This is a genomic window from Streptomyces sp. NPDC102258 (genome assembly GCF_055584685.1).
Genome location: NZ_JBVJLO010000012.1, coordinates 111,751 through 221,240, shown reverse-complemented (window position 1 = coordinate 221,240; position 109,490 = coordinate 111,751). Strand labels below are relative to the sequence as shown.

Annotated in this window: 110 protein-coding genes, 1 tRNA gene and 1 riboswitch (2 of these 112 only partly in view); of the genes, 68 read left to right on the top strand and 43 right to left on the bottom strand. The window is 73.1% G+C overall.

What is annotated here, in order from left to right:
- Together ACZ6ZT_RS21915 and ACZ6ZT_RS21910 are read right to left on the bottom strand one after the other, a co-directional pair.
- Window positions 1–581, bottom strand: partial view of a LacI family DNA-binding transcriptional regulator gene (locus ACZ6ZT_RS21915; protein WP_469721356.1) — the 5' portion only. 442 nt of this gene lie to the left of the window's left edge; 581 of the gene's 1,023 nt are visible here — the first part of the coding sequence; its start codon is at window positions 579–581; its stop codon lies off the left edge, out of view.
- Window positions 582–605: 24 nt separating this feature from the next.
- The gene (locus ACZ6ZT_RS21910; protein WP_469721354.1) at window positions 606–1,454 is read right to left on the bottom strand and encodes a winged helix-turn-helix transcriptional regulator; all 849 of its coding nucleotides are present in this window, start codon (window positions 1,452–1,454) and stop codon (window positions 606–608) included.
- A gap of 479 nt (window positions 1,455–1,933) precedes the next feature.
- Between ACZ6ZT_RS21910 and ACZ6ZT_RS21905 the strand changes: the two genes are divergently transcribed.
- From ACZ6ZT_RS21905 to ygfZ, 13 genes are all read left to right on the top strand, one after another.
- Complete coding sequence (locus ACZ6ZT_RS21905; RefSeq protein ID WP_469721353.1) at window positions 1,934–2,188, top strand: MoaD/ThiS family protein; 255 nt, start codon at window positions 1,934–1,936, stop codon at window positions 2,186–2,188.
- Window positions 2,189–2,684: 496 nt separating this feature from the next.
- A complete protein-coding gene (locus tag ACZ6ZT_RS21900; RefSeq protein WP_469721423.1) occupies window positions 2,685–3,926 on the top strand; it encodes a hypothetical protein in 1,242 nt (413 codons plus the stop codon).
- A gap of 65 nt (window positions 3,927–3,991) precedes the next feature.
- Window positions 3,992–4,711: an LmeA family phospholipid-binding protein gene (locus tag ACZ6ZT_RS21895; RefSeq protein ID WP_469721352.1), complete on the top strand. Its 720-nt coding sequence runs from the start codon at window positions 3,992–3,994 to the stop codon at window positions 4,709–4,711.
- A 155-nt stretch (window positions 4,712–4,866) separates the two neighbouring features.
- Window positions 4,867–4,956, top strand: coding sequence for an Ms5788A family Cys-rich leader peptide (locus ACZ6ZT_RS21890; RefSeq protein WP_469721350.1), 90 nt, complete (start codon window positions 4,867–4,869; stop codon window positions 4,954–4,956).
- 214 nt (window positions 4,957–5,170) lie between these two features.
- Window positions 5,171–6,019: a sulfurtransferase gene (locus tag ACZ6ZT_RS21885; RefSeq protein WP_469721349.1), complete on the top strand. Its 849-nt coding sequence runs from the start codon at window positions 5,171–5,173 to the stop codon at window positions 6,017–6,019.
- 37 nt (window positions 6,020–6,056) lie between these two features.
- Window positions 6,057–6,347, top strand: coding sequence for a DUF1416 domain-containing protein (locus ACZ6ZT_RS21880; RefSeq protein WP_469721348.1), 291 nt, complete (start codon window positions 6,057–6,059; stop codon window positions 6,345–6,347).
- 135 nt (window positions 6,348–6,482) lie between these two features.
- Window positions 6,483–6,746, top strand: a complete 264-nt coding sequence (locus ACZ6ZT_RS21875; RefSeq protein ID WP_469721347.1) for a DUF3099 domain-containing protein — start codon at window positions 6,483–6,485, stop codon at window positions 6,744–6,746.
- 115 nt (window positions 6,747–6,861) lie between these two features.
- Complete coding sequence (locus tag ACZ6ZT_RS21870) at window positions 6,862–7,620, top strand: hypothetical protein (RefSeq protein WP_469721345.1); 759 nt, start codon at window positions 6,862–6,864, stop codon at window positions 7,618–7,620.
- On the top strand, window positions 7,617–8,456 hold the full coding sequence (locus tag ACZ6ZT_RS21865; RefSeq protein ID WP_469721344.1) for a hypothetical protein: 840 nt from the start codon (window positions 7,617–7,619) through the stop codon (window positions 8,454–8,456). Before ACZ6ZT_RS21870 ends, ACZ6ZT_RS21865 begins: the two co-directional genes overlap by 4 nt.
- The gene (locus tag ACZ6ZT_RS21860) at window positions 8,453–9,325 is read left to right on the top strand and encodes a hypothetical protein (RefSeq protein WP_469721342.1); all 873 of its coding nucleotides are present in this window, start codon (window positions 8,453–8,455) and stop codon (window positions 9,323–9,325) included. The genes ACZ6ZT_RS21865 and ACZ6ZT_RS21860 overlap by 4 nt, the downstream gene beginning before the upstream one ends.
- 274 nt (window positions 9,326–9,599) lie before the next feature.
- Entirely contained in the window at window positions 9,600–10,172 is a 573-nt protein-coding gene (locus ACZ6ZT_RS21855) for a heme-binding beta-barrel domain-containing protein (RefSeq protein WP_469721340.1), read from the top strand.
- Between the two features lie 97 nt (window positions 10,173–10,269).
- Complete coding sequence (locus tag ACZ6ZT_RS21850) at window positions 10,270–10,695, top strand: Fur family transcriptional regulator (protein ID WP_469721338.1); 426 nt, start codon at window positions 10,270–10,272, stop codon at window positions 10,693–10,695.
- Window positions 10,696–10,728: 33 nt separating this feature from the next.
- Window positions 10,729–11,697: a CAF17-like 4Fe-4S cluster assembly/insertion protein YgfZ gene (ygfZ, locus tag ACZ6ZT_RS21845; RefSeq protein WP_469721337.1), complete on the top strand. Its 969-nt coding sequence runs from the start codon at window positions 10,729–10,731 to the stop codon at window positions 11,695–11,697.
- A 20-nt stretch (window positions 11,698–11,717) separates the two neighbouring features.
- On the opposite strand, the gene dtd is transcribed toward ygfZ, so the two are convergent.
- A complete protein-coding gene (gene dtd / locus ACZ6ZT_RS21840) occupies window positions 11,718–12,143 on the bottom strand; it encodes a D-aminoacyl-tRNA deacylase (RefSeq protein ID WP_469721336.1) in 426 nt (141 codons plus the stop codon).
- 132 nt (window positions 12,144–12,275) lie between these two features.
- On the opposite strand from dtd, the gene ACZ6ZT_RS21835 reads away from it, so the two are divergent.
- The 3 genes from ACZ6ZT_RS21835 to ACZ6ZT_RS21825 all read left to right on the top strand — a co-directional run bounded on the left by ACZ6ZT_RS21835 (window position 12,276) and on the right by ACZ6ZT_RS21825 (window position 15,090).
- Window positions 12,276–12,890 (top strand): RsiG family protein, encoded by a 615-nt coding sequence (locus tag ACZ6ZT_RS21835; protein ID WP_469721334.1) that lies wholly within the window; start codon window positions 12,276–12,278, stop codon window positions 12,888–12,890.
- A 124-nt stretch (window positions 12,891–13,014) separates the two neighbouring features.
- Window positions 13,015–14,259 (top strand): GNAT family N-acetyltransferase, encoded by a 1,245-nt coding sequence (locus ACZ6ZT_RS21830; RefSeq protein WP_469721332.1) that lies wholly within the window; start codon window positions 13,015–13,017, stop codon window positions 14,257–14,259.
- A gap of 36 nt (window positions 14,260–14,295) precedes the next feature.
- On the top strand, window positions 14,296–15,090 hold the full coding sequence (locus ACZ6ZT_RS21825) for a putative protein N(5)-glutamine methyltransferase (protein WP_469721331.1): 795 nt from the start codon (window positions 14,296–14,298) through the stop codon (window positions 15,088–15,090).
- Window positions 15,091–15,096: 6 nt separating this feature from the next.
- Here the strand turns inward: ACZ6ZT_RS21825 and ACZ6ZT_RS21820 are convergent, their stop codons facing one another.
- Window positions 15,097–15,894 carry an SDR family oxidoreductase gene (locus ACZ6ZT_RS21820; protein ID WP_469721329.1) on the bottom strand — a complete coding sequence of 266 codons (798 nt, stop codon included), beginning with the start codon at window positions 15,892–15,894 and terminating at the stop codon, window positions 15,097–15,099.
- An 89-nt stretch (window positions 15,895–15,983) separates the two neighbouring features.
- Here ACZ6ZT_RS21820 and ACZ6ZT_RS21815 point away from each other — a divergent pair, with 89 nt between their 5' ends.
- Window positions 15,984–16,883: a sigma-70 family RNA polymerase sigma factor gene (locus ACZ6ZT_RS21815; RefSeq protein WP_469721328.1), complete on the top strand. Its 900-nt coding sequence runs from the start codon at window positions 15,984–15,986 to the stop codon at window positions 16,881–16,883.
- A 20-nt stretch (window positions 16,884–16,903) separates the two neighbouring features.
- On the opposite strand, the gene ACZ6ZT_RS21810 is transcribed toward ACZ6ZT_RS21815, so the two are convergent.
- The 4 genes from ACZ6ZT_RS21810 to ACZ6ZT_RS21795 form a co-directional block, all read right to left on the bottom strand.
- Entirely contained in the window at window positions 16,904–17,320 is a 417-nt protein-coding gene (locus ACZ6ZT_RS21810; RefSeq protein ID WP_469721326.1) for a VOC family protein, read from the bottom strand.
- Between the two features lie 10 nt (window positions 17,321–17,330).
- Window positions 17,331–17,705, bottom strand: a complete 375-nt coding sequence (locus ACZ6ZT_RS21805) for a helix-turn-helix transcriptional regulator (protein ID WP_469721422.1) — start codon at window positions 17,703–17,705, stop codon at window positions 17,331–17,333.
- A gap of 117 nt (window positions 17,706–17,822) precedes the next feature.
- The gene (locus ACZ6ZT_RS21800) at window positions 17,823–18,461 is read right to left on the bottom strand and encodes an isochorismatase family protein (protein ID WP_469721324.1); all 639 of its coding nucleotides are present in this window, start codon (window positions 18,459–18,461) and stop codon (window positions 17,823–17,825) included.
- A gap of 125 nt (window positions 18,462–18,586) precedes the next feature.
- On the bottom strand, window positions 18,587–19,192 hold the full coding sequence (locus ACZ6ZT_RS21795; protein ID WP_469721323.1) for a TetR/AcrR family transcriptional regulator: 606 nt from the start codon (window positions 19,190–19,192) through the stop codon (window positions 18,587–18,589).
- Between the two features lie 137 nt (window positions 19,193–19,329).
- Here ACZ6ZT_RS21795 and ACZ6ZT_RS21790 point away from each other — a divergent pair, with 137 nt between their 5' ends.
- The 3 genes from ACZ6ZT_RS21790 (at window position 19,330) to ACZ6ZT_RS21780 (ending at window position 20,907) form a co-directional block, all read left to right on the top strand.
- Window positions 19,330–19,833 (top strand): helix-turn-helix domain-containing protein, encoded by a 504-nt coding sequence (locus tag ACZ6ZT_RS21790; protein ID WP_469721322.1) that lies wholly within the window; start codon window positions 19,330–19,332, stop codon window positions 19,831–19,833.
- Between the two features lie 28 nt (window positions 19,834–19,861).
- Window positions 19,862–20,455 carry a hypothetical protein gene (locus ACZ6ZT_RS21785; protein WP_469721321.1) on the top strand — a complete coding sequence of 198 codons (594 nt, stop codon included), beginning with the start codon at window positions 19,862–19,864 and terminating at the stop codon, window positions 20,453–20,455.
- Window positions 20,456–20,571: 116 nt separating this feature from the next.
- A complete protein-coding gene (locus ACZ6ZT_RS21780) occupies window positions 20,572–20,907 on the top strand; it encodes a DUF2516 family protein (RefSeq protein ID WP_469721320.1) in 336 nt (111 codons plus the stop codon).
- A gap of 30 nt (window positions 20,908–20,937) precedes the next feature.
- Here the strand turns inward: ACZ6ZT_RS21780 and ACZ6ZT_RS21775 are convergent, their stop codons facing one another.
- The 3 genes from ACZ6ZT_RS21775 to ACZ6ZT_RS21765 form a co-directional block, all read right to left on the bottom strand.
- Entirely contained in the window at window positions 20,938–22,200 is a 1,263-nt protein-coding gene (locus tag ACZ6ZT_RS21775) for a PP2C family protein-serine/threonine phosphatase (RefSeq protein ID WP_469721420.1), read from the bottom strand.
- Window positions 22,201–22,574: 374 nt separating this feature from the next.
- Window positions 22,575–23,681 carry a C40 family peptidase gene (locus tag ACZ6ZT_RS21770; protein ID WP_469721319.1) on the bottom strand — a complete coding sequence of 369 codons (1,107 nt, stop codon included), beginning with the start codon at window positions 23,679–23,681 and terminating at the stop codon, window positions 22,575–22,577.
- Window positions 23,682–23,892: 211 nt separating this feature from the next.
- A complete protein-coding gene (locus ACZ6ZT_RS21765) occupies window positions 23,893–24,741 on the bottom strand; it encodes a class I SAM-dependent methyltransferase (protein WP_469721318.1) in 849 nt (282 codons plus the stop codon).
- 237 nt (window positions 24,742–24,978) lie between these two features.
- On the opposite strand from ACZ6ZT_RS21765, the gene mshA reads away from it, so the two are divergent.
- A complete protein-coding gene (mshA, locus tag ACZ6ZT_RS21760) occupies window positions 24,979–26,361 on the top strand; it encodes a D-inositol-3-phosphate glycosyltransferase (RefSeq protein WP_469721317.1) in 1,383 nt (460 codons plus the stop codon).
- Complete coding sequence (locus tag ACZ6ZT_RS21755; protein ID WP_469721316.1) at window positions 26,354–26,842, top strand: type III secretion system chaperone family protein; 489 nt, start codon at window positions 26,354–26,356, stop codon at window positions 26,840–26,842. The genes mshA and ACZ6ZT_RS21755 overlap by 8 nt, the downstream gene beginning before the upstream one ends.
- Before the next feature lie 34 nt (window positions 26,843–26,876).
- Here ACZ6ZT_RS21755 and ACZ6ZT_RS21750 read toward each other — a convergent pair whose 3' ends face one another.
- Entirely contained in the window at window positions 26,877–28,187 is a 1,311-nt protein-coding gene (locus ACZ6ZT_RS21750; protein WP_469721315.1) for an MDR family MFS transporter, read from the bottom strand.
- A gap of 177 nt (window positions 28,188–28,364) precedes the next feature.
- Between ACZ6ZT_RS21750 and ACZ6ZT_RS21745 the strand changes: the two genes are divergently transcribed.
- Together ACZ6ZT_RS21745 and ACZ6ZT_RS21740 are read left to right on the top strand one after the other, a co-directional pair.
- Window positions 28,365–29,123 (top strand): phosphoglyceromutase, encoded by a 759-nt coding sequence (locus tag ACZ6ZT_RS21745; protein WP_469721314.1) that lies wholly within the window; start codon window positions 28,365–28,367, stop codon window positions 29,121–29,123.
- Between the two features lie 241 nt (window positions 29,124–29,364).
- Window positions 29,365–29,817, top strand: a complete 453-nt coding sequence (locus ACZ6ZT_RS21740; protein ID WP_469721313.1) for a hypothetical protein — start codon at window positions 29,365–29,367, stop codon at window positions 29,815–29,817.
- A gap of 65 nt (window positions 29,818–29,882) precedes the next feature.
- Here the strand turns inward: ACZ6ZT_RS21740 and ACZ6ZT_RS21735 are convergent, their stop codons facing one another.
- Both ACZ6ZT_RS21735 and phoU read right to left on the bottom strand, forming a co-directional pair.
- On the bottom strand, window positions 29,883–30,035 hold the full coding sequence (locus ACZ6ZT_RS21735) for a hypothetical protein (RefSeq protein ID WP_385012062.1): 153 nt from the start codon (window positions 30,033–30,035) through the stop codon (window positions 29,883–29,885).
- Window positions 30,036–30,150: 115 nt separating this feature from the next.
- Window positions 30,151–30,828, bottom strand: coding sequence for a phosphate signaling complex protein PhoU (gene phoU, locus ACZ6ZT_RS21730; protein WP_469721312.1), 678 nt, complete (start codon window positions 30,826–30,828; stop codon window positions 30,151–30,153).
- Window positions 30,829–31,052: 224 nt separating this feature from the next.
- On the opposite strand from phoU, the gene phoR reads away from it, so the two are divergent.
- Window positions 31,053–32,291, top strand: a complete 1,239-nt coding sequence (gene phoR / locus ACZ6ZT_RS21725) for a two-component system sensor histidine kinase PhoR (RefSeq protein WP_469721311.1) — start codon at window positions 31,053–31,055, stop codon at window positions 32,289–32,291.
- A 5-nt stretch (window positions 32,292–32,296) separates the two neighbouring features.
- A complete protein-coding gene (gene phoP, locus ACZ6ZT_RS21720) occupies window positions 32,297–32,968 on the top strand; it encodes a two-component system response regulator PhoP (protein WP_467644498.1) in 672 nt (223 codons plus the stop codon).
- A gap of 75 nt (window positions 32,969–33,043) precedes the next feature.
- Here phoP and ACZ6ZT_RS21715 read toward each other — a convergent pair whose 3' ends face one another.
- On the bottom strand, window positions 33,044–33,706 hold the full coding sequence (locus ACZ6ZT_RS21715; protein WP_469721309.1) for a DUF461 domain-containing protein: 663 nt from the start codon (window positions 33,704–33,706) through the stop codon (window positions 33,044–33,046).
- 553 nt (window positions 33,707–34,259) lie between these two features.
- Here ACZ6ZT_RS21715 and ACZ6ZT_RS21710 point away from each other — a divergent pair.
- The 6 genes from ACZ6ZT_RS21710 (at window position 34,260) to ACZ6ZT_RS21685 (ending at window position 40,606) form a co-directional block, all read left to right on the top strand.
- Window positions 34,260–34,742: a CarD family transcriptional regulator gene (locus ACZ6ZT_RS21710; RefSeq protein WP_003953493.1), complete on the top strand. Its 483-nt coding sequence runs from the start codon at window positions 34,260–34,262 to the stop codon at window positions 34,740–34,742.
- A 221-nt stretch (window positions 34,743–34,963) separates the two neighbouring features.
- Window positions 34,964–35,710, top strand: a complete 747-nt coding sequence (gene ispD, locus ACZ6ZT_RS21705; protein WP_469721308.1) for a 2-C-methyl-D-erythritol 4-phosphate cytidylyltransferase — start codon at window positions 34,964–34,966, stop codon at window positions 35,708–35,710.
- On the top strand, window positions 35,700–36,197 hold the full coding sequence (ispF, locus tag ACZ6ZT_RS21700; RefSeq protein ID WP_469721306.1) for a 2-C-methyl-D-erythritol 2,4-cyclodiphosphate synthase: 498 nt from the start codon (window positions 35,700–35,702) through the stop codon (window positions 36,195–36,197). Before ispD ends, ispF begins: the two co-directional genes overlap by 11 nt.
- Before the next feature lie 230 nt (window positions 36,198–36,427).
- Window positions 36,428–37,831 carry a cysteine--tRNA ligase gene (gene cysS / locus ACZ6ZT_RS21695; protein WP_469721304.1) on the top strand — a complete coding sequence of 468 codons (1,404 nt, stop codon included), beginning with the start codon at window positions 36,428–36,430 and terminating at the stop codon, window positions 37,829–37,831.
- A gap of 111 nt (window positions 37,832–37,942) precedes the next feature.
- On the top strand, window positions 37,943–38,914 hold the full coding sequence (gene rlmB / locus ACZ6ZT_RS21690) for a 23S rRNA (guanosine(2251)-2'-O)-methyltransferase RlmB (RefSeq protein ID WP_469721302.1): 972 nt from the start codon (window positions 37,943–37,945) through the stop codon (window positions 38,912–38,914).
- A 171-nt stretch (window positions 38,915–39,085) separates the two neighbouring features.
- Window positions 39,086–40,606 (top strand): DoxX family protein, encoded by a 1,521-nt coding sequence (locus tag ACZ6ZT_RS21685; protein ID WP_469721300.1) that lies wholly within the window; start codon window positions 39,086–39,088, stop codon window positions 40,604–40,606.
- Between the two features lie 86 nt (window positions 40,607–40,692).
- On the opposite strand, the gene ACZ6ZT_RS21680 is transcribed toward ACZ6ZT_RS21685, so the two are convergent.
- The 3 genes from ACZ6ZT_RS21680 to ACZ6ZT_RS21670 all read right to left on the bottom strand — a co-directional run bounded on the left by ACZ6ZT_RS21680 (window position 40,693) and on the right by ACZ6ZT_RS21670 (window position 43,263).
- Window positions 40,693–41,499 carry a nucleotidyltransferase family protein gene (locus tag ACZ6ZT_RS21680; protein ID WP_469721299.1) on the bottom strand — a complete coding sequence of 269 codons (807 nt, stop codon included), beginning with the start codon at window positions 41,497–41,499 and terminating at the stop codon, window positions 40,693–40,695.
- Between the two features lie 54 nt (window positions 41,500–41,553).
- Window positions 41,554–41,967, bottom strand: coding sequence for a hypothetical protein (locus tag ACZ6ZT_RS21675; protein WP_469721297.1), 414 nt, complete (start codon window positions 41,965–41,967; stop codon window positions 41,554–41,556).
- A 201-nt stretch (window positions 41,968–42,168) separates the two neighbouring features.
- Window positions 42,169–43,263, bottom strand: coding sequence for an ABC transporter ATP-binding protein (locus ACZ6ZT_RS21670; RefSeq protein ID WP_469721296.1), 1,095 nt, complete (start codon window positions 43,261–43,263; stop codon window positions 42,169–42,171).
- 219 nt (window positions 43,264–43,482) lie between these two features.
- On the opposite strand from ACZ6ZT_RS21670, the gene ACZ6ZT_RS21665 reads away from it, so the two are divergent.
- Window positions 43,483–43,556: transfer RNA gene (locus tag ACZ6ZT_RS21665), tRNA-Thr, on the top strand.
- 49 nt (window positions 43,557–43,605) lie between these two features.
- On the opposite strand, the gene ACZ6ZT_RS21660 is transcribed toward ACZ6ZT_RS21665, so the two are convergent.
- Window positions 43,606–44,601 (bottom strand): HNH endonuclease signature motif containing protein, encoded by a 996-nt coding sequence (locus tag ACZ6ZT_RS21660; protein WP_469721294.1) that lies wholly within the window; start codon window positions 44,599–44,601, stop codon window positions 43,606–43,608.
- Window positions 44,602–44,667: 66 nt separating this feature from the next.
- Window positions 44,668–46,047 (bottom strand): NAD(P)/FAD-dependent oxidoreductase, encoded by a 1,380-nt coding sequence (locus tag ACZ6ZT_RS21655; RefSeq protein WP_469721292.1) that lies wholly within the window; start codon window positions 46,045–46,047, stop codon window positions 44,668–44,670.
- Between the two features lie 160 nt (window positions 46,048–46,207).
- Here ACZ6ZT_RS21655 and ACZ6ZT_RS21650 point away from each other — a divergent pair, with 160 nt between their 5' ends.
- Window positions 46,208–46,915 carry a pentapeptide repeat-containing protein gene (locus ACZ6ZT_RS21650; RefSeq protein ID WP_469721291.1) on the top strand — a complete coding sequence of 236 codons (708 nt, stop codon included), beginning with the start codon at window positions 46,208–46,210 and terminating at the stop codon, window positions 46,913–46,915.
- A 7-nt stretch (window positions 46,916–46,922) separates the two neighbouring features.
- Here the strand turns inward: ACZ6ZT_RS21650 and ACZ6ZT_RS21645 are convergent, their stop codons facing one another.
- The 3 genes from ACZ6ZT_RS21645 to ACZ6ZT_RS21635 form a co-directional block, all read right to left on the bottom strand.
- Complete coding sequence (locus tag ACZ6ZT_RS21645) at window positions 46,923–47,426, bottom strand: hypothetical protein (protein ID WP_469721290.1); 504 nt, start codon at window positions 47,424–47,426, stop codon at window positions 46,923–46,925.
- A 155-nt stretch (window positions 47,427–47,581) separates the two neighbouring features.
- Window positions 47,582–48,205, bottom strand: coding sequence for a response regulator (locus tag ACZ6ZT_RS21640; RefSeq protein WP_469721288.1), 624 nt, complete (start codon window positions 48,203–48,205; stop codon window positions 47,582–47,584).
- On the bottom strand, window positions 48,202–49,425 hold the full coding sequence (locus ACZ6ZT_RS21635; protein ID WP_469721287.1) for a sensor histidine kinase: 1,224 nt from the start codon (window positions 49,423–49,425) through the stop codon (window positions 48,202–48,204). The genes ACZ6ZT_RS21640 and ACZ6ZT_RS21635 overlap by 4 nt, the downstream gene beginning before the upstream one ends.
- Window positions 49,426–49,897: 472 nt before the next feature.
- On the opposite strand from ACZ6ZT_RS21635, the gene ACZ6ZT_RS21630 reads away from it, so the two are divergent.
- Window positions 49,898–50,428 (top strand): GlcG/HbpS family heme-binding protein, encoded by a 531-nt coding sequence (locus ACZ6ZT_RS21630; protein WP_469721286.1) that lies wholly within the window; start codon window positions 49,898–49,900, stop codon window positions 50,426–50,428.
- 54 nt (window positions 50,429–50,482) lie between these two features.
- A complete protein-coding gene (locus tag ACZ6ZT_RS21625; RefSeq protein WP_469721284.1) occupies window positions 50,483–51,904 on the top strand; it encodes a M1 family metallopeptidase in 1,422 nt (473 codons plus the stop codon).
- A 72-nt stretch (window positions 51,905–51,976) separates the two neighbouring features.
- Here the strand turns inward: ACZ6ZT_RS21625 and ACZ6ZT_RS21620 are convergent, their stop codons facing one another.
- On the bottom strand, window positions 51,977–52,552 hold the full coding sequence (locus ACZ6ZT_RS21620; RefSeq protein ID WP_385314362.1) for a TerD family protein: 576 nt from the start codon (window positions 52,550–52,552) through the stop codon (window positions 51,977–51,979).
- 161 nt (window positions 52,553–52,713) lie between these two features.
- Here ACZ6ZT_RS21620 and arfB point away from each other — a divergent pair, with 161 nt between their 5' ends.
- Entirely contained in the window at window positions 52,714–53,139 is a 426-nt protein-coding gene (arfB, locus tag ACZ6ZT_RS21615; protein ID WP_469721282.1) for an alternative ribosome rescue aminoacyl-tRNA hydrolase ArfB, read from the top strand.
- A gap of 67 nt (window positions 53,140–53,206) precedes the next feature.
- Here the strand turns inward: arfB and ACZ6ZT_RS21610 are convergent, their stop codons facing one another.
- A complete protein-coding gene (locus tag ACZ6ZT_RS21610; RefSeq protein ID WP_469721419.1) occupies window positions 53,207–53,692 on the bottom strand; it encodes a flavin reductase family protein in 486 nt (161 codons plus the stop codon).
- A 396-nt stretch (window positions 53,693–54,088) separates the two neighbouring features.
- On the opposite strand from ACZ6ZT_RS21610, the gene cdgB reads away from it, so the two are divergent.
- Both cdgB and ACZ6ZT_RS21600 read left to right on the top strand, forming a co-directional pair.
- Window positions 54,089–55,813, top strand: coding sequence for a diguanylate cyclase CdgB (gene cdgB, locus ACZ6ZT_RS21605; protein ID WP_469721280.1), 1,725 nt, complete (start codon window positions 54,089–54,091; stop codon window positions 55,811–55,813).
- A gap of 68 nt (window positions 55,814–55,881) precedes the next feature.
- Window positions 55,882–56,895: a CBM35 domain-containing protein gene (locus tag ACZ6ZT_RS21600; protein WP_469721278.1), complete on the top strand. Its 1,014-nt coding sequence runs from the start codon at window positions 55,882–55,884 to the stop codon at window positions 56,893–56,895.
- 24 nt (window positions 56,896–56,919) lie between these two features.
- On the opposite strand, the gene ACZ6ZT_RS21595 is transcribed toward ACZ6ZT_RS21600, so the two are convergent.
- From ACZ6ZT_RS21595 to ACZ6ZT_RS21585, 3 genes are all read right to left on the bottom strand, one after another.
- Window positions 56,920–57,837, bottom strand: coding sequence for a 1-phosphofructokinase family hexose kinase (locus tag ACZ6ZT_RS21595; protein ID WP_469721276.1), 918 nt, complete (start codon window positions 57,835–57,837; stop codon window positions 56,920–56,922).
- Between the two features lie 101 nt (window positions 57,838–57,938).
- Complete coding sequence (gene nagA, locus ACZ6ZT_RS21590; RefSeq protein ID WP_469721274.1) at window positions 57,939–59,090, bottom strand: N-acetylglucosamine-6-phosphate deacetylase; 1,152 nt, start codon at window positions 59,088–59,090, stop codon at window positions 57,939–57,941.
- Complete coding sequence (locus ACZ6ZT_RS21585) at window positions 59,090–60,022, bottom strand: ROK family protein (protein WP_469721418.1); 933 nt, start codon at window positions 60,020–60,022, stop codon at window positions 59,090–59,092. Before ACZ6ZT_RS21585 ends, nagA begins: the two co-directional genes overlap by 1 nt.
- A gap of 210 nt (window positions 60,023–60,232) precedes the next feature.
- Here ACZ6ZT_RS21585 and ACZ6ZT_RS21580 point away from each other — a divergent pair, with 210 nt between their 5' ends.
- From ACZ6ZT_RS21580 to otsB, 3 genes are all read left to right on the top strand, one after another.
- Window positions 60,233–61,537, top strand: a complete 1,305-nt coding sequence (locus ACZ6ZT_RS21580) for an ABC transporter substrate-binding protein (RefSeq protein ID WP_469721273.1) — start codon at window positions 60,233–60,235, stop codon at window positions 61,535–61,537.
- 75 nt (window positions 61,538–61,612) lie between these two features.
- The gene (locus tag ACZ6ZT_RS21575) at window positions 61,613–61,849 is read left to right on the top strand and encodes a DUF3263 domain-containing protein (RefSeq protein WP_469721271.1); all 237 of its coding nucleotides are present in this window, start codon (window positions 61,613–61,615) and stop codon (window positions 61,847–61,849) included.
- A gap of 64 nt (window positions 61,850–61,913) precedes the next feature.
- Window positions 61,914–62,789 carry a trehalose-phosphatase gene (gene otsB, locus ACZ6ZT_RS21570; RefSeq protein ID WP_469721269.1) on the top strand — a complete coding sequence of 292 codons (876 nt, stop codon included), beginning with the start codon at window positions 61,914–61,916 and terminating at the stop codon, window positions 62,787–62,789.
- A 7-nt stretch (window positions 62,790–62,796) separates the two neighbouring features.
- On the opposite strand, the gene ACZ6ZT_RS21565 is transcribed toward otsB, so the two are convergent.
- On the bottom strand, window positions 62,797–63,420 hold the full coding sequence (locus tag ACZ6ZT_RS21565; RefSeq protein ID WP_469721267.1) for a TetR/AcrR family transcriptional regulator: 624 nt from the start codon (window positions 63,418–63,420) through the stop codon (window positions 62,797–62,799).
- 92 nt (window positions 63,421–63,512) lie between these two features.
- Between ACZ6ZT_RS21565 and ACZ6ZT_RS21560 the strand changes: the two genes are divergently transcribed.
- Complete coding sequence (locus ACZ6ZT_RS21560) at window positions 63,513–64,235, top strand: hypothetical protein (protein ID WP_469721266.1); 723 nt, start codon at window positions 63,513–63,515, stop codon at window positions 64,233–64,235.
- Here the strand turns inward: ACZ6ZT_RS21560 and ACZ6ZT_RS21555 are convergent.
- Together ACZ6ZT_RS21555 and ACZ6ZT_RS21550 are read right to left on the bottom strand one after the other, a co-directional pair.
- Complete coding sequence (locus tag ACZ6ZT_RS21555; RefSeq protein WP_469721264.1) at window positions 64,208–65,674, bottom strand: alpha,alpha-trehalose-phosphate synthase (UDP-forming); 1,467 nt, start codon at window positions 65,672–65,674, stop codon at window positions 64,208–64,210. The two genes, ACZ6ZT_RS21560 and ACZ6ZT_RS21555, sit on opposite strands and share 28 nt — an antisense overlap.
- A 62-nt stretch (window positions 65,675–65,736) precedes the next feature.
- The gene (locus ACZ6ZT_RS21550) at window positions 65,737–66,687 is read right to left on the bottom strand and encodes a glucosyl-3-phosphoglycerate synthase (RefSeq protein ID WP_469721263.1); all 951 of its coding nucleotides are present in this window, start codon (window positions 66,685–66,687) and stop codon (window positions 65,737–65,739) included.
- Window positions 66,688–66,889: 202 nt separating this feature from the next.
- Window positions 66,890–67,047: riboswitch (SAM riboswitch) on the top strand.
- A gap of 17 nt (window positions 67,048–67,064) precedes the next feature.
- On the opposite strand from ACZ6ZT_RS21550, the gene thrC reads away from it, so the two are divergent.
- The 7 genes from thrC (at window position 67,065) to ACZ6ZT_RS21515 (ending at window position 74,307) form a co-directional block, all read left to right on the top strand.
- Window positions 67,065–68,381 carry a threonine synthase gene (gene thrC / locus ACZ6ZT_RS21545; protein ID WP_469721261.1) on the top strand — a complete coding sequence of 439 codons (1,317 nt, stop codon included), beginning with the start codon at window positions 67,065–67,067 and terminating at the stop codon, window positions 68,379–68,381.
- A 34-nt stretch (window positions 68,382–68,415) separates the two neighbouring features.
- Window positions 68,416–68,691: a MoaD/ThiS family protein gene (locus ACZ6ZT_RS21540; protein WP_469721260.1), complete on the top strand. Its 276-nt coding sequence runs from the start codon at window positions 68,416–68,418 to the stop codon at window positions 68,689–68,691.
- A 401-nt stretch (window positions 68,692–69,092) separates the two neighbouring features.
- On the top strand, window positions 69,093–69,302 hold the full coding sequence (locus ACZ6ZT_RS21535) for a cold-shock protein (protein WP_030232479.1): 210 nt from the start codon (window positions 69,093–69,095) through the stop codon (window positions 69,300–69,302).
- A gap of 357 nt (window positions 69,303–69,659) precedes the next feature.
- A complete protein-coding gene (groL, locus tag ACZ6ZT_RS21530; RefSeq protein ID WP_469721258.1) occupies window positions 69,660–71,282 on the top strand; it encodes a chaperonin GroEL in 1,623 nt (540 codons plus the stop codon).
- Window positions 71,283–71,424: 142 nt separating this feature from the next.
- Complete coding sequence (locus tag ACZ6ZT_RS21525) at window positions 71,425–72,048, top strand: phosphoribosylanthranilate isomerase (protein ID WP_469721256.1); 624 nt, start codon at window positions 71,425–71,427, stop codon at window positions 72,046–72,048.
- A 43-nt stretch (window positions 72,049–72,091) separates the two neighbouring features.
- Entirely contained in the window at window positions 72,092–72,832 is a 741-nt protein-coding gene (locus ACZ6ZT_RS21520; RefSeq protein WP_469721254.1) for a LamG domain-containing protein, read from the top strand.
- A gap of 290 nt (window positions 72,833–73,122) precedes the next feature.
- Entirely contained in the window at window positions 73,123–74,307 is a 1,185-nt protein-coding gene (locus ACZ6ZT_RS21515; protein WP_469721252.1) for a S8 family peptidase, read from the top strand.
- A gap of 21 nt (window positions 74,308–74,328) precedes the next feature.
- On the opposite strand, the gene ACZ6ZT_RS21510 is transcribed toward ACZ6ZT_RS21515, so the two are convergent.
- The 3 genes from ACZ6ZT_RS21510 to ACZ6ZT_RS21500 form a co-directional block, all read right to left on the bottom strand.
- Complete coding sequence (locus ACZ6ZT_RS21510; RefSeq protein ID WP_469721251.1) at window positions 74,329–75,873, bottom strand: PTS transporter subunit EIIC; 1,545 nt, start codon at window positions 75,871–75,873, stop codon at window positions 74,329–74,331.
- Between the two features lie 71 nt (window positions 75,874–75,944).
- Window positions 75,945–76,874: an N-acetylmuramic acid 6-phosphate etherase gene (murQ, locus tag ACZ6ZT_RS21505; protein WP_469721250.1), complete on the bottom strand. Its 930-nt coding sequence runs from the start codon at window positions 76,872–76,874 to the stop codon at window positions 75,945–75,947.
- Complete coding sequence (locus tag ACZ6ZT_RS21500; RefSeq protein ID WP_469721248.1) at window positions 76,871–77,206, bottom strand: hypothetical protein; 336 nt, start codon at window positions 77,204–77,206, stop codon at window positions 76,871–76,873. Before ACZ6ZT_RS21500 ends, murQ begins: the two co-directional genes overlap by 4 nt.
- 108 nt (window positions 77,207–77,314) lie before the next feature.
- Between ACZ6ZT_RS21500 and ACZ6ZT_RS21495 the strand changes: the two genes are divergently transcribed.
- Together ACZ6ZT_RS21495 and ACZ6ZT_RS21490 are read left to right on the top strand one after the other, a co-directional pair.
- Window positions 77,315–77,692, top strand: a complete 378-nt coding sequence (locus tag ACZ6ZT_RS21495; protein ID WP_469721247.1) for a hypothetical protein — start codon at window positions 77,315–77,317, stop codon at window positions 77,690–77,692.
- Window positions 77,693–77,699: 7 nt separating this feature from the next.
- Complete coding sequence (locus ACZ6ZT_RS21490) at window positions 77,700–77,966, top strand: DUF4031 domain-containing protein (RefSeq protein WP_469721245.1); 267 nt, start codon at window positions 77,700–77,702, stop codon at window positions 77,964–77,966.
- Window positions 77,967–77,984: 18 nt separating this feature from the next.
- On the opposite strand, the gene ACZ6ZT_RS21485 is transcribed toward ACZ6ZT_RS21490, so the two are convergent.
- Both ACZ6ZT_RS21485 and ACZ6ZT_RS21480 read right to left on the bottom strand, forming a co-directional pair.
- Window positions 77,985–79,208, bottom strand: a complete 1,224-nt coding sequence (locus tag ACZ6ZT_RS21485; protein WP_469721243.1) for a Cmx/CmrA family chloramphenicol efflux MFS transporter — start codon at window positions 79,206–79,208, stop codon at window positions 77,985–77,987.
- Window positions 79,209–79,302: 94 nt separating this feature from the next.
- Window positions 79,303–79,968, bottom strand: coding sequence for an HD domain-containing protein (locus ACZ6ZT_RS21480; RefSeq protein WP_469721241.1), 666 nt, complete (start codon window positions 79,966–79,968; stop codon window positions 79,303–79,305).
- A gap of 130 nt (window positions 79,969–80,098) precedes the next feature.
- On the opposite strand from ACZ6ZT_RS21480, the gene ACZ6ZT_RS21475 reads away from it, so the two are divergent.
- Window positions 80,099–80,785: a copper homeostasis protein CutC gene (locus tag ACZ6ZT_RS21475; RefSeq protein WP_469721239.1), complete on the top strand. Its 687-nt coding sequence runs from the start codon at window positions 80,099–80,101 to the stop codon at window positions 80,783–80,785.
- Window positions 80,786–80,840: 55 nt separating this feature from the next.
- Here the strand turns inward: ACZ6ZT_RS21475 and ACZ6ZT_RS21470 are convergent, their stop codons facing one another.
- The gene (locus ACZ6ZT_RS21470) at window positions 80,841–82,916 is read right to left on the bottom strand and encodes a HelD family protein (protein ID WP_469721237.1); all 2,076 of its coding nucleotides are present in this window, start codon (window positions 82,914–82,916) and stop codon (window positions 80,841–80,843) included.
- A gap of 306 nt (window positions 82,917–83,222) precedes the next feature.
- On the opposite strand from ACZ6ZT_RS21470, the gene ACZ6ZT_RS21465 reads away from it, so the two are divergent.
- Together ACZ6ZT_RS21465 and ACZ6ZT_RS21460 are read left to right on the top strand one after the other, a co-directional pair.
- Window positions 83,223–83,408 (top strand): hypothetical protein, encoded by a 186-nt coding sequence (locus ACZ6ZT_RS21465; protein ID WP_469721235.1) that lies wholly within the window; start codon window positions 83,223–83,225, stop codon window positions 83,406–83,408.
- A gap of 193 nt (window positions 83,409–83,601) precedes the next feature.
- The gene (locus tag ACZ6ZT_RS21460; RefSeq protein ID WP_469721233.1) at window positions 83,602–84,510 is read left to right on the top strand and encodes a glycosyltransferase family 87 protein; all 909 of its coding nucleotides are present in this window, start codon (window positions 83,602–83,604) and stop codon (window positions 84,508–84,510) included.
- Here ACZ6ZT_RS21460 and ACZ6ZT_RS21455 read toward each other — a convergent pair.
- The 3 genes from ACZ6ZT_RS21455 to ACZ6ZT_RS21445 form a co-directional block, all read right to left on the bottom strand.
- Complete coding sequence (locus ACZ6ZT_RS21455; protein WP_469721231.1) at window positions 84,476–86,119, bottom strand: DNA repair helicase XPB; 1,644 nt, start codon at window positions 86,117–86,119, stop codon at window positions 84,476–84,478. The two genes, ACZ6ZT_RS21460 and ACZ6ZT_RS21455, sit on opposite strands and share 35 nt — an antisense overlap.
- Window positions 86,120–86,275: 156 nt before the next feature.
- A complete protein-coding gene (locus ACZ6ZT_RS21450; RefSeq protein WP_469721229.1) occupies window positions 86,276–86,887 on the bottom strand; it encodes a DUF4291 domain-containing protein in 612 nt (203 codons plus the stop codon).
- Window positions 86,888–87,102: 215 nt separating this feature from the next.
- Window positions 87,103–89,526: a helicase C-terminal domain-containing protein gene (locus ACZ6ZT_RS21445; protein ID WP_469721227.1), complete on the bottom strand. Its 2,424-nt coding sequence runs from the start codon at window positions 89,524–89,526 to the stop codon at window positions 87,103–87,105.
- Window positions 89,527–89,659: 133 nt separating this feature from the next.
- Between ACZ6ZT_RS21445 and ACZ6ZT_RS21440 the strand changes: the two genes are divergently transcribed.
- Window positions 89,660–90,619: a hypothetical protein gene (locus tag ACZ6ZT_RS21440; RefSeq protein ID WP_469721225.1), complete on the top strand. Its 960-nt coding sequence runs from the start codon at window positions 89,660–89,662 to the stop codon at window positions 90,617–90,619.
- 561 nt (window positions 90,620–91,180) lie between these two features.
- On the opposite strand, the gene ACZ6ZT_RS21435 is transcribed toward ACZ6ZT_RS21440, so the two are convergent.
- The 3 genes from ACZ6ZT_RS21435 to ACZ6ZT_RS21425 form a co-directional block, all read right to left on the bottom strand.
- Window positions 91,181–92,809, bottom strand: a complete 1,629-nt coding sequence (locus ACZ6ZT_RS21435) for a PucR family transcriptional regulator (protein WP_469721223.1) — start codon at window positions 92,807–92,809, stop codon at window positions 91,181–91,183.
- Between the two features lie 20 nt (window positions 92,810–92,829).
- Window positions 92,830–94,212: an FAD-binding oxidoreductase gene (locus ACZ6ZT_RS21430; protein ID WP_469721221.1), complete on the bottom strand. Its 1,383-nt coding sequence runs from the start codon at window positions 94,210–94,212 to the stop codon at window positions 92,830–92,832.
- A 103-nt stretch (window positions 94,213–94,315) separates the two neighbouring features.
- Window positions 94,316–96,169 (bottom strand): glycoside hydrolase family 15 protein, encoded by a 1,854-nt coding sequence (locus tag ACZ6ZT_RS21425; RefSeq protein ID WP_469721220.1) that lies wholly within the window; start codon window positions 96,167–96,169, stop codon window positions 94,316–94,318.
- A 438-nt stretch (window positions 96,170–96,607) separates the two neighbouring features.
- Here ACZ6ZT_RS21425 and ACZ6ZT_RS21420 point away from each other — a divergent pair, with 438 nt between their 5' ends.
- The 12 genes from ACZ6ZT_RS21420 to ACZ6ZT_RS21365 all read left to right on the top strand — a co-directional run.
- Window positions 96,608–98,275, top strand: a complete 1,668-nt coding sequence (locus tag ACZ6ZT_RS21420) for a CTP synthase (protein ID WP_469721417.1) — start codon at window positions 96,608–96,610, stop codon at window positions 98,273–98,275.
- Between the two features lie 74 nt (window positions 98,276–98,349).
- A complete protein-coding gene (locus ACZ6ZT_RS21415) occupies window positions 98,350–98,988 on the top strand; it encodes an NUDIX domain-containing protein (protein ID WP_469721219.1) in 639 nt (212 codons plus the stop codon).
- A 112-nt stretch (window positions 98,989–99,100) separates the two neighbouring features.
- Complete coding sequence (locus ACZ6ZT_RS21410) at window positions 99,101–101,113, top strand: tetratricopeptide repeat protein (protein ID WP_469721416.1); 2,013 nt, start codon at window positions 99,101–99,103, stop codon at window positions 101,111–101,113.
- 152 nt (window positions 101,114–101,265) lie between these two features.
- Window positions 101,266–102,381: an alanine dehydrogenase gene (gene ald, locus ACZ6ZT_RS21405; protein ID WP_469721218.1), complete on the top strand. Its 1,116-nt coding sequence runs from the start codon at window positions 101,266–101,268 to the stop codon at window positions 102,379–102,381.
- A gap of 368 nt (window positions 102,382–102,749) precedes the next feature.
- Window positions 102,750–103,868 carry a ParA family protein gene (locus ACZ6ZT_RS21400; RefSeq protein WP_469721217.1) on the top strand — a complete coding sequence of 373 codons (1,119 nt, stop codon included), beginning with the start codon at window positions 102,750–102,752 and terminating at the stop codon, window positions 103,866–103,868.
- Window positions 103,853–104,359 carry a hypothetical protein gene (locus tag ACZ6ZT_RS21395; protein ID WP_469721215.1) on the top strand — a complete coding sequence of 169 codons (507 nt, stop codon included), beginning with the start codon at window positions 103,853–103,855 and terminating at the stop codon, window positions 104,357–104,359. Before ACZ6ZT_RS21400 ends, ACZ6ZT_RS21395 begins: the two co-directional genes overlap by 16 nt.
- Window positions 104,360–104,464: 105 nt before the next feature.
- Window positions 104,465–105,547 carry a segregation and condensation protein A gene (locus tag ACZ6ZT_RS21390; RefSeq protein ID WP_469721213.1) on the top strand — a complete coding sequence of 361 codons (1,083 nt, stop codon included), beginning with the start codon at window positions 104,465–104,467 and terminating at the stop codon, window positions 105,545–105,547.
- Window positions 105,544–106,176, top strand: a complete 633-nt coding sequence (gene scpB, locus ACZ6ZT_RS21385) for an SMC-Scp complex subunit ScpB (RefSeq protein WP_469721212.1) — start codon at window positions 105,544–105,546, stop codon at window positions 106,174–106,176. The genes ACZ6ZT_RS21390 and scpB overlap by 4 nt, the downstream gene beginning before the upstream one ends.
- Window positions 106,176–107,525 carry a pseudouridine synthase gene (locus tag ACZ6ZT_RS21380; RefSeq protein WP_469721211.1) on the top strand — a complete coding sequence of 450 codons (1,350 nt, stop codon included), beginning with the start codon at window positions 106,176–106,178 and terminating at the stop codon, window positions 107,523–107,525. The genes scpB and ACZ6ZT_RS21380 overlap by 1 nt, the downstream gene beginning before the upstream one ends.
- Window positions 107,526–107,680: 155 nt before the next feature.
- Window positions 107,681–108,289, top strand: coding sequence for a nicotinamide riboside transporter PnuC (gene pnuC, locus ACZ6ZT_RS21375; RefSeq protein WP_469721210.1), 609 nt, complete (start codon window positions 107,681–107,683; stop codon window positions 108,287–108,289).
- Window positions 108,286–109,380 (top strand): AAA family ATPase, encoded by a 1,095-nt coding sequence (locus ACZ6ZT_RS21370; protein ID WP_469721208.1) that lies wholly within the window; start codon window positions 108,286–108,288, stop codon window positions 109,378–109,380. Before pnuC ends, ACZ6ZT_RS21370 begins: the two co-directional genes overlap by 4 nt.
- Window positions 109,381–109,427: 47 nt before the next feature.
- On the top strand, window positions 109,428–109,490 hold the start of the coding sequence (locus tag ACZ6ZT_RS21365; RefSeq protein ID WP_469721207.1) for an NUDIX hydrolase. 702 nt of this gene lie beyond the right edge of the window; the window shows 63 of its 765 coding nt (coding positions 1–63); its start codon is at window positions 109,428–109,430; the stop codon falls past the right edge of the window.

Genomic DNA, 109,490 nt, shown 5'->3' with positions numbered 1-109,490 from the left:
ACCGACGGGGTGTTCTCGACGCCGCCGATGCAGGCGACGTACGCGTGTCCGTGCTCCAGCAGGTGCCGGGTGGCGAGCTGCGCGCCGCCGATGTCGTCCGTGACCACGGCGACGTCGTCGATGGCCTCGGGCCGCTCGTGCAGCAGCACGATCCGGGCGTCCCAGGCCTCGATCTCGGAGGCGGCGCGCTCGCTCATGCCCTGGCTGACCAGGATCAGCCCCGACACCCGCATGCCGAGGAAGGCCCGCAGGTAGTGGACCTCGCGCTCGTCCCGGTAGTCGGAGTTCCCGACCAGCACCATCTTTCCGCGCTCGGCGGCGGCCTGCTCGACCGCGTGCGCCATCTCCGCGAAGAACGGCTGCCGGGCGTCCGGGACGATCATGCCTATGAGGTCGGTGCGTCGCGAAGCCATCGCCTGCGCGACCCGGTCCGGGCGGTAGCCCAGGTCCTTGATCGCGGCGAGGACACGCTCGCGCGTGGCCGGGGCGACCGGCCGGGGTCCGTTGTTGATGACGTAGCTCACGACGGCGGTAGACGTACCCGCAAGTCGTGCAACGTCATCCCGCGTCACCTTGGCCACGCGCGGCAGTCTACGCGGGGTGACCTACCTCTGGGCAGGGCGTCCGGCCGAGTGGATCGTCACAGGGTCGGCGGCCGGCTCCTCCGCCGGGGGCAGCGCTCCCGCCCGGCCGCCGTCCTGCTCCGGGGCGCGCGCCGCCGCCTGCTGCGCGGCGGCGCGTCCGGCGGCCCGCTCGGCCGCCTCGGCCGCCGCCCGCTCCACCTTCTCCGGCGTGACGAAGCGGTACCCGACGTTGCGGACCGTGCCGATCAGCGACTCGTGCTCGGGGCCGAGCTTGGCCCGCAGCCGCCGTACGTGGACGTCGACGGTCCGGGTGCCGCCGAAGTAGTCGTAGCCCCACACCTCCTGGAGGAGCTGGGCCCGGGTGAAGACCCGGCCGGGGTGCTGGGCGAGGTACTTGAGCAGCTCGAACTCCTTGAAGGTCAGGTCGAGGACCCGGCCCTTCAGCTTCGCGCTGTACGTCGCCTCGTCGACCGACAGGTCCCCGTTGCGGATCTCCATCGGGGAGTCGTCCGAACCGAGCTGCTGGCGGCCGGTGGCCAGCCGCAGCCGCGCCTCGACCTCGGCCGGCCCAGCGGTGTCGAGGAGGACGTCGTCGATGCCCCAGTCGGCGGTGACGGCCGCGAGACCGCCCTCGGTGACGACGAGGACGAGCGGGCAGCCCGGTCCGGTGGACCGCAGCAGCTGGCAGAGCGACCGCACCTGGGGCAGGTCGCGGCGGCCGTCGACGAGGATCACGTCGGCGCCGGGGGTGTCCACCAGGGCCGGCCCCTCCGCCGGGGCGACCCGGACGTTGTGCAGGAGCAGGCCGAGTGCGGGCAGCACCTCGGACGACGGCTGCAGGGCGTTGGTCAGCAGCAGGAGAGAACTCATGCCCGACCACCTGCCCGGCTCGGGTGATCGTGCACGTGCACGTGCGGGTGCACGGTTCGCTGGTCCATCACGTCGGTTCCTCCTCGGTCCCGTCGAGGACGTGCGTGGTACTGCTTCGTACGACTGGCCTGGTCTCCGGGCCGGCCCCCGCGCCCTGGGGTCCGGATGGATACCACTGTTCCAGCTTCGTTCAACGTGCTGAAAGCACAAAAGGACCCGGGGGCTACGTTGCCCGGATCCTCTACGCCGCCAGAATAGCCCACCGGCCCTTTCGGGGCCGAGGGCCGCTGTGCACCGCATTCTGTGGTTCTTCCCACGCCTTCCTCCTGCGTATGCCCTGGTTTCACCGGTTCGGTGGACCCCCGGCGGTGTCTGCGGGCGCACGCGGGGCGCGCGGACGCACGCCGGGGTGGTAACCCGGAGGGGTCATCATGGAGGCCGACGGTAGAGAGCCGACGGAGCCGACGATAGGAGCTGCAGTGGCAACCGGAACCATCCGGTACTGGGCGGCGGCCAAAGCCGCCGCCGAGACGGCGGAGGAGCCGTACTCGGCGCGCACCCTGGCCGAGGCGCTCGACGCCGCGCGGGACCGCCACCCGGGGGAACTGACCCGGGTCCTCCTGCGATGCTCCTTCCTCGTGAACGACGAGCCCGTGGGCAAGCGCCCGCACGATGCCGTCCTGCTGAGCGAAGGGGGCACCGTCGAGGTGCTCCCGCCGTTCGCGGGCGGGTGAGCGGGGACCCATGAGCACTCCGGACGAACAGCAGCCGCGGCGACACCGCCGGGACCCCCAGCAGCAGCGGGAACAGCAGGCGCAGGAGGCACAGCAGGCTCAGGAACAGCGGGAACAGGACCTGTACGGGACCCAGACCTGGAGTTCCGACACCTGGGACACCAGCTACCAGCCGATCCAGCGGCCAGCCCATGCGGCTCCGCAGGCCCCGCAGGCCCCGCAGGCACCTCAGGTCCCTCAGGGCCCGATGGGTTCTGTGCCCGGCCAGCCGGCGGGACCCGAGGGCTGGTTCCGCGACGAGGCCCCGGCGCAGCAGGCGGTGCCCTGGCAGGACGGCGGCCCGGGCGCCGGTGCGCCGCCGCAGCCGATGGCCCCCGACCACTGGTTCCACCAGGCGGAACCGGCGGCCCCGCCCGCCCCGCAGGACTGGTCCTGGCAGCAGCAGGCCCCGGCGGCCCCCGAGCCGGCCGCCGAGCGGACCGCGTACCTCCCGCCGGTGCCGGACTTCGCCGACGGGCAGACCGCGTACCTCCCGCCCGTACGGGACGCCGCCGCCCCGCCCGCCCAGCAGGACTGGTCCTGGCAGCACCAGGCCCCGGCCGCCCCCGACCCGGCCGCCGAGCGGACCGCGTACCTGCCGCCCGTGCGGGACCGGCAGGCGCGGCCGGAGCCGCAGGCGGCCGCCGGGCCCGACGGGTGGTTCCGCGCCGAGGCCCCCGCTCCGGCCGCCCCGCAGGGCTGGGACGCCGAGCAGACGGCGTACCTGCCGCCCCAGGCCGCCGCCCCCGCCCCGGTTCCCGCCCCCGGGGCCGACGCCGCCGCCGAGCGGACCGCGTACCTTCCGCCCGTGCCGCCCCGGGGCGCTGCCCCCGAGCCGGCCGCCGAGCGGACCGCGTACCTGCCCCCGGTGCCGCCCGAGCCGCAGGCGGCCGGGCCCGGTGCCACGTACTCGCCGCCCACCCTGGGCGGGAACACGCTGCGCGCCGTCGACCCCGCCCAGGCCCGCGCCGAGGGCCGGTCGCCGATCATCGACCCCGGTCCGCAGTCGGCCATACTCACCGCCGCCCTCGGGGTGGTGATGGCCGGGGCCGCCGCGTTCGGCCAGTACGGGCTGCTGCTCCCGCTGATCGCCCTCCAGGGCCTCACCGCAGCCGGCTGGTTCCGCCTCAACGGCATGTGGCCGGCCCGTCAGGGCATCGCCCTCGCCTTCCTCGGCGCGCTCGTCGCCGACGCCGCGGTGCTCGCGGTGGGACGCCCGAACGGTCCCGGCGCGATCATCGGCACCCTCGGGGCCTGGGTGCTGCTCACGCTGGTCCTCCAGCTGCGCAGCCACGCCGATCCCGACGAGCGGATGTACGGGCTGATGGCCTCGGTGGCCTCCGCCGCCCTCGCCATCGCGTGCGCCGGGTACCTGGCCGCCGACGCGAAGGCGGTGAGCGTCGGCGCCGCCGCCGTGGCCGTCGCCGTGTTCGCGCGGGCCCTGCCGCTGCCCGCCGTGGCCTCCGTCGGCGTCTCGCTGGCCGCCGCGGCCGGTGCGGGCATCGCGGTGGGCGGGCTGACCGGCACGGGGGCGGGCGGGGCGCTGCTCGGCCTGGCCGCCGGGGTGTGCGCGCTGGTCGGGCTGCGGGTGGCCGCGTACGACTACCCGTCGAAGTTCGTGCACATGACGGCCGGTGTCGCGCTGCCGCTGGCGGCCGCCGCGCCCGCGGTCTACCTGATCGGCCGGGTGGTGGGCTGACGGCGTCCTCACGGCGACCCGTGGTCCACTAGAACGCACGTACCGATGAGTAGGGGGAGGGTCCGTTGCGTTTCCTGCGTTTCTTGGTGATCGTCGCGGTGGTGCTGGGCGCTTTGTTCGTGGGGGTGGACCGCTGGGCGGTCGGCTACGCCGAGAACCGGCTGGCCGAGGAGGTCCGCTCCCGCCAGGGGCTGGCGGGCAGCGCGGAGGTGGACATCCACGGCTTCCCGTTCCTGACCCAGGCCCTCAGCCACGACCTGGAACAGGTGGACCTGAAGCTGAAGGGCGTCGACGCCGCCGGCGTGGACGGCCGCAGGACGCGGCTGACGCAGGTCGACGCCAGCTTCCACCAGGTCAAGCTGAACGGCAGCTACAGCGGCGGCACCGCCGAGCGGGCCGAGGGTACGGCGCTGATCTCGTACGCGGACCTCACCGAGGCCTCGCAGACCGGCGTGGTCCTCAGCTACGGCGGCGCGCCCGGCAAGGTGAAGGTCACGGCCACGCTGGACTTCCTCGGCCGGAGCCTGACCCGCTCCGTGGTGGCGACCGTCACCCTGGTGGACGCCAAGGACGGAAAGAACGGCAAGGCCGTACGGGTCCGCGCCGACTCGGTGCCCGGCGAGGGCCTCCCCGGCATCGAGAGCGCCATCCGCAAGCGGACCGACTTCGACCGCCGGATCGACGAGGGCCTGCCCTCCGGGCTCCGGCTCACCGCGCTGACCTCGGACGAGGCCGGCGTACACCTCTCGCTGAGCGGTACGGACGTGGTGCTGGCCGGATCGTGAGACGCCGGGGTCCGATCCGCAGATGGACGGGCCTCGTACACCGCCCCGGCAGGCCTCTCGAAGGCCGCCGGGGCTTTCTTATCCCACGATGCGGACGATCCCGTCTCGGTATATGACACGCCGGTGACAGGGCGGCCGATTCGTCCCTACGATCCATGCCTATGAAGCATCAGCAGGCGGACCTCACGAAGCGGCGGGCAGTAGACCTGTGTCGCGTCGCCGCCATGCTCTGTCGCTCCAAGTAGCGGTGTGAGCCTTCCGCTCCACCGGCCGGACGACGGCCCTTCAGTCGCGGCGTGACCGCCCCGCTCGCGCCCCCCGCCCCCTGACGCCTCCCCGCGCAGGAGCCGGACGCGCCACCCGGAACGGCACACACGCACCCGCACCGCAGCGCACCGCATGCCCCGCATGCGGCAGCACCCGCACAGCCCCGCCGCACACTGCCCCGGAGGAGACACCATGAGCCGCAGCGACGTCCTCGTAGACGCCGACTGGGTCGAGGCCCACCTGAACGACACCAACGTCGTGATCGTCGAGGTGGACGAGGACACGTCCGCGTACGACAAGAACCACATCACCAACGCCGTCCGGATCGACTGGAAGAGCGACCTCCAGGACCCGGTCCGCCGCGACTTCGTGGACCAGGAGGGCTTCGAGAAGCTCCTCTCCGCCAAGGGCATCTCCAACGACGACACCGTCGTCCTCTACGGCGGCAACAACAACTGGTTCGCGTCCTACGCCTACTGGTACTTCAAGCTCTACGGCCACCAGGACGTCCGCCTCCTCGACGGCGGCCGCAAGAAGTGGGAGCTCGACTCCCGCGACCTGGTCGACGGCGACGTCGTCCCGAACCGCCCGGCCACCCAGTACAAGGCCAAGCCGCAGGACAGCACGATCCGCGCCTTCCGCGACGACGTCGTGGCCGCGATCGACGTCCAGAACCTGGTCGACGTCCGCTCGCCCGACGAGTTCTCCGGCAAGCTCCTCGCCCCGGCGCACCTCCCGCAGGAGCAGTCGCAGCGCCCCGGCCACGTGCCGAGCGCCCGCAACATCCCGTGGTCGAAGAACGCCAACGACGACGGCACCTTCAAGTCCGACGACGAGCTGACGGCCCTCTACCAGGCCGAGGGCGTCGACCTGGACGGCAAGGACACCATCGCCTACTGCCGCATCGGCGAGCGCTCCGCGCTCACCTGGTTCGTGCTGCACGAGCTCCTGGGCCAGCAGAACGTCAAGAACTACGACGGCTCGTGGACCGAGTACGGCTCGCTCGTCGGCGTGCCGATCGAGCTCGGCGCCAACAAGTAAGACCGCCGCAGTACCTCTCTAGGACAGGACAGAGAACATGTGTGGAGCAAAGATCGGCGGGCCCGACCTCGCGACGCTCAAGCCCGGTGAGACCGCGATCCAGGGCCAGGTGACCAAGGACGGCGAGCCGGTGAGCGGATACGTCCGCCTGCTGGACTCGACCGGTGAGTTCACCGCGGAGGTCCCGACCTCCGCCACCGGCCAGTTCCGCTTCTACGCGGCCGAGGGCTCCTGGACGCTGCGCGCGCTCGTGCCCGGCGCCCAGGCCGACCGCGCCGTGGTGGTCGCCGAGGCCGGCGGCGTGACGGACGTCGCCATCGCGGTCTGACCGCCGCGCCGCGCGCGCACCGCTGTACCGGCCGAAGGGCCGCACCCCCGGGGGTTGGACGCCACTGGAACGGGGTGCGGCCCTTCGTGCCGTCCATGCCCTTGCTCCCGGGGCGCGCGGCCCTACGCTGGAGGTATGTACGCCCGGCGTCGACGCGTCTACTTCCTGCTCATGGGCGGATGCCTGTTCCTCTTCGTCTCCGCCTGGTCCTTCGTGCGCCTGTTCTCGGTGGAGGCGGCGGTGGCCCTGTGCGTGGTCGCGATGGTCATCCCGCCGGTCGCCGCGATGGTCGCGAACCGGCGGGGGCCCGAGGACCGCTGGTGGGACGACCCCTCCGGGGATCCGAAATCGGACGAGTGGTGGGACGAACTGGACGGAAAACGGCGTCCCAAGGACTGACGCGGCCGGGATATAAGACCGTAATAAAGATGCGTACAACTGCGCTGCCCCCGAAGGTGTCTCCGGTGTGCGCGGGTAAACGAACCCGACGCCTCCAGTCCTGTGGGGGGACCCTTTGGAACACGAGCACAGCCCGGACGCCCCGGACGCCGGCCCTTCGCCGCGCCCGCGCCGCCGGGGACGCACCACGCCCCTCATCGCCGCGGCCCTGGCCCTCGGCGCCGCCGCCGGCACGGCCACGGGCTACACCGTCCAGTACCACCGCGCCCCCACCCCCCTGCCACCGCTGGCGCGGCCGCACCCGGTGACGCCCGGGGCCCTCGCGCCGGACGACGGCACGACGAACAAGTCGATCAACGCCAACCGGCACCACAAAACTGACGACGACCTGGCCCAGCTGCTGCTCCCGGCTCCGGACGGGGCGAAGACCGAGGGCAGCGGGTACGAGTCGCTGGACCTCTTCGTGGCGGACTTCTTCGAGGCGCCGGACAGCATGCTGCCCGAGCTCGTGGACTCCGGGATCCGCCGGGTCGCCTCCACGAAGTGGACCCAGGACGAGCGGGTGTCCGTCGACGTGCGCCTGCTGCAGTTCAACAACCGCAGCGGCGCGGACGGGTACCAGAAGGGGCAGTCGGACTACATGCCCGAGAAGAAGTTCGCGGGCAACCCGGGGGTGGCCATCCCCGGTGTCGCGAGCGACCTCGGTCATGTGTGGGTGAACTCCGCGACCGATCCGGGCTCCGGCGGGCGCCTGGCCCGCGCTGTCGCCCGGCGGGGCGACATCGTCCTGGACATCACCTACTACGACGCCCGCGGCAAGGTCTCCGAGAGCGATGTCCTGGAGCTGGCCAAGCGACAGCTGGAGCGACTGTGACCGACCCGCAGACCGAACCGACGGCGCCGCAGACCGAACCGACGGCGCCGCAGACCGAACCGACGGCGCCGCAGCCCGCTCCGGCCGCGCCGCAGTCCGCCCCCGCTCGCCCCGCCCGCCGGAAGGGGCCCCTGCTCGCCGGTGCGGGTCTGGCCCTGGCCGTCCTCGCCGGTGGCGTCTGGGGCGTCGTCGCCCTCGGGGACGCCGACCGGACCGCCCCCACCCGCTACTGGGCGAAGGAGGGCCTGAGCGCCTCCACGCCGCCCACGCCGGCGCCGGTGCCGCCCAACGCCCTGTCGGGCAAGCTGCTGCCCGTCCCGGCCGGTTTCGCGCCGGGCCCGGACCTGGCCGACGACGGCAACAACTTCTTCGTCTCCGGCGACAGCGCCGTCCAGGGCTTCAAGGACGCCCGCAAGGGCCTGTCCAACACCCAGCGCAAGCAGCGCGACGAAGCCCTGGCCGATCTGAAGCTCAAAGGACTCGCCGGACGCAGCTACACGCAGGGCGGCGGCCGGACGGTCGTGGAGGTCCGCATCATGCAGGCGGACCCGCAGGCCCTCGGCAAGTTCGCCGAGGTGTCCAAGAAGCTCATCGGCTTCATGGGCGAGGGTCACGACGCTCCCACGGTGGACGGGTACCCCGATGCCAAGTGCTCCCTGACGTCCTTGGGCCGGGAGGAGAAGGAGAGCGTCGACTCGCTCGACTGCGTCGTGGTCGAAGGCGACGTCATGGTCACCTTCCGGGCCTACGGGCCCAAGCCCCTCTCGACGGCCGACGCCGTGAAGTTCCTGAAGAACCAGCTGACCCACCTGAAGTCCCCCGGGGAGTCCGTGTGACCGAGCAGAACCTCTCCGCGCCCGCCCCGGCGGCGGTCCCCGAGCCCGCCGAGCCCGCCGAGCCCACCGGATCCCCGGCGCGGCCCGGCTCCGTCGTAGCGCCCGCCCGCAAGGAGCGCCGCGCGCTGCGCGCCGTCCTGCGCTGGACGGCGGCCGTCCTGGTCTTCGCCACCGCCGGCACGGGCGTCGCGTACGGGCTCGTACGGGCCGAGCGCACCGACCTCCCCGGCCTGGCCACCGAGGACGACGGCCGCTGGACCTACCCGGCGCTCGCCAAGCCCGCCCTGGCCCCCGGCGCCCCGCAGCCCTTCGCCCCGGACAACAAGGACGGCATCCACTACGCCGCCCTGGGCCAGCTGCTGCTGCCCGCGCCGCGTGGCTCCGCGCCGGACGCCGGGCTGAAGCCGGAGAAGGACCAGGCGGTGTCCGTGGACACCTTCCTGGAGGAGTACGAGTCCACCGCGCGCCCGAAGATGAAGCAGGCGTTCACCGACGACGGCCTGCGCCAGATCGCCGCCCGCGGCTGGACGATGCCCGACGGCACCCGTACCCGCGTCTACCTGCTGCGTTTCCACTCGTCGGGCTTCGTGGACGCCTTCGAGGGCTGCGGCATCAACATGAACCTGAGTGGCGTCAACCGCGTCGAGGGCGACAGCACCTGGAGCAAGGCGCGCAACGACCAGTCCCCGCCGGACCTGCGGGACGTGTCCCTGTTCACCGAGGCCGCCCCGGCCGGCGACGAGCAGATCGCGGCGGGCTGCGTGAAGGGCGGCGACCTGCTGGCCGTCGTCCTCCAGACCCGCAAGGGTCAGGTGGCGTCCGTGCCGTTCCACCAGACGGTGATCCTCCAGGACCAGCTGCTGCACTGACGCCGGAACCCGGTCGGACCCGGTACGGCCTACCTCGTAGGGTGCGCCGGTTCCCGGGCCAGTAGGCTTGGGGACCGGCCCGTACACCGCCCCGAATCCTCCGAGGAGCACCCCGTGCTTGAGGCAGTCTTCACCTCCCTGCTGGTCCTGGTCTGCGTCGGCGTCCTCGCCTTCACCGGCCTGGCCGTCAAGAAGCTGTACCAGGGTCAGCGCTGAGCCTGCGCCCAGCCGACCGCCCCGGAACCCTCCCAAGAGATCGCCTGAGCAGCCAACCATGATCCAGATCCCGTCCGACCTGAACCCGGGCCTCGTCCCCCTCGCCTTCCTCCTCGGAAACTGGGAAGGCGCCGGCGTCTTCGACTTCCCCGGCGAGGAGAAGTGCAACTTCGGCCAGGAAGTCGTCTTCAGCCACGACGGCCGGGACTTCCTGGAGTACACCTCCCACACCTGGGTCCTCGACGCCGAGGGCAACAAGGTGCGGCCGCTGGAGTCCGAGTCGGGCTACTGGCGCATCGACGCGGACCGCAAGGTCGAGATCGTCATGGTCCGCGACCAGGGCGTCGTCGAGGTCTGGTACGGCGACCTCGCCGACCAGAAGCCCCAGATCGACGTGGTCACCGACGCGGTGGCCCGTACGGCCGCCTCCGGCCCCTACAGCGGCGGCAAGCGCCTCTACGGGTACGTGAAGAGCGACCTGATGTGGGTCGGCGAGAAGGCCACCCCCGACGTCGAGCTGCGCCCGTACATGTCTGCCCAGCTCAAGAAGGTCGTCACGCCGGAGGAGATCGCCGACATGGCGCGCAACCTCCCCGAGCTCCCCGAGGACGGCATCGCCTTCTTCCGCTGAGCCGCGCGCCGGGCAGGCCAGGCAGGCACACAGCCGAGTACGGGAAGGGGACCGCGGGGCTCGACCGCGGTCCCCTTCCCGCGCTTACACTGGCCGGGTGGTGACCACCGACTGGAAGAGCGACCTGCGGCAGCGCGGCTACCGGCTGACACCGCAGCGCCAGCTTGTGCTGGAAGCCGTAGACGCCCTCGAACACGCCACCCCCGACGAGATCCTCGTCGAGGTGCGCAAGACCGCGTCCGGGGTGAACATCTCCACCGTGTACCGGACGCTGGAGCTCCTGGAGGAGCTGAAGCTGGTCTCGCACGCCCACCTCGGGCACGGCGCGCCCACCTACCACCTCGCCGACCGGCACCACCACATCCACCTCGTCTGCCGCGAGTGCACCGGCGTGATCGAGGCCGACCTCGCCATCGCCGCCGAGTTCACGGAGAAGCTGCGCGCCACCTTCGGCTTCGAGACCGACATGAAGCACTTCGCGATCTTCGGCCTGTGCGCGGAGTGCGCCGCCAAGCGCCCCTAGGGCCCCCGCCCCCGGGGTCGTACGCTTGGTGCCATGACCAGCAGCCCCTTGCTCCATCTTCCCGGTGCCGTACCCGCCGAAGGCCGTGACGAGGGCGTCGCCGCCCACTACGGAGAGCTCTACGGCGAACAGCGCGCCCTCGCCGCCGGGCGGGGTTTCGTCGACCTCTCCCACCGCGGGGTCGTCACCGTCACCGGAGCGGACCGGCTGAGCTGGCTGCACCTGCTGATCACCCAGCACGTCAGCGAGCTGCCGGCCGGACAGGCCACCGAGGCGCTGATCCTCTCCGCCAACGGGCACATCGAGCACGCCCTCTACCTCGTCGACGACGGCGAGACCACCTGGGCGCACGTCGAGCCGGACAGCCGGGAAGCGCTGATCGCCTACCTGGAGGCGATGAAGTTCTTCTACCGCGTCGAAGTCGCCGACCGCACCGCCGAGTTCGCCGTCGTGCACCTGCCGGCCGGCTCGATCGCCGAGCTGCCGGGCAAGTACGCCGTACGGGAGACCGCGTACGGCCGCGACGTGTTCCTGCCCCGGGAGACGCTGGAGGACTTCGCCGCCGGGCACGGGCCCGCCGCCGGGCTCCTCGCGTACGAGGCGCTGCGCGTGGAGTCCCACCGGCCGCGGGTCGGCCTGGAGACCGACCACCGCACCATCCCGCACGAGCTGGGCTGGATCGGCACCGCCGTGCACCTCCAGAAGGGCTGCTACCGCGGCCAGGAGACGGTGGCCCGCGTCCACAATCTGGGCAAGCCCCCGCGCCGCCTGGTCTTCCTGCACCTGGACGGCTCCGAGGTGCTGCTCCCGCCGCACGGCGCGCCCGTACGGCTGGCGGCGGACGGCGAGGAGGGCCGCCAGCTCGGCTTCGTCACCACCGCCGTGCGCCACCACGAGCTCGGGCCGATCGCCCTCGCCCTGGTCAAGCGGAACGTGCCCGTCGACGCCCCGCTGCTGGCGGGGAACACGGCCGCCGCGCAGGAGGTCGTCGTAGCGCCGTAGCGTGGCGCGGCCCCGCCGGGCTACATGTCGAGGACGACGGTGAACGGGCCGTGGTTCGTCAGCGAGACCCGCATGTCCGCGCCGAACCGTCCCGTCTCCACCGTCGCGCCCAGCCCGCGCAGCTGCGCCACCACCTCGTCGACCAGCGGCTCCGCCACCGGGCCGGGCGCCGCCGCGTTCCAGGTGGGGCGGCGGCCCTTGCGGGCGTCCCCGTACAGCGTGAACTGGGAGATCACCAGCAGCGGCGCCCCGATGTCACTGCACGACTTCTCCGCCTCCAGGATCCGCAGCGACCACAGCTTGCGGGCCAGCAGCGCCGCCTTCTCCGGGGTGTCGTCGTGGGTCACGCCCACCAGTACGCACAGTCCCTCGCCGACGATCTCGCCCACCGTCTCGCCGGCCACCACGACGCTCGCGCCGTCCACCCTCTGCACCACAGCTCGCATACCACCTGTGTACCAGGCGTGCACCCGTCCGGGGCCGATCGGGTGGTGTGGGACTGCGTCAACACCACGGAGAGTGGCACGATGCACGCAGGCGGTGCCCACAGCACCGGTCGAGGGGACGGACACGAACGCATGAACACTTCTGGTACCTCCGCACCTGCACCCGCATCAGCACCCGCGCCCGCGGGATGCGCTCCACCCGCTACCTCCGCGTCGGCCGCGCCGCCGCCGCGGCCGCCCGCGCAGCGCACCGGCGATCCGCAGGGGCCGACCACCTCTGCCACGGCGCTGGGCCTGCCCGAACTGCGCGCGCTGCGCCGCGACGCGCAGCGCGACGAGGCGGATCTGAGCTACGTACGCCGGCTCCTGCAGGGGCGCATCGACATCCTGCGCGCCGAGCTGGCCCGTCGGACGGATCCCGAGGCGCCGGTGGTGGACCGGCTCTCGGAGATCCTCGCCGACGCGCCGTCCAGCCGCAGCGCCTCCGCCCGCCACGTCACGCTGGGCACCCCGCACAGCGAGGAGTTCCGGCTGCTGGCGGCCGAGATGCTCTCCGACGTGGAACTCTCGGACCTGGCCGCGCGCACGGACGCCGAACTGCACGACGCGATGGGCCGGCTGATCCGCTACGAGCAGCAGGTCTCGCGGCGCAGACAGCAGCTCCAGCGGATGGCGGACGACTCCAGCGCGGAGATCACCCGCCGCTACCGCGAGGGCGAGGCGCAGGTGGACGACCTCCTGGCGTAGCGGGCGGCGGGCCGGTGGCCGCCGCGGGCGCCACTCCCGGGGCCTCCGGTGCGGGTGAGCGCGCCCGTGGGCGCGCCGGAAATTCGGGCGACCCGGCGCGGTACGGCCATTAGCGTGGCCGGTCATGAGCGCAGAAGTGCGGCCGATCGCCGCCGCCGAACTCCCGCACTGGATGCAGACCCTGCACACGGGCTTCCTGACTCCGGGCACCCCGACCGCATCCGATGTGGCGCTGCGCGCGGGACACACCGACCCGGCCCGCATACTCGGCGGCTTCGACCCGGTCAGCGGGCGCTGCGTGGCGACGTTCCGCTCCTTCGCCCAGGAGCTGACCGTGCCCGGCGGGGCCGCCGTCCCGTGCAGCGCGGTCTCCCACGTCTCCGTGCTGCCCACCCACCGCCGCCAGGGCCTGCTGACCCGGATGATGGCCGCCGAACTGGGCGCCGCCCACGCCCGCGGCGACGTCCTGGCGACGCTGGTCGCCGCCGAGTACCCGATCTACGGCCGCTACGGCTTCGGCGCCGCCACCTCCCTGACCGAATGGGAGGTCGCCGTCGCGCGCACCGGCCTCGACCGGCACCGCCCGCCGCCCGCCGACGGGGGCCGCATCGACCTGGTCGACGCCGCCGAGGTGCGGCGCCTCGGGCCCGCGCTGCACGAGCGGCTGCGCGCGGCCCGGCACGGCGTGGTCAGCCGCGACGCCCGCTGGTGGGACCTGACGACCGGGCAGGTGGAGTACTCCCACCGCCCCCATCGGGAGAAGATGTCCGCCGTGTATCGGACGCCGGAGGGGGAGGTGGCCGGGCTGGTCTCCTACGCCTGCGACGAGCACTGGAACGACGCGAAGATTCCGGAGCTGACCCTGTACGTGAAGGACCTGCTCGCGCTCACCCCCCGGGCGGAGCGGGCGCTGTGGCACTTCCTGTGCTCCATCGACTGGGTGCTCCGGATCCGCACCGGCCACCGCGCCCCCGACGACCTGCTCCCGGAGCTGCTGCCCGACCCGCGCGCGGCCAGGACGGTGACGGCCGCCGACCACCTGTGGGTGCGGGTGCTGGACGTCGTACGGGCGCTCGGCGCGCGGACGTACGAGGTGCCCGGGACGCTCGTCCTGGACGTGGCGGACGAGGGCGGTCCGGCGGGCGGCCGCTACCGGCTGGACGCGGGCGCCGGCACGTGTTCCCGTACGGAGGAGCCGGCCGATCTGCGGCTCGACGTGTCCGCGCTGGGCTCGCTGTACCTCGGTGACGCCTCGGCGGTGCGGCTGGCCGCGCTCGGCCGGCTGACGGGGGAGCGGCCCGGGGCCGTGGAACGGGCCGACGCGGTGTTCCGCACCGCGCGCAGGCCGTGGTGCCCGGACGTCTTCTGACGGGCCGTCGGTGCGGGCGAGCGGGCGAGCGGGCGAATGAACGAAGAGAAGAGAAGTGACGTGTTGACGATCGTGGAACGGCTGCGCGCGGCGGGCTGCGTCTTCGCCGAGGAAGAGGCGGACCTGCTCGCCGGGTCCGCCACCGACGACGGGCACCTGTCGGGCATGGTGGCCCGCCGGGTCGCGGGGGAGCCGCTGGAACACGTGCTCGGCTGGGCGGAGTTCTGCGGGCTGCGGATGGAGGTGGGCGCGGGAGCCTTCGTGCCGCGCCGCCGCACCGAGTTCCTGGTCCAGCAGGCGGTGGCGCTGACCCGGCCCGGGGCGGTGGTCCTCGACCTGTGCTGCGGGGTCGGCGCCCTCGGCGCGGCCGTCGCCGACGGGGTCCCGGGCGGGGTCGAACTGCACGCCGCCGACATCGACCCCGGCGCGCTGGTCTACGCCCGGCGCAACGTGGCCCCGTACGGGGGCGCGGTGTGGGAGGGCGACCTGTACGGGGCGCTGCCGGAGCGGCTGCGGGGGCGGGTGGACACGCTGGTGGTCAACGCCCCGTACGTGCCGACTCAGGAGATCGGGTTCATGCCGTCCGAGGCCCGCGACCACGAGCCGCTGGTCTCCCTGGACGGGGGCGCGGACGGCCTGGACGTCCACCGGCGGGTGGCGGCGGGCGCGTCGGCCTGGCTGGCGCCGGGCGGGCACCTGCTGATCGAGACCAGCGCCCGGCAGTCGCCGGTGACGGCGTCCGCCCTGACGGCGGGCGGGCTCGCGGTGCGCGCGGTCAGCTCCGAGGAGCTGTACGCGAGCGTGGTCATCGGGACGGCCGGGCCGGCGTAGCCGCGTTCAGCCGACGCGTTCGGCGAGGAAGGCCTCCCAGGTGCGCTCGCCGAGGACGGCCCCGTCGAGGGAGAGGTTGACCCCCTCGCGGTAGGCGCGGCCGACCTTGCCGGGCATCCGGACGGGCAGCATCGGACGGCGGGCGCCGCGGGCCCGGAGGTAGTCGCGGGTGAGGTCGCCCAGGCTGATGACGGCCGGCCCGGCCAGGTCGGGGACGAGACCCGCCGACTCGCCCAGGGTCAGCTCCACCAGCCGGGCCGCGACGTCGCGCGAGTCGACGGGCTGCCAGCGCAGGCCGCCGGGGACGGGCACCACGGGCAGCTTCGCCAGCTTCCCGGCCACGGTGAGGGCCAGCTCGTGGAACTGGGCGGCGCGCAGGGTGGTCCAGGGCAGCCCGGAACCGGCGACCGCGCGCTCGGCCGCCAGCTTGGCCCGGAACCAGGCCAGGGGGACGGTGTCCGCGCCGATCACCGAGACCAGCACGAGGTGGCGTACGCGGGCCTCCTTCGCCGCGCGCACGAGGTTGCGGGCGGCCACGTCGTCGCCCTTGGCCCCGCCCGCGAGGTGCAGGACGGTCTCCACCCCCGCCAGGGCGGCGTCCAGGCCCCGGCCGGCGATCAGGTCGCCGCCCGCGTACGTCACCCCCGCCGCGGGGTCGCGGGGCGTGCGGGTCAGCACCCGTACGGTGCGTCCGGCCTCGCGCAGCAGCGGTACGGCGAGGCTCCCGAGGGTGCCCGTGCCGCCGGTGACCAGGACGGGGGCGGGAGGCGGGGGCGTGTGCGGCGTGTGCGTCATGTCCGTCATGTGCGGTTCTCCGAGGCCATCGCCCCTTCGACGGGGCGGGGTTGATGGGGTCTACTGCCATGACCCGCGCCGAGGAAGGAATGTGACTGGTGGACGCGACGGTGGACGGAATTTCTGCGACGGAACGTTTCGAGGAGCACCGGAGCCGGCTCCGGGCGGTCTCCTACCGGATGCTCGGCTCGATGAGCGAGGCCGACGACGCCGTCCAGGAGACGTGGCTGCGGCTGCACCGCACCGACGCGAGCACGATCGACAACCTCGGCGGCTGGCTGACCACCGTCGTGGCCCGGGTCTGCCTCAACCTGCTGCGGGCGCGCGAGCAGCGCCGCGAGGACCCGATGGAGCGGCTGGAGCCGCGGCTCCCGGATCCCGTCATCAGCAGCCCCGAGCGGGGCGTCGACCCGGAACAGGCGGCGCTGCTCGCCGACGCGGTGGGGCTGGCGCTGATGGTGGTGATGGAGTCGCTGGCGCCGGCGGAGCGGCTGGCGTTCGTCCTGCACGACATGTTCGCGGTCCCCTTCGACGCGATCGCCCCGCTGATCGGCAAGTCCGACGCCGCGACCCGCCAGCTCGCCAGCCGGGCCCGGCGCCGGGTGCGGGAGCAGGCGCCGGCGCCCGACCCGGACCTGTCCCGGCAGCGCGAGGCCGTCGAGGCGTTCTTCGCCGCCGCGCGGGACGGCGCGTTCGAGGCGCTCGTCGCCGTCCTGGACCCGGCCGTGGTGCTGCGCTCCGACGGCGGGCCCGGCGGCGGGCTCACCGGGGTGCTGCGCGGGGCCCGGACGGTGGCGGGCCGGGCGGTCGGCTTCGGCTCGCTGTCGCCGTTCGCCCTCCCGGCGCTGGTCAACGGGGCCGCCGGTGTCGTGGTGGTACCGCGCGGGCGGGCCGTGTCGGTGATGGCCTTCACCGTCGTGGACGGCCGGATCGTGGCGATCGAGGTACTGGCCGACCCGGCCCGGCTGAAGGGGCTCGACCTGTCGGCGCTGCGGTAGACGGTGGGCGGTGGGCGCGCTTACGTGGTGCGGGGCTGGTTGAAGCGGAGCAGGTTGCCGGAGGGGTCGCGGAAGGCGCAGTCGCGTACGCCGTACGGCTGGTCCATCGGCTCCTGCAAGACCTCCCCGCCCGCGGCGCGGATCCGCTCGAAGGCGGCGTCGACGTCGCTGGTCTGGAAGATGACACCGCGCAGCAGGCCCTTGGCCATCAGCTCGGCCACCGCCCGCCGGTCCTCGTCGGTGGCGCCCGGGTCCGCGAGCGGCGGCTCCAGGACGATCTCCACGTCGGGCTGGGCGGGCGAGCCGACGGTCACCCAGCGCATCCCCTCGAAGCCGACGTCGTTGCGCACCTCCAGGCCGAGCACGTCCCGGTAGAAGGCGAGCGCCGCGTCGTGGTCGTCCACGGCGATGAAGCACTGCGAGAGCTTGATTTCCATGCTCCCCACGCTACGGACCGGCGGCGGCCTTCGCCCCCGCGCCCCGGACCGGGCGGGTGTGGAGCTTGGCGACACAGGCCGGGATGGCGGCGCCGTGGTCGTGGTCGCGGGACCGGTAGGCGCTCGGGGTCTCGCCGACCAGCTCGGTGAACCGTGAGCTGAAGGAGCCCAGCGAGGTGCAGCCGACCGCCATGCAGACCTCGGTCACGCTCATGTCGCCGCGCCGCAGCAGGGCCTTGGCGCGTTCGATCCGCCGGGTCATGAGGTGGCTGTACGGGGTCTCGCCGAAGGCGGCCCGGAAGCTCCGCGAGAAGTGGCCCGGCGACATCAGGGCCACCCGCGCCAGGGCGGGTACGTCGAGCGGCTGCGCGTAGTCGCGGTCCATCAGGTCGCGGGCCCGGCGCAGCCGGACGAGGTCGGAAACGGGTACACGGGGCACACGACCACGGTACAGAGCTTCTCGGTCCGTGCTCGCACAGCTGCTGGTGGGAGGACGTCGCCGTCACCGGGCGGAGGGCGCGGCGGCGGCGAGTGAGGCAGCGAAGGTGACGGCGTCGGTCTCGTCGCCGAAGTGGTGGATCACGTGCTCGCGGACGTGGTCCTGCTGGGTCTGGTCGAAGGCCGCGCAGGCGTCGTGGATGACGTGGACGGTGTAGCCGCGATCGTGGGCCTCGCGCAGGGTGGATTCGACGCACACGTGGGTGGCGAAGCCTGCCAGGTACAGGTCGGTGACACCGAGGCGGCGCAGGATCAGGTCGAGGTCGGAGGAGCCGGCGAAGGCGCTGGCTCCGGCGCGGCCTCGCACGACCGGATCGCCGGGGGCGGGCTGGAAGCCCTCGGCGAACTCGACGCCGGTGCTGCCCTGGATCCAGGTACCGGCCCTGGGGATCGCCGCGCGCAGCCCGAGCCGTGCCGGGGTCCAGCTCGCCAGCTCCGGCGCGCCGGGGGTGAGGACCAGTGGCACGTGTACGACGGGAACGCCGTGCGCGCGGGCGGCTGCGAGCGCGGTGGCCGCGCCGCGGACGGCGGTGTCGAGCAGGCCGCGGTCCTCGACGAGGTGGTTGAGGCGGCCATGCTCGGAGTCGAGCCACTCGCGCTGGAACTCGATCAGGACGAGGGCGGAGTTCGGGCGTGCGGGCATGACCGTCATGGTCGGGCTCCTGGGGCCGAGGATATTTCCAACTGACGAGTTGGACACTAGCGCGAGCGGATGCACTTTCCAACCCGACGGTTGGAAAGTGCGGCCTGACGCGGGTCAGACGCGAGTCAGAGCGCGATTCTGCGCACCATGTCCACGACGGCGGCCCGCCGAGCAGCCGGATCCTCACCGGCCGCCCCGCCGTGGATCATCCGGGTGAGCTGCGGCGCCGCGAACTGCCAGCCGGCGAGCGCGACGACGGCGTACAACAGCTCCTCGGGCGCGAACCGCACCTGGGTCTGCGCGAGCCCCCCGGCCCCTCGCCGGGCGCGGGAGATGGCGGCGACCTTCTCGGCGTAGTGGGCGGCCCGCCGTTCCTCGCCCGCGACCGGAGCGGTGACGTCGCCGTGCAGGGCCTCCCATTGCAGGAGGCGCAGCAGATGCGGATGGGCGAGGTGGTAGTCGAACACCCGGCCCGCGTACTCCGGAAGGTCCACCGTCCGCCCGTCCGGCCCCGCCATCGGCACGGCGGCGGCGAGCTGCTCCAACTCGCGCTGGAGCACCGCGGCGAACAGCTGCCGCTTACCGCCGAAGTAGGGGTAGATCCGCTCCTTGTTGACCCCGGCCGCAGCCGCGATGCGATCGATTCGCGCGCCGTCGGGCCCGTGTGCGGCGAACTCGTCCACGGCCGCGTCGAGCAGCAGCCTCTTGGTCTTCGCGGTATCCCATGCCATGCGCCCAGCATACGAAGCACCCAACCCGCCGGTTGGCGATCGGGCCGTCCGACCGGTCGAGGGCGGGGCCGCGCGGGAGTGGGAGCTATTGCAAGCGGGTGCTTGCAATAGTTAGCGGGGTGCGGCAGGATCGTTCCATGGCATCGCTCAACGTCGGAAACCTCGGCGAATACCTCCGCGAACAGCGGCGGCAGGCCCAGCTCTCGCTGCGCCAGCTCGCCGACGCCGCGGGGGTGTCGAATCCGTACCTGAGCCAGATCGAGCGCGGGCTGCGCAAGCCGAGCGCGGACATCCTCCAGCAGCTGGCCAAGGCGCTGCGGATCTCCGCCGAGACGCTGTACGTGCAGGCCGGGATCCTCGACGAGCGGGACCGGGACGAGGTGGAGACGCGAGCCGTCATACTCTCCGACCCGTCGATCAACGAGCGGCAGAAGCAGGTGCTGCTCCAGATCTACGACGCGTTCCGCAAGGAGAACGCGCTGGAGGCGGACGAGGCGGAGGCCGTACCGGAGGCCGCATCGGAGGCCTCCGGCGCGGGCGCCGGCTCCGGCGCTGACTCCGGCTCGGGCTCCGGCTCCGGGCCTGACTCCGGCTCCGGCTCCGGCTCCGGCGGTGACACCGCGGTGCCCCCTACGAACTGAACCGACTGTGATCCGGGAGGACCAGCACATGGCCATCGCCGATGACCTGAAGAAGACCCTCACCGACCCCACCCCCCTCTACTTCGCCGCCGGAACCGCCGACCTCGCCGTCCAGCAGGCGAAGAAGGTGCCCGGACTCATCGAGCAGCTGCGCGCCGAGGCCCCCGCGCGCATCGAGGCCGTCAAGAACGCCGACACGAAGGCCGTCCAGGAGAAGGCTCGGGTCGCCCAGGAGGCGGTCACCTCGAAGGTCGCCGAGGTCCTCGGGGCGATCGACCCGAAGAAGCTGGGCGAGACCGCCCAGGACCTGGCGCTGCGCGGCGTCGGCGTGGCGGCCGAGTACGCCGTCCGGGCCAAGGAGACGTACGACAAGGTCGCGGAGCACGGCGAGCAGGCCGTACGGTCCTGGCGCGGCGAGGTGGCCGACGAGATCGTGGACATCGCGGGCGCCGTGGAGCCGCAGCCGCCGGTGGCGTCCTCCAAGCCGGAGCCCGAGGCCGGGGCAGAGGCCGACTCCGAGCCGGCGGCCGAGGCCGAGGCGGACAAGTCCGGCGCGAAGAAGCCCGCCGCCCGCCGGGGCACGGCCAAGAAGGCGACCGTCACGGTCGGCGACGAGGCCTGACAGCGGAGCGGACGGACCGGGCACCCGTGCGGTGCCCGGTTCGTTGTCGTTTGGGAATGCGGTGACGGCGGTAGCGTGGAGGCAGACGTGCGCGAGGCGAGAAGGCGGTCGAGACGATGCTGATGCAGGGATTCAACAACGGGGTGCTCCCGTTGCTCGGCTACGCCATGCTGGCGCTCGCCATCGTGGCGCTGGTCCTCGCGGCGATCCCGCCCCAGGACGCCTACCGGGCCGCCGACAAGCAGACCAAGACGTTCTGGCTGGTCATCCTCGGGGTCACGGTCCTGGTGGACTTCTTCCTCGGGATGCTGTTCCTGCAGATCGCCGGCCTGGTGGCCAGCATCGTGTTCATGGTCGACGTACGCCCCGCGCTCAAGCAGGTGTCCGGGGGCCGGCGCCGGGGCGGCAGCAGCAGCGACGGACCGTACGGCCCCTACAACGGCGGCCGCTGACCGGCGGGGCGGCGTCGTCCGCCCCGCGCCTCAGCCCGCGGCGCGGGACAGCAGGACCAGGGCCACGTCGTCGGTGAGCTCGCCGCCGTTGAGGCGGCGGGCCTCGGTGACGGAGGCCTCCAGCAGGCCCTCGCCGCTCAGGCCGCGGTCCAGATGGCGATTGATCATCTCGATCATGCCCTCCTGGCCGAGGCGCTCCTTCCCCTCGCCGATCCGGCCCTCGATGAGGCCGTCGGTGTAGAGCATCAGGCTCCAGGTGCCGCCCAGGTCGACCTGGCGGCGGGGCCAGCGGGCCCGGGGCAGCAGGCCCAGTGCCGGGCCGCTGTTCTCGTACGGGAGGAGCCGCGCGGGGCGGCCCGGCCTGGATATGAGCGGGGCCGGATGGCCGGCCAGGCACAGGCCCGCGCGGCGGCCGTCCGGGGAGATGTCCACGGTGCACAGCGTCGCGAAGATCTCCTCGCAGGGCCGCTCCACCTCCAGCACCTCCTGGAGGGTGGCCAGCAGGTCGTCGCCGCACAGGCCGGCCAGGGTCAGGGCGCGCCAGGCGATGCGCAGCTCGACGCCGAGGGCGGCTTCGTCGGGGCCGTGGCCGCAGACGTCGCCGATCATGGCGTGGACGGTGCCGTCGGGGGTGCGGACGGCGTCATAGAAGTCCCCGCCGAGCAGGGCCCGGCTGCGGCCGGGGCGGTAGCGGGCGGCGAAGCGGAGGTCGGAGCCGTCCAGCAGGGGGGTGGGGAGGAGGCCGCGTTCGAGGCGGGCGTTCTCCTGGGCGCGCAGTTTCGATTCCGCGAGCTTGTACTGGGCGGTGTCGGCCCGCTTTCTCTCGACGGCGTACCGGATGGCGCGGCTCAGCAGCCGGCCGTCCAGCTCGTCGCGCAGCAGGAAGTCCTGGGCGCCGACGCGGACGGCTTCGGCGGCGCGGTCGGCGTCGGCCTCGGCGGTGAGGACGAGGACGGCGTGCCGGGGGGCGATGCGGAGGACTTCGCGCAGGGTGGCGAGGCCGTCGCTCTCGCCGGGCAGGGCCAGGTCGAGGTCGAGCAGCACGCAGTGCACGTCGGGCGTGAGCAGCCGCGTCGCCTCGGTGAGGTTGCGGGCGCTGCGGAGCCGGATGCGGTGGCCGTCGGCGTCGAGGATCTCGGGGAGGGTGAGACCCCCCGCGGGGTCGTCCTCGATCACGAGCAGGGTCAGCGGGGCCGGGGGTGCGGCGGTGGCGGTGGCAGCGGGCGGAGCGGCTGCCACCGCACCGCTCTCCACGGCCGGGATCTCCCTCTGCCGCGGTACGGGTGCGGGCATCGTCGTCTCCGGTTCCTTCCCTCCCCCCGGGGGTGCGCTCATGCGGCGACCCTAACGGGCGGGCGGCGGCGAACGGAATGCCGAATACCCCACCCCGGCGCACCCCCTCCGCCAAACCCCCTGATCGCGGCGGAAACCCGCCCGCCCCGAATGACGAACGTCACCCCGCCCGGCACCCCGCACGGCGGCGAGCGGCCACATCCGGCCTCGCCGGCGTTTGAGGCGCGGGGTCTGGGGCGGAGCCCCAGAACGGAACCCCCCCCGGGCCGGTGTGACGCCGAGCCCGGCGGCCTGGCGGGCCCCCGGCCGGGACGACCGCGGGGCCCGGGACCAGGCAGGGTGCCGCCCAGCCCCCTCCCGCGCCCGGCCAGGGCTTACGCGTCGGGGCGGACCACGGCCTTGATCGGCATCGAGCCCGCGCCCGCCATCGTGACGTTGCGGCCCGGCCGCGGGGCGTGGATCATCGCGCCGTCGCCGACGTACATCCCCACGTGGCTCGCGTCGTCGAAGTAGATGATCAGGTCCCCGGGCCGCATGTCCTTCACCGCCACCTTCGGCAGCAGCCGCAACTGCTCCTGCGAGGTCCGCGGGATCCCCCGCCCCGCCGCCAGCCACGCCTGCGAGGTCAGCCCGGAGCAGTCGAAGGAGTCCGGCCCCTGCGCCCCCCACACGTACGGCTTGCCCATCTGCGCGGTGGCGTACTGCACGGCCCGCTTGCCCGCGTCCGTCGCCAGCCCGTTGACGTCCTTCATCGCGCCCGACGACAGCCACGCCGTCTGTGCCTTGTACTGCGCTTCCTGCTCCAGCTGGATCAGCCGCGCCTTCTGCTCGGCCTCCAGCCGGTTCTCCAGCGCCTCGGCCGCCTTGATCTTGTCCTCGATCTCCTTCTTGGCGGCTTCCTGCCGGACCCGGTTCTCCTCCATCTTCTGCCAGAGCGCGCCCGCGTCCTTCGCGTAGCGCTCCAAGTCCGTCTGGGTGCGGTTCAGTTCGGACAGCAGGTCCGTCGTGGCCTTCTCGCCCTGCCGCAGCCGCCCCGCCCCGTCCAGGTACGCCGACGGGCTGTCGCTCAGCGCCAGCGCGGCGCCCGGCGGCAGTCCGCCCGAGCGGTACTGGGCGCGGGCGGCGGCTCCGGCCCGGTCCTTCAGGCCCGTGATCCGGTCCTGGCCCGCCACCACCAGCTTGGCGATCTCCACGATCCGCTCGGACTGCGCCTTGGTCTCGCTCACCGCGAGGTTGTACGCGTCCGTCGCGGTGCCGGCCTGCCGGTAGAGGTCCTCGATCTCCTTGCGGACCTGCTCCAGGGACTTGCCCCCCGGCTCCGGCGGCACGGGCGCGGGCGCCGCCGGGCTCGACGGCGCGCCGGGAGCGGCGTACGCGCTGCCCGCCGCGAGCCCGGGGGCCGTCAGTATCGCCATCGCGCACACCAGCGCGAGAGCGGACACTCCCTGCACGCGCGACGACGCTCGCTTCGCGGTCCCCATGACTCCCCCAGGCGCCCCTGGCCAGACCGGACATCACCCGACGTCAGATCTGACTATTCATCAGTAACTTGTCACTGCCATCGGGATGGTGCCACGACTCGGTGAATTCCAACACCCTCCGGCTGCCGCCCCGATCACGGCCGCCCACGCCTCGCCCACCCCAGTCGACTCAACGGGCACCCCCCGCAACCAGTTCCCCGCCGCGCGAGGTTCACCCCGCCGGGCGCAACGCCTCCCAACGCACGGTCAGTTCCCCCTGCCGCCACCGCACCGGCCCGTCCGCCAGCGGCCAGTCACCGGCCAGCGCCCGCGCCGTGCGGATCCACCGCTGCCGCGCCCCGTACGAGGCGTACGGGGCCGCCGCCGCCCACGCCCGGTCGAAGTCGCGCAGGAACGCGTACACCGGCTCGCCCGGCACGTTCCGGTGGATCAGCGCCTTCGGCAGCCGCTCCGCCAGGTCCGAGGGCCGCTCCAGCGAGCCCAGCCGGGTCGCGAAGGTCACCGTCCGCGGTCCCTCCGGCCCGAGCGCCACCCACACGTGGCGCCGCCCGATCTCGTCACACGTCCCCTCCACCAGCAGCCCGCCCGGCGCCAGCCGCGCGCACAGCCGCTGCCACACCGCCGCGACCTGCTCCTCGTCGTACTGGCGCAATACGTTCGCCGCCCGGATCAGCGCCGGCCGCCGGCCGCCGTCCAGCGGCACCTCGAAGCCGCCGTGCCGGAAACTGAGCCCGTCGCGCTCGTACGGCTTCGCCCCCGCCACCCGCGCCGGCTCGATCTCGATGCCGACCACCCGCACCGCCGGAGCCGCCTCCCGCAGCCGCGCCAGCAGCTCCACCGCCGTCCAGGGCGCGGCCCCGTACCCGAGGTCCACCGCGACGGGCGCCTGCGCCCGGCGCAGCTGCGCCCCGTGCGTGGCGGCGATCCAGCGGTCCATGCGCCGCAGCCGGTTCGGGTTGGTGGTCCCGCGCGTCACGGTGCCGACGGGGCGCTCGACGGGGCGCTCGACGGAGCGCCGGACGGGGCGCTTCGGGGGCGGCGGAGTGCTGCGGGAGACCATGCGCCGAGCGTATGCCGACAGCCCCGGCAAGATAAAAAACCGGCAAACCGATCAGTAACTTCCGGCCCCCCGGAATGCGCGGGCCCGCCGCCCGGGTTGCACTCCTAGCAGAGCGCCGACCGCGCTCCCGCAGCCATGCACCGGCGCATGCGCTGTCAGCCCGTCCACCGGCCGTCCAGCCGTCCGCCGTCGTCAGCGCGAGACAGCGACGCGATCCGAGCGAGAGGAACAGCTCCCTTGAGCCAGTACGTGTCCCGTCTCGGCGGCAGCATCAGCGGCCGCATCGCCGCTGCCCGCGGGCCCCGCCACGACCAGCCCCGCCTGCGCCTGCCGGCCGTCGGCCACCACCGCAAGCCGCGCCGGGTGGCCATGCTCAGCGTGCACACCTCCCCGCTGCACCAGCCCGGCACGGGCGACGCCGGCGGCATGAACGTGTACATCGTCGAGCTCGCCAAACGCCTCGCCGCGATCAACATCGAGGTCGAGATCTTCACCCGCGCCACCACCGGCGGCCTGCCGCCCGCCGTCGAGCTCGCGCCCGGTGTCCTCGTACGGCACGTGGACGCCGGACCGTACGAGGGCCTCGCCAAGGAAGAGCTCCCGGCCCAGCTGTGCGCCTTCACCCACGGCGTCATGCAGGCCTGGGCCGGCCACCGCCCCGGCTACTACGACCTCGTCCACTCCCACTACTGGCTTTCCGGCCATGTCGGCTGGCTCGCCGCCGAACGCTGGGGCGTCCCCCTCGTCCACGCCATGCACACCATGGCCAAGGTCAAGAACGCCTCCCTCGCCGAGGGCGACACCCCCGAGCCCGCCGCCCGCGTCATCGGCGAGACCCAGATCGTCGCCGCCGCCGACCGGCTCATCGCCAACACCGCCGAAGAGGCCGACGAACTCGTACGCCACTACGAGTCCGACCCCGGCAAGGTCGCCGTCGTCCACCCCGGAGTCAACCTCGACCGCTTCACCACCGGCGACGGCCGCGCCGCCGCCCGCGCCCGCCTCGGGCTGCCCCAGGACGCCGTGATCCCGCTGTTCGCGGGCCGCATCCAGCCCCTCAAGGCCCCCGACATCCTGCTCCGCGCCGTCGCCGAACTCGTCGACCGCGACCCCTCGCTGCGCACCCGCCTCTTCGTCCCCGTCGTCGGCGGCCCCAGCGGCAGCGGCCTCGCCAAGCCCGAGGGGCTGCAGAAACTCGCCGCGAAGCTCGGCATCGCCGACCTCGTGCACTTCCACCCGCCGGTCGGCCAGGACCAGCTCGCCGACTGGTTCCGCGCCGCGTCCGTCCTGGTCATGCCCTCCTACAGCGAGTCCTTCGGGCTCGTCGCGATCGAGGCCCAGGCCACCGGCACGCCGGTCCTCGCCGCCGCCGTCGGCGGCCTGCCCGTCGCCGTCAACGACGGCACGACGGGCATCCTCGTACCCGGCCACGACCCGGTGGACTACGCGCGCGAGCTGCGCCGCTTCGTGGACGAGCCGGACCTCACCGACCGGATGGGCGCCGAGGCCGCGCGGCACGCCCAGTTCTTCGGCTGGGACACCGCTGCCAGCGCCACCGCTGACGTGTACACCGCCGCCATGCACGATCACCGCCGTCGCGTACGCTCCCACCATGGCTGACACCGCCGCGATCATCGAGTCCACGCTGGCCGGCGCCGAGCTGAGCTGGGAGAGCCCCGAGCCGGGCCATTACGTCGTCCAGCTCCCCGGCGTCCGCAAGCTGAGCACCACCTGCTCGCTCCGCATCGGCCGCCACTCCCTCTCCGTGAACGCCTTCGTCATCCGCCACCCCGACGAGAACGAGGCGGGCGTCCACCGCTGGCTGCTGGAGCGCAACCTCAAGCTGTACGGGATGGCGTACGCGGTCGACCCGCTCGGCGACGTCTACCTCACGGCCCGCCTCCCGCTGTCCGTCATCACCCCGGAGGACCTCGACCGGCTGCTGGGCACCGTCCTGGAGGCGGCGGACGGTGCCTTCAACACCCTGCTGGAACTGGGTTTCGCGAGCGCCATCCGGCGCGAGTACGAGTGGCGCGTCTCGCGCGGCGAATCGACCCGCAACCTGGACGCCTTCAAGCACCTGACCCGCCCGTCGGCCTGAGGCGCCACGCCACGGCCGGGCGGGCCCGGTCGGGCTACGCCTCGGCGGGGGCCACGCGCGGCGTACCGGGGGCCGCGGCCGGCACGGGCGCCGGGCTCGCCACGACGGGCGCGCTCACGGCCGCACCGGCGCTCACACCCGGCTGCGGCAGCCCGCGCATCAGCAGCCAGTACCCCAGGGCCGCCACCGTCCCCAGCACGCCCGTGGCCCCCCACAGCCAGGCCGCGCCCAGCCGGTCGATCACGAAGCCGGCCATCAGCGGCGCCACCAGCGAGGCCACCGCCCAGGACAGCGTGTACATCCCCTGGTAGCGCCCGCGCCCGTGCACCGGTGACAGCCGCGCCACCAGCCCCATCTGCGTCGGCGAGTTCACGATCTCCGCCAGCGTCCACACCAGCACGGTCAGCGCGTACGCCCACAGCGGCCCGGCGAAGGCCGTCATCGCGAACCCGTACCCGGCCAGCAGCGCCGAGGCCACCAGCAGCTTCTGCGGGTCCCGGTGCTCGATGAACCGCGTCACGGGGATCTGCAGCGCCACGATCAGCACGCCGTTCACCGCGACGACCAGCCCGTAGTCACCCGGCGAGAAGCCCGCCGCGCCCATCGCGACCGGCAGTCCCACCGAGCCCTGCGTGAAGATCAGCGAGATCAGGAACGACAGCCCGACCACGCCCATGAAGCGCCCGTCGCGCAGCACGGTCCCCAGCCGCACCTCGGGCCCGGCCGCCGCCCCGCCGTCCGCGTCCTTCACCGGCCGCGACTCCGGCAGCTTCAGGAACACCAGCACCGCGCAGAGCAGCGTCAGCGCCGCCTCGCCCAGGAAGCCGGCCAGGTAGCTGTACTCCGCCACCAGGCCCGCCACGGTCGCACTGATCGCGAAGCCGAGGTTGATGGCCCAGTAGTTCAGCGCGAAGGCCCGTACCCGGTCCTCCGGCCGGACGATGTCGGCCATCATCGCGGAGACCGCCGGGCGCGAGGCGTTCGAGGCCGTCCCGACCAGCAGGGCCACCGCCGCGATCGCCGCCGGATCCTCCATGAAACCGAGCAGCGCCACCGAAAGGGCCGTCGAGACGTTCGCCGCCAGCATCGTCGGCCGCCGCCCCAGCCGGTCGGTCATCACCCCGGCCACCAGCGAGGACAGCACGCCGCCCAGCCCGTGCAGGGCCACCACGAGCCCCGCGAAGGAGGCCGAGTAGCCCCGCTCCAGGGTCAGGTACAAGGTCATGAAGGTGGCGACGAAAGCCCCGAGCCGGTTGACCAGCGTGCTCGCCCACAGCCACCAGAAGGCCCTCGGCAGACCCGCCACGCTCTCCCGCGCGGCCCGTCTCATACGGGCGACGTACATAAGGAATCCCCCCGACAACGTAAGCGTCCCACCAGCTCCCCGCACATTACGAGCGCCGCCCCGCCGGCCGCCACCGGATTGACGCCGGGCGTCAATCGAAGGCCCCCCGGGAGCCCGTCGCGCGCCCCCTTCCGCGCCGCGCGCGAGCGCCCCGGGCCGTCCATTAGGCTCGTACGCATGGCCGACGCACCGTACAAGCTGATCCTCCTCCGCCACGGCGAGAGCGAGTGGAACGCGAAGAACCTGTTCACCGGCTGGGTGGACGTCAACCTCAACGAGAAGGGCGAGAAGGAGGCGGTCCGCGGTGGCGAACTCCTGAAGGACGCCGACCTCCTGCCCGACGTGGTCCACACGTCCCTCCAGAAGCGCGCGATCCGCACCGCGCAGCTCGCCCTGGAGTCCGCCGACCGCCACTGGATCCCGGTCCACCGCTCCTGGCGCCTGAACGAGCGCCACTACGGCGCCCTCCAGGGCAAGGACAAGGCCCAGACCCTCGCCGAGTTCGGCGAGGAGCAGTTCATGCTGTGGCGCCGCTCCTACGACACCCCGCCGCCGGCCCTCGAAGACGGCACGGAGTTCTCCCAGTCCGAGGACCCGCGCTACGCCACGATCCCGCCGGAGCTGCGCCCGAAGACGGAGTGCCTGAAGGACGTCGTGGTCCGCATGCTCCCGTACTGGTACGACGGCATCGTCCCCGACCTCCTCGCGGGCCGCACCGTCCTGGTCGCCGCCCACGGCAACAGCCTGCGCGCCCTGGTCAAGCACCTGGACGGCATCTCCGACGCCGACATCGCGGGCCTGAACATCCCCACCGGCATCCCGCTCGCCTACGAACTGGACGCCGACTTCAAGCCCCTCACCCCGGGCGGCACCTACCTCGACCCCACGGCCGCCGCGGCCGCGATCGAAGCGGTGAAGAACCAGGGCAAGAAGTAACCCTCGCCACGTCAAGCCCCTCACCAGCGGTTTCCCCGCTGGTGGGGGGCTTTTTGGTCGGTGGGGGCGGCGGGGGCGGTTTTGCGTCGGGGTGGGGGTTTTTCGTTGGTTTGGGGTAGGGGAGAGGGGGTGGGATGGGGGGTGCAGTGGCGTTTCGGCGTTGAAGGTGTTGGGCCGGACGGGTGAGTGCTTCGTTTCTGCGCTGTCGGGGCCGGACGGGGGGCGGCTAGAACTCCGTGCCATGACCAAGCACTTCGTGCGGCGCGGCCTTCCCGCGCTCGTCCTCGCGCTTCTGCCCGTACTCGCCACCGTCCCGGCCGCCGACGCCGCGTCCGCGCCCGCCGCTGCCTCCGCCCGGAGCGACAGCCGCTTCTACGGCGGCTCCACCCTCCACAAGAACCAGGCCTGGACCTCCGGCAACGGCCGGACCGTCCTGCGCGTCCAGGGCGACGGCAACTTCGTCCTCTACAAGGACGGCCACGCGGCCTGGCAGGCGCCGGGCGTCTGGCCGAAGGCCGACAGCGCCGTCTTCCAGGAGGACGGCAACTTCGTCGTCTACGACGGCAACGGCCGCCCCGTCTGGGCCGCCGGCACCTGGCACAAGGGCAACCACCTCGCCGTCCAGGACGATGGCAACGCCGTCGTGTACGACATCGACAACCGGCCCGTCTGGGCCACCGACACCGGCGACTAGCGGACGGAAACGACGAGGGGCCCCGCCGCTCGGCGGGGCCCCTCGGGCGTGCTTGCGGGGCGGGGTCAGCCGCCGCACTGGCAGGGGGCACCGGACTGGCAGCCGCAGCCGCAGCCGGAACCGCAGCCGCAGGCCGCGAGCAGCGGGAGGCGCAGGGGTTCCGGACGGGACGGCTGCTGCTCCTGCTCCGGGGTGACCGGGACGGGGGAATCGGGCATGGATCCTCCTCGTGGCGCACGGAGAGGGCGCCCGGATGACGAAGCGCCCTCGCCTCATTCATGCCCAGCCACACCGGCGCGTCAACGGCGCATTGAGGCTTGGAAGGAACGTTTCTCAGACGCCGTCCACCGGCGTCGGCTGCTGCAGCTCGTCCGCGTGCTCACCGGTCACCAGGTAGACGACCCGCTTGGCGACCGACACCGCGTGGTCCGCGAAGCGCTCGTAGTAGCGGCCCAGCAGCGTCACGTCGACCGCCGTCTCGATGCCGTGCTTCCAGCGGTCGTCCATCAGGTGCTGGAACAGCGTGCGGTGCAGCTGGTCCATCTCGTCGTCGTCCTGCTCCAGCTGGAGCGCCAGGTCCACGTCCTTGGTGATGATGACCTCGGCGGCCTTCGCCATCAGGCGCTGCGCCAGCTGTCCCATCTCCAGGATCGTCGCGTGCAGGTCGCGCGGCACCGCCGTGTCCGGGAAGCGCAGCCGCGCCAGCTTCGCCACGTGCTGCGCCAGGTCGCCGGAGCGCTCCAGGTCGGCGCTCATCCGCAGCGAGGTCACGACGATGCGCAGGTCCGTCGCGACCGGCTGCTGGCGGGCCAGCAGGGCGATGGCACGGGCCTCCAGGTCGTGCTGGAGGTCGTCCACCTTCTGGTCGGCGGCGATGACGCTCTCCGCCAGCTTCAGGTCGGCGTCCAGCATGGAGGTCGTCGCCCGCCCGATCGCGGAACCGACGAGCCGGGCCATCTCGACCAGGCTCTCTCCGATCGAGTCCAGTTCCTCGTGGTACGCGTCGCGCATGGTGTCCCTCTCTTGCCTGCTGCTTGCCCGCAGCGTGTGTCTGCTGCTGCTCTCGCTACTCCGTGGCCGAATGACCCACGTTTACACGTTCGGGCGCGGAGGCGTCCGACTCCGGCATCACAAGTGAATCAACCCTGTCCCCAGGGTGAACTCTGGGCGACGACTGTTCGAGGTGCCACCCGAACGGCTGTGGAAGTGTCGTCGTGCCTGCTTAACCTGGATGCATGGACGTGAACGCGGCGGTCGCCGCAGCTGCAGCGATCGCCGGTTTGTGCACCGGCGTGATCGCCATGCTGGCGTTCCGCTGGAGCGAGCGCGACCAGGCCCGCCCCACCCGGAGCTCCATGCGCCCCGACATCAACGCGGTGCTCCCGCCCGGAGTGGACACCGTCCTCTCCGTGCTCCGCTCCTCCGCCGTCGTCCTCGACGAGGGCGACGCGGTGGTCAAGGCCAGCTCGGCGGCGTACGCCCTCGGCCTGGTCCGCGGCGGGAAACTGGCCGTGGAGCCCATGCTCCACATGGCCCGCGACACCCGCCGGGACGGAGAGATACGCCAGATCGAGCTCGACCTGCCCCGGCGCGGCACCGGCCGCGGCGAGGCCCTCGCCGTCTCCGCCCGCGTCGCCCCGCTCGGCTCCCGCCTGGTGCTCCTGCTCGTCGAGGACCTCACGGAGGCCCGCCGCATCGAGGCGGTCCGCCGGGACTTCGTCGCGAACGTGTCGCACGAGCTGAAGACCCCGGTCGGAGCGATCTCCCTGCTCTCCGAAGCGGTCATGGACGCCAGCGACGACCCCGAGGCGGTCAGCCGCTTCGCGGGCCGCATGCAGATCGAGTCCACCCGCCTGATCAACCTCGTACAGGAGCTCATCGACCTCTCCCGGGTACAGAACGACGACCCGCTGGAGGACGCCGAGCCCGTACGGGTGGACACGCTGGTGGCGGAGGCCATCGACCGCTGCCGCCACACGGCCACCTCCAAGCAGATCACCATGGCCGCCGGCGGCACCGCCGACCTGCGGGTCTGGGGAAACCGCGGCCAGCTGGCGGCGGCCCTCGGCAACCTCGTGGAGAACGCCGTCAACTACAGTCCGGCCCGCACCCGCGTCGGCATCGCCGCGCGCCGGGTGACCGTGCCCGGGGGAGACTTGATCGAGATAGCCGTGACCGACCAGGGCATCGGCATCCCGGAGAAGGACCGCGAGCGCATCTTCGAGCGCTTCTACCGCGTCGACCCGGCCCGCTCCCGCGCCACCGGCGGGACCGGACTGGGCCTCGCGATCGTGAAGCACGTGGCGGCCTCGCACGGCGGGGAGGTGTCGGTGTGGAGCTCGGAGGGCCAGGGTTCCACGTTCACCCTGAAGCTTCCCGAGGCAGCCGCGCCGTCCCCGGCGAATACCCCCGCACCCGCCCCACCCCTGCCCGACCCAGAACCAGTCATCCCTGCCCCGGAGGTCCTTCCGTGACCCGAGTGCTCGTCGTCGAGGATGAGGAATCCTTCAGCGACGCCCTGTCCTACATGCTCCGCAAGGAAGGCTTCGAGGTCGCCATCGCCGCCACGGGGCCCGACGGGCTGGACGAGTTCGAGCGCAACGGCGCCGACCTCGTCCTCCTGGACCTCATGCTGCCCGGCCTGCCGGGCACCGAGGTCTGCCGGCAGCTGCGCGGCCGCTCCAACGTTCCCGTGATCATGGTGACCGCCAAGGACAGTGAGATCGACAAGGTCGTCGGGCTGGAGATAGGAGCCGATGACTACGTCACCAAGCCCTTCTCCTCCCGGGAGCTGGTCGCCCGCATCCGCGCGGTCCTGCGCCGCCGCGGCGAGCCGGAGGAGGTCACCCCGGCGGCCCTGGAGGCCGGCCCGGTACGGATGGACGTGGACCGGCACGTGGTCACCGTCGGCGGCGCCAAGGTGGACCTCCCGCTGAAGGAGTTCGACCTGCTGGAGATGCTCCTGCGCAACGCCGGCCGCGTGCTCACCCGCATGCAGCTGATCGACCGGGTCTGGGGCGCGGACTACGTCGGCGACACCAAGACCCTGGACGTCCACGTCAAGCGCCTGCGCGCCAAGATCGAGCCGGACCCGGGCGCGCCGCGCTACCTGGTCACGGTGCGCGGCCTCGGCTACAAGTTCGAGCCGTAAACCGGCCCGGACCAGTGAACGGGGAGGGCCCCGGCCGCGTCAGCGGCCGGGGCCCTCCCCGTTACTCCTGCGGCGTCAGTGGCCCGCGCTGTGCGAGGCGGCGCCCGACGGCGTACCCGAGGGGGTCGTGCCCGCGGCGCCCGACGGCGCGCCCGAGGGGGAGCCGGACGGGGAGCCCGACGGCGCGCCGGACGGGGTGCCCGAGGGGCTCGGAGCGGCGGCGGCCTCGGTCGGGCCGAAACCGGCGTACATGCCGGTGGCCGGCACGACGAAGGCGGCGATCTCGACGTCACCGGCGGTGCTCAGCTGGAAGACGACGTCCTGCGCGTTGCCGGGCTCCACGGAGGCGCTGCCGCCCTCGATCACGGCGGAGGCGTTGCCCTTGCCGCCCAGCACCAGGGACCCGCCGGCGGGCACGACGATCTTGCCGGAGCCTTCGGCGCCCTTCAGGGTGACCTTGGACTTGCCGCCCGCGAGGGTGATCCCGTCCAGGGTCTGCGGCGCGGCGCCGCCGTTGAAGAGCGTCGCGGAGACCGAGGCCGGCCCCTTCTTGCCCTTCTCGCCCTGGGCGATCACGAGCGCGTTCTGGACCTTGATGTCGCCCTTGGTGACGGCGGCGTTGTCCGGCTTGATCTCTAGAGTCTGCGCGTCGTTGCCGGCACCGCACGCGGCGAGCGAGGCGATCGAGAACACGACGGCGGTAGCGGCGAGGGCGCCGCGTCGAAGGCTGCGGCTCACGGCTGCGGCAACTCCTAGGACGTACGGACGGGACGGTGGGCTCTCGGGACGGCCGAGGTAAAGCCGTCCTAAGGGTGTGTCAGCGCGCTTAGGTTACCGAGCCGCCGCCCCGCCTCCGCACCCGACCCTCCGCAGCGCGCCCCCCGCCTGCGCCGCTCCCGCGATCTCGCATTCCCATAACCCGCCGGACACCTCCCGGTGATCAATTACGGGATTCCCTCGAACGCGGCCCGGTGATCAATTGGCGATTGGGCCGGAACCCGCTCCGTACGGGTGCCCGCCAGTCGAACGGAGTACTTCGGTTTCCTGCCCCGGAACCCGCCAAAACGGGACGTACGTCACACTCGTGCGCTCCTCCGCCAGGTGTAACGTGGTCGATTCGCCTGGTCCGCACAGCGCCTCCGACCTGCGAATACCCCCTTCCGGAAGCCCTTCGCAGCACGATCGTGTCGCTGTTGTCAAGCCCCGAGATATGCCCTGACCTGCGAAAACGCCATTCATAACAGTCCGTTCTCGTGTTACCCTGGATAGCCACGGAAGGGGTACCTGTCACATGACGTTCAAGGTTGGCGACACCGTGGTCTATCCCCATCACGGGGCCGCGCTGATCGAGGCCATCGAAACTCGCCAGATCAAAGGCGTGGACAAGACCTACTTGGTGCTCAAGGTCGCCCAGGGCGACCTGACGGTTCGTGTGCCTGCGGACAATGCGGAGTTCGTCGGCGTTCGCGACGTAGTCGGCCAGGACGGGCTGGACCGGGTCTTCGAGGTGCTCCGCGCACCGTACGCAGAAGAGCCGACGAACTGGTCCCGGCGCTACAAGGCAAATCTGGAGAAGCTCGCTTCTGGCGATGTCATCAAGGTCGCCGAAGTGGTGCGTGACCTGTGGCGTCGTGAGCGCGAGCGCGGACTCTCCGCGGGTGAGAAGCGCATGCTCGCGAAGGCACGCCAGATCTTGGTGAGCGAGCTCGCGCTCGCCGAAAACACCAACGAGGACAAGGCAGAGGCCCTCCTCGACGAGGTTCTCGCGTCCTGACGCCCGAACCGAACCACAGTGTGCCGCGGTGCCCGATGACAAGCCCCCTGCTCCACGAGAGGGCCGTCGCCGGGCGCTGCGGCATGTCTGCTTCCTAGTTTCCCAGCTTGTCCCTGGGTTCCCCCGGCCCGTCACGGAAGGGGCGAGGGCGTCGCACCCGGCACCCTCCAGGCCATACCCATGTCGGCCGAAGTCACAAACCTGGCCCGGAGCTCCCACTGATGACTGACCCAACGCGCCCCCACCGCACCGCCGCGGTGATCCCGGCCGCCGGCCGCGGGGTACGCCTCGGCCCCGGCGCCCCCAAGGCCCTGCGGGCCCTCGGCGGGACGCCCATGCTCATCCACGCCGTCCGGGCCATGGCCCGCTCCCGCGCCGTCTCCCTCGTCGTCGTCGTCGCCCCGCCCGACGGCGCCCCCGAGGTCCGCCACCTCCTCGACGAGCACGCCCTGCCCGACCGCACCGAGATCCTCGTCGTCCCCGGCGGCGAAACCCGCCAGGACTCCGTACGGGCCGGCCTCGACGCCCTCCCGGCCGACGTCACCTCCGTACTCATCCACGACGCGGCCCGCCCGCTGGTCCCCGTGGACACCGTCGACGCCGTCATCGACGCCGTCCGCTCCGGCGCCCCCGCCGTCGTCCCCGCCCTGCCGCTGACCGACACCGTCAAGGAAGTCGAGCCCGGCGCGCCCGGCGAACCCGAACCCGTCGTCGCCACGCCCGACCGGGCCCGGCTGCGCGCCGTACAGACCCCCCAGGGCTTCGACCTCGCGGCCCTGCTGCGCGCCCACGCCGCCATCGCCGTCAGCGGCGACGGCGCCACCGACGACGCCGGCATGGTGGAACGCACCGGAGTCACCGTCGTGACCGTCCCCGGCCACGAAGAGGCCTTCAAGGTCACCCGCCCGCTCGACCTGGTCCTCGCCGAGGCCGTACTCGCCCGCAGGAGGGCCACCGATGCCTACTGACCGCGCCGGCGGACCGCTGCTCCCCCTCGTCGGGATCGGCACCGACGTCCACGCCTTCGAGACCGGCCGCGAGCTGTGGTGCGCCGGACTGCTGTGGGAGGGCGAGGACGGCCTCGCCGGACACTCCGACGGAGACGTCGCCGCCCACGCCGCCTGTGACGCCCTCTTCTCCGCCGCCGGCCTCGGCGACCTCGGCGCCCACTTCGGCACCTCCCGCCCCGAGTGGTCCGGCGCCGCCGGAGTCACCCTGCTGGCGGAGGCCGCCCGGATCGTGCGCGCCGAGGGCTACGAGATCGGCAACATCGCGATCCAGGTCATCGGCGTACGCCCGAAGATCGGCAAGCGGCGCGAAGAAGCGCAGAAGGCGCTCACGGCGGCCGCGGGCGCCCCCGTCTCCGTCTCCGGCACCACCACCGACGGACTGGGCCTCACCGGCCGCGCCGAAGGCCTCGCCGCCCTCGCGACCGCCCTCGTCTACCGGCCCTGACCCGGCGCGGGAGCGTACGGGCGCGGCCCCGGCCGGGCCCGTACCCGTACGCCCCCACCCGCACCCGGCGCCGCCGGCCCCGGAGGCCCACGCGACACCCCGGCGCGTACCGGCCACAACGGGAAAACCGCCCGTACGGGACCACGCGCCCCGCCCGGCCGGCCACAAACCCTCCCCCGGGTCCCCCAAGGGTCGCGGGGCACTGCCGCAGGCCCACTACCCTGGATGCCGTGACTATTCGCCTGTACGACACCAGCGCCCGGCAGATCCGCGACTTCACCCCGCTCGTCCCGGGCTGCGTCTCGATCTACCTCTGTGGCGCGACCGTCCAGGCCGCCCCGCACATCGGGCACATCCGGTCCTACCTGAACTTCGACGTCATGCGCCGCTGGTTCGCCCACCGCGGCTACCACGTCACCTTCATCCGCAACGTCACCGACATCGACGACAAGATCATCGCGAAGTCCGCCGAACAGGGCCGCCCCTGGTGGTCCATCGGCTACGACAACGAACTGGCCTTCAACCACGGTTACGACGCGCTGGGCTGCCTGCGGCCCACCTACGAGCCGCGCGCCACCGGCCACGTCCCCGAGATGATCGAGATGATGCGCGGGCTCATCGAGCGCGGGCACGCCTACGAGTCGGAGGGCAACGTCTACTTCGACGTGAAGTCCTTCCCCGGCTACCTCTCGCTCTCCCGCCAGGAACTCGACAACATCCGCCAGCCCGAGTCCACCGGCGAGACCGGCAAGCGCGACCCGCGCGACTTCGCCATGTGGAAGTCCGCGAAGCCCGGCGAGCCCTCCTGGGAAACCCCCTGGGGCCGCGGCCGTCCCGGCTGGCACCTCGAATGCTCCGCGATGGCGCACAAGTACCTCGGCGAGGCCTTCGACATCCACGGCGGCGGACTCGACCTGATCTTCCCCCACCACGAGAACGAGATCGCCCAGGCCCAGGCCTTCGGCGACACGTTCGCGAAGTACTGGGTGCACAACGCCTGGGTCACCATGTCCGGCGAGAAGATGTCCAAGTCGCTCGGCAACTCGGTGCTCGTCTCCGAAATGGTCAAGCACTGGCGCCCCATCGTGCTCCGCTACTACCTCGGCACCCCCCACTACCGCTCGATGATCGAGTACAGCGAGGAGGCCCTGCGCGACGCGGAGTCCGCCTTCGCCCGCATCGAGGGCTTCTACCAGCGCGTCATCGAGAAGGCGGGCGGCCCCGTCGAGCCCGCTGCCGAGGTCCCCCCGGCCTTCGCCGAAGCCATGGACGACGACCTCGGCGTCCCGCAGGCACTCGCCATCGTCCACACCACCGTCCGCCAGGGCAACAGCGCCCTGGCAGCCGACGACAAGGACGCCGCCATCGCCCGCCTCTCCGAGGTCCGCGCCATGCTGGGCGTCCTCGGACTCGACCCGCTCGACCCGCACTGGGCCGGCGAAGGCACCGACCGGGGCGAGGACCTGCACGGAGCCGTCGACACCCTCGTACGCCTCGTCCTGGAACAGCGCGAGTCCGCCCGGGCCCGCAAGGACTGGACGACCGCCGACTCCATCCGCGACCAGCTCCAGCAGTCCGGCCTGGTCATCGAGGACAGCCCCACCGGACCCCGCTGGACCCTCGGCCCGCGCTGAGCGCGACCGGCGACAGGGCCCTGCGGAGCAGTCCGACTGTGCCGCCCGGCCTCCCGGGCGGCACACTCTTCATACGTACATATCGCAGCATCAACGAAACAGGTAGAGGTCATGGCCGGGAACAGCCAGCGCAGGAACCGCCGCACGTCCAACAAGAAGGGCGCCACGGTCGGCAGCGGTGGCCAGCGGCGCAAGGGCCTGGAGGGCAAGGGCCCCACGCCCAAGGCCGAGGACCGCAAGAAGCACAAGGCGAACCGCATCGCCGGCGCCATGGCCCGCCAGGCCGCCAAGCGCCGCCCCGCCCCCCGCCGCGGCGGCCCCAAGGGCACCAGCGAGATGGTCGTCGGCCGCAACCCGGTCTTCGAGGCCCTGCGCGACGGCGTACCCGCCACCACCCTCTACGTCCAGCAGTTCATCGACAACGACGAGCGCGTCCGCGAAGCCCTCCAGCTCGCCGGCGAGCGCGGCAACATCAACCTGATGGAAGCCCCGCGCCCCGAGCTCGACCGCATGACCAACGGACTCAACCACCAGGGCCTCGTCCTCCAGGTCCCGCCGTACGAGTACGCGCACCCCGAGGACCTCACCGCCGCGGCCTACGACAACGGCGACGACCCGCTCATCGTCGCCCTCGACGGCGTCACCGACCCGCGCAACCTCGGCGCCATCGTCCGCTCCGTCTCCGCCTTCGGCGGCCACGGCGTGGTCATCCCCGAGCGCCGCGCCGCCGGCATGACCGCCGGTGCCTGGAAGACCTCCGCCGGCACCGCCGCCCGCACCCCGGTCTCCCGCGTCACCAACCTCACGCGCGCCCTCCAGGACTACAAGAAGGCCGGTCTGACCGTCGTCGGCCTCGCCGCCGAGGGCGAGCACTCCGTCGCCGACCTCGACGCGCTCGGCGGCCCCGTCGTCATCGTCGTCGGCTCCGAGGGCAAGGGCCTCGGCCGCCTCGTCGGCGAGAACTGCGACTACCTCGTCCGCATCCCGATGCCGGGCGGCGCCGAGTCCCTCAACGCCGGCGTCGCCGCGGGCGTCGTCCTGTACGAGGCCGCCCGCCGACGCGCCGACGCCGGCCGCGTCTGACCGCGCGGAGCAGCCCTCCCCGGGCCGCTCCCGCTTGATCCACTTGGCTCACCGGAAGTGACCCGTGAGCGTGTCACCCCGCCCCTTCCGGGCGGGGTGACTTGATCTTGACGGGCCTCGGACAGATCCCTGCTGTCAAGGCAGTGTCCAAACCACTCATCACTCGGTTAGATGAGTGTGGACACCAGAACGTCAGGGTTCGACGACCAGCCCGCGCTGAGCATGGTCAAGGTGCCGTGCGACCCCGCACAGGTCATCGTCAACCACGCCAGCTTCCGCGTGCGGCTCGCACCGAGCCCGAGCGCGCGTTCCAAGCCCGCGAACGCCCCCGGCCGCGCACCCCTACTCGGCGCCGCCGTGGCCGCCGCCGGAGCCACGCGCCGCCGGGCACCCGTCGTCTGGAGCGGCAAGGACGCCCCCGGCGACGAGGCAGCCATGGGCGGGCTCCTCCAGGCCGTACGAGAGGCCGGCCGCGGATACGACGAGTACGACGGCGGCACCACCCAGACCATCCCCCGGGTCGACCTGGCCCACGACCTCGCCGACGACACCCTCGCCACCCCCACCGTCATCGGCCAGCGCACCTACGGCGACCCGGACGAAACCCGCCCCTTCACCCCCGTACGCGACCTGCCCCACCACGACCGGTACCCCGGCGACACGCACCAGCCCCCCGGCCCCGACAACCGGCGCGGACCCGCCGACCCCCGGGCCCAGGCCTCCTACTACCCCGGCCGCCGCATGAACCTCGGCGTCGTCCTGCTCCCGCTGCGCGTCTTCCTCGGCTTCATCTCCATCTACGCCGGCATGGGCAAACTCTGCGACCCCGTCTACTTCGACGGCGGCGAGCGCGGCTCCATGGTCACCTGGCTCCGCACCCTGCACCCCTGGGCCCTCGCCGAACCACTGCGCGACTTCGCGCTCGCCCACCCCGTCGGAGCCGGCCTCAGCGTCGCGTTCCTCCAGGTCATCGTCGGCGTCCTGACCGTCTTCGGGCTCTGGCAGCGCTTCGCCGCCTGCATCGGCGCCCTGCTCTCCGCCGCGCTGCTGATGACGGTGAGCTGGAAGACCGTCCCCGCCTACGACGCCCCCGACATCATCTACCTGGCCGCCTGGAGCCCGCTGATCATCGCCGGCGCCCCCGTCTACTCCCTCGACGGACGCCTCGCCGGCGAAGCCTGGCGCACCCTCGGCCCACGCAGCGAAGTCTGGCGGCTGCGGCGCCGCGTCCTGCGGCGCGGCGCCGTGATGGCCACCGTCGTCTGCGGACTCACCCTGCTGATCGGCTCCGTCCTCGGCGGCGCCGTCCGCTCCAGCACCGTCGTCACCGTCCCCGGCCCCGACCAGGCCCCGAGCAACTACCTCCCCGGCAGCCCGCTGCCCCAGGCCCCCGCCAAGCAGTCCGGACAGCCCGCCCGCCAGCAGCCCTCGAAGCAGGCCAGCCCCTCCGCCCCCGCCTCCGCCACCCCCTCCACGAAGCCCGCCCGCACCGGCAGCGGAACCACCACCCGCGAGAGCGCCGGCCCCGGCGCCCCCAGCTCCACCACCAAGGGCGGCGGCAGCGGACAGACCCCGCGCGGCACCACCCCGAAGCAGTCCAGCCCGCAGCAGCCCCCCGCCTCCACCGGGACCCGCGGCGGCTCCGACACCCCGGCCAAGAAGCCCGGCCTCGTCGGCGGCCTCCTCGGCTGACCCCTCCCACCCCGCACAGGGCCCGGCACGCGATCGAGCGTGCCGGGCCCTTCCGCGTACGGGGGCAGGAGGTGGCGTAACGGCGCTCAGGCGGGCTTGTGCGCCGCCAACTCCCGCGCCGCCTCAGCCAGGTCCTTCGCCGTGTCGATCGCCCGCCAGTAAGCCCCCTGCGGCAGCGGGAAACCCGCCAGCCGCCGCTCGCGCGCCAGATGCGGGAACGTCGTCCGCTCGTGATCCCCCACATCGGGAAGCAGCGCGGCGAACTCGGGAGCGAACACGTACACCCCCGCGTTCACCGGATACGGCGACTGCGGCGCCTCGATGAAGTCCAGCACCTGCCCGAACTCGTTCGTCTCCACCACCCCCCACGGCATCCGCGGCCGCGCCAGCGCCAGCGTCGCCAGCGCCCCCCGCTCCTCGTGGAAGGCCGCCATCTCACGCAACGGGAACCGCGTCCACACGTCACCGTTCGTCGCGTACCACGGCCGGTCCGCACAAGGCAGCCGCCGCGCCGCGTACTTGAGGCCGCCCCCACGCCCCAACGGCTCCTCCTCCACCACCGTCGTCACGCGCAACGGCAACGAGGCCCCCGTCAGCCACTCCTGGAGCACCTCCGCCAAGTGCCCGCACGAGACGACCGCGTCCGTCACCCCCTCCGCCGCCAGCCAGGCCAGCTGATGCCCGATGATCGGCACCCCCGTACCCGGGATCTCCACCATCGGCTTCGGCCGGTCGTCCGTATACGGCCGCAGCCGCGAACCCTGGCCGCCCGCCAGGACCACGGCCTGGGTGGGCGGAGCCGGGAACGCGGCCGCGCTGTCGGTGGGTTGGGGTGGGACCGGCGAAACCGGAGGTACCGGCGGGACCGGCGATGCGGGAGGAACGTCGCTCATGGCCGTCAGCGTAGGGACGGCCCCTGCCCCGGCGGAGACAGGCGCGGCGGGCGGTCAGCCCATCGAGGCGACACCGGACGCGTACGCCGTGTCGCACACCGGACGCGCGAAGGACTGCGCCTTCGTCGGCCCGTACACGTCCACGGCGGCCCGGCCCAACGCCCGCGCGATACCCACGCAGTGCTCGGCGAGCGAAGGCCGCTTGTCCACCTCCTGCTGGAGATGCGTCAGGACATCACCCGGCGCCTCACCCTGCCGGATTTCACCGAGCAGCTTCTCGCGCAGCACGTCCTGCACGGCGCGCGGCTTGGCGGGGACCGAGACGTCCTCGGCGGAGGCGGTCAGGATCTGGGAAGGGGAATTGTCCGCCCACGGGACCATGGTGACCGCGAGGGTTCCGGACAGGACCAGGACGACGGGCAGGACCAGAGCGAGGGAACGGCCGATTCGGCGGGCAGTGTGGGTCACGAAGGCGAGAGTAGCGCTCGGTGAGGATTAGGCGACATTTAGTCACCCGGTCGGGGGATGGTTCGACGTGGCTTTTCGAATCCAGGGTTGACGGGTGCGGCCGAATGGACCGGTCTGCGGTATTCGTACCACCGGTCACCCACAACACGCCCGCGAGGGGCGCCCCTTGGCGGGACGCCCCTCGCGGTCACTCCGAAAACCTCAGCCGGACAACCGCTCGCCGGACGACGTCGAGAACACGTGGATCTCATCGGCACGCGGCACCACGTGCAACGTGGCCCCCTTCTCCGGCACCTGCCGGCCGCCCACGCGCACCACGATGTCCTGCGCCGCCTTCTCCATACCGAGCGCGGCGCTGCCGTACACGTAACCGTCCGCGCCCAGTTCCTCCACCACGTTGACCGTGATGGTCAGGCCGCCGGTGTCGCCGACGTCGAAGTGCTCGGGGCGCACGCCGACCGTGACCGTACGGTCGCCCGCGTCGGCGGCGGCGGACAGCGCCTCGCGCGACACGGGAACGACGCTCTCGCCGAACTTCACGCCGCCGTCGGTGATCGGCACCTCGACCAGGTTCATGGCCGGAGAACCGATGAAACCGGCGACGAACAGGTTCGCCGGGCGGTCGTACATGTTGCGCGGGGTGTCCACCTGCTGGAGCAGACCGTCCTTGAGGACCGCCACGCGGTCGCCCATCGTCATCGCCTCGACCTGGTCGTGGGTGACGTAGACGGTGGTGATGCCCAGGTCGCGCTGGAGAGCCGCGATCTGGGTACGGGTCGACACGCGGAGCTTGGCGTCCAGGTTCGACAGCGGCTCGTCCATGAGGAAGACCTGCGGCTTGCGGACGATCGCCCGGCCCATCGCCACACGCTGGCGCTGGCCACCGGAGAGCGCCTTGGGCTTGCGGTCCAGGTACTGCGTGAGGTCGAGCATCCGGGCCGCCTCCTCCACCTTGCGGCGGATGGTGGCCTTGTCCTCACCGGCGATCTTGAGCGCGAAGCCCATGTTGTCGGCGACCGTCATGTGCGGATACAGCGCGTAGTTCTGGAACACCATCGCGATGTCCCGGTCCTTGGGCGGCAGGTGCGTGACATCGCGGTCACCGATGCGGATGGCGCCCCCGTTGACGTCCTCCAGACCCGCGAGCATGCGCAGGGAGGTGGACTTGCCACAGCCGGAGGGGCCGACGAGGACGAGGAACTCGCCGTCCTCGATCTCCAGCTCCAGCTGGTCGACGGCGGGCTTGTCGCCGCCCGGGTAGAGACGGGTCGCCTTGTCGAAGGTGACAGAAGCCATGGTGATGAATCCCTTCTACCGGCAGGAACGTGCCGGACGATCCGAGTGGAAGGTCTAGTCCAATATGCAGGACTCGGCCTGACGCTACCCGGTGTCAGGGCCTCTGTCAGCAATCTGACGAATCGGATTGCGGGCCGGCTCCGCGCGGTCGCACCGGCACCCGCGGAAACAACGTGATGGCCCGGGGGAGAGGGCCCTGTGTAGAGTGATGACGGCCCTGCCCCCTTAGCTCAGCTGGCCAGAGCAACGCTCTTGTAAAGCGTAGGTCGTCGGTTCGAATCCGACAGGGGGCTCTGCTTCCGAAGGCCCCGGATCGTCCTGATCCGGGGCCTTCGGTTTGGGCTACGGCTTGTCGCGAATGACGGCGGCCGCCTCTCCCCTGGCCCGCCTGAGGGCGATGTCATACGCCCAGGCGTAGGTGGAGACCTTCTTGTCGATGGAGAAGTGCCGGCCGGTCGCCTGATCGAGGACACGGTGGAATTCGTCCATCAACTCCGCCCACTGCACCGACTCGAAGTCCGCCTCGGTCCACTCGTAGAGGGAAAGGAGTTCCTCCTTGACCGAGGCGAAGAAGGTCAGGCCCTCTCGCTCGGACCGGTCCACCCGAACGTTGTGGCGGCGGAGGAGTTCCTTGAGGTGATCGGGTGCGTCGGCCCACTTCTCCGGTCCACTGTTCAGCTCGGTGTGGTCGACCCACGCCCAGAAGCTTTCGGCGTCCGCCACGTCCGGGGCCTCGGCGTGGTGCCTCTTGCACAGCAGGGCGAAGTTCCGCACGTCCATGGAGCCGCCGAGGGCGCTCGGCACGACGTGCGCCCGCTCCACGGGTTTGGCCCAGCAGACGAGGCACGCGGCTTCCTCCATGCCGAGGTACTCGGCTATCGCGCGGGTCGTGGGCGGCGACTTGCGGTCGGCGGGAACCGCTTCACGCGGATTGAGGGTGAGGGCCTCCGCGTCGAAGCCGAACCGGCTCCCATCGTCCGGGTAGCCGAAGGCCAGACGGTCCGGGATGTCGTTCCTCTGGCCCTTCATGCGGACGCCGATCAAGGGCGTGTGCACCTCGGTGAGGTACTTCCCGAGGTATTCGAGCGCGAAGTGGTGGATCAGCTCGAACGCGTCGTGGTCGTAACCCCCGGCGGAGTTCCGGTGGCCCTGGACATCGATGTAAAGGTGCCTCGGGGCGCCGGGGGAGGCGCGCTCCGCCTGTTGGACCAGTAAGAAGATGCGCAGTGCGGAGCGCTCGAAGTTCTCATAGACCTTCATGTCGTGGTAGATCCCCACGGCCGGGCGGTGGTCCCGGGCCCCCTTCTTCCGTGTGCGCTGCTTCGTCCTCTTCGCCATGGCCCCCCCTGGGCTCGGTGTCGTCGCGGCGTCGAACAGGATGGCAGCAGGCGCTGACAGTGGCCCTCAGCCGCGGCCTGAGATGCGGTTGGCCAGGCGGGCCAGGGGGGTGGTCGTGGGGCGGTGGGTGGTGGATTCGTGGCGGTCCGCTTCGCGGTAGGCGGCGTAGAGGGCGTGGACGCCGAGCCAGCGGAGGGGTTCGGGTTCCCAGCGGCGGACGCGGTGGTGGACCCAGGGGAGGGTGGTCAGGTCGGTGGTGTCGCCGAGGACCAGGTCGCGCAGGGTGCGGGCCGCGAGGTTGGCGGTGGCCACGCCGGAGCCCACGTAACCGCCCGCCCAGCCGAGGCCCGTGGTGGGGTCCAGAGTGACGGTGGCGCACCAGTCGCGGGGGACGCCGAGGACGCCCGACCAGGCGTGGGTGATCTCCGTGCCGGTGAGCTGGGGGAAGAAGGAGAAGAGCAGGTCGGTGAGGGCGGTGATGGTGGCCGGCTGGGTGCGGCCGTCGTGGTCGGTGCGGGAGCCGAAGCGGTAGGGGATCCCGCGGCCGCCGATCGCGATGCGGTCGTCGGCGGTGCGCTGGGCGTACATGTAGGCGTGGGCCATGTCGCCGAGGAGTGTGGCGCCGGACCAGTTGAGGGATTCCCAGGCGGTCGGCGGCAGGGGGGCCGTGACGATCATCGAGGAGTTCATGGGGAGCCAGGTGCGCTTTTGGCCCTTGAGGGCGGCGGTGAAGCCTTCGGTGCAGCGCAGGACGTACGGGGCGCGGGCGGTGCCGTAGGGGGTGACGGCGCGGCGGGGGGCGAGTGCGGTGACGGGGGTGGATTCGTGGATGACCACGCCGAGGCGTTCGCAGGCGGCGGCGAGTCCGCGGACGAGTTTGAGGGGGTGGATGCGGGCGCCGTGGGGGGTCCAGCTGGAGCCGACGGCGTCGGCGATGTCGATGAGGGCGCGGGTGGCGGTGGCGTCGTGGAGGACGCGGTCGGTTTCGCCGAAGCCGAGTTCGGTGGTGTGGAAGGCCTTGAGGCGGGTGAGCTGGGCGGGGGTGCGGGCGATTTCGAGGACGCCGCCGTGGTGGATGTCGGCGTCGATGTGTTCGGCGGCGGCGGTTTTGATGACTTCGGTGACGGTGTCGTTCATGGCGTGCTGGAGGCGGGCGGCGGCTTGGTGGCCGTGGCGGGCGGCGTAGTGGTCGCGGCCGGCGATGCCGTTGTAGAGCCAGCCGCCGTTGCGGCCGGAGGCGCCGTAGCCGCAGAACTTCTGTTCCAGGACGGTGATGCGGAGGTCGGGGGCGGCGCGCTTGAGGTAGTAGGCCGTCCACAGGCCGGTGTAGCCGCCGCCGACGATGACGACGTCTGCCGTGGTGTCGGTGGTGAGGGGGGCGCGGGCCGGTTGGGGGGTGGTGGGGTCGGTCGCGTACCAGAAGGAGATACCGCCGTTGATCGTCATGGGGGAGTTGGTACACGGGGTGTTCGAGGGGTGTCCAGGGGCGGGGTGTCGTGTTTCGGGGGGTGTTGGCAGGCCGTTTGGTCCCTGTGTGGGGGGTGGGTGGGGGCGTAGGGAGGGTCGCCGGGCGTGCGGTGTCAGGGGGGTGGGTCAGGATGGGGGGATGGTGCGGAACGAGCGGCAGCGGGCGGCGGCGGGGCGGGCTGGGGCGGCGGCGCGGGCGGTGAAGGCGGCGCGGCGGGCGGAGGTGCGGCTGCCGGGGCTCGTGGCGTGGGAGGGCGGCGGGCTGGAGCCGGACGGGGATTACGACGGCCTGGAGTTCGCGGACCTCGACCTGGCGGGGCAGGAGGGGGTGGGTGCGCGGTTCATGGACTGCGCGCTGCGCCGGTGTGTGCTGGACGGGGTGGGGCTGGCGAAGGCCCGGGTGCTGGATTCGGTGCTGGAGGGGGTCCGGGGGGTGGGGGCGGACCTGGCGGGGGCGTCGTTGCGGGATGTGGAGTTGCTGGAGGCGCGGCTGGGCGGGGCGCAGTTGCACGGGGCGGTGCTGGAGCGGGTCCTCGTACGGGGCGGGAAGATCGATTACCTGAATCTGCGGACGGCCCGGTTGAAGGACGTGGTGTTCGAGGGGTGTGTGCTGGTGGAGCCGGATTTCGGGGGTGCGGTGCTGGAGCGGGTGGGGTTTCGGGGGTGTGTGGTGCGGGGGGCGGACTTCACGGGGGCGCGGATGACGGATGTGGATCTGCGCGAGGCGTCTGAGCTGGGGATCGCGCGGGGGGTGGAGGCTTTGGCGGGGGCGGTGATCAGCCCTGCGCAGTTGTTCGAGTTGGCTCCGGCGTTGGCGGCGCAGTTGGGGGTGCGGGTGGTGGGGTAGCGGGGGTTTAGGCGGGGACGCGGGGGAAGCGGGACTGGAGCGTCCAGATGACGGGGTTGTCGGCGAGGCCGTCGTGCATGTCGATGAGGTCGGCGATGAGGTCGTGGAGGAAGTCGCGGGCTTCGCGGCGCAGGAGGCGGTGGCTGAAGGTCAGCGGTTCTTCTTCGGGGGCCATCCAGTCGGCTTCGATGTCGACCCAGCCGAAGCGGCGCTGGAAGAGCATGCGGTCGGCGGACTCGGTGAAGTCGAGTTCGGCGTACTGGCGGTTGGCGGAGCGGCTGCCGCGGGGGTCCTGGTCGAGCTGCTCGACGATGTCGCAGAGGGCCCAGGCGAAGTCGAGGACGGGGACCCATCCCCAGGCTGTGGATACTTCCCGGTCCTTGTCGGTGTCGGCGAGGTAGACGTCGCCGCAGAAGAGGTCGTGGCGCAGGGTTCGGACGTCCGCGGAGCGGTAGTCGGTCTGCGGGGGGTCCGGGAAGTGCCGGGAGAGGGAGTAGCCGATGTCGAGCACGTCCTTGATGGTGTCACGGGGACACCGGTTCCCGTGCGGGGGGCTGCGCGGCGGGGGGTGGGGTCGGGCTTCCTGGGGCTCCGCCCCGGACCCCCGCGCCTCAAACGCCGGCGGGGCTGGAGTGGCTGGGCGGTCCGTTCGTCTTGTGCGCCGCGTTATGAGGGGAGGAGGCGTTTTTCCTTGGCTGTCGCGACGGCGCCCGCGCGGGTGTCTACGCCGAGTTTGTCGTAGATGCGGCCCAGGTGGGTTTTGACCGTGGCTTCGCTGATGAACAGGGCGCGGGCGATGTCGCGGTTGCCGAGGCCGCGGGCCAGTTGGGCCAGGATGTCCAGTTCGCGGTCCGTGAGTGTGGGCCGGGTGCCGCGCATGTGGGCCATGACCCGGCTGGCCACCGGCGGGGACAGGGTGGTGCGGCCCGCGGCGGCGGAGTGGATGGCGGCGAAGAGTTCTTCGGGGCGTTCGGCCTTCAGCAGGTAGCCGGTGGCGCCGGCGCCGATGGCCCGGGTGACGTCCGCGTCCGTGTCGTACGTGGTCAGGACCAGGACGTGGGGCGGCTCGGGGAGGGCCGTGATGCGGCGGGTGGCTTCGACGCCGTCGATGCCCTCGCCGAGCTGGAGGTCCATCAGCACCACGTCCGGGCGGAGCTTGGCGGCCAGCGCGACGGCGTCCTCGCCGTTTCCGGCTTCGCCGAGGACGTCGATGTCCGGCTCGCTGCCGAGGAGCGCGAGGAGTCCGGCGCGTACCACGGCGTGGTCGTCGCAGAGGAGGATCGTCGTCATCCCGGGGTCTCCAGGGGGATCGCGGCCGAGAGGACGGTGCCTTCGCCGGGGGTGGATTCGAGCGTCAGGGTTCCGCCGAGCTGGCGCACGCGGGCGCGTATGGCGGGGAGGCCGTGGCCCCGTTCGGGGGTGGCGGGGGTGGTTGGGGGTGCGGTGAGGCCGTCGCCGTCGTCCGCGACGTCGAGGACGACCTGGTTGCCGAGGAAGCTCAGGGTCAGGGCGGCGGTCGTGGCCCCGGAGTGTTCGCGGATGTTGGCCAGGGCGCCCTGGGCGATGCGCAGGAGGGCCGATTCGGTGCGGTCGGGGAGCGGGGTGGGGGCGCCTTCCAGGTGGAAGCGGACGTCGATGCCGGGGCCGGCGTCCAGGGCGCGCAGGGCGTCGGGGAGGCCGGTGCCGTTTTCCAGCTCGGGCGGGGCCAGGTCGTGTACGAGGCGACGGGCCTCGGCGAGGCCGCGGGCGGCGATGCCGGTGGCGGTACGGATGTGGGCGCGGGCGGTGTCCGGGTCGCTTTCCCAGGTGCGGTCGGCGGCTTGGAGCAGCATCTGCTGGCTGGAGAGGTGTTGGGCGAGGGTGTCGTGGATTTCCATGGAGAGCCGTTGGCGTTCGGCGAGGGTGCCTTCGCGGCGTTCGGTGGCGGCGAGTTCCCGGCGGGTGCGGAGGAGGTCGTCGATGAGGGTGCGTTGCTCGCGGGCCTGGCGTTCCATGTGGACGAAGACGGCGGTGGCGAGGGCGGCGATGGCCGGCGGTGCGAGGAGGAGGTTGGGGTCGAAGGCGGTGGAGAGCTTGAGCTGGGCGGCGACGACGAAGACGGTGAGCAGGGCTACGAGGACCACTGCGGCGCGGGGGCGCAGGGTGCGCAGGGCGGTGAAGAAGAGGGGGACGGCGCACCAGGCGAAGCTCGGTGCGAGGACGACGAGGACGACCCAGGTGGTGACGGTGAGGCCGAGCCAGAGGCGGCGGGTGGGGGTGGTGGGCGGGGTGGGGGGCGGCGAGGTGGGCTGGGGGCGGGTGGTGCCGAGGGCGGGGCCGAGGACGTAGAGCAGGGTGAGGGTGACGCTGAGGGCGATGATCCAGGGGGTGCGGGGTTCGCCGGGGTGGCGGAGGAGGAAGCGGGCGACGGAGGCGCCGAGGAGCAGGAAGAAGGCGGTGTGCGTGACGGTGGTCAGCGCGCGGGGGGTGGCGTGGGAGGCGGTGGGGCGGGGCCGCGGGGGGTGGCTCACGGCGGGGCTCCTGGGGGTGGTGGGGGCGCTGTCCATTTTGCCCTTGCCCTGGCCGGGCTGGGTGGGGGGTGGGCGGGGCCGGCTGCGTTTGTAGTGGGGGGTCTGAGTCCGGGCTCTCTGGGGCTCCGCCCCAGACCCCGCGCCTCAAACGCCGGCGGGGCTGGATGAGGCAGGGCTGCGCCGGTCCAGCGGACTTGCGCCCGGGCTCCTGGGGCTCCGCCCCAGACCCCGCGCCTCAAACGCCGGCGAGGCTGGATTTTGGCCGGGCGTCGGGTTCCTCTTGCGCGCCGTGTCGCTGTTCGGGCCCCTTCAGGAGAACCGGGTGGGCAGGGGGTTCGCATCGGCCGATCGGTTGACCTTGGGGTCGGCCGGTGGGGGTGGTGGCGGGAGCTGGTGGGGGGATGGGGTGGTGGGGGGTTGCGGGGGAGGGTGGGGGTGTCAGTCGAGTTGACGATCATCAGGAGTCGCAGTCATGAGCATCCGTACCCGTGTCCTCGGTGGTACCGCCCTTGTCGTCGCCCTCGGCGCCGGTGCCTTCGGTGCCGTCAGTGCGAGCGCGGCCCCGGCAGCGGCGGGGAAGAAGGACGGCGACCGGAACTTCACCACCTCCACGCACCTCACCGTCGACGCCGCGACCCGCGCCGCGCAGGCCGCCCTCCAGGCGGCGGCGAAGGAGAACCAGAAGGTGACGGTCGCGGTGGTCGACCGCAACGGCAACACCGTCGTCACCCTGCGCGGTGACGGTGCCGGCCCGCAGTCCTACGAGTCGGCGCAGCGCAAGGCGTACACCGCCGTGTCCTGGAACGCCCCGACCTCGGTGCTGGCGGGGCGTCTCGCGCAGACCCCGAACCTGAAGGACATCCCTGGGACCCTTTTCCTCGCGGGCGGCGCGCCGGTGCAGGCCGATGGCGCTCCGGTCGCGGGTGTGGGTGTGGCCGGGGCTCCGAGTGGTGAGCTGGATGAGAAGTTCGCCAAGGCCGGGGTGGACGCCCTTGGCAGGTGACCGCCGCCGAGGTACGGACCGCCCCCGGCCCGGAGTGCCGCTTAGGATCGGGGCGTGGAACAGCGTGCGTTCGTTCGTTTTGGCGCCCCCGTGCTCGCCGTTCTCCTCGCCCTGACCGCCGGGTGTACGGGAGCTACGGTGCAGGGGCGGCCGGGGGCGGCCGGGGTGCGGGATCCGTACTTTCCGCGGGCGGGCAACGGGGGGTATGAGGTCGAGCACTACGACCTCGACCTGGAGTACGACCCCGCCGACGGGCAGCTGCACGCCACCGCCGTCATCACGGCCCGTGCCGAGCAGGGGCTCAGCTCCTTCAACCTCGATCTGAGCGGTCTGAAGGTGGAGGACGTGGAGGTGCAGGGCGCGGGCGCCCGGTTCAACCGGACCGGGAACGAGCTGACCGTTCGCCCCGCCAAGGACCTGCGCAAGGGCGAGGTGTTCCGTACCGAGGTGGACTACGGCGGGCGTCCCAAGCCGGTGGTCGACCCGGACGGTTCCAAGGAGGGGTGGATCGTCGCCCCGGGCGGCGACGGGGCGGTCGCCGTCGGCGAGCCCGTCGGGTCGATGGGCTGGTTCCCCGGCAACCACCATCCCGGCGACAAGGCCACGTACGACGTGACCGTCACCGTCCCGAACGGCTACGAGGCGGTCTCCAACGGTGAGCTCCGTTCCCGTCGGCCGGTCGCGGGCGGGCGGACCGAGTTCGCGTGGCACAGCCCGGAGCCGATGGCGAGCTACCTGGCGACCGTCGCCGTCGGCAGGTTCACGGTGACGACGGGCCGGACCCCTTCCGGTGTCGCCGTGTACGAGGCCGTGGACCCGGGGGAGGCGGTGGACAGTGCGCCCGCGCTCGCGCGGGTGCCGGAGATCGTCGAGTGGGGGAGCGCGAAGTTCGGCCCCTACCCCTTCGGTACGGCCGGTTCGATCGTGATGCCGGATCGGACCCTCGGGTACGCCCTGGAGACGCAGACGAAGCCGGTCTACCCGGGCGCTCCGGACGAGGAGTTGGTGGTGCACGAGCTGGCGCACCAGTGGTTCGGCAATTCGGTCTCGCCGAAGTCCTGGAAGGACATGTGGCTCAACGAGGGTTTCGCGACGTACGCGGAGTGGCTGTGGTCGGAGGACCGGGGCGGGGTGAGCGCGCAGCGCCGCTTCGATGCCTTCCTGGCCGGTGACACCTCGGTCGACGCGCACGCCGACACCGACTGGGCGGCCTTTGCGCCCGCGTCTCCGCCAGGGCCGCAGCATCTCTCCGACGATCCGGTGTACTACCGGGGGGCGATGGTCCTGCACCGGATCCGGCAGGAGGTGGGGGACGCGAAGTTCTTCGACCTGCTGCGCGGCTGGGCCGCCGATCACCGGCACGGCAATGCGAGCACGGCCGACTTCACGGCGTACGCGACGCGGCGCACGGGGCACGATCTGCGCAAGGTGTGGGACGTGTGGCTGTACGGGGACGAGCGGCCCACCGTCGGCTGAGCGTCCCGGGGGATGGCGAAGCCCCCTGCCCCGGTCGGGGGCCGGGGGCGTCGCCGGGCGTCGTCGGACGGGTCAGACGTTGACGCCGAAGTCCTGGGCGATGCCGGTGAGGCCGGAGGCGTAGCCCTGGCCGACGGCGCGGAACTTCCACTCGGCGCCGTTGCGGTAGAGCTCGCCGAAGACCATGGCGGTCTCGGTGGCCGCGTCCTCGGAGAGGTCGTAGCGGGCGATCTCGGCGCCGCCGGCCTGGTTCACGACGCGGATGTAGGCGTTGCGGACCTGGCCGAAGTTCTGGCTGCGGGATTCGGCGTCGTAGATCGAGACCGGGAAGACGATCTTGTCGACGTCGGCGGGCAGGCCGGCGAGGTTGACGTTGATGGCCTCGTCGTCGCCCGCGCCCTCGCCGGTGCGGTTGTCGCCGGTGTGGACGATGGTGCCGTCCGGGGTGGTCTTGTTGTTGAAGAACACGAAGTGGCCGTCGGAGACGACCTTGCCGGTCGCGTTGACCGCGATGGCGGAGGCGTCCAGGTCGAAGTCGACGCCGGTGGTGGTGCGGGTGTCCCAGCCGAGGCCGACCGTGACGGCGCTGAGGCCGGGGGCCTCCTTGGAAAGCGAGACGTTGCCGCCCTTGGACAGGCTTACTGCCATTTTGACTGGTGTCCCTTCTTCGTCACATGACCGCGCTCCGTGGTCGCGGTCACGGTACTGCTGACCTTCCTAACGTGGGGAGGGGCCCGCTGGGTTCCGGATGCGCCGCGGTGGCCGAAATCGGGGTGACGGGGGCGGTGGCGGGGGCCGATCATAGGGGCATGCCTGGTCCCTATGTCATCCGCGGTTCGGTCGTGCTTCCCGAGGGGGAGCTGGCCTGGCGTTTCTCGCGTTCCTCCGGGCCGGGCGGCCAGCACGTGAACACCTCGGACTCGCGCGCGGAGCTGCTGTTCGACCTGGCGGCGACGAAGGCGCTGCCGGAGGTGTGGAAGGAGCGGGCGCTGGAGCGGCTGGCCTCCCGGCTGGTGGACGGGGTCGTGACGGTACGGGCCTCCGAGCACCGCTCGCAGCTGCGCAACCGGGAGATGGCCCTGGTCCGGCTGGCCTCGCTGCTCGCGGAGGCGACGGCCCCGCCGCCGAAGGCCCGCCGGGCGACGAGGATCCCGCGCGGTATCAACGAGCGCCGGCTGCGTGAGAAGAAGGCCCGGGGCGAGACGAAGCGGGGCCGCACGGGCCGCGACTGGTAGGGGGAGTGGGGGCCCGGGCCGGTCTTACGATCGCGGCCCGGGCCGCCCCCGCCCGCCCCCCGGGGCCCTACGGCGCCAGGTGCCGGTAGCGGCCCCGGAAGTACGTCAGCGGCGGGGCGTCCGGGACCGGCTGGGCCGCTGTCAGGACGCGGGCGACGACCAGGGTGTGGTCGCCCGCCTCGACGCGGGATTCCGTCCGGCACTCCAGTGTGGCCAGCGCCCCCGACAGCAGCGGCGCCCCGCTGACCGCGCCGCGTACGTACGGGAGGCCCTCGAACAGCAGCCGGTCGCTGATCCGGTTCTTCATGGCGAAGCGGCCCGCGATCTGGAGCTGGTTGTCGGCCAGGACGGACACGGCCCACAGCGGCTGCTCCGCCAGCAGGTCGTCCATCCGCGAGCCCTCGCGCAGGCTCACCAGGACCAGCGGCGGGTCCAGGGAGACGGACATGAAGGCGGTGGCCGTCATGCCGACGTCCTCACCGGCCGGCCCGTCGGCGCTGCCCGCCGGTTCGTGCGCGGTGATCAGGCACACCCCCGCCGCCAGCCGGGACATGGCCGCGCGGAACTCGTCGTCGCTCACCCCCTCAGGATGGGGGGTGAGGGGCGGCAGGGGGGACAGCGGGGGCACAAGGGTCGTCTTCGGCACGTTCCGAACGCTAGTGCCGCCGCCGTTCGGCGCACATCGGGCGCCGGTCCGAGCCGCGTCCCCGACCCGGGGACTAGGCCTCCGGCGTATGTTTGCTCGCGAGAAGAGGGGGGAGCGCTCCCACTCAACGGCCCGCCCAGAGTGCGCCGTTATTCATCTCATGTGACTTGAGTCACAGAGGGCAAGATTTGTTGACCCTGTGTACCCGTCGCACAGCTCACTGTGATTCAGTGGACGGGACACCGCAACGAAACGCCGATGACAAACCTGGAGTTGCTGTCGAGGTCTCGGGGAGAGCGAGCAATGGAGACCGAGTCGGAGCCGTACGTCCGTCTTGCGACCCTGCGGCAGCTGCACCAGGTGGTGGCCGAACTCAACACGGCGCGCAGCCTGGCCGACACCCTGCAGACCGTCGTGGACGGCATCGTGCGCGGCCTCGGGTACGAGCTCGCCTGTGTCAATCTCGTACGCCCTGACGGGGACCTCGTGGTCGCCGCCTTCGCCGGTGACCCGGCCGCCGAGGCCCTGATCACCGGACGCGTCGGTTCCCGCCCGTCCTGGGACCGCCGGCTGGCGATGGGCGAGGACTGGGACGGCCTGCGCTTCATCCCGCACACCGAGGGCTGGGTGCTGATCGAGGACGACGTGCCCCAGTGGCACACCGACGGCCCCGATCCCCGCTTCGAGGACGAGTGGCATCCCGAGGACCGGCTGTACGCCCCCATGTATGCGACGGGCGGGGAACTTCTGGGTGTCATTTCGGTGGACAGACCGCGCAACGGGCGCCGCCCCGGCGCGTGGGGGCGCGAAGCGCTCCAGATGTACGCCTTCCAGGCCGCGATTGCGATCAGCAACGCACGGCTGCGCGCGAACATGCAGCGGGCCCTGGTCCGGCTGGAGCGCGAGCAGCAGGCGCTGCGGGCGAGTGAAGAGTCGTTCCGCCAGGCCTTCGAGTACGCGCCCAGCGGTATGGCCATCGCCGAGATGGGCGGCGACCAGCACGGCCGGCTGCTGCGCACCAACGACGCCCTGTGCCGGCTGCTGGGGCGGCCCGCCTCCGTGCTGCGCCGCTACTCCTTCTCCGACCTCGTGCACCCCGAGGACATCGGGACCCTGCTGCGGACCTCCGCCGAGGGCGGCCGGGCCGAGCTGCGCCTGGGCCGGCGCGACGGCACGTACGTCTGGGTCTCGCTGCGGAACTCGGTCGTCGCGGACGCCGCCGACGGGCCGCGCTTCCTGCTCACGCACGTCGAGGACATCGAGGAGCGCAAGCGGCACGAGCTCCAGCTCGCGCACCGCGCCAGCCACGACTCCCTCACCGGCCTGCCCAACAGCGCCGAGCTGCGCTCTAGGCTCGGCGCCCGGCTGTGCCGGCGGCCCCAGTCGGTGCGGGCCACCGCCGTCGAGGCGCTCGACGCGGCCTTCGAACCGCGCCCGGAGGCGGGTGGTGCGGGCGAGCACGGCTTTCGGGCCGACGGGCACGAGGGCGCCGACCACGGCTACCCGCCGGCCGCCGGGGCGCCCGGCCCGGAGTCCTTCGAGTTCGCCGGGGCGTTCACGTCCCACGCGGACGGCCCGTACGACCACCACGTGCACACCGTGGCGCCCGCCACGGACGTCGACGACGGGACGAAGGGGCTCGCGGTCCTCTTCTGCGACCTCGACGGCTTCAAGTCGATCAACGACCGGTTCGGGCACCACACGGGCGACGCGGTCCTGATCGAGGTCGCCCGCAGGCTCTCGACCTGCGTCAGGGACGGTGACACGGTCGCCCGGCTGGGGGGTGACGAGTTCGTCGTGCTGGCCGACGGCCTGGGCGCCGCCGACGCCGCCGACCTGGCGGTTCGGCTGCGCAACGCGATCATTCCGCCGATCCGGGTGGACGGCCGGGCGGTCCGCGTGGGGGCGAGTTTCGGGATCGGCTGGGCCAGCTGCGGGATGTCGGCGGACGAGGTGCTGCGCTCCGCCGACCAGCGGATGTACATCGAGAAAAGGTCCCGTTCCAAGGCGCACCGGCGGGCCGGGTAGTCTGATCGGCTGCCCGTGGGCGCACGTGTTCGGGGTAGGCTCCCGTGGGTCGAAAGGAGTGACCTGCGATGACGACGCCCGCGAACCACGGCCCGCACGGTGGGGCGAACAAGCCCGAGGACGACGATCCGTTCGGCTACCTCTACGCGGACGGCCAGGCCGCCGGTGCCACCCCGCCCACGTCGGGCGGTGGATACGGCTACCCGGGCCCGACGGGCGGTGGTCAGCCCGGTGCGCAGCCAGGTGTCCCCCGGACCTCGTACAACCAGGTGCGCACGGTCGGCGAGCGGACCTACGGCGGCCAGCGCGGGCAGGTCCCGCAGCAGCAGGCCGCCTACCAGGCCCAGTACCAGGCCCCGGAAGCGCTGCAGGCGGGCGGCTACGGTGTGCCCGCGCAGCAGCAGTACACCGAGCAGGTCCCGCTCCCGGACGGCCGCGGTCGTGGCGGTGGCGGTGGCGGTTCCAGCCGCAAGGGGCTGCTGATCGCGGCGGTGGCCGTGGTCGCGGCGGTCGCGATCGGGATCGGCGCGGCGCTCGCCTTCGGCAACAAGGGCGACGACAAGGCGGGCAAGGACCAGGCGAACCAGCCGAACCAGCAGTCGGCCCCGCCGCAGCAGTCCTCCCCGGAGCCGAGCCGTTCCCCGCAGCCCTCGGAGTCCCCGCTGCCGAAGGGGGAGGCGGCCGGGGCGGGCATGGCCCTCACGGGCGGTGCGACGCTGATGACGGCGGTCCCCGGTGCCAAGAGCAGCGGTGGCCAGTACGTCGGCAACTTCAACCAGCCCGGCGCCGCGCTGACCTGGACGCTGGACCTGCCCAAGGGCGGTACGTACCGCTTCTACGTGCGCTTCGGCATTCCGGGTGAGGACGCGAACGCCACCCTGGCGGTGAACGGGAAGGCCAACAGCACCCCGCTCAACATGCGCAACTTCGCCCAGTCGCCGAAGGGTGACTGGGAGAACGGCTGGCAGACCACCTGGGGCCAGGTCACCCTGAACAAGGGGACCAACACGATAAAGATGTCGTGTGAGAGCGGCAACAAGTGCAACGTCAACATCGACCAGCTCTGGCTCGAACGGAGCTGACCCGCCCGGCCGAGCCGCCCCCGTCTAGAGCGGCGTGACCTTCACCGACCCCCGTACCTCCGCGTAGGTGCGGGGGTCGAATTCGCCCGCGACCGGGGCGTGGACGGTGGCGGCGGAGAGGGCGGCGGCGCGGGTGAGGCGGGCGGGCCAGTCGAGGCCTTCCGTCAGGGCGGACAGCAGGCCCGCCACCGCGGAGTCCCCGGCGCCGGTGGGGTTGCCGCGCAGGCGGTGGGGCGGGACGGCCTGCCAGGTGCCCTCGGGGGTGGCGGCCAGCAGTCCGGCGGGGCCGAGTGAGGTGACCACCGCGCGGGCGCCGCGGCGGCGGGCGTCGCGGGTGGCGGGGAGCGGGTCGCGGGAGCCGGTGAGTTCCGCCAGTTCGGCGGCGTTCGGCTTGATGATCTCCGGCCGGGCGGCGACGCCGCGGCGCAGGGCCTCGCCGCCGGTGTCGAGGAGTACGGGGACGCCGGCCGCGCGGGCGGCCCGGACGAGGACGGCGTAGGCGCCGACGGGGACGCCCGGGGGCAGGCTGCCGCAGAGGGCCACCGCGTGGGCTCCGGTGAGGAGTTCGGCGTAGTGGTCCTGGAAGGCGGCCCACTCGGCGGCGGTGATCTGGGGGCCGGGTTCGTTGAACTGGGTGGTGTCGCCTGTGGTTTCGTCGACGACGGCCAGGGTGCGCCGGGTGCTGCCCGCGCAGGGCAGCAGGGCGTCGGTGACGTGCGGTGCCGTGGTGAGGAGGGCGCGTACGAGGGCGCCCGAGGGTCCGCCCGCGAAGCCGGTGGCGGTCACCGGGTGGCCGAGCGCGCCGAGGACGCGGGCCACGTTCAGGCCCTTGCCGCCCGCGCGTTCCGCGACACCGGTGACCCGGTGGGAGGTGTGCGGGAGCAGTCGCGGCACCCGGTGGGTGACGTCGAGTGCGGTGTTGAGCGTCACGGTGAGGATCATGGCCAGCCCCGGTCTCGGTGAATGCCGGGATCATGCCAAATCGTGGGCGGCGGGCCCAGTCCGAGGGCCCGCCGCCTTGGCGCGTCCAGCCGAAAGGCCTCTCAGGGCTGGGGGTTGACGACCCATTCGCCGCGCCGCATGACGCCCTTGACGTCGAACGCGGCGTCGAGGACGACCAGGTCGGCGTACTTGCCGGGCTCCAGCGAGCCGACCTGGTCGTAGAGGCCGATCAGCTTGGCCGGGTTGGCCGAGACGGCCTGCACGACGGATTCCACCGGGAGCCGGTCCACCGTCACCGACCGCTTGAAGGCGGTGTCCAGGGTCAGGGTGGAGCCGGCGATGGAGCCGCCCTCCACGAGCCGGGCGACGCCGTCCTTGACCTCCACCTCCAGCGGGCCGAGGTGGTAGGTGCCGTCGCCGAAGCCGGCCGCGTCCATGGCGTCGGTGATCAGCGCGACGCGGTGGGCGCCCGCGTGGTGGAAGGCCAGTTCCAGCATGGCGGGGTGCAGGTGGACGCCGTCGTTGATCAGCTCGACGGTGACCCGCTCGTCCTCCAGCAGCGCGGCGATCGGGCCGGGCGCGCGGTGTTCCAGGCCGGGCATCGCGTTGTACAGGTGGGTGGCGACGGTGGCGCCCGCGTCGATGGCCTGGCGGGCCTGGTCGTACGTGGAGTCCGTGTGGCCGATCGCGGCGATGACCCCGTGTTCGGCCAGCAGCCGTACGGAGTCCAGCCCGCCGGGCAGTTCGGTGGCGAGGGTGACCATGCGGGCGGCGCCGTGCGCGGCGTCGACCAGCTTGCGGACCTCGGCCGGGTCGGGGTCGCGCAGCAGGTCCGCCTTGTGGGCGCCCTTGCGGCAGGGGTTGATGAAGGGGCCCTCGAAGTGGATGCCGGCGATGTCGCCCTGCTGGGTGAGTTCCGCGAGCAGGGCGGCGCGCCGGGCGAGTTCGTCCAGCTCGCCGGTGACGGTGGAGGCGATCAGGGTGGTGGTGCCGTGCTCGCGGTGGGTCCGTACGCCCTGGAGGACCTCTTCGGCGGTGCCGGAGGTGAAGGAGGCGCCGCCGCCGCCGTGGTTGTGCATGTCCACGAAGCCGGGAACGAGCCAGTGCCCGGTGAGGTCGAGGACCTCGGCGCCCTCGTGGGCGCTGCCGGCGATGCGGTCGCCTTCGACGATCACCCGGCCGCCCGCGACGGTTCCGGTGGGCAGCACCACCCTGGCACCGGAGAGGACGGTGCTGTGTGCGCTTGCGGACATCAGGCTGGTACCTCCGTGGCGAGTAGGTCCCAGGCGAGCAGCCCCGCGCCCAGGCATCCGGCGGTGTCCCCGAGGGCGGCCGGAACGATCTCGGGCAGCCGCTGGAACGTCACGCGCTCCTCGACGGCCGTCCGTAGTGGTGTGAACAAGGTTTCCCCCGCCTCGGCCAGCCCGCCACCGATGATCAGGGTGCGCGGGTCCAGCAGGGTGATCGCGGTGACCAGCCCGTCGGCGAGCGCGCCGATGGCGGTGAGCCACACCTCGCGGGCCCGTGCGTCGCCGGACTCGACGGCTTTGGCGCAGTCGGCCGCGTCGGCGGCGGGGTCGCCGGAGGCGGCGGCCCAGGCGCGGGAGACGGCGGAGGCGGAGGCGAGGGTCTCCAGGCAGCCGTACTGGCCGCAGCCGCAGGCGGGGCCGCCGGGGCGGACCACGATGTGTCCGATCTCTCCCGCGTAGCCGTGCGCGCCGGCCTCGATGGCTCCGGCGATGCCGATGGCGCCGGCGATGCCGGTGCCCAGCGGGACGAACAGGAAGCGGTCGGCGCCCCGCCCGGCGCCGATGCGGCCCTCGGCGAGCCCGCCCGTGCGCACGTCGTGGCCGAGGGCGACGGGGATGCCGCCGAGGCGGGCGCCGAGCAGGTCGCGCAGCGGTACGTCGCGCCAGCCGAGGTTCGCGGCGTAGACGGCGGTGCCCCGCTCGGCGTCGACGATGCCCGGGACGGCCACTCCGGCGGCCGAGGCGGCGGCGCCGAAGCGCTCGGGGCCCAGGCGCAGCAGCTCGGCGGCGAAGTCCAGGATCGTCTCGACGACGGCTTCGGGGCCCCGCTCGCGGCCCGTGGCGCGGCGCGCCTCGTGCAGCAGGGTGCCGTCGTCGGCGATGAGGGCGGCCTTCATCCCGGTGCCGCCCACATCGAGGGCGATGACGTGTTTCACGGGTTTCACAGAGACAGTCTCGCGTGCTCGGGAGGGAAAGGTCTAGTCCATTGGAGGGGATTGTTGAGCTGCCATACAAATTCGGGCACGGGCCGGGACACGGTCCGGACACAGTCCCGGCAAGGCGCGCGTTCCGGATGTGGAGGAGCCGCCAAAGTGGTGTAGACCTTACGTCGAATCGTACGTACAACAAGGGGTGGATCGAGAACCGTGAAGGGCCGTTACCTGAGCCTGGCCGCAACCGGGGCCGCGCTGTGCCTGACCGCCGTGACGCTGACGGGCTGCGGAGCCCTGCCGGGTCTCGGCGGGAACAACGAGGTGACCCTCCGGGTCGTGGCGGCCGACTACGGCGACAATCCGCAGAACTCCTCCGCGAGCTACTGGAAGGACCTCGCCGCCTCCTTCGAGAAGGACAACCCGGACGTCCACGTCGAGGTCAGCGTCTACTCGTGGTCCGAGGTGGACGCCAAGGTCGCCGCGATGGTCAAGGACGGCAAGGCCCCCGACATCGCCCAGATCGGCGCCTACGCCGACTACGCCGAGGCGGGCAAGCTCTACACCGCCGACGAGCTGCTCTCCGTCACCACCGAGGCCGACTTCCTCGCGCCGCTCGCCGACGCGGGCAAGGTCAAGCGGGTCCAGTACGGCATGCCGTTCGTGGCCAGCACCCGGCTGCTCTTCTACAACACCAAGCTGCTGGGCGATGCCGGGGTCATCCCCAAGGACGGCTCGGCGCCGTGGCAGCCCAAGAGCTGGGCGGACCTGGAGGCGGCCGCCAAGAAGCTCAAGGGCGCCGGGGTGCCCACCCCGCTCGCGGTGCCGCTGGGCCGCGAGGAGGCGCAGGCCGAGTCGATGATGTGGATGCTCGCGGGCGGGGGCGGCTACACCGACAACGAGGAGGCGTACATGATCGACTCCGCGGAGAACGTGAAGTCCTTCGAGTTCCTCCGCGACAAGATGGTCGGCCAGGGCCTGACCGGCCCGGTCGAGCCCGGCAAGCTGAACCGCCAGGCCGCCTTCGACGCCTTCACGCGCGGCGAGGTCGGCATGCTCAACGGCCACCCCACGCTGATCAAGCAGGCCGCCGGCAAGGGTGTGAAGTTCGGCATGGTCCCGATGCCGACCGCCGACGGCACCGACCACTCCGCGATGGGCGTCGCGGACTGGGTGATGGCGTTCAAGAACGGCCACAAGAAGGAGGCCGGGAAGTTCCTGGACCACCTCTACTCCGCGAAGAACGTGACCGCCTTCACCAACATGTACGACCTGCTGCCGGTCACCACCAGCGGCTACCGGGCCATGGAGGCCTCCAGCGGCGCCTCGGCGGCCCAGCTGAAGACCTTCCTGACCGCCCTGCCGACCGCCCGCCTCTACCCCGTGGGCAAGAAGTCCTGGGCCGGGGTCAGCGAGGACATCAAGCAGAACATCGGCAAGACCGTCCAGCCGGGCGGACAGCCCGCGAAGGTGCTGGAGAACATCGCGACGAGCGCGCGCAAGGCGGACGGCGAGCACTGACGGCCGCCCGGCGGCCGGCGCGGGGGGTCCCGGCCGGCCGCCGCGGCTGTCGGTGGGCGGCGTTAATCTGGCCGTATGACGGACGAGGGGCGGCTGACGGCCACGGAGGCCGCCGTGCTCGCGTACGAGGGGAAGACCTGGCCCGGGCCCGGCGCCAAGGAGCGGGCGATACGGGAAGGCCTCGGCCTGACCCCCGTCCGGTACTACCAGCTGCTCAACGCCCTGATGGACGACCCCCGGGCGCTCGCGCACGCCCCGGGCACGGTCAACCGGCTCCGCCGCATCCGCGCCGCCCAGCGGGCCCGCCGCTAGCCGCTCTCGGGCAAGACCGGGGGAGGACTGGGCGCGCCCGGGCGGTCCCGGTAGGGTCGTCCACATGGGGAGTCAGCCGCACGACCGACCGATGCCCGTACCCGTCACCGCAGCCGGACGCGAGGGGCTCGAAGCCCTGCTCCGCGCACCCCGCAGGGCCGTCGTCGCCCTGGACTTCGACGGCACCCTCGCCGAGATCGTCCCGGATCCCGACCAGGCCCGCGCCCACCAGGACGCCGTACCGGCGCTCTCCGCGCTGGCCCCCCGGGTCGCGGCGGTCGCCGTCGTCACCGGCCGGCCGGCCGGGGTCGCCGTCCGCCACGGCGGTTTCGCCGGGGTGCCCGGACTGGAGCACCTCGTCGTCCTCGGCCACTACGGGGCCGAGCGCTGGGACGCCGTCTCGGGAGTGGTGCACGCGCCCGCCGAACACCCCGGAGTGGCCGCCGTACGGGCCGAGCTGCCGGGCTTCCTCGACGCGATCGGGGCCTGGCGCGGGACCTGGATCGAGGAGAAGGGCCGGGCGCTGGCCGTCCACACCCGCCGGGCCGAGGATCCCGAGGCGGCGTTCGAGGCCCTGCGCGAGCCCCTCGCGGAGCTGGCCGCCCGCCACGGGCTGATGGTCGAGCCGGGCCGGGCCGTCCTGGAACTGCGTCCGCCGGGCATGGACAAGGGCGTCGCCCTGACCGGATTCCTGGAGGAGCGCGAGGCCGAGGCCGTGCTGTACGCGGGCGACGACCTCGGCGACCTCGCGGCGTTCGCGGCGGTCGAGAAGCGCCGCGCCGACGGCCTGCCCGGCCTGCTGGTGTGCAGCGGTTCGGCGGAGGTCCCGGAACTCGCCGCCCGCGCCGACCTGGTCCTGCCGGGCCCGGCCGCCGTCACCGCCTTCCTCGCCCGCCTCGCCGCAGCCCTGCCGGACGCGGACGCAGACCAGGAGGGCTAGGGCGCCGCTAGGGGATCCGCGTGGCCAGGCCGTCGCAGAGGAGGCGGACGCCGAGCAGGAAATTCTCGTCCTCCCCGTAGGCCGAGGCGGCGGCCACCGTCAGGGGGAAGCGGGCCACCAGCGCGGCGCCCTCCTCGGGGCCGACGGCCGCCGCCGGGGACTCGCTCTGCTCCTGCAGCACGAACCCGGTGACGTGGCTGAGCAGCGCGTCCGCGCCGACCGCCGCCGGCCCGTCCGGGACGCCCGCCGTGCGCAGGGTCCCCAGCAGGCGTTCCATCACCGACAGCGCTCCCGTGCTGAGCACCTTCGGGCTGTCGGCGAACATCACCGCGCCCCCCGCGTGCCGCCGGATGCCGGCGCGCAGGGTGAGGGCCTGGGCCTCGACCCGCTCCCGCCAGCCCGCGCCGGGGCCCAGCGCGTCCAGGGCGGCGGTGCCCGCGTCGTAGGCCTGCCGGGCCACCCGGTCCGCCATCAGCTGGACCAGGACGGCCTTGCTGGGCACGTGGTAGTAGAGGCTGCCCGCCTTCGCGTCGAGCCGTAGCGCCACCCGCCGCATGGACAGGCCGTGGTATCCGGATTCGGCGAACTCCGCCATGCCCGCGTCGATGATGCGTTCCTTCGTCAGCTTCACGGCAGCAGCCTACGCCAGTTTCTAACACCGTTTGAAAACTGGCCGCGGGCGCGCTACTGTCGTCCCACGACGACCGAAGGGGGGTGGCGGCGATGGGTGCACTGGTGTTCAACGCGACCACGGCGGCACTGATGGTGATGATGTTCAACGGGGGCCTGGACCTGCTCGGCCGGGACACGCTGCGCGGACGCCGCGTCCCCTGGGCGGCGGTGGGGCTGACCGCCCTCGCCCTCGCCGGGGTCGCCGCGCAGCTGCTCTGGTCCGGCGCCATGGACGCCCTGGACGACGACCCCGCCAAGACGGGGTGGTGGCGGGTCGTCACCGCCGTCTTCATGCAGAACGGCGGCCTCCTCGGCGGCGCCTGGAACATCGCCACCCTCGCCGCCGTCGCCGCGCTCGCCGACTGGTACTGGGGCGGGCCCCGCACCCTCGTCCTGTTCCTCGCCGGCATCCTGCTGCCCGAGCACGTCGACGCGCTGATCGGCCTCGGCGGCCACCACGGCACCGACCCCCGCAACTTCGCCGGCAGCTCGGGCGCCACCTACTTCCTCGGCGCCACCCTCGCCGCCGCCCTCCTGCTGCGCACCCTGCGGGCCCGCCGCGCCGGGATCCCCGGCAGCCACACCAAGGAGCTGCTGCTCGCCGCCGGGGTGCCGGTGCTCGGCCTCGTGCTCTGGTTCGCCCAGGCCAACGGCCACGGCCTGGTCTCCTGCTACGGCTTCGTCCTCGGCGCCCTCGCCCTCGGCCTGCCGGGCCGCCCCGCGGACGGCCCCGCCGCCGCCCCCGCTCAGCCCTCGGCCAGCGCCGCCAGCTGAGCCTCGAACCAGGCCGCCGGCGGCAGCGCCGTAGCCGCCGCGGCCAGCCGCTTCGTCCGCTCCGCCCGCTCCTCCCGGGGCATGGACAGCGCCTCGTGCAGGGCCTCGGCCGTCGCGGTGACGTCGTACGGACTGACCGTGACGGCGTCGCCCTTCAGCTCCTCGTACGCACCCGCCCCGCTGGAGAGCACCAGCGCGCAGCCGTCCTCCGAGACGACCGGGATCTCCTTCGCCACCAGGTTCATGCCGTCCCGGACCGGGTTGACCAGCGCCACGTCCGCCATCCGGTAGGCGGCGAGGGAGCGCGCGAAGTCGTCCTCCACCGAGACCAGCACCGGCTGCCAGTCCGCCGTCCCGAACTCCGCGTTGATCTCCGCCGCCAGCTCCCGCACCGACGCCGTGTACGTCCGGTACGCCGCCAGGTCCTGCCGGGACGGGTACGCGGAAGCCAGGTGCACCACCCGCTCCCGCCACTCGGGGTGCGTGACGAGCAGCTCCCGGTAGGCCAGCAGGCCGCGCAGGATGTTCTTCGACAGCTCGGTGCGGTCCACCCGGACGATCGTCTTGCGGCCCGCGACCTCCGCCCGCAGCGCCGCCAGCTTGTCGTCGACGACCGGCCGGTGCGCCAGCGCCCGCAGGTCGTCCGCGTCGACGCCCAGCGCGTACTGGCGGACCTCGGTGAACCGCTTCTCCCCGTACCCCTGCCCGCCGGGCACCGCCCTGCGGTGCCACACGCCGCGCTCGGGGGCGTCGCTCGGCAGGAACGGGTCCGCGATGCCGGTGGCGTCGTCCCGCCGGGCCCCCGTGATGAAGTTCGAGGCCCAGCGCCAGGCGTGGAAGCCCAGCTGGTCCGCGCCGAGCATCCCCCACACCAGCTGGCCGCGGATGTCGTCGGGGAGCATCTCCAGGAACTCCCACGACGCCCACGGCGTGTGCGTGAAGTGCGCGATCCGCAGGTCGGGGCGCAGCTCGCGCAGCTGCCCCGGGACCAGCGCCAGGTGGTAGTCCTGCACCAGGACGCGGGCGCCCTCGGCGGCCTCCTCGGCCAGCGCCTCGGCGAAGGCCCGGTTGTAGGAGACGTACGCCTCCCAGTTCCGGCGGAACGCCGCGTCGAAGACCGGCTCGCGCGGGACGTCGTAGAGGTGGTGGTGGGTGAACCAGAGCACCGAGTTGGCGATGCCGTTGTAGGCGCCGTCGTAGGTTCCGGGATCGATGTCCAGCATCCGGACGCCCGGCTCGGAGGTGCCCCGCCGCACCGCCTCCCGGTCGGCGTCCGAGAGGGCGGCGCAGATCCAGAGGGCCTCCGGCTGCTTCGCGAGGGCCGCCGAGAGGCCGGAGACGAGCCCGCCCCCGCCGCGCCGGGCGCTGAGGGTGCCGTCGTCGGAGAGGGCGTACGAGAGCGGGCCGCGGTTCGCGGCGACGAGTACCTGAGAAGCCATGCCGCGAACCTAGCCAGGGCCGCCCCGGCTCAAACCGAGCCGTACGCCACACCGGCGGCGGCTCAGGCCACCCGCCGGCCCGCGTACTCGGCGATGCCGGCCATCGGCGGCCGCTCCTCGGTGTCCACCGGGTAGGTGCGCGGCACGAACCCGTCCGGCCCCCGCTCGAACTGCGTCAGCTCGGGCCGCACCAGGTGCGCGCGCGAGAGCCGCAGCTGGGCGGTGCGGTAGATCGCGGCGGCCATCCGGCCCAGGGCCTGCCCGTCCTGGTGGCGGTGCAGCCGGACCCCGACGTCGACCTGGGCCAGCGCGTCGAGCCCGACCGTGTGCAGCGCGTCCACCAGCAGGCCCAGCTCGACGCCGTACCCGACGGGGAACGGCAGCCGCTCCAGCAGCGAGCGCCGTACGGCGTACTCGCCGCCCAGCGGCTGTACGAATCCGGCCAGCCGGGGCCAGTTCAGGTTCAGCAGCGGGCGGGCCACCAGCTCGGTGACCCGGCCGCCCTGGCCGGGGGCGTCGCCGAGCGGGCGGTCGTACATGGCCTTGACGAACTGCACCTGCGGATCGGTCAGCAGCGGGCCGACGATCCCGGAGACGAAGGACGCGGAGAAGTCCCGCAGGTCGGCGTCGACGAAACAGACGACGTCGCCGGTCGTGGCCAGCAGCGAGCGCCACAGCACCTCGCCCTTGCCGGGCAGCGCCGGTATCCGCGGCAGGATCGCGTCCCGGTGCACCACCCGGGCGCCGGCCTCGGCCGCCACCCGCGCCGTACGGTCGGTGGACCCGGAGTCGACCACGACCAGCTCGTCCACCAGGGGGGTCGCGAGGCCGTCGATCAGCTCGCGCCGGATCACCGAGACGATCTCCCCGACGGTGGCCTCCTCGTCGAGCGCGGGAAGCACCACGCTGACCGTCGTCCCGGCCGCCCGTTTCCGGTCGAGCAGCTGGTCGAGCGGTCGGTCGGCGGCAGACCAGGAGCGGTCTGCCAGCCAGCGCTCCACCTCATCCAGCACTCTCGGCACTCCCTGCTTCTCGTTACTCGGCGGTGGTCGGTGATTTTGGGCCGAAATGTGATCCATCTCGCCGTTCGGACGGCTGTCTCAACCACCCGGGCCTTCGGTTACAGTCTTGAACAACGCGAAGGACCACCGCATGCCGGGGTCCTCGCCGACAAACGCACCGGCGCGCCACAGAGCGCGTGTGCCGGTGCCATACCGCTCATCCAGAGGGGCAGAGGGACACGGCCCGTTGAAGCCCCGGCAACCCTCCAGTCGGTTCTCGCGATGCGTTACGAACGTACTCCCGCGAGGTCCCCGGCTAGGGAAGGTGCCAATTCCGTCTCATGGCGAAGCGCGCCATGGGGAAGATGAGGAGAAAGGGCCTCGCCGTCATGGCTGCACAGACTGTCGCCACCTCCGCCGATCTCGGATCCACCGACCGGTCCACCGATCTGGGACCCGTCGATCTCGGACCCGCCACCGGCCTTTCCTGCCGCGAGTGCGGAACCCGCTTCGAGCTCGGCCCCATTTTCGCCTGCGCCGAGTGTTTCGGTCCGCTCGAAGTCGCCTACGAGCTGCCGCTCGGCGACCCGGAGGCCCTGCGCGCGGCCATCGAGGCCGGTCCGGAGAACATCTGGCGCTACGCGCCGCTGCTGCCGGTCCCGGCGGACGTGGCCGCCAAGCCCAGCCTGAACCCCGGTTTCACCAAGCTCGTGGACGCGCGGAACCTGGCCAAGGAACTGGGCGTCACCGGCAAGCTCTACGTCAAGGACGACTCCGGCAACCCGACGCACTCCTTCAAGGACCGCGTCGTGGCCATCGCCGTGGAGGCGGCCCGCGCCTTCGGCTTCACCACCCTCTCGTGCTCCTCCACCGGCAACCTGGCCGGCGCCGTCGGCGCCGCGGCCGCCCGCGCCGGCTTCCGCTCCTGCGTGTTCATCCCGCACGACCTGGAGCAGGGCAAGGTCGTCATGGCCGGCATCTACGGTGGCGACCTGGTCGGCATCGAGGGCAACTACGACGACGTCAACCGCTTCTGCTCCGAGCTCATCGGCGACCCGCTGGGCGAGGGCTGGGGCTTCGTCAACGTCAACCTGCGCCCCTACTACGGCGAGGGCTCCAAGACCCTGGCGTACGAGATCTGCGAGCAGCTCGGCTGGCGGCTGCCCGACCAGCTGGTGATCCCGATCGCGTCCGGCTCCCAGCTGACGAAGATCGACAAGGGCCTCCAGGAGCTGATCAAGCTCGGTCTGGTCGAGGACAAGCCGTACAAGATCTTCGGTGCCCAGGCCGAGGGCTGCTCCCCGGTGTCCACCGCCTTCAAGGCCGGCCACGACGTGGTCCGCCCGCAGAAGCCGAACACCATCGCCAAGTCGCTGGCCATCGGCAACCCGGCGGACGGCCCGTACGTCCTGGACATCGCGCGGCGCACCGGCGGTTACGTGGAGGACGTCAACGACACGCAGGTCGTCGAGGCCATCAAGCTCCTGGCGCAGACGGAGGGCATCTTCGCCGAGACCGCGGGCGGCGTGACCGTCGGCGTGACGAAGAAGCTCATCGAGAACGGGCAGCTCGACCCGGCGCTGACCACCGTGGTCCTGAACACCGGCGACGGGCTCAAGACCCTGGAGGCGGTGGCCGCCGACAGCGGCCAGAGCGCCACCATCCGCCCCAGCCTGGACGCGTTCCGCGCCGCCGGTCTGGCCTGACCCCTCCCACGTCTCCCGGAAAGGCGGTAGCGCCATGAGCGTCAACGTCCGCATCCCCACCATCCTGCGCACCTACACCGGCGGCGTCGCCGAGGTCCCGGCCGAGGGCGCGACCCTGGCCGAGGTCATCGCGTCGCTGGAGCAGAGCCATCCCGGCATCGCCGCGCGGGTCCTGGACGACCAGGGCAAGCTGCGCCGGTTCGTGAACGTCTACGTCAACGACGACGACGTGCGCTTCGAGGGCGGCCTGCAGGCGGCGACGCCGGACGGCGCCGGCGTTTCGATCATCCCGGCCGTCGCGGGCGGCTGACGCCGGCGCCTCCGGGCGGCGGACGTGAAGTGAATTGCCCCCTCCGCTAATAAGCGGAGGGGGCAATTCTGCTTGATTGGGCGCGGTAGAGTTGGGGAAGTCCCCTCCGGTGTTCTTGCCCGCCGCATATGAACGGGCCCCGTGAGGGTTGACATTGAGTCAACATGCGCGTGCGGTTTGGGGCTTTGGTGAAGATTGCCTGGTCCGAGTTGCCCTGCCCTATGCCAAATTTTCACTCTATTTCAATGTTTCCGCGTGTCCAGAATTCTCATCGGAATGACCTGTTGCGGACAGCACCGGTGCGGATACATTCAGCCGCGGTCGAGGCGTTCCGGCGCGAGTTCTGACCCGGGTCCGCGAAGTGCGGACCCGCGCAAGGGCCAGTAATAGGGGAGTTAGGCATGGCTCAGGGCACCGTCAAGTGGTTCAACGCGGAGAAGGGCTACGGCTTCATCGCGGTCGACGGTGGTGCGGATGTGTTCGTCCACTACAGCGCCATCCAGATGGACGGGTACCGCACCCTTGAAGAGGGTCAGCGGGTCGAGTTCGAGATCTCGCAGGGCCAGAAGGGTCCGCAGGCGGACATGGTCAAGCTCGCTGCTGCCGGCTGAGCCCCCAGCGCGACCGACCACCGACCAGCACAGACACCACGAGGGGCCCGCATCCCGGCACGGGATGCGGGCCCCTCGTGCGTGGCGCCGCCGCGGCGCACGGCCGGAAGCCGTCCAAAATCGCCCGAAGCCGCTTGCACTCGCGGGGGTCGAGTGCTAATCATTGGCGTTAGCACTCTCCGGTCGAGAGTGCTACTCAGACGAGGACCGGGTCGGTGAGGCCCGACGGGTCCGGCGGGAAGGAACCGCCGGCTCCGCAGGCCGTCCGTCGCGGGCGCGGGCGCGGTCCGGAGCAATCCACCCTCCCCTTACGCCTGGCTGCGCGGGGGGAACCCCAGTCCTGGAGGACCACTTCAGATGGCCAAGATCATTGCGTTCAACGAGGAGGCCCGGCGCGGTCTCGAGCGTGGCATGAACCAGCTCGCCGACGCCGTCAAGGTCACCCTTGGCCCCAAGGGTCGCAACGTCGTCCTTGAGAAGAAGTGGGGCGCGCCCACGATCACCAACGACGGCGTCTCCATCGCCAAGGAGATCGAGCTCGAAGACCCGTACGAGAAGATCGGCGCCGAGCTGGTCAAGGAAGTCGCCAAGAAGACGGACGACGTCGCCGGCGACGGTACGACCACCGCCACCGTGCTCGCCCAGGCGCTCGTCCGCGAGGGTCTGCGCAACGTGGCCGCCGGTGCCAACCCGATGGCCCTCAAGCGCGGTATCGAGAAGGCCGTCGAGGCCGTCTCCGCCGCCCTGCTGTCGCAGGCCAAGGATGTCGAGACCAAGGAGCAGATCGCCTCCACGGCCTCCATCTCCGCCGCCGACACCCAGATCGGCGAGCTCATCGCCGAGGCCATGGACAAGGTCGGCAAGGAAGGCGTCATCACCGTCGAGGAGTCCCAGACCTTCGGTCTGGAGCTGGAACTCACCGAGGGCATGCGCTTCGACAAGGGCTACATCTCGGCGTACTTCGCCACCGACATGGAGCGTATGGAGGCGTCCCTGGACGACCCGTACATCCTGATCGTCAACTCCAAGATCGGCTCGGTCAAGGACCTGCTGCCGCTCCTGGAGAAGGTCATGCAGTCCGGCAAGCCGCTGCTGATCATCGCCGAGGACGTCGAGGGCGAGGCCCTGTCGACCCTGGTCGTCAACAAGATCCGCGGCACCTTCAAGTCCGTCGCCGTCAAGGCCCCGGGCTTCGGCGACCGCCGCAAGGCCATGCTCGGCGACATCGCCATCCTCACGGGCGGCACCGTCATCTCCGAGGAGGTCGGCCTCAAGCTGGAGAACGCCGGTCTCGACCTGCTCGGCCGCGCCCGCAAGGTCGTCATCACCAAGGACGAGACGACCATCGTCGACGGCTCCGGTGACAGCGACCAGGTCCAGGGCCGCGTCAACCAGATCCGCGCCGAGATCGAGAACTCCGACTCGGACTACGACCGCGAGAAGCTCCAGGAGCGCCTCGCGAAGCTGGCCGGCGGCGTGGCCGTCATCAAGGCCGGTGCCGCGACCGAGGTGGAGCTCAAGGAGCGCAAGCACCGCATCGAGGACGCCGTGCGCAACGCCAAGGCGGCCGTCGAAGAGGGCATCGTCGCCGGTGGTGGCGTGGCCCTGCTCCAGGCCTCCTCGGTCTTCGAGAAGCTGGAGCTCACCGGTGACGAGGCGACCGGCGCCAACGCCGTGAAGCTCGCGCTGGAGGCCCCGCTCAAGCAGATCGCCGTCAACGGTGGTCTCGAAGGCGGCGTCGTCGTCGAGAAGGTGCGCAACCTGCCGATCGGTCACGGCCTGAACGCCGCGACCGGCGAGTACGTCGACATGATCGCCGAGGGCATCATCGACCCGGCGAAGGTCACGCGTTCCGCGCTGCAGAACGCCGCGTCCATCGCCGCGCTGTTCCTGACCACCGAGGCCGTCATCGCCGACAAGCCGGAGAAGGCCGCCGCGGGCGCCCCGGGCGGCATGCCGGGCGGTGACATGGACTTCTGATCGGCCCCTGGCTGATCGGCTGTTCTCGAACGAGGGCGGCACCCCACCGGGGTGCCGCCCTCGGGCGTTCCACGGTGCGGACCGCATGCCCGCCTGGTGGGACGTATCGCCACGGCACGGTCGCGTTTGGTTGACTCGGGGCATGAGCGCAAGCAGTGGGCCGTACGTCAAGATCTGTGGGCTGAAGACCGCGCGGGACCTCGACGCGGCCGTGGCGGCCGGAGCCGACGCCGTCGGGTTCGTGTTCGCGGCCGGCAGCCCGCGCACCCTCACCGCCGCCGCCGCGCGGGAGCTGGTGGCGCGCGTGCCCGAAGGGGTGCTGACCGTCGGGGTGTTCCGGGGGCAGGACGTGGAGGAGGTGCGCCGGCTCACCGAGGAGAGCGGCGTACGCGGCGTACAGCTGCACGGGGAGGAGGGCCCGGAACATTACGAGGCCCTGCGCGCCCCCGGCCGGACCCTGCTGCGGGCCACCGCCGAGCACGTCCGGCGCTGCGGCGAGTACGGCGAGGACCTGCTGCTGCTCGACGCCCCGGACCCGGGCTCCGGCAGGCCCTGGAACTGGGGATCGGCGCAGTTCACCGCCCCCGAGGGGCGCTGGCTGCTGGCCGGCGGGCTCACTCCGGGGACCGTGCGGGAGGCCCTCGCCGCGACCCGCGCCTGGGGGGTGGACGTCTCCAGCGGGGTCGAGGCGGAGCGCGGGGTGAAGTCCCCCGAGCTGATCCGCGCCTTCCTCACCGCAGCGCGATCGTATGATTACCCAGCGTGAGAAAATCGGTGTGCGCGTTGGGCCGAACGGGCAGAACGGCCCCATGGAACCGGAAACGTTCGGCTGGCTGCGGCGCCTGACCCGCCGCCTCGCCCCCCGAGGCGGCGGCGGGGGCCTGCCCGGCCTCGCCCCGCCCCGTAACCCCGTCTTCACCGCCGACTTCGCCTCGACCACCCAGTGGGTGGCCGGCCGCTCCTGGGCCTATCCCGACGGCGGCCCGGTCAACCCGGGCGACAACAAGCTCGACCACCTCGTCGCCGACCCCGCCTACAGCCGCGGCGGGACCTTCCTGGCCACCCTGCGCCCCGACGGGAACTGGGACACCGGGCTGCTCACCACCGAGGGCAGCGACGAGGGGTTCACCGTCCGCACCGGCGACGTGCTGGAGGCCCGCGTCCGGCTGCCCGTGGAGACGGGGGCCTGGCCCGCGATCTGGACCTGGCGCGACGGCGGCCAGGAGATCGACGTCTTCGAGTACCACCCCGACAACCCCGACCTGCTGGAGCTGTCCAACCACGTCCGGGAGGCGCACCGCTACCACCGGGACCCGTCCGTGCGGCCCGGTGCCTGGGTCGACCTGAAGGTGGAGTTCGGCCGGAGCTCCGTCGTCTGGTGGGTCAACGGCCTGCGCGTCTTCTCCGACCGCAGGGGTGTGGGGCGCGGCTGGCACGCGTACCTCATCGTCAACCTCTCGGTCTCGGCCGGCCGCTACCACCCGGCGCCCGGGCCCGAGCTGACGCGCATGTCCTACGAGGTGTCCATGCTGCGGGTGCTGCGGGCCTGAGCCGGCCGGCACGTGGTCGGCGGAAGCCGCGCTGGTCGCCCGTACGGGTGAATTTTTCCGGGCCGTGGCCGCGGGTGCCGCCCGGCGTGCCGGCCAGGGACGACCGATTCCGGAGTGGGTGCGCGGGCCGGGCCCGGAGGTCCCGGGGGATCGGCCAGGCGGCGGGGGGCGGCTCAAGCCCGCCGCCGGAGGATCCCGATGCAGGAGGGGGCCGCCTCCCGGGAGCCGTTCGCCGGTGACGGGCGCGGCCGCTCCACGCCGATCCACACGCACTCCAGGGAGCTCCCCCCATGCGTCTGTCCGTCGCGCGCCTGACCGCCGCCGCCGTCCTCGCCCTGACCCCCGTGGCGGCCGGTACGGCCTCCGCCGCAGTTCCCGAGCCGACTCCGGCCCCGCTCCTGACCGCCGCGAACGCCATCCCGGGCAGTTACATCGTCACCCTCTCCAGGACCTTCCGTCCGGCGGAGTTCGCGAAGGCCCTCGGTCTGAAGCCGAAGTTCACCTACGGCCGGGCGATCAACGGGTTCGCCGCGAACCTCACCAAAAAGCAGCTGAAGGCCGTCCGGGAGGCCTACGGCGTGACGTCCGTGGAACAGGACGCGCGGGTCAGCGCCCCGCCCATGCCCCGGCCGGGGGTCGGGGCCATGTCGCCCGCGCACTCCTGGGGGCTGGACCGGATCGACCAGCGGTTCCTGCCGCTCGACAACGACTTCAGCGCCCACGGCAGCGGCCAGGGGGTGACCGCGTACGTCGTGGACACCGGCATCGACTTCGCGCACCCCGACTTCGGGGGCCGCGCGGTGCGCGGGTTCGACGCGATCGGCGACGGCCGCGACGGCGCGGACTGCAACGGCCACGGCACGCACGTCGCGGGCACGGTCGGCGGCACCACCTTCGGGGTGGCGCGCAAGGCCGAGCTGGTCAGCGTGCGCGTCCTCGGCTGTGACGGCCGGGGGTCCTGGTCGGGGATCATCGCGGGCTTCGACTGGGTCGCCGGTCACGCCCACCAGCCGGCGGTCCTGAACGCCTCCCTGGGCGGTGACCGGTCCACCGCCGTGAACAACGCCGTCACCGCCGTGGCCGACCGGGGCGTGCTGCCGGTCGTCGCGGCGGGCAACGACAACCGGGACGCCTGCCAGATCTCGCCCGCCTCGGCCGCCGGCGCGATGACGGTCGGTGCGACGAACCGCTTCGACGAGGAGACCGACTTCTCGAACTGGGGCCGGTGCCTCGGCATCTACGCCCCGGGCAAGGACATCACCTCGGCGAAGCCGGGCGGCGGCAGTGTGAACCTGAGCGGTACCTCGATGGCGGCGCCGCACGTCACCGGCGTCGCGGCCCTCTACAAGGCCGAGCACCCGAACGCCCTGCCGGCCGAGGTGCGCGGCTTCCTCGCCGACAAGTCCACGAAGGACGTCATCGAGAACCTGAGCGACGGCAGCCCGAACCGGCTGCTGTTCACCAACGGGCTCTGAGTCCGGGTCCGGCGCCGCGCCTCACGCCGGTACGGGTTCCTTCGCGGGCCCGGCGGCGGCGGGCGCGGCCGGGTCCGGCTCGGGGCCGGTGTCGAGTTCGGCCAGCATCTGCCGGGTGAAGCCGAAGAACCAGGTCCCGGCGAAGCCCACGACGTAGCCGGTCAGCAGGCCGCCCGCGTAGACGGCGAGGATGGCGCCCGGGCCCGCGGTGCCGTCCAGCAGCGGGAACAGCGCCCAGCCGGAGGGGCCGATGGCGGTCGAACCGAAGGCCACGCCCAGCTGGTTGAAGAGGCCGACGAAGGCGCCGCCCGCCGCGCCGCCGACGCAGGCGGTGACGAAGGGGCGGCCCAGCGGCAGGGAGACCCCGTAGATCAGCGGCTCGCCGACGCCGAGGAAGCCGGCCGGGAGCGCGGACTTGATGGTCGCGCGGATCGAGCCGTTGCGGGGGAGGCGAACGTAGACGGCGAGGGCCGCGCCGACCTGGCCCGCGCCCGCCATGGCGAGGACCGGCAGCAGGACCGTGTAGCCGTTCTCCTGGATGAGGGTGGTGTGCAGGGGGATCAGGGCCTGGTGCAGGCCGAGCATCACCAGGGGGAGGAAGAGGCCGCCGAGGAGGAGCCCGGCGAAGGCGCCGCCGGTGGCGAGGAGCCGGGTGGCGAAGGTGCCGATGGCGCTGGAGACCGTACCGGCGAGGAACATCAGGCCGAAGAGGGTGACCAGGCCGGAGACCAGCACGGTGAGGGTGGGCGTGACCAGCACGTCCAGCGTCTCGGGGACCCGCTTGCGGCACCACTTCTCCACCTGTACGGCGAACAGCGCGGCCGCGAGCGCGCCGAGGACGCCGCCCTGGCTGGGGGAGAGGTCCCGGCCGAAGGCGTCGATCTTCGTGACGCCGGGGAAGACGATGATCGCGGCGACCGCGCCGCCGAGGACCGGGGTGCCGCCGAACTCCTTGGCGGTGTTGAAGCCGACGAAGACCGCGATCAGGGACATGAAGCCGCCGCCGATCGCGGCGAGGGCGGGGACCAGGGCGGGGGCCCAGCCGAGGTTCGTGAGCAGGCCGCCCAGACCGGCGATGATGCCGCAGCCGATGAGGGCGGGGATCAGCGGGACGAAGACGTTCGCGACGCGGCGCAGGAACAGCTTGAACGGAGTGGCGTTGCGCGCCTTCCGGGCCTCCTTCAACGCGGCCCCGCGGACGGCGAGTCCCTCGGCGGTGACGGGCCGGGGGGCGGTGTCCGCGCTGTCGGCGGCGGGCGCGGCGGGGGCGGCTGGGGAAGGGGCGGCCGGGGGTGCGGCGGGGGCGCGGCCCTCCTCCACGAGGGCTTCGAACTCGGGGGTCACGCGGGCGACGGTGCCCGGGCCGAGCACGATCTGGTACGTGTCCCCCTCGACCACGCCGAGGACCGCGGGGAGGGCCTTGAGTCCCGCGTCCTGGACGAGCGCGCGGTCGCGCAGGCCGATGCGCAGCCGGGTCATGCAGTGCGCGACGGAGGTGATGTTGTCCGGGCCGCCGACCAGAGGAAGGATCGCGGCTGCGGTGGCGCGGTTCTTGTCAGGGGACATGGTGGGTCGCCTTGCGTCGGGAGCGGGCGGGGCGGGCGGATCGGGCGGGGCGGGCAGGGGGGCGGGGCCGGTCAGGAGCGGGCGCCGTCGAGGGCCGCCCGCAGGTGGCCCCCGGAGGCGTCGAGGAGGGTGGCGGCGGTGGGGCCGTCGACGGCGCCGAGGAGGACGAGGACGGCGTTCTTGACCTCGCCGCCAGTGGCGGTGAGGGCGGCTTCGATCTCCGCGTCGGACGCGCCGGTGGCCAGCGCCACGATGCGGTGGGAGCGGGCGCGCAGCTTCTCGTTGGAGGCGCGTACGTCGACCATGAGGTTCCCGTACGTCTTGCCGAGGCGGATCATCGTCACCGTCGAGATGAGGTTCAGTACGAGCTTCTGCGCGGTGCCCGCCTTCAGCCGGGTCGAGCCGGTGAGCAGCTCGGGTCCGACGACGACCTCGATGCCGTGCTCGGCGGCGGCGGCGAGCGCGGAGCCGGCGTTGCAGGACAGCCCGACGGTGAGCGCGCCGCGGCGGCGGGCGAACTCGACGGCGCCGACCGCGTACGGGGTGCGGCCGGAGGCGGAGACGCCGACGACGCTGTCGTCGGCGCCCAGGCCCAGGGCGTCGAGGTCCGCGGCGGCCAGCTCGGCGGAGTCCTCCGCCCCCTCGATGGACCTGACCAGGGCGGACGGGCCGCCCGCGATCAGGCCGACGACCTGCGCCGGGTCGGTGTTGAAGGTGGGCGGGCACTCGCTGGCGTCCAGGACCCCGAGCCGGCCGGCGGTGCCGGCGCCCGCGTAGACGAGGCGCCCGCCGCGGGACATGCGGGCGGCGATGGCGTCGACGGCGGCGGCGATGGCCTCCAGCCGGCCGGCCACGGCGGCCGGGACGGTGGTGTCCTCGGCGTTCATGATCCGGGCGATCTCCAGGGTGGGCAGCCGGTCGATCTCGGCGAGGTCGGGGCGGAAGGCCTCGGTGGTCAGGGTGTCGAGCTGGGCGCGGAGGTCGGCGTGCGCGGTGGTCATGGGCGGGGCTCCGGGGTGGTGCGGGGGGCGGGGGTGCGGCGGCGGGCCTCGTACGAGGCGGCGGGCGCGGGCGCGGCCGGGCGCGGGTCGCGGTGGCCGGGATGGCCGGGGAGGCGGACGGTGCGGACGACGGTGGCCTCGCCGGCGCCGGCGCCGGTGCGTGCGGCCAGGGCGTTGACGGTGAGCCGGGCGCAGCCCGCGGGATCGGCGGTGACGGCTTGGACGACGGACCGCACGGAGGGGCTCGCGGAGCCGGGGAGGGCCCGGGCGCGGGGGCGCGGGGCCGCCGGGGCCGGGCGGTGGCCGGTGGGGTCCTTCGTGACCTGGATCACCCTGGAAAGCTATTTTCGCGCCCGGCGGCCGTCAAGACGCCATGAGGGTCGGGCCGCCCGGGGAAAGGGACCTTCACCGACCGGCCGGTACGGGGCCACAATGGGCGCATGGACCACGCGACCCCCCTGGAACAGGCGCTGCACGTCGCCCGTGCCCTCGTCATCGCCGACCTCGCCGCCGGTGAGGTCGCCGACGCCGATGTCGTCTCGCTCGTCGAGGATTCCGTGACGCACCGCAGGTGGTGGGTGGAGCAGTGGCCCGAGGGCGTCGACTACCTCGCCGGACTCGTCGCGCAGGACGTGAAGGACGCCCTGCTGGAGAAGTACGGGCGCTGGCCGCTGTGCCCGGTGTGCGCGCACGGGGAGCCGCACGCGCTGGACGTGGAGCCGGAGCTGGGGCCCGATCCGCACTGGGTGTGTTCGGAGGCGGGCGTCCGGGTGGCGGCGGTGGGCGGCCTCGGTCCCGTCTTCCATCCGGGCCGGTGAGCCGCCCGTGACCGTCTACATCGACCCGCCGGTCTGGCCGGGGCACGGCCGGATGTGGTCGCACCTGGTCAGCGACGTCTCGTACGAGGAACTGCACGCGTTCGCGGCCTCCATCGGCTGCCCGGCGCGGGCCTTCGAGCGGGACCACTACGACGTGCCCGCGCACCGGTACGCGGCCGCGGTCGGGGCGGGCGCGGTGGAGATCGGCAGCAAGGAGCTGGTGCGCCGGCTGACGGACGCGGGGCTGCGCAGGCCGAAGGGCCGCCCGGCCTGAGCCGGGCGGCCCCGTGGGTCAGGCGTCGGCCGGCTGCGGGGTGGCGGCGGCCGGGGCGGCGGAGCCCGAGGCGATCACGCGGGTCGCGCGGGGCGGCGTACGGCGGTCCAGGCGCAGGGCGATCACGGTGAGCGCGATGGCGGTGAGGGTCATGGCGCCGCCCGCCCAGGCGGGGGCGACGAAGCCGTGCCCGGCGTCGATGACGGTGCCGCCGAGCCAGGGGCCGCCGGTGTTGCCCAGGTTGAAGGCGGCGGTGGTGGTGGCTCCGGCGAGGGTGGGGGCGGCGCCGGCGACGTTGAACATGCGGGCGTTGAGGGCCGGGGCGGTGAAGAACGCCGAGACGCCGATCAGGAACGCCAGGGCGATGGCGGCCGCCTGCACGGAGGCCAGCAGGGTGAGTGCGGCGAGGAAGACGGTGGAGGCGCTGATGCCCCAGAGCATCACCCCGAAGAGGTGCGCGTCGGCGATCCGGCCGCCGACGGTGGTGCCGAGCAGCGCGCCGACGCCGAACAGGCCGAGGATCCAGGGCACCCACGTCGCGTCCAGTCCGGCCACGTCGGTGAGCAGCGGCGACAGGTAGCTGAAGGCGCAGAAGACGCCGCCGGCGGCCAGCGCGGTGATGCCGATGGACAGCCACACCTGGCGGTCGCGGTAGATGCGCAGCTCGCGGCCGAGGCGGGGCCGCTCGGCGGGCAGCGGGATCTTCGGGATCAGCGCCAGGATCCCGGCGAGCGCGAGGGCGGAAGCCGCTCCGACCGACCAGAACGCGGCCCGCCAGCCGAACTGCTCGCCGAGGAAGGCGCCCGCTGGGACGCCGAGGACGTTGGCGATGGAGAGGCCGCCGATCATGACCGCCATGGCGCGGGCCCGCTGGTCCTTGTCGACCATGGCGATGGCGACGGCCGCGCCGACGGCCCAGAACCCGGCGCAGGCCAGGGCGGAGACCACGCGGGAGGCGAAGAGCAGCCCGTACGAGGGGGCCAGCGCGCCCGCGACCTGGCCGAGGCCGAAGAGGCTGATCAGGGCGATGAGGGTGGTGCGGCGGGGCAGGCGCAGGGTGGCGACGGCCAACAGCGGGGCGCCGACGACCATGCCGACCGCGAACGCGGATATCAGCAGCCCGGCCTGCGGGATGGTGACGCCCATGTCCTCGGCGATGGGTGGCAGCAGTCCGGAGAGCATGAACTCGCTGGTGCCGAGCGCGAAGACGGACAGGCCGAGGATGTAGACGGCGACGGGCATGCGGGGGCGTGGGGTAGCTGCGGGCATGACATTCACAAACCGATGCGAACGGGGACGCATTCCCGGGCGGGCGGTCGTCTGTCAGGTCGCGGCCTCAGGTGGCGGCCGTCAGCGTGTCCAGTTCCGCCGTGAGGTTGTGGCGGGCCGGGGCCTCCCAGTGGGCCGCGCCGTACGGGGTGCGGAAGAGGCGGGGCAGGGCCAGCAGCCGGCGCAGTACGGCGGCGCGGCCGTCCCGGAAGGCCTCGTCGGGGACGAAGCCGTACTCCGCGCGGACGGCGGCGGCGTAGGCGGCGTACTCCCGCGGGGCGCCGGCGAGGACGCCGAGGTCGGCGTCGCAGAGGGCCTCGCCGTTGGTGTCGCCGGGGGCGGGGTCGTGGGTGACGGTGAGCCGGACCAGGCGGGCGACCTCGGCGGTGCGGGCGGGGGCGATGCCGAGTTCGGGCAGGGCGCGCTCGGCGAGGGCGGCGCTGCGCTCCTCGTTCTCGGAGCGGTCGGGGCGGTAGACGGCGTCGTGGAACCAGGCGGCGAGCTCGACGGCGGCGGGGTCGGCGGCGTGCGGGGCGAGTACGTGGGCCCGCGCCAGTACGTCGGCCAGGTGGTCGGTGGTGTGGTACCGGCGCTGGGGCTCCGCCCAGGCGGTCAGCAGGCGCTCGGCGCAGGGGCCGGGGTCGCGGACCGGGTCGGCTCCGGCGGCGGTGACGGTGGCCCGCCAGCGGGCGCGGAGGGCGGTGGCGTCGCGGGGGGCGGGGTCGGTGTCCATGCGCACATTGTGGGGGTGGCGTGATGTCGCTGGTGGAGGGCGGGTGCGGGCCCGTACCCTGAACATTGGACTAGACCTATTTTCCTTATCGGAACAACATCCGATCAACCGGAACAAAGGACGGCATCGAATGGGCAACCGTGCGCTCCTGGAGGTGATCGCCCTGGACGCGCAGGACGCGGTCGCGGCGCAGGCCGGTGGGGCGGACCGGCTCGAACTGGTCACCGACATGGCCGCCGACGGGCTCACCCCGCCGCGCGAGACCTTCGCGGCGATCAGGGCGGTGGTCGACATCCCACTGCGCGTGATGCTCCGCAGGACGGACGGGTTCGCCGCCGGTGACGTCGCCGGGCTGGTGGAGGCGGCGCGGGGGCTGCGGGCCGAGGGGGCGCGGGAGTTCGTACTCGGCTTCCTGAACCCGGACGGCAGCCCGGACCTGGCGGCCGTCGAGGCGGTCGTGGCGGAACTCGACGGCTGCCGGTGGACCTTCCACCGGGCCATCGACCGGGCGGCGGACCGGGACCAGCTGCGCAAGGCCCTCGCGGACCTGCCGGGGCTGGACACCTACCTGACGGCGGGCTCGGCAGCGGGGGTCTCCGACGGCCTGCCGGTCCTCCTGGCGGAGGCCGCGCGGGCGGGCGAGCCGGGCTACGCACCGCGCATCCTGGTCGGCGGCGGCCTCACCCTGGCCCACCTCCCGGCCCTGCGGGCGGCGGGCATCGATGCCTTCCACATCGGCGGCGCGGCCCGCCCCGCGGGCTGGTCCCGACCGGTGTCGGCGGCGGCGGTCGCGCAGTGGCGCGAGGCGGTGGGGTAACCGAGCCCGGCCCCGGCTTCGGGTGGCGGGGTCGGGCCGGGGCCGCCCGGCGGCGTCAGGTCAGGGCGGCCGGGAGGGGGGCGCTGTGGAGGGCCGTCAGGCCGGAGACGGCTCGGGTGAGGCAGACGTACAGGCGGCGCAGCCCCGTCCGCTCGTCCGGTTCGCCGGAGACGATCGCGGCGGGCTCGTCCAGCACCACGTAGTCGTACTCCAGACCCTTCGCCAGCGACGCCGGCACCAGCGTCAGCCGGGACCGCGCCGTCGTCTCCTCGCCGGGCGCCAGATACGGCAGCCCGGCCTCCGCCAGCGCCCGCGCCAGGTCCGGGATCCGCGCGTCCGCCGCGATCAGGCCGACCGAGCCCTCGTGCGTCAGCGAGTCCCGGCAGGCCGCGACGACGTCCGCCGTCAGGTCCGCCGACTCCGCGACCACCAGGGAGCCCGGCGTCTCGCGGACCGAGGAGACCGGCGCCAGCCCCGGCGAGATCACCGGCAGCAGCCGGGACGCGTACGCGATCACCTCGCGCGGCACACGGAAGCCCGCCGTCAGCTCCTCCAGCACCGCCTCCGGCTTCCCCAGGTGCGTCAGCGCCTCGTCCCAACTGCGCGTCGCCCACGGGGTGGTGCCCTGCGCCAGGTCGCCGAGGACCGTCGCCGAGCCCGTCGTACAGCGCCGCCCCACCGCCCGGTACTGCATCGGGGACAGGTCCTGCGCCTCGTCCAGGACGACGTGGCCCAGGGACGGGGTGCGCTCCACCAGGTCCGCGGCCTCGTCGATGAGCACCAGATCCGCCGCCGACCACTTCGCCGCCTTCACACCGCGGAAGGGCTTCGGCCACAGCAGCAGCTTCTGCTCGTCCTGCGTGAGGATCCCCTCCGCGTGGGCCGCGAGGAACTCCGGGTCCGACAGCAGGCGCAGCACCAGCTTCGCCGGCTCCACCGGCGGCCACACCGCCTTCACCGCCGCCTTGACCGCCGGGTTGCGCGCCACCGCGTCCTGCACCCGGTCGTCGGGGGCCTCGCCCGCCTGCTCCATGCGGACCAGGATCGCGTGCGCGATGCGCTGCGGGAGCGCGTCGCGGGCCGCCCCGTAACGGATGTCCCGCTCGCGCAGCTCCGCGACGATCTCGGCCAGTTCGTACGCGGGCACCCGCCAGCGCCGCGACCCCCGCACCACCATCAGCGGCTCGGCCGGCTCGGTGATGTGGGAGCGGACGGCGCGGCGCAGCACCTCCGCCATCCGGGCGTCGCCCTTGACCACGGCGGTCGCGGCGGCGTCGGCGGCGCGCACCTCCAGCCCCGCGCGGGCGACCAGGTCGTCCACGGTGGCCTGCTTGACCTCCAGCTCGCCCAGGGCGGGCAGCACCTGCTCGATGTAGTGCAGGAAGGACCGGTTCGGCCCGATGACCAGGGTGCCGGTGCGGGCGAGGCGGTCGCGGTGCGCGTAGAGGAGGTACGCGACGCGGTGCAGGCCGACGGCGGTCTTCCCGGTGCCGGGACCGCCCTGGACGCAGACGGAACCGGACAGGCCGGAGCGGACGATCTCGTCCTGCTCGGGCTGGATCGTGGCGACGATGTCCCGCATGGGGCCGACGCGGGGGCGTTCGATCTCCTGCTGGAGGAGCCTGCTGACGGCGGCCGATTCGGTGGGATCGCAGAGGTGCTCGTCCTCGTACGCGGTCAGTTCGCCGCCCGTGTACCCGAAGCGGCGGCGCAGTCCGATGTCCTGCGGGTCGTTCTTGGAGGCGCGGTAGAAGGGCTGCGAGACCGGCGCGCGCCAGTCGATGACCATGGGGTCGCCGTCGGCGTCGTGGACGTGGCGGCGGCCGATGTAGAACTGCTCGCCCCCCGCGCCCTCGGCCAGCTCCGCGCCCGGGGCGTGCAGGTAGTCGAGGCGGCCGAAGAAGAGCGGGGTGTGGGAGAGGTCGGCGAGGGCCTTGACGCGGTCCTCCATCTGGGCCTGGAGGACGACCGCGTTGACCCAGTTCGCGGTGACGTCGCGGATGTCGAGGGCCTCGACGTCCGCGCGCATGGCGCGCAGGGCGGCGCGGGAGGCGCTCAGATGGGCCCGTTCGCGGCCCAGCGGATCGGTCGTGGCCTCGTCGGGGGTGGTGTCGGGGGCGTGCGCGGGCACGGGACTGCCTCCAGCTGTGTGGCGATGGAAGCCCGCCGGTTTCCGTCCGGCGGGAGGCTCTCCCCGGCAGGGCTGCGGGAGGCGGCAAGAGCGGAGAGTGTAGTCAGCGGGGCGGGGCGGCGCGAACGGATTACCGGGCGCGGGTCCCGCCGGGGGCAGGACCTCCGTACGGGTGTCATACGGGGGAGCGTCAGACCTCAGGGGTGCCCGTAGGGGTCGGCATGGGCCGGGAGGAGGACGCCGGGGGCCTTGCGGTTACACCCCCAGGGCGATGTGGATCCGGGGCGGGAAACGCACCATGGACACATGAGCACCGCAACCTTCACCCCGAGCCGGGGCGGCCGCCCGAGCGGCGCCACCGCCACCTCCGATTCCCGTCCGCGCCACCGTTTCGGCGATGTCCTGCGCGCCGTGGGGGTCTTCACCACGACCGCCGTGAGCGTCGTCGTCCTCGGTGAGTACGCCGAGGACGCGGGCGTCATACGCCGCTGAGCGGGCGTCGGGCGTCGGGCGTCGGGCGTCGGGCGTCGGGCGTCGGGCGTCGGGCACCGGGCGTACGCGGGCCGGGCCCCGGGTGGCCGTCGGGCGGCCCCGGGTGTCCGACGGGCGGGTGCCGTGCCGGGTCGTCGCGGCGCGTGGCCTGATCCCGGTACCGGTCGCCGGGTGATCCACTAGGGTCACGCGCGTGACACGCAGCTCCGATTCCCGCCGCTCGCCGTCGCCCCTCGTCGGTGTGCTGGTCACGGGCTCGCTGCTGGTGCTGGGCGTGCTCTGCGTCGCCTGGCGCATCCCGGCCGCCGACGCCCTGCTGCGGGGGTTCTCCGGCGCCGAATGGCATCCGCCCGCCGCCTATCCGCCGTTCGCCGCGATCCTGTTCACGCCGGCCGCGTGGCTGCCGGCCGGAGTGCTCAAGGCCGTCCTCGTCCTCGGGAGCGGCTGCCTGTTCGCCCTGCTGGTCCTGCTCTCCTGCCGTCTCGGCCGGCTCCGGGCCCGGCCGGGCGCCGTGCTCGCCGCCACCATCGGCGGGCTCTGGCTGGAGCCGCTGTTCCAGAGTCCGCTGCCCGGCCAGATCAACCTGGCGCTGGCCTGCCTGGCCCTGTGGGACCTGGCCCGGCCGCGCGCCGCGCTCGGCAAGGGCTTCGCGCTGGGCACCGCCGCCGGGATCACTTTGACCCCGGCCGTCTTCATCCCGTACCTGCTGCTGACCGGCCGGGTCCGGGCCGGGCTCACCGCCCTGGCCGGTCTCGCCGGGACCGTCCTGCTCGGCCTGCTGGTCCTTCCGCAGGCCTCCGCCGACTTCTGGGCCCGCCACCTCCCGGCCCATGGGCGGGCCCTGCTGCTGGACTGGCCGCACCTGTGGGTGTGGGCCGTACCGCTGCTGTCGGTCCTGGCCGGCGCGCTCGCCCGCCGCCCGGCCCGGCCGCGCACGGAGCCGCGCACGGAGTCACGTACGCGGCCGCGCACAGAGCCGCGTACCGATCCGGGTACGCGGCCGGGCCCCGAGCCGGGTCCGGCGGCCGGGGGCGTTCCCGCGCCCCGGCCGCCCCTGGGGCCGGGGGTCAGTCGCTCGCCAGCAGCTCGTCGGCGTCCATGATCCGGTAGGCGTAGCCCTGCTCCGCCAGGAAGCGCTGGCGGTGCGCGGCGAAGTCCTGGTCGATGGTGTCGCGGGCGACGACCGAGTAGAACCGGGCCTCGTGCCCGTCCGCCTTCGGCCGCAGCACCCGGCCGAGGCGCTGCGCCTCCTCCTGCCGGGAGCCGAAGGTGCCGGACACCTGGATGGCGACGGTCGCCTCGGGCAGGTCGATGGAGAAATTGGCCACCTTCGAGACGACCAGCACGCTGATCTCGCCCTCGCGGAAGGCGTTGAAGAGCTTCTCGCGCTGCGCGTTGGAGGTCTCGCCCTTGATGACGGGCGCGTCCAGGTGCTCGCCCAGCTCGTCGAGCTGGTCGATGTACTGCCCGATGACGAGGGTCTGCTCGCCCTGGTGCTTGCGCACCAGGGCCTCGGTGACCTTGCGCTTCGTCGCGGTCGTCGCGCAGAAGCGGTACTTCTCCTCGGTCTCGGCGGTCGCGTACGCGAGCCGCTCCGCCTCGGTGAGGTTGACGCGCACCTCGACGCAGTCGGCGGGCGCGATGTAGCCCTGCGCCTCGATCTCCTTCCACGGGGCGTCGAACCGCTTCGGCCCGATGAGGGAGAAGACGTCCGACTCCCGGCCGTCCTCGCGCACCAGGGTGGCGGTCAGCCCGAGCCGCCGCCGCGCCTGGAGGTCGGCGGTGAACTTGAAGACCGGCGCCGGCAGCAGGTGCACCTCGTCGTAGAGGATCAGCCCCCAGTCCCGGGAGTCGAAGAGCTCCAGGTGCGGGTAGACGCCCTTCCGCTTGGTCGTCAGCACCTGGTACGTGGCGATCGTGACGGGCCGGATCTCCTTGCGGGTGCCGGAGTACTCGCCGATCTCCTCCTCCGTCAGCGAGGTCCGCTTGATCAGCTCGTGCTTCCACTGCCGCGCCGAGACGGTGTTCGTCACCAGGATCAGCGTCGTCGCCTTCGCCTTCGCCATCGCTCCGGCGCCGACCAGCGTCTTGCCCGCGCCGCAGGGCAGGACGACCACCCCGGAACCGCCGTGCCAGAAGCCCTCCACGGCCTGTTGCTGGTACGGGCGCAGGGCCCAGCCGTCCTCGACCAGGTCGATCGCGTGGGCCTCGCCGTCGACGTACCCGGCGAGGTCCTCGGCCGGCCAGCCGAGCTTCAGCAGGGTCTGCTTGATCTGGCCGCGCTCGGAGGGGTGCACGGCCACCGTGTCGGGGTCCAGCCGCGCCCCGACCAGCGGGGCGATCCGCTTGGACCGCAGGATCTCCTCCAGCACGGGCCGGTCGGTGCTGGTCAGCACCAGCCCGTGGACCGGGTGCTTGGACAGGGTGAGCCGTCCGTAGCGGGCCATGGTCTCGGCGACGTCGACGAGCAGCGCGTGCGGGACGGGGTACCGGGAGAACTCCACGAGCGCGTCGACGACCTGCTCGGCGTCGTGCCCGGCCGCCCGCGCGTTCCACAGCCCGAGCGGGGTGATCCGGTACGTGTGGATGTGCTCCGGCGCCCGCTCCAGCTCGGCGAAGGGCGCGATGGCCCGCCGTGCGGCACCGGCGAGCTCGTGGTCCACCTCCAGCAGGAGGGTTTTGTCGCTCTGGACGATGAGAGGCCCGTTCACAGACGCCCCTTTCCGGCGTGGGGTGCCCGTCCGGACGCGGACGGGCAAACCTCCAGTCTGCCGCATCGCACCGCTTCCGGGGCCGTCCCGCCCGGACGCGGCCGTTTCCGTCCCGCCGGGCCGTGGCGCGGGGCGGGCCGGCGGCGGCCGGTCGGGTCAGGCCCTGAGGTGGGGCAGGGGAGGCGTCGGATAGGGGGTTTCGACGGGGAGCAGGGCGCGGGCCGCGTCCGTGGCGCCGGTCCGGACCAGGGCGTGGACCTCCCGGGCCAGCGGGGTCACATCGCGGATGGAGACCGTCCACTCGTCGGCGTAGGCCCGCGCGAGGGGGCCCGACAGGCCCAGCTGGAGCGAGCGGTTCGGGAGCGGGCTCAGGTGCAGGTCCCGCTCGGGGTCCCACTGGACCCGGGCCGGGGCGCGGGACAGGGACCGCTTCCAGGCCGCGCGGTCCTCGTGCACGCCGCGGGCGTAATGCGCGAGGCAGGCCCCGGCCAGGGCCAGGTCGAAGCCCGCGCGGGTGATCTCGACGGCCAGCACGGTCTCCTGGCCGGCCTTGGACGCCCAGCCGCAGCGGTACATCATCCACAGGAACGACGGTTTGACCCAGGTCATCCGCTCGCGCTTCCAGGCGGGCGGGAAGCGGCCGTCGCGGGCCGCGGGGAGGCCGAGGGCGGGGGAGTAGGCCTGGTAGACGGTGACCGTGGCGGGGCCGTGGGCGGCGCGGATCTGGCGGGCGGGGGTGGGGTGGGGGGTGGGGCCGGGGGTGGACACCCCGTCAGACTGCCCCGGGCGCGGGGCGGGTGGCCAGCGGTTTTCCGCTCCGGGGGCGGGGGGTTCTTCCGCCCCCCCGGGTGCGTGGCGGGCGGGCGGCGGGTTCCCGGTCCGCGCCCGGGTGGGAAGCGGGCTTCCGTTCCGCCGCCGGGTGCGTGCGGCGGGCTTTCGTACCGCCGCCGGGTGGGCGCGGCGGGTCTTCGTACCGCCCCGCGTCAGACCTGGTCCTCCGCCAGTTCCGCGACGCCCGTGATGCGGTGCAGGGCGTACGTGCGCACCTCGTCCGCCGTGTGGTCGTACCCGGTGACGAAGCCGCCCTCCACCCGTACCGGGGCGATGACCCGCTGGCTGGCCGCCCCGTCGGCGTTCACGTACCCGATCCACACCGCCGAGCCGGTCAGCGCCGCCGCCTGCACCGTGGCCAGGGTCTCCGCCGCGCTCGTCCGCGGCAGTTCGCCCGTCGCGGGCCCGCCGTCGGAGGGCGCCGGCTCCTTGCGGACCGCCGTCGCCGCCAGGTCGCTCGCGCGGATCGCCCGTACCGCCGCGCCCAGCAGCGTCGCGTCCGGCACCGGTGGCCCGTCCGGGACGGGCACCGGCGCCGAACGCGCCGGGGTGCGGTGCGCGTCGGCCCGCGCCACCAGCACGTCGCCGGTACGGGACTCCGCCGCCGGGGCGTAGCCCATCGCCCGCAGCCCCTCCAGCAGCGCCCCCGGTTCGGCCTGCGCCGCCAGCACGGTCGGCGCGATGCGGCGCAGCCCCAGCCCGGCCGACCGCTTGTCGGCCAGGATCTCGCCGAGCATCGCGTCGTCGTCGCAGCGCACGTACGAGGAGGCCGCGCCGACCCGCAGGTGCCCGTGCCGCCGGGCCACGTCGTCGATCAGGTACGCGAGCGGCTGCGGCACCGGGGTCCGGCTGTGCTCGGCGAGGAAGGCGTGCAGGTCGGAGGCGGTGTGCCCGGAGTCCAGCGCCCGCCGTACGGAGCCGGGCGTGAAGCGGTACACCGTCGCCCCGCCCTTCGACTCGACGTCGGCCAGCACGGCCAGGACGTCGCCGAGCGGGCGGCGCAGCGGCCCCGGCGCCACCGCCGTCAGGTCGGCCTGGAGCAGGACGTGGTCCACCGGCTTCGGCAGCAGCGGCCCCAGCAGCGGCGCCGGATCGGCCCCCGCCAGCAGGGCCCGCCCGAACGCGCTGAGCGCGCCCCGGCCGGTGACGCCCAGCACCTCGGCCTCGTGCAGCGTCCAGTGCGCGAGCCGGGCCCGCAGGTCGCTCGTCCCGCGCACCGGCCGCTCCCACGCCAGCCGCTCCAGCAGCGCGTCCGGGTCGGGGGACGCGCCCTCGGGCAGGTCGGCCAGCAGCTCCAGGACCCGGCTGCGCACCTCGGGCGCGGCCGAGCGGTCCAGGTCGGGGCCGAGGGCCGACAGGGTGCGGCCCTTGGCGTCCTGCTCGCCGACCAGCCCGGCCGTCCGGGTCGCCGGCAGCCAGGCCGCCGCCAGCGCCGACCACCGTTCGGGGGGCGGCAGTTCGCACCAGCCGTCGAAGGCGGGGGTGGGCGCGTACCGCTCGTCGGCCTCGCCGTCGCCGGCCAGCAGCCCGGCCGCGTACGCCAGTTCCGCCCAGAACGCCGCCGACGCCTCGGTGGTGTCCAGGGTGGCCGCCGCCCGCTTGAGGTCGCGTACGGAGAGCCCGCCGGCCCGCAGCACCGGCGGCCCGGTGTGCTCCCAGGACTTCACCAGCTCCTCGACGGTGGCCAGCGCGGCCAGCGCCTGACCGGCGGCGTTCGCGTCCACGAGCTGTGGACGGTGTTCGCGGTGCGCGCCGACCTCCGGGGCCAGCGGCGCCGTCCGCCGGTGCGCGAGCCCGCCGCGCAGGTGCAGGGCCACCTCGCGGGGCAGCACCACCGTGCGCGCCGTCGCGGGCAGCAGCAGTCCGCGGTCGCGCAGCCAGCGCACCGGAGGCGTCGGATGGGGCGTCACCTCCCCGTACGGCGGCCCCCACACGAGCCGCCCCAGCACCTGGTGCGCCTCCGCCGGAGCCTCGTCCAGCAGCGCCGACATCCGCTCCGGGTCGGTGAACAGCCCGGTCAGCGCGGTCACCGCCGACACCGGGTCATGGGTGGCGGGCAGCCCGGCCGCCGCCACGATCTCCTGGATCCGGGTCGGCGACATCCCGGCTGTGGCCTCCGCGACGGTGGGCCCCAGGCCGGTCGGCGAGGGCCGCTGCGCGGACGGGGCGAGCAACTCGCGGGCGGTGCGGACCAGGCGCAGCCGGTCCTCGTCGCCCCACACCAGGGCCTGGTCGCGCAGGGTGCCGAGGGCGCGGGGCAGGGCGGCGCGGGCGGCCTCGTCCTCACCGCCCGTCAGCAGCGACTCCAGCACCGGGTACGGGCACGGCTCCGGGGCCACCGCCAGGGCCTCGGCCGTCTGCAGCGCGAACCGGTCCAGCCGGTCCAGGGCGCGCACCACCGAGGCGCGGGTGCCGGCCCGGGTGGCGAGCTGGGTGACGTCGCCGGGCACCGGGCTCAGCAGGTCCGGCCGGGCGTGGAGCAGGGCGGCGAGCCCCACGTCGTCGCGGGCGCGCAGCGCCTCGGCGAGGGAGCGCGGGGCGTTCGCCGCAGCGGTGCCGGTGCTTGCCTCGGGCACGGTGGTCGCCTCCTGGTCACGTCGGCCGGTCGTCGGCCGGTCCCCATCCGGTCCACGGTATCCGCTGCGCCGACGGCTGCTCCACGGACGCACGCGCTACCTTCCTGTCAGGCGGGACGGGAGGAGCCGGGGCGTGGGGATCGAGAGCGACCATCTGGTCTACGAATACTTGAGCCGGGTCGGGGACTTGGCGCAGCGGCGGCAGTTGTCGTCGGGGGAGCGCATGCGGCTGGTGTCGGGGCTGCGGGACGAGATCGAGCGTCGGCGCGCCAAGTACGATCCGGACACTCCGGCGGCGGTACGGCGCATCCTGCAGCGGATCGGCACGCCGGAGGAGGTCCTGGACACCCTGGACACACCGGCGGCGGCGCCGGCCCCCGGGCCGGTGCCCGCGCCGGCCGTCCCGGTACAGCGGCGCAAGCAGCCGCCGCCCCCCGTCGAGGAGCCGCGGAACGTGCCGCCGCATCTGGCCGGGCTCGACGAACTCGGCCCCGACGGTGGGGTCGACCCCGACTGGTGGAGCCTCGCGCCGGGCGGCGGCCGGGGGGCGGGGCCGCAGGTGGAGGGCTTCGCGGGCGGCATCGAGCTCCCGGACTTCCTCAAGGAGCCGGAGGCTGACGCGGCCCCGCCGGAGGAGAAGCCCCCGACGCAGCCGCCACCGCCATCCCGCCGCCTGGCCGCCTTCGTCCGGGCCCGCCGCGAACGCCGGAAGGCCGTGGCCCCCGTCGCGGTGGTACCCGAGGCCCCCGCCGGCCGGGTCCGCCGCTGGCACCCGTTCCTCCTGCTGGCGGCGGCGCTGATCGCGGCGGGGGCGCTCAGCGGGTACTGGCTGCTGCTCGGCGCCGGCTGGCTGCTGGCGTACGCCTCGCGGGTGCTGGGGCCGCGGGAGCGGAAGTGGGCGCTGCTGGGGTTGCCCGCCGCGGTGTTCGCGGCCGGGCTGCTGTGGCTGTGGGGCCGCGCGGGGGGCAACTGGGGCGCCCCCCTGCCCCACGACCAACTGGGCCCCGCCTTCCAGTCCCTATGGCTCCCCCTGGCCCGCACAGCCGCCCTCACCACCACCACCTACCTCACCTGGCGCGCCCACCGCCACTAGCCCCCGGCACGCCGCACCCGACCAGGACCAGCCCCCGCGCCTCAATCGCCGGCGGGGCGGGATGGTGGCTGGGCGGCCCGTTCGCCTTGCGCGCCGTTGCCGGGGGCCAGCCCCCGGACCCCCGCGCCTCAAACGCCGGCGAGGCTGGATATGGGGGCTGCGTCGCCTAATCGCCTCAATCGCCGGCGAGGCTGGATGGCGGCTGAGCGCCTCGTTCGCCCGGCGCGCCGTTGCCGGGGGCCAGCCCCCGGACCCCCGCGCCTCAATCGCCGGCGGGGCTGATTTTTGCCGGTCGGGGTCGGCAACTTCAGCCTCGCCGGCGTTTGAGGCGCGGGCGCGGAGCGCCGTGTGGTGACGTGCACCGGAATGGGTCCGGGCGGAGCCCGGGGAACGGTGGAAGGGCGGGGAGGGGCAGGCTCCGCGCAGCGGCAACGCGCCCGCAGGCGACGACCGGACAGCGGCCAGGGGCAGCGGCCCCGCCCGGCGGGCCGACGGACGGAGTCCGGCGCAGCGCGCCGAAGCCCGGGAAGCGCGCCAGCGCTGAGCGGTGCGAGGGGCGCGTCAAGAAGGAGCAGGGCTGGCGTGGCGGCGGGCGCGGAGGGCCAGGCTGAGGGAGAGGACCGTTTCGGGGTCGTCCAGGTCGGCGCCGAGGAGTTCCGAGATGCGGGCCAGGCGGTTGTACAGGGTCTGGCGGTTCAGGTGGAGCTCGCGGGCCGTCTCCGCCTTGCGCCCCGCGTGGGCCAGGTACGTCTCCAGCGTGGGGAGGAGAGGGGGCCGGGACGCGGCGTCGTGCACCCGCAGCGCCCCGATCGCGCGGTCCACGAACGCCGCCAGGTCGGGATGCTCCCGCAGCCGCCAGAGCAGGAGGTCGATGTCCAGGCGGCGCGCGTCGTACCAGGGCCGGGCCGGCAGGCCGTGGGCCGCCGTCGCCGTCTCCGCCGCGTGCCGCAGCCCCGCCGAGGCCGCCGCCCAGCTGCCCGAGACGCCGACGACCACCGCCGGCGGAGCCCCGGCCCGCTCCAGCCCGGCCCGCTCCACCCCGGCCCGCAGCGCCGCCGCCACCCGGTCCGCGACGGCCGCCCGCTCCGACTCCGCCCGCAGCGACACCAGCAGAGGCACCCGCCCCTCCACCGGCCGTACGCCCAGCAGCACCGGCACCCCGACCGACGACAGTTCCTCCAGCACCGCCCGGGCCAGCACGGCCCAGTTCCCCGCCGCCCCCAGGTCCGACGACAGCCGCATCACGATCGGCAGCAGCGGCCCCGCCCCCGGCCGGAAGCCCAGCACCCGGGCCTGCGCCGGGGCGTCCTCCGCCGAGATGCGCCCTTCCGCGAGGTCCGTCAGGAAGTCGCCCCGGCCGCGCGCGGCCAGCTCCTCCTCCTGCCGCGCCTGCATGAGCACCACCGCCAGCACCCCGGCCGTGCGCTCCGCCGCCATCCGGTGGACCGGCAGCAGCGGCGCCGACACCCCGGCCAGCACGACCCGCGCCCGCACCGACCCGGTGCCGTGCCCGCCGCCGGGTACGTCGACCACGACCGCCGCCGCCGAGGGCTCGGCCTCGCGCTGCCCCCGCAGCCCCTCCCACACCTGGAGCGGATCGGCGGCCGCGTCCCCGGACACCGGGGAGGCCGCGTACAGCAGCTGTCCGTCGGGGGTCTCCAGGAAGACCGGGTTCGCGGTGAAGTCGGCCAGGATCCGCAGCACCTGCGGGATCCCGCCGCCCCCGAGCAGGGCCTCCGTACAGCGCCGGTGGACCTCCTCGGCCCGCTGGAGCAGCGCGTAGTGCCCGTTGACGATCTCGGTGTGGACCTCTTCGGTCACCGCCACGAACGGCACCTCGCGGTGCAGCTGCACCAGCGGCAGCCCCGCCGCCTTCGCCGTCTCCACGAGGGTGGCCGGCAGCCGCGTGAACCGCGGGCCCAGCTCCACCACCAGCGCGGCGATCCCCCGGTCCGCGAGGCGGCGTACGAAGGCCCGCTGCTCGGCGGGCCGGGTGCCCAGCCCCAGACCGGTGGTCAGCAGCAGCTCCCCGCCCTTGAGGAGCGAGGCGATGTTCGGGACCTCCCCGGCGTGCACCCAGCGGACGGTCCGGCCGAGCCGGTCGGCGCAGGCCACCACCTCCGGCAGACCGCCGCGCAGCCCCGGCAGCTCCAGCGCCCGCTGAACCGTGATCCCGCCCTGGTTTTCCATGTCGGGACGCTACCAAAGGGTCAGGCGGGCTTGATGTTGTGGTTGAACCGGAAGACGTTGTCCGGGTCGTACTCCCGCTTCACCGCGCGCAGCCGGCGCAGGTTCTCCTCGCCGAGGCCCGCGACGACCCGGTCCGCGCCCTCGTCGCCGAGGAAGTTGAGGTACACCGCCCCGCTGCTCCAGGGCCGTACGCCGGCCCGTACGTCCTTCACCCACTCCCGGCACCGCTCGTCGTCGGCCGGGTCCTCCCAGATGGCGAACGGGTGCACCGCCCAGGGGGAGTCCCGGTACGGCACCGGGTAGCCGTCCTTCGCCTCGGCGATGGCCCCGCCCAGCGGGATGAGGAGGTGCTGGGCGCCGGTGGGGACCGGCATGGACCCGGCCGCGGCGCAGAAGGCGGCCACCGCCTCGTCGGGCAGGCCCGTCAGGTACTCGGCGGACCAGTGGTTCCGCAGGCCCGGCGGGTCGTCCATCATGCACTGGAGGTCGGCGTACGGGATGGCCGTGACGAGTTCGGCCTCGTGCGGCACCGCCAGCAGCGGCGCGGCCAGCCGCCGCAGGCCCTCCTCGGGGCCGGCGTAGGTCACCAGGACCGCGCAGAGCTTGTCGCCGACCAGCTCCGGCGGGACGAACGGCGCGGGCGGGGCCGTCAGGTAGATCACGCAGCCGCTCGCCTCCCGCGGCCCGGACCCGATGAGTTCCCGGTACAGGGCGGTGATCTCGGGGCCCCGCTCGGGGGCGTACATCAGCATCGCGATCGACATAGCGGGCAGGTCGTGCAGCCGCAGCGTCAGCGAGGTGACGACTCCGAAGTTGCCGCCGCCGCCGTGCAGGGCCCAGAACAGCTCCGGGTGCTCCTCGGCGGTCGCCGTCACGCGGCTGCCGTCGGCGGTGACCACGTCGGCGCCGATGAGGTTGTCCACCGCCAGGCCGAACGCCCGGTCCAGCCAGCCGGAGCCGCCGCCGAGCACGAACCCGCCGACGCCGGTGGTGGAGGCGCGGCCCCCGGTGGTGGCCAGCGCGTGCGGCGCGCAGGCCCGGTCCAGGTGGCTCATGGTGGCGCCGCCGCCGACCCGGACCGCCTTGGCCGCCGGGTGGACGGTCACCTCGTGCATCCGGCGCAGGTCCACGACCAGCGCCCCGTCGCCGAGGGCCATGCCCGCCACGCTGTGGCCGCCGCCGCGTACCGCGATCTTGAGGTCGAGGTCACGGGCGAAGCGGACCGCCGTGGCCACGTCCGCCTCGCTCTCGCACTGGGCGATCACGGCGGGCCGCCGGTCGACCAGGACGTTGAACACGCTCCGTGCCTCGTCGTAGCCCGCGTCGTCGGGGGCGAGGACCGTGCCGGACAGGTCCTCGCGGAGCTCGGCGAGGGCCGTGGCCGCCTTCGAGAGGGGTGGCATGGCCGTCCCCCCTTCCCGTGAGGGGCGTGGGACCCCTCCAGCCTAGGCGCGCCCGTACGGGGCCGCGCGCCGTTCCCGCGCCCCCGTACGTCAGGCCCGTGCCTCAGCCCCCGTAGGCCCCGCTCGCCGTCAGCCGCAGGGCCGTGTCGATCAGCGGGACGTGGCTGAAGGCCTGCGGGAAGTTCCCGACCTGGCGCTGGAGCTTGGGGTCCCACTCCTCGGCCAGCAGCCCCAGGTCGTTGCGCAGGGCCAGCAGCTTCTCGAAGAGCCGGCGGGCCTCGTCGACCCGGCCGATCATCGCCAGGTCGTCCGCCATCCAGAACGAGCACGCCAGGAAGGCCCCCTCGTCGCCCTCCAGCCCGTCGACACCCGCCTCCTCGCCCGCCGTCGGGTAGCGCAGGATGAAGCCGTCCGGGGTCGACAGCTCGCGCTGGATCGCCTCGATGGTGCCGATGACGCGCTTGTCGTCCGGGGGCAGGAAGCCCATCTGCGGGATCAGCAGCAGGGAGGCGTCCAGCTCCCGCGACCCGTAGGACTGGGTGAAGGTGTTGCGTTCCGGGTCGTAGCCCTTCTCGCAGACGTCCGCGTGGATCTCGTCGCGCAGCTCGCGCCAGCGCTCCAGCGGGCCGTCCGCGTCCCCGCTCTCGATCAGCTTGATCGTGCGGTCCACGGCCACCCACGCCATCACCTTCGAGTGGACGAAGTGGCGGCGCGGGCCGCGCACCTCCCAGATGCCCTCGTCCGGCTCGTTCCAGTGGGCCTCCAGGTAGCGGATCAGCTTCAGCTGGAGCAGCGAGGCGTAGTCGTTGCGGGCCAGGCCCGTCATGTGCCCCAGGTGCAGGGCCTCGGTGACCTCGCCGTACACGTCGAGCTGGAGCTGGTGGGCGGCGCCGTTGCCGACGCGGACCGGGCCGGAGTTCTCGTAGCCCGGAAGCCAGTCCAGCTCGGTCTCGCCCAGCTCCCGCTCACCCGCGATCCCGTACATGATCTGCAGGTTCTCGGGGTCGCCGGCCACCGCGCGCAGCAGCCAGTCCCGCCAGGCGGAGGCCTCCTCGCGGTAGCCGGTGCGCAGCAGCGAGGACAGGGTGATGGCGGCGTCGCGCAGCCAGGTGTAGCGGTAGTCCCAGTTCCGGCTGCCGCCGATCTCCTCCGGCAGGGAGGTGGTCGGCGCGGCCACGATGCCGCCCGTGGGGGCGTACGTCAGCGCCTTCAGGGTGATAAGGGAGCGGATCACCGCCTCCCGGTAGGGGCCGTGGTAGGTGCAGTGGTAGACCCACTCCCGCCAGAAGTCGCTCGTCGCCTCCAGCGCCGCCTCGGCGTCCGGGGTCTCGGGCGCGCCCTTGTGGGAGGGCTGCCAGCTGATGGCGAAGGCCATGCGGTCGCCGGGCCCGACGGTGAAGTCCGAGTACGTCGTCAGGTCCTTGCCGTACGTCTCGGTACCCGAGTCCAGCCAGACCGAGTCCGGGCCGGCGACGGCCACCGTCCGTCCGTCGACCTTGTGCACCCAGGGCACGACCCGGCCGTAGCTGAAGCGCATCCGCAGCGCCGAGCGCATCGGCACGCGCCCGCTGATCCCTTCCACGATGCGGATCAGCTGCGGCGCGTGGTCCTCGCGCGGCGGCATGAAGTCGATGACGCGGACGGTCCCGCGCGGGGTGTCCCACTCCGACTCCAGCACCAGCGAGTCACCGCGGTAGCGGCGGCGCGCGGCGCGCGGCGGCTCCGTGCCCGGCGCGAAGGCCGGGCCGATGCGCCAGAACCCGTGTTCCTCGGTGCCCAGAAGGCTCGCGAAGACGGCATGGGAGTCGAAGCGGGGCAGGCACAGCCAGTCCACCGCCCCGTCCCGGCAGACCAGTGCCGCGGTCTGCATGTCCCCGATCAGTGCGTAATCCTCGATGCGCCCGGACACGTTGCTCTCCAGTCGAACGGCCACGTCCGCCCCGTAGGGCGCTTGCATTGCGCTGTCGCGCGGTCTCCTGTGCGCAGGGATCCCCGCGTCGAGCCCTAGATTGCCGGACGTGGCGAGGTTACGCCGTTTGCCGGGCTGCTCGGCGGCGATGTGCAGCGGTATCCGAGCAGGGTATGACGGCACCCTAGTGATCTCCTGAAGTCTTGGGACAATGTGACTCGGCTGAATGGGTGACCTGGACGAATGGCCAGGTCGGAGTGGGTGCCGGGGGTGCGGGAAGGGACCGTGCGCCCCCCGCGCGCCGCGTGCCCGGAGGCGGACCGGCCGAGGCGCTGATAGGCTGGTACCCCGTGGACCGGTGGTCTGCCTGTGCGAATCAGGAGCCCCGAAACCGCAGCTTCGGCGCCCCCTGAGACTCTTTCCGGATCTCCGCGGGCCGGCGCCGGACGCACCTCACCTCGCGACCACGGGAGCCCCCTCTTGGCTATGCCGCCCGCTGCTTTTCGAAACAGCACAGCCATGACGACCAAGCACATCTTCGTCACCGGGGGTGTCGCCTCGTCCCTCGGCAAGGGGCTGACGGCCTCCAGCCTGGGTGCGCTGCTGAAGGCGCGCGGCCTGCGGGTCACGATGCAGAAGCTCGACCCGTACCTGAACGTCGACCCCGGCACGATGAACCCCTTCCAGCACGGTGAGGTGTTCGTCACCAACGACGGCGCCGAGACCGACCTGGACATCGGCCACTACGAGCGGTTCCTCGACGTCGACCTCGACGGCTCGGCCAACGTCACCACCGGCCAGGTCTACTCGCAGGTCATCGCCAAGGAGCGGCGCGGCGAGTACCTCGGTGACACCGTGCAGGTCATCCCGCACATCACCAACGAGATCAAGCACCGCATCCGGCGCATGGCGACCGAGGACGTCGACGTCGTCATCACCGAGGTCGGCGGCACCGTCGGCGACATCGAGTCGCTGCCGTTCCTGGAGACCGTCCGCCAGGTGCGCCACGAGGTCGGCCGCGACAACGTCTTCGTCGTGCACATCTCGCTGCTGCCCTACATCGGCCCCTCCGGCGAGCTGAAGACCAAGCCGACCCAGCACTCCGTCGCCGCCCTGCGCAACATCGGCATCCAGCCCGACGCGATCGTGCTGCGCGCCGACCGCGAGGTCCCCACCTCCATCAAGCGCAAGATCTCGCTGATGTGCGACGTGGACGAGGCGGCCGTCGTCGCCGCGATCGACGCGAAGTCGATCTACGACATCCCGAAGGTGCTGCACACCGAGGGCCTGGACGCCTACGTCGTCCGCAAGCTCGACCTGCCCTTCCGCGACGTCGACTGGACGGTGTGGGAGGACCTGCTGGACCGCGTCCACAACCCCGACCACGAGGTCACGGTCGCGCTCGTCGGCAAGTACATCGACCTGCCCGACGCCTACCTGTCGGTGACCGAGGCGCTGCGCGCCGGCGGTTTCGCCAACCGGGCCCGCGTGCAGGTCAAGTGGGTCGCCTCCGACGACTGCAAGACCCCGGCGGGCGCCGCGGCCGTGCTCGGCGACGTGGACGCGATCTGCGTGCCCGGTGGCTTCGGCGACCGCGGCGTCAACGGCAAGGTCGGCGCGATCACCTACGCCCGCGAGAACCGGATCCCGCTGCTCGGCCTGTGCCTGGGCCTGCAGTGCGTGGTCATCGAGGCCGCGCGGAACCTGGCGGGCATCGAGGACGCCAACTCCACCGAGTTCGACGCCTCCACCCCGCACCCGGTCATCTCCACGATGGAGGAGCAGCTCGCCTTCGTCGAGGGCGCGGGCGACCTGGGCGGCACCATGCGGCTCGGCATGTACCCGGCGAAGCTCGCCGAGGGCTCGATCGTGCGCGAGGTCTATGGCGACCAGGCGTACGTGGACGAGCGCCACCGCCACCGCTACGAGGTGAACAACGCCTACCGCGGCGAGCTGGAGAAGAAGGCCGGCCTGGTCTTCTCCGGCACCTCCCCGGACAACAAGCTCGTCGAGTACGTCGAGTACCCGCGCGAGGTCCACCCCTACCTGGTGGCCACCCAGGCCCACCCGGAGCTCCGTTCCCGCCCGACCCGGCCGCACCCGCTGTTCGCGGGCCTGGTCAAGGCCGCGGTCGAACGCCGGCAGAAGGCCTGACGCTCGGTAACGTAGGCAGCCGGGGTACGGATCATCCGTACCCCGGCTGTCGCACGTTGTGGAGGGCATTGGGCATGGGCAACGTCATCAAGGACACGGCCGAGACCTGGGAGACGCTGGCGCGGCGACGGCCGTTCGAGGGGGCCAAGACTGCCGTGGCCTCCGACCAGGTGCGGATGCCGGACGGTTCGGTCGTCCGGCGCGACTACCAGGTGCACCCGGGATCGGTGTGCGTGGTGGCACTGGACGAGCGGCAGCGGGTGCTGGTGATCCGCCAGTACCGCCACCCGGTACGCCACCGGCTGTGGGAACTGCCCGCCGGGCTGCTGGACGTCCCCGGGGAGAACCCGCTGGGCGCGGCGCAGCGCGAGCTGTTCGAGGAGGCGTACGTCAAGGCCGAGGACTGGCGGGTGCTGACCGACCTCTTCTCCTCGCCCGGCGGCTCCGACGAGGCGGTACGGGTCTTCCTCGCGCGCGGGATCTCGCAGGCCGAGGGGGAGCGGTACGCGGAGACCTCCTCGGAGGAGGCCGACATGGAAATCGAGTGGGTGCCGGTCCCCGACCTGGTCCGGGGCATCCTGGCGGGCGAACTCTCCAACGCGGCGCTGGTGGCGGGCGTCCTGGCCGTGGCATCCGTCCTCGCCTCGGACCCGGACTTCGCCTCACTGCGCCCGGCGCTCGCCCCCTGGCCGGCCCGCCCCTACGAGGCCTGACCGCTCCGGCCGGGCGCGCGGGGGGCGCGGTGCGGGCGGCGTGCCGATAAATAGGCCCATCCGCTGATCCGATCGGGCGATCTGTCCGCCGCGCTCCCCACGGGCCGTCGCTCTGCGTGAACTACGCTCGCAACCCGAAGGCAGCGAGAGGAGCGGATCCGTGGCGGATTTCGTCGGGCGGCGGCGTGAGCTCAAGGAGCTGCGCGAGGACATCGCACGGACCGGGCTCGACACCCTCTCGGGCCGCAAGGCCAAGGCGCCCCGCGCACGGGTGCTGCTCGTCGCCGGACGGCCCGGCTCCGGCCGGACGGCGCTCGCCGAGGCGTTCGTGCGCGAGGTGGCCGACGAATACCCCGACGGCCTGCTCCGGGTGCGGCTGACCACCCCCGGCGGCGAGAGCGTCGCCACCGAGCGGGCGGTGCGCACCCTGCTGGAGGGGCTCGGGCAGCCCACCCCGCCCGGAGCCTGCGAGGACGACCTGAGCGCCGCCCTGCGCGAGGCGCTCAAGGGCCGTCGCGCGATCCTGCTCGTCGACGACGCCGCTGACCCGCACCAGGTCGACGCCCTGCTCCCGGACACCCCCGAGTGCCTGGTCGTGGTCACCGCCGAGGGGCCGCTCACCGGGATCCCGGACGTCCGCCCCTGCACCATCGGCGGGCTCGACACCCCCTCCGCCGTCGAGCTGCTGTCCCGGATCATCGGCGACACCCGCGTCACCGTCGACCCGCGCGCCGCCGAGGGCCTGGCCGAGGTGTGCGGGGGGCAGCCCGCCGCACTGGCCCTCGCCGGGGGCTGGCTCGCCGCCCACCCCAAGGCCGCCGTCGCCGACGTGGCCAAGCAGCTCCACGACATGCCCCCCGGCACCGCCGGCCCGCTCGCCCGTACCTTCCGGCTGGTCTACGAGTCCCTTCCGCAGCCCGCGCAGCGCACCGTACGGCTGCTGCCGCTCGCCCCGGCCGGGATCCTCGACTCGCACACCGCCTCGGCCCTCGCCGGCTGCTCGGTCGCCGCCGCGCAGTCCACCCTGGAGGACTTCGCCGGGCTGGGCCTCGTACGGCACGCGCCCGACGGCCTGTTCCAGCTACCGGGCTGCCTCGCCCCGCTGCTCCAGGCGCTGCTGGAGACCAAGGAGCGGCCCGCCGAGGTGCAGCTGGCCCGGGCCCGGATGCTGGAGCGCACCGTACGCCTGCTCACCTCCTGCCGGGCCATGGCCGAGGACGAGGAGGACCTGCTGCGGGAGCGCCTGGACGGGCTGCCGCGCGCCCTGCGCTTTCCCGACCGGCGCGCCGCCGCCACCTGGCTCGACACCCGGCTGCCCGCGCTGACCGCCGCCGCCCGGCTCGCGGTGGCCGACGGCGGCCTGGACACCCTGGCGCGCAGGCTGGTCGCGGCCCTGGTCCGGGCCCTGGCCGAGCACCGGGGCACGGAGGCCGCCGCCCCCGAGCTGTACGGCCTGCACCGGCTGGTCCTGGACGTCGCCGAGCGCCGCGGCCTGCACCGGGAGCGGGCCGCCGCGCTGCTGAACCTGGCCGACCTGGACGCCGAGACCGGCCGGACCGGGGAGGCCCTGGAGCGCTACCGGGCCGCGCTGGACGCCGGAAAGGCCGCCGGGGACCCGTACGCGACGGGCCGCGCGATGGAATCCGTAGGGGGTGCGTACCAGGAGCTGGCGGACTGGCCGCGGGCCTCCGACTGGTTCGGCCGCGCCCTGGCCCACGCCCTCGCCCGGGGGGAGCGGGCGGACGAGGCCAGGCTCTACGGCCGGCTCGGCAACGTGCACACGTACGCGGGCCGCTACGGGGAGGCGCTGCGCAGCTGGCGCGCGGCCGCCGCGGGCTACCGCAGGCTCGCCGATGTCCCGGGCCAGGCAAAGGCGTTGAGCGAAATGGCGCGGGTGCAGGAGTACGCCGGACGGCCCGAGGAATCGCTGCACACCTGCCGCGAGGCGATCGAGCTCGCGCGCCGGGCCGCGGACCTGCGGCTCCAGGCCGCGCTCCAGGTGCGGCTGGCCGACACGCTGGACCGGCTGGGAGACCCGGCGGCCGCCAGGCTGCACCGGTCGGCAGCCGACAGATTGCTGGGAGATGACCCCGCAGCCTGCGAAATCCGTAGTAGTTCCGACTAAGATTATTCGTTTGCAAGGCTAGACAGCGACTCATCCTTCATTAGACTGGCTTCACCACGTCATCTCGTGGTGCATCCCGTTGCGCGTTCTTGTGGGCGGGTATGTATGGAAGTGCCCCCTAATATCCCCTGAGCCAAGGACCGTGATCGACGATGAAGGTCGGCATCCCCCGCGAGGTCAAGAACAACGAGTTCCGGGTCGCCATCACGCCCGCCGGCGTGCATGAGCTGGTCCGTAACGGCCACCAGGTCGTCGTCGAGCAGAACGCCGGCGTCGGCTCCTCGATCACGGACGCCGAGTACGTCGCCGCCGGGGCCGAGATCCTCGGTACCGCCGACGAGGTGTGGGCGGCCGCCGACCTGCTGCTGAAGGTCAAGGAGCCGATCGCGGAGGAGTACCACCGCCTCCGCAAGGACCAGACCCTCTTCACCTACCTGCACCTCGCGGCCTCCCGCGAGTGCACGGACGCCCTGCTGGAGTCCGGCACCACCGCCATCGCGTACGAGACGGTCGAGCTCGCGAACCGCGCGCTCCCGCTGCTCGCCCCGATGTCCGAGGTCGCGGGCCGGCTGGCCCCGCAGGTCGGCGCCTACCACCTGATGCGCTCGGCCGGCGGCCGCGGCGTGCTCCCGGGCGGCGTCCCCGGCACCCACGCCGGCGAGTGCGTGGTCATCGGCGGCGGCGTCTCCGGCTGGAACGCCGCGCAGATCGCCATCGGCATGGGCTTCCACGTGACCCTGCTGGACCGCGACATCAACAAGCTCCGCGAGGCCGACAAGGTCTTCGGCACGAAGATCAAGACGATCGTCTCCAACGCCTACGAGCTGGAGAAGGCCGTCATCGAGGCCGACCTCGTCATCGGCGCGGTGCTGATCCCGGGTGCGAAGGCCCCGAAGCTGGTCACCAACGAGCTCGTCGCCAAGATGAAGCCTGGAAGTGTCCTTGTCGACATTGCGATCGACCAGGGCGGCTGCTTCGAGGACTCCCGTCCGACCACCCACGCCGAGCCGACCTTCAAGGTCCACAACTCGGTCTTCTACTGCGTCGCCAACATGCCGGGCGCGGTGCCGAACACCTCCACCTACGCGCTCACCAACGCGACGCTGCCCTACATCGTGCAGCTCGCGAACCTCGGCTGGGTCGAGGCGCTGCGCCGTGACCCGGCGCTGGCGCTGGGCCTCAACACCCATGACGGCCAGGTCGTTTACGGTCCGGTCGCCGAGGCGCACGGCCTGCCGACCCTGGAGCTGAACACGCTGATCGGCTGAGCCGTCAACGACTGACGTCAATCTCACGTATCCGGCCGGACCTTGCCCCCGAGGTCCGGCCGGACGCGTTCCGGGCGGCGGCGCGGACCCCGCTCAACTCGCCTCGAACGTAACCCTTTAACCCTTTCGCACACCCGCGAAACTTCGCGGCGACAGCTCGCACGCCCTTGACAGAGTGGTGTTCGGTTGCCGACACAACGCGGCGGGTCCGGTGGATTGTGTTGCCGCTGGGCGGTGACACGCCATAGAGTCGCCAACCGTCGGCATGGTGCCACGCTGACCTATCGATAAGTGTCCTGGTCACGTCCGAGGAGGTAAGACGACTTGTGAATGAGTCGACATTTGCTCCTGGGGGTGGTCGAGCAGACGTGCCTGAGCGGGGACAGAGTCCTGCCGGGCGGGAAGCCGTCGGCTCCGTCGCAGTCCGCACCTTCGCAAACCACCAGCACATGACGACGCCCCGAAAGAGCATGGACGGCCTAGACGTGAACTCCAGGGCCGGCGACCGGAGCGGCGAAAAGCCCACTGGTTTCGCCGACTACGACAACGTGCCCGAAGGGCACTTCTACGACCCCGACGCGGAGTACGAACCGGACCCCGAGTACGCGGCCACCCTCGCCCCCGACGCTGCCCGCCAGCGCCGTGAGCGGATCGGCCCGACCGGACGCCCGCTGCCGTACTTCCCGATCCCGGGCCCGCTGACCGAACACGGTCCCGCGAAGATCATCGCGATGTGCAACCAGAAGGGCGGCGTGGGCAAGACCACGTCGACCATCAACCTGGGCGCCGCGCTCGCCGAGTACGGGCGCCGCGTGCTGCTCGTCGACTTCGACCCGCAGGGCGCGCTGTCCGTGGGCCTCGGCGTGAACCCGATGGAACTCGACCTGACGGTCTACAACCTGCTCATGGAGCGGGGCATGTCGGCCGACGAGGTGCTGCTCAAGACCGCGGTCCCCAACATGGACCTGCTGCCGAGCAACATCGACCTGTCCGCCGCCGAAGTGCAGCTGGTCAGCGAGGTCGCGCGCGAGTCGACCCTCCAGCGGGCGCTGAAGCCCCTGATGGCCGACTACGACTACATCGTGATCGACTGCCAGCCCTCGCTCGGCCTGCTGACCGTGAACGCCCTGACGGCGGCGCACAAGGTCATCGTCCCGCTGGAGTGCGAGTTCTTCGCGCTGCGCGGTGTCGCGCTGCTGACCGAGACCATCGAGAAGGTGCAGGAGCGGCTCAACCCGGAGCTGGAACTCGACGGCATCCTCGCCACGATGTACGACTCCCGTACGGTGCACAGCCGCGAGGTGCTGGCGCGCGTCGTCGAGGCGTTCGACGACCACGTCTACCACACGGTCATCGGCCGCACGGTGCGCTTTCCGGAGACCACGGTCGCCGGTGAGCCGATCACCACGTACGCGTCCAACTCCGTCGGCGCCGCCGCCTACCGCCAGCTGGCCAGGGAGGTGCTCGCCCGGTGTCCCGCCGAGTGAGTCTGCCCGGAGCCGACGAACTGTTCCGTACGACCGGGGGCATGGCCCTCCAGGCGTCCTCGCCGAGGCGGGGCGCCGACGAGGCGCCGGCCGGGGCGGAGCACTCGGCCGCACCGGCGGACGGCACGGCGCGGACCACGGGAGACGCCCGCGGCCGGGAGCCCGGCGACCCTTCGGTGGGCCCGCAGCGCAGGGCGCAGGAAGGTTCTGCCACCGCCGCCGGGGCGTCCTCGCCCCGGTCCGGCAAGGGGCAGGGCCGGGGCGCCAACCGGCGGCCGAGCGGGCGCGAGCGGCACGACGAGAAGATCACGGTCTATGTCTCGGCCGAGGAGCTCATGGACCTGGAGCACGCCCGGCTGGTGCTCCGCGGTGAGCACGGCCTCGCGGTCGACCGGGGCCGCATCGTGCGCGAGGCGGTGGCCGTGGTCCTCGCGGACCTGGAGTCCCGCGGCGACGCGAGCATCCTGGTCCGCCGCCTGCGCGGCCGCTGACCACGACGCCGGGGAGCCGGGCGGGGCCGTACCCGTACATCTCCCCGGGCAGGGCCTAGGCTGCTGGTGGCCGTCCGGCCGTCTTCCGCACCACCCAGGACCGCGATGCCCCCGAACCACGCCGACGCCCGCCCCGCCCGCCGGAGCCTGGGGCGCGGCCCGGGAGCGTCCGGGGAGGCGGTGGCCGGGGAGCCCGTACCGGCCGGGCCCGTGGAGTCCGCGTCGGCCCGGCCCGTGGTCGTGGAGCCCGCGCCCGACGAGGCCGCCCCCGAGGCGGCCGCTGAGGCGGCTGCTGAGGGCCGCGCGGCGGGTGGAGGCGGGAGAGCGGCCCCCGAGGGTTCCGGAGCCGCTGACGGGGCGCTCGCGGAGCACGCCGGGGCCACGGCGGGCGGCGACGGCCGGTTCACCCTGCGGCTGGCGAACTTCGAGGGGCCCTTCGACCTGCTGCTCCAGCTGATCTCCCGGCACAAGCTGGACGTCACCGAGGTCGCCCTGTCCCGGGTCACCGACGAGTTCATGACCCACATGCGCGCCCTGGGCCCCGACGGCGACCTCGACCAGACCACCGAGTTCCTCGTGGTCGCGGCCACCCTGCTCGACCTCAAGACCGCCCGGCTGCTGCCCGTCGCCGAGGTCGAGGACGAGGCGGACCTGGCTCTGCTGGAGGCGCGGGACCTGCTCTTCGCCCGGCTGCTCCAGTACCGGGCGTACAAGCAGATCGCCGCGATCTTCGAGACGCGGGCCGAGGACGAGGGCAGGCGCCACCCCCGTACCGTCGGGCTGGAGCCGCACCACGCCGCACTGCTGCCCGACGTCGTCATCGCCATCGGCGCCGAGGGCTTCGCCCGCCTCGCGGTGCGCGCCATGCGGCCGAAGGCGAAGCCCGAGGTGTACGTCGACCACATCCACGCCCCGCTGGTCAGCGTGCGGGAGCAGGCGGGGCTGCTCGTACGCGTGCTCAAGGCGCGCGGCGAGGCGACCTTCCAGCAACTGGCCGAGGACGCGCCGGACACCCTCACGGTCGTCGCCCGCTTCCTGGCCCTCCTGGAGCTCTACCGGGAGAAGGCGGTGGTCCTCGACCAGGAGGACGCCCTGCTCACGCTCACGGTGCGCTGGTGCGGCGGGGACGGCGACGGGATGCCGACGGTGACGGACGAGTTCGACCAGGTCGTGGAGGTACGGGAATGACGACGCGGACACAGGAGACGCAGGCGCTGGACCTCAGGGGCGCGCTGGAGGCGGTCCTGATGGTGGTCGACGAGCCCGCGACGGTCGAGCACCTGGCCAAGGTGCTGGAGCGGACCCCGCGCGAGGTCGCCGGGGCGCTCGCCGCGCTCGCCGACGAGTACACCGCCGCGCGGCGCGGTTTCGAGCTGCGCGAGGTCGCCGGGGGCTGGCGGTTCTACACCCGGCCGGCCTACGCGGCCGCCGTCGAGGCCTTCGTCCTGGACGGCCGGCAGGCCCGTCTCACCCAGGCGGCCCTGGAGACGCTCGCGGTCGTCGCGTACCGCCAGCCGGTCAGCCGCTCGCGGGTCTCGGCGGTCCGCGGAGTCAACTGCGACGGGGTCCTGCGGACCCTCCTGCAGCGGGGTCTGGTGGCCGAGGCGGGCACGGAACCCGAAACAGGTGCGATCCTGTACAGGACGACGAACTACTTTCTGGAGCGGATGGGCCTGCGAGGCCTGGACGAGCTCCCGGAGCTCGCGCCCTTCCTCCCCGAGGCGGACGCGATCGAAGCCGAGACGCGAGAGGGTGTTCCGTCGTTCGATCCGGATGCACCGGATACCGATGAAGACGACAAGACGACGGAACTTTGATGCGAAGCAGCGGCAACGGCAACGGTGGCGGCAACAGGAACAGCGGCGGCGGTGGTGGCGGACGCGGTAACTCCCGCGGCGGCTCCTCCTCCGGCGGTGGCGGCGGCTACCGCGGTGGCGGCTCCTCCGGTGGCGGTGGTCACCGCGGAGGCTCGTCCTCCGGCGGTGGCGGCGGTTACCGCGGCGGCTCCTCCGGCGGCTCCTCCGGCGGCGGTGGCGGTTACCGCGGTGGCGGTTCCTCCGGCGGCGGTGGCTACCAGGGCGGCGGCTACCAGGGCGGTGGCTCCGACTCCCGCGACCGCGACCAGGCGCCCCAGCGGCCCCGCAACCCCCGCCCCGAGGAGCGCCGCTACGACGTCGGCCCCGAGGGCGAGCGCAACGGCCGCAGCGGCCCCCGCGCCGGTGGCGGCGGCGCCCGCGGCGCGGAGGCGCGCGGTGGTGCCAAGGGCGGCCCCAAGACCTCCAAGACCCCCGGCATCGGCGGGGCCGGCGGCCCGCGCCGCGGTCCCGGCAGCCGCAGCGGCCAGTCGCGTCCCCGCGAGCTGGACGCGCGGATCGAGGAGCGCGTGCGCGACCGGTACGCCGACAAGCCCGTGATCAAGACCCCGAAGACCTTCCCGGGCGCCGAGGAGGAGGGTGAGCGCCTGCAGAAGGTGCTCGCCCGCGCCGGCATGGGCTCGCGCCGCGCCTGCGAGGAGCTGATCGAGCAGGCCCGCGTCGAGGTCAACGGCGAGATCGTGCTGGAGCAGGGCAAGCGCGTCCAGCCGAAGGACGAGATCAAGGTGGACGGCCTGACCGTCGCCACCCAGTCGTATCTGTTCTTCGCGCTGAACAAGCCGGCCGGCGTCGTCTCCACCATGGAGGACCCGGACGGCCGCCAGTGCCTGGGCGACTACGTCACCAACCGCGAGACCCGCCTCTTCCACGTCGGCCGGCTCGACACCGAGACCGAGGGCATCATCCTCCTCACCAACCACGGTGAGCTGGCCCACCGCCTCACGCACCCGAAGTACGGCGTGAAGAAGACCTACGTCGCCGCGATCACCGGCCCGCTGCCGCGCGACATCGGCAAGCGGCTCAAGGACGGCATCGAGCTGGAGGACGGGTACGCCCGCGCCGACCACTTCCGCGTCGTCGACCAGGTCGGCAAGAACTACCTGGTCGAGGTGACCCTCCACGAGGGCCGCAAGCACATCGTGCGCCGCATGCTCTCCGAGGCCGGCTTCCCGGTGGAGAAGCTGGTGCGGACCTCCTTCGGCCCGATCGAGCTGGGCGACCAGAAGTCCGGCTGGCTGCGCCGCCTGACCAACACCGAGGTCGGCATGCTGATGCGCGAGGTCGGCCTGTAGGCCCCGCCCCCACCCCGCTGTAGGCCCGAAGCCCGCGACGCCCCCCGAGGCGCCGCGGGCTTCGGCGTATCCGGTACCGGTGCCGTAAACGGCTTGTCCCGCGCCTCCACCCCTGTTTATAGTCACAGTGACCATTAAGGGGAGGGGCTGTCGCCATGTGGAGTACGAGCTGGACCGAGGTGCTCGGCTTCGTCACCGGCGCCGTCTGCGTCGTCCTGGTGGCGCGGCAGCACGTCGCCAACTGGCCGGTCGGCATCGCCAACAACGTCTTCTTCATCGTGCTGTTCGCCCAGGCCGGCCTCTACGCCGACGCCGGGCTGCAGATCGTCTTCATCGCCCTCGCCGCGTACGGCTGGTGGTCCTGGACCCACGGGGGTGGACCGGGAACCGCCACGGCCCTGCCGGTGCGCCGCACCACGGCCGCCGAATGGGCCTGGCTGCTCGCGGCGGGGGCGGTGGGGGTCGCCGTACTGACCCTGCTGCTCGGCGCGGTCAGCGACTCCACCGTCCCCTTCTGGGACGCGCTGACCACAGGGCTCTCACTGATGGCCACCTACGGGCAGTGCCGCAAGCTGCTGGAGTCCTGGTGGCTGTGGATCGCCGCCGACCTCGTCTACGTCCCGCTCTACCTCTACAAGGGCCTGTACCTGACGTCCCTCCTCTACGTCGCCTTCCTCGCCCTCTGCGTGGCCGGGCTCGTCGGCTGGCGCCGGGCCCTCGCGGGGGCCGGCGCCCGTACGGCGGCCGTGGGGGCGGCGGCGTGAGCGGGGGCAAGCGCGAGCGGTACGGGCACGGGCTGGTGCTCGGCAAGTTCTACCCGCCGCACGCCGGACACCACCACCTGGTGCGCACCGCCCAGGACCAGTGCGAACGGCTCACCGTGCTGGTGTGCGCCGCGTCGGTGGAGTCGGTGCCGCTCGCCGACCGGGTGGCCTGGATGCGCGAGGAGCACCCCGGGGCGGAGGTGGTCGGGGCGGTCGACGACATCCCCGTCGACCTGCGCGACCCGGCGGTCTGGGAGGCGCACATGGCGATCTTCCGGGGCGCGGTGGGCCGGCCCGTGGACGCCGTGTTCACCTCCGAGGAGTACGGGAGCGAGCTCGCGCGGCGCTTCGGCGCCGAGGAGGTCCGCGTGGACCCGGCACGCACCCTGTTCCCGGTGTCGGGCACGGCCGTACGGGCCGACCCGGCGGGCTGCTGGGAGTTCCTCGGGCCGGGCGTACGGGCCGCGCTGACCCGGCGGGTCGTCGTGCTCGGCGCCGAGTCCACCGGGACCACGACCCTCTCGCGGGAGCTGGCGGCGCACTACCGGCGGCGCGGCGGGGTGTGGGCGAAGACCGGCTGGGTCGCGGAGTACGGGCGCGAGTACAGCGAGGAGAAGCTCGCCGCGGCCCGGGCGGCCGATCCGGCGGCGTCCTGGGCGGACGTGGTCTTCACCTCGGCGGAGTTCCCGGTGATCGCCCGCCGCCAGGACGCGGCGGAGGAACGCGCCGCCCGGCTGGGTTCGCCCGTGCTGTTCTGCGACACGGACTCCTTCGCGACGGGCATCTGGCACACGCGGTACCTGGGCGGGCGCAACCGGGAGGTCGAGAAGATCGCCGACCTGACCCGGCGGGACCTGTACCTGCTGACCGACGACGCGGGGGTGCCCTTCGAGGACGACGGCCTGCGCGACGGGCCGGGGCTCAGGCCGTGGATGACGGCCCGCTTCCGGCGGGAACTCATGCGCACGGGACGGCGTTTCCTGATCGTGAGCGGTGACCGGCGCACCCGGCTGGAGACGGCCGTGTCGGCGGTCGACGCCCTGCTGGCGGAGGGCTGGCACTTCGCGGACCCCCTTCCGGAGCGCCGGTGAACGCGGGCGCGACGGGCCGGGCCGCCGAGGGAGCCGGTCCCTTGGGCGTGGCTCCCGCGCGCGGCGGCTCCGGGGCGGCCGGGAGCCCGCCCTATGACCCCCGGGCGTTC

What these genes read in the sequence shown, in the direction of transcription:
- ACZ6ZT_RS21650 (WP_469721291.1), top strand. Translation starts at nt 46,208, where the DNA reads ATGGTGCGGAACGAGCGGCAGCGGGCGGCGGCGGGGCGGGCTGGGGCG.
- ACZ6ZT_RS21535 (WP_030232479.1), top strand. Translation starts at nt 69,093, where the DNA reads ATGGCTCAGGGCACCGTCAAGTGGTTCAACGCGGAGAAGGGCTACGGC.
- ACZ6ZT_RS21630 (WP_469721286.1), top strand. Translation starts at nt 49,898, where the DNA reads ATGAGCATCCGTACCCGTGTCCTCGGTGGTACCGCCCTTGTCGTCGCC.
- dtd (WP_469721336.1), bottom strand. Translation starts at nt 12,143, where the DNA reads ATGCGAGCTGTGGTGCAGAGGGTGGACGGCGCGAGCGTCGTGGTGGCC.
- ACZ6ZT_RS21485 (WP_469721243.1), bottom strand. Translation starts at nt 79,208, where the DNA reads ATGCCCGTCGCCGTCTACATCCTCGGCCTGTCCGTCTTCGCGCTCGGC.
- ACZ6ZT_RS21835 (WP_469721334.1), top strand. Translation starts at nt 12,276, where the DNA reads ATGAACACTTCTGGTACCTCCGCACCTGCACCCGCATCAGCACCCGCG.
- ygfZ (WP_469721337.1), top strand. Translation starts at nt 10,729, where the DNA reads ATGACCAGCAGCCCCTTGCTCCATCTTCCCGGTGCCGTACCCGCCGAA.
- ACZ6ZT_RS21890 (WP_469721350.1), top strand. Translation starts at nt 4,867, where the DNA reads ATGCCTATGAAGCATCAGCAGGCGGACCTCACGAAGCGGCGGGCAGTA.
- ACZ6ZT_RS21820 (WP_469721329.1), bottom strand. Translation starts at nt 15,894, where the DNA reads ATGACGGACATGACGCACACGCCGCACACGCCCCCGCCTCCCGCCCCC.
- ACZ6ZT_RS21555 (WP_469721264.1), bottom strand. Translation starts at nt 65,674, where the DNA reads ATGGCTTCTCAGGTACTCGTCGCCGCGAACCGCGGCCCGCTCTCGTAC.
- ACZ6ZT_RS21880 (WP_469721348.1), top strand. Translation starts at nt 6,057, where the DNA reads ATGTGTGGAGCAAAGATCGGCGGGCCCGACCTCGCGACGCTCAAGCCC.
- ACZ6ZT_RS21755 (WP_469721316.1), top strand. Translation starts at nt 26,354, where the DNA reads ATGGCTGACACCGCCGCGATCATCGAGTCCACGCTGGCCGGCGCCGAG.
- ACZ6ZT_RS21885 (WP_469721349.1), top strand. Translation starts at nt 5,171, where the DNA reads ATGAGCCGCAGCGACGTCCTCGTAGACGCCGACTGGGTCGAGGCCCAC.
- ACZ6ZT_RS21775 (WP_469721420.1), bottom strand. Translation starts at nt 22,200, where the DNA reads ATGCCCGCACCCGTACCGCGGCAGAGGGAGATCCCGGCCGTGGAGAGC.
- ald (WP_469721218.1), top strand. Translation starts at nt 101,266, where the DNA reads ATGAAGGTCGGCATCCCCCGCGAGGTCAAGAACAACGAGTTCCGGGTC.
- ACZ6ZT_RS21620 (WP_385314362.1), bottom strand. Translation starts at nt 52,552, where the DNA reads ATGGCAGTAAGCCTGTCCAAGGGCGGCAACGTCTCGCTTTCCAAGGAG.
- phoU (WP_469721312.1), bottom strand. Translation starts at nt 30,828, where the DNA reads ATGCGCGACGCGTACCACGAGGAACTGGACTCGATCGGAGAGAGCCTG.
- ACZ6ZT_RS21520 (WP_469721254.1), top strand. Translation starts at nt 72,092, where the DNA reads ATGGAACCGGAAACGTTCGGCTGGCTGCGGCGCCTGACCCGCCGCCTC.
- ACZ6ZT_RS21765 (WP_469721318.1), bottom strand. Translation starts at nt 24,741, where the DNA reads ATGGTCTCCCGCAGCACTCCGCCGCCCCCGAAGCGCCCCGTCCGGCGC.
- ACZ6ZT_RS21745 (WP_469721314.1), top strand. Translation starts at nt 28,365, where the DNA reads ATGGCCGACGCACCGTACAAGCTGATCCTCCTCCGCCACGGCGAGAGC.
- ACZ6ZT_RS21475 (WP_469721239.1), top strand. Translation starts at nt 80,099, where the DNA reads ATGGGCAACCGTGCGCTCCTGGAGGTGATCGCCCTGGACGCGCAGGAC.
- ACZ6ZT_RS21810 (WP_469721326.1), bottom strand. Translation starts at nt 17,320, where the DNA reads ATGGAAATCAAGCTCTCGCAGTGCTTCATCGCCGTGGACGACCACGAC.
- ACZ6ZT_RS21750 (WP_469721315.1), bottom strand. Translation starts at nt 28,187, where the DNA reads ATGTACGTCGCCCGTATGAGACGGGCCGCGCGGGAGAGCGTGGCGGGT.
- ACZ6ZT_RS21425 (WP_469721220.1), bottom strand. Translation starts at nt 96,169, where the DNA reads ATGCAAGCGCCCTACGGGGCGGACGTGGCCGTTCGACTGGAGAGCAAC.
- ACZ6ZT_RS21795 (WP_469721323.1), bottom strand. Translation starts at nt 19,192, where the DNA reads ATGGCATGGGATACCGCGAAGACCAAGAGGCTGCTGCTCGACGCGGCC.
- ACZ6ZT_RS21680 (WP_469721299.1), bottom strand. Translation starts at nt 41,499, where the DNA reads ATGAGCGACGTTCCTCCCGCATCGCCGGTCCCGCCGGTACCTCCGGTT.
- ACZ6ZT_RS21495 (WP_469721247.1), top strand. Translation starts at nt 77,315, where the DNA reads ATGGACCACGCGACCCCCCTGGAACAGGCGCTGCACGTCGCCCGTGCC.
- ACZ6ZT_RS21640 (WP_469721288.1), bottom strand. Translation starts at nt 48,205, where the DNA reads ATGACGACGATCCTCCTCTGCGACGACCACGCCGTGGTACGCGCCGGA.
- ispD (WP_469721308.1), top strand. Translation starts at nt 34,964, where the DNA reads ATGACTGACCCAACGCGCCCCCACCGCACCGCCGCGGTGATCCCGGCC.
- ACZ6ZT_RS21430 (WP_469721221.1), bottom strand. Translation starts at nt 94,212, where the DNA reads ATGCCACCCCTCTCGAAGGCGGCCACGGCCCTCGCCGAGCTCCGCGAG.
- ACZ6ZT_RS21855 (WP_469721340.1), top strand. Translation starts at nt 9,600, where the DNA reads ATGATCCAGATCCCGTCCGACCTGAACCCGGGCCTCGTCCCCCTCGCC.
- nagA (WP_469721274.1), bottom strand. Translation starts at nt 59,090, where the DNA reads ATGTCCGCAAGCGCACACAGCACCGTCCTCTCCGGTGCCAGGGTGGTG.
- phoR (WP_469721311.1), top strand. Translation starts at nt 31,053, where the DNA reads ATGGACGTGAACGCGGCGGTCGCCGCAGCTGCAGCGATCGCCGGTTTG.
- ACZ6ZT_RS21800 (WP_469721324.1), bottom strand. Translation starts at nt 18,461, where the DNA reads ATGCCCGCACGCCCGAACTCCGCCCTCGTCCTGATCGAGTTCCAGCGC.
- ACZ6ZT_RS21575 (WP_469721271.1), top strand. Translation starts at nt 61,613, where the DNA reads ATGACGGACGAGGGGCGGCTGACGGCCACGGAGGCCGCCGTGCTCGCG.
- rlmB (WP_469721302.1), top strand. Translation starts at nt 37,943, where the DNA reads ATGGCCGGGAACAGCCAGCGCAGGAACCGCCGCACGTCCAACAAGAAG.
- groL (WP_469721258.1), top strand. Translation starts at nt 69,660, where the DNA reads ATGGCCAAGATCATTGCGTTCAACGAGGAGGCCCGGCGCGGTCTCGAG.
- ACZ6ZT_RS21805 (WP_469721422.1), bottom strand. Translation starts at nt 17,705, where the DNA reads ATGGACCGCGACTACGCGCAGCCGCTCGACGTACCCGCCCTGGCGCGG.
- ACZ6ZT_RS21825 (WP_469721331.1), top strand. Translation starts at nt 14,296, where the DNA reads ATGAACGAAGAGAAGAGAAGTGACGTGTTGACGATCGTGGAACGGCTG.
- ACZ6ZT_RS21380 (WP_469721211.1), top strand. Translation starts at nt 106,176, where the DNA reads ATGCGAAGCAGCGGCAACGGCAACGGTGGCGGCAACAGGAACAGCGGC.
- ACZ6ZT_RS21790 (WP_469721322.1), top strand. Translation starts at nt 19,330, where the DNA reads ATGGCATCGCTCAACGTCGGAAACCTCGGCGAATACCTCCGCGAACAG.
- ACZ6ZT_RS21910 (WP_469721354.1), bottom strand. Translation starts at nt 1,454, where the DNA reads ATGAGTTCTCTCCTGCTGCTGACCAACGCCCTGCAGCCGTCGTCCGAG.
- thrC (WP_469721261.1), top strand. Translation starts at nt 67,065, where the DNA reads ATGGCTGCACAGACTGTCGCCACCTCCGCCGATCTCGGATCCACCGAC.
- ACZ6ZT_RS21655 (WP_469721292.1), bottom strand. Translation starts at nt 46,047, where the DNA reads ATGACGATCAACGGCGGTATCTCCTTCTGGTACGCGACCGACCCCACC.
- ACZ6ZT_RS21685 (WP_469721300.1), top strand. Translation starts at nt 39,086, where the DNA reads ATGAGTGTGGACACCAGAACGTCAGGGTTCGACGACCAGCCCGCGCTG.
- ACZ6ZT_RS21740 (WP_469721313.1), top strand. Translation starts at nt 29,365, where the DNA reads ATGACCAAGCACTTCGTGCGGCGCGGCCTTCCCGCGCTCGTCCTCGCG.
- ACZ6ZT_RS21465 (WP_469721235.1), top strand. Translation starts at nt 83,223, where the DNA reads ATGAGCACCGCAACCTTCACCCCGAGCCGGGGCGGCCGCCCGAGCGGC.
- murQ (WP_469721250.1), bottom strand. Translation starts at nt 76,874, where the DNA reads ATGACCACCGCGCACGCCGACCTCCGCGCCCAGCTCGACACCCTGACC.
- ACZ6ZT_RS21435 (WP_469721223.1), bottom strand. Translation starts at nt 92,809, where the DNA reads ATGGAAAACCAGGGCGGGATCACGGTTCAGCGGGCGCTGGAGCTGCCG.
- scpB (WP_469721212.1), top strand. Translation starts at nt 105,544, where the DNA reads ATGACGACGCGGACACAGGAGACGCAGGCGCTGGACCTCAGGGGCGCG.
- ACZ6ZT_RS21600 (WP_469721278.1), top strand. Translation starts at nt 55,882, where the DNA reads ATGACGACGCCCGCGAACCACGGCCCGCACGGTGGGGCGAACAAGCCC.
- ACZ6ZT_RS21390 (WP_469721213.1), top strand. Translation starts at nt 104,465, where the DNA reads ATGCCCCCGAACCACGCCGACGCCCGCCCCGCCCGCCGGAGCCTGGGG.
- ACZ6ZT_RS21560 (WP_469721266.1), top strand. Translation starts at nt 63,513, where the DNA reads ATGGGTGCACTGGTGTTCAACGCGACCACGGCGGCACTGATGGTGATG.
- ACZ6ZT_RS21660 (WP_469721294.1), bottom strand. Translation starts at nt 44,601, where the DNA reads ATGGCGAAGAGGACGAAGCAGCGCACACGGAAGAAGGGGGCCCGGGAC.
- ACZ6ZT_RS21415 (WP_469721219.1), top strand. Translation starts at nt 98,350, where the DNA reads ATGGGCAACGTCATCAAGGACACGGCCGAGACCTGGGAGACGCTGGCG.
- ispF (WP_469721306.1), top strand. Translation starts at nt 35,700, where the DNA reads ATGCCTACTGACCGCGCCGGCGGACCGCTGCTCCCCCTCGTCGGGATC.
- ACZ6ZT_RS21480 (WP_469721241.1), bottom strand. Translation starts at nt 79,968, where the DNA reads ATGGACACCGACCCCGCCCCCCGCGACGCCACCGCCCTCCGCGCCCGC.
- ACZ6ZT_RS21525 (WP_469721256.1), top strand. Translation starts at nt 71,425, where the DNA reads ATGAGCGCAAGCAGTGGGCCGTACGTCAAGATCTGTGGGCTGAAGACC.
- pnuC (WP_469721210.1), top strand. Translation starts at nt 107,681, where the DNA reads ATGTGGAGTACGAGCTGGACCGAGGTGCTCGGCTTCGTCACCGGCGCC.
- otsB (WP_469721269.1), top strand. Translation starts at nt 61,914, where the DNA reads ATGGGGAGTCAGCCGCACGACCGACCGATGCCCGTACCCGTCACCGCA.
- ACZ6ZT_RS21515 (WP_469721252.1), top strand. Translation starts at nt 73,123, where the DNA reads ATGCGTCTGTCCGTCGCGCGCCTGACCGCCGCCGCCGTCCTCGCCCTG.
- ACZ6ZT_RS21510 (WP_469721251.1), bottom strand. Translation starts at nt 75,873, where the DNA reads ATGTCCCCTGACAAGAACCGCGCCACCGCAGCCGCGATCCTTCCTCTG.
- ACZ6ZT_RS21830 (WP_469721332.1), top strand. Translation starts at nt 13,015, where the DNA reads ATGAGCGCAGAAGTGCGGCCGATCGCCGCCGCCGAACTCCCGCACTGG.
- ACZ6ZT_RS21595 (WP_469721276.1), bottom strand. Translation starts at nt 57,837, where the DNA reads ATGATCCTCACCGTGACGCTCAACACCGCACTCGACGTCACCCACCGG.
- ACZ6ZT_RS21420 (WP_469721417.1), top strand. Translation starts at nt 96,608, where the DNA reads ATGCCGCCCGCTGCTTTTCGAAACAGCACAGCCATGACGACCAAGCAC.
- ACZ6ZT_RS21735 (WP_385012062.1), bottom strand. Translation starts at nt 30,035, where the DNA reads ATGCCCGATTCCCCCGTCCCGGTCACCCCGGAGCAGGAGCAGCAGCCG.
- cdgB (WP_469721280.1), top strand. Translation starts at nt 54,089, where the DNA reads ATGGAGACCGAGTCGGAGCCGTACGTCCGTCTTGCGACCCTGCGGCAG.
- ACZ6ZT_RS21770 (WP_469721319.1), bottom strand. Translation starts at nt 23,681, where the DNA reads ATGGGGACCGCGAAGCGAGCGTCGTCGCGCGTGCAGGGAGTGTCCGCT.
- ACZ6ZT_RS21875 (WP_469721347.1), top strand. Translation starts at nt 6,483, where the DNA reads ATGTACGCCCGGCGTCGACGCGTCTACTTCCTGCTCATGGGCGGATGC.
- arfB (WP_469721282.1), top strand. Translation starts at nt 52,714, where the DNA reads ATGCCTGGTCCCTATGTCATCCGCGGTTCGGTCGTGCTTCCCGAGGGG.
- ACZ6ZT_RS21785 (WP_469721321.1), top strand. Translation starts at nt 19,862, where the DNA reads ATGGCCATCGCCGATGACCTGAAGAAGACCCTCACCGACCCCACCCCC.
- ACZ6ZT_RS21540 (WP_469721260.1), top strand. Translation starts at nt 68,416, where the DNA reads ATGAGCGTCAACGTCCGCATCCCCACCATCCTGCGCACCTACACCGGC.
- ACZ6ZT_RS21610 (WP_469721419.1), bottom strand. Translation starts at nt 53,692, where the DNA reads ATGTCCCGGCTGGCGGCGGGGGTGTGCCTGATCACCGCGCACGAACCG.
- ACZ6ZT_RS21670 (WP_469721296.1), bottom strand. Translation starts at nt 43,263, where the DNA reads ATGGCTTCTGTCACCTTCGACAAGGCGACCCGTCTCTACCCGGGCGGC.
- ACZ6ZT_RS21710 (WP_003953493.1), top strand. Translation starts at nt 34,260, where the DNA reads ATGACGTTCAAGGTTGGCGACACCGTGGTCTATCCCCATCACGGGGCC.
- ACZ6ZT_RS21780 (WP_469721320.1), top strand. Translation starts at nt 20,572, where the DNA reads ATGCTGATGCAGGGATTCAACAACGGGGTGCTCCCGTTGCTCGGCTAC.